The organism is Vibrio sp. MEBiC08052 (assembly GCF_001506075.1).
GTDB lineage: Bacteria > Pseudomonadota > Gammaproteobacteria > Enterobacterales > Vibrionaceae > Vibrio.
Genome location: NZ_KQ947475.1, coordinates 1,169,402 through 1,284,744 on the forward strand (window position 1 = coordinate 1,169,402; position 115,343 = coordinate 1,284,744).

Below are 115,343 nucleotides of genomic sequence, written 5' to 3' on the forward strand. Positions count from 1 at the left end.
TCGTCAGGGCGATAAAGATATTCTGCGTTTGTGAGATGGTGGTAATGGTATGTTCGGTATGATTGTCTATTTGTGAGATTAAAACATTCAGTTGCACGATGAAAGATTCGACCGCCTGCAATTTTTCATCTTTATCCTCAGAGGTAAGTAGCGTGGGCTTGATGTTTGAATACCAGAGCTGAAGAATTTCTAAATAGGGCGTTTCGAACTTTTCATGTTGGATAAAGCGCTGAAAAGACGTGGCTTCTAACATATGTTCAAGGACAGCAATATCCGGGGCAATCGATTGTTGCCCATTGCTCAAGGCGAGTAACCGGTAGCTTTGCATCCGTATCGCACCGACCTGATTAATCATATGTGCGTTGCCCTGAATGCTTTCACTAGTACTGGCGCTGATAAGCATGCCGGTAATCGAGAGTGATGCAAGGCAAAGTATGATAATGCTGATCTTTTTGACAAAAGAAAACTGACGCCAGAACATAAGGGTTTTAATCGACATAGACACACGAATATTCATCAAGAGGAGTTGATAATTATATCATGCAAGACTCGGCCGATTCGGCAAAGATATCTGCGGATATCACATAAATCTTCATTGAGGCCGGTGTACGGTTTGTCAGTGGGGCGGCTGGCATACTCATCCAATGCATACAGGGGAGGGGAGACCCATCACTGGTTCGGTCGGAGTACTATTTATCCGGATTCTGTTTTCGTTGATGGCGGTTGGAGGCGTTAATTTGCGGCTTGTCGGGGCAAGTCTGTTTTTCATGATACAGATGCCGTATTGCCAGCATCGGATGATGAAGCAGCATCCGCGGGCCTGAATCGCGCATAATGACCCGGATTTGCGCTTTCGGCTCAGGTTTATAACAGTGAATCGGACATTGATTGCAGGCCGGTTTTTGTTGTCCGTACGGGCAACGATCCAGCTTTTGTTCTGCATACTGTAACAGCGTTGCACATGCCTCGCACAAAGGTGTGCCATGGTGATGTTTCGCACAGTATATTTTCATCATTGCACGGATGGTTTTGAATTCTGTGGCTAGTTTGCCATGCAAAATTGTACTGTCAGGCATATATTCATCGTCACGTGTTGAAAGCACCAGTATAACGACAGAGCGAGGGTTCGTCTGTAACGCATTTATATCGATGCCCGTTACTACTGCATTATAAATTACCGTAGATGGACTGGTGTATTTACAAGGTGAAGTGACGACATTGAAAGGGCTGATGGCAAAGGTCTGTCTGGCACGATTGGGTCATTGTTATCCATGCCATTCCTGAAAAACCACCGCTACTTTATCAGTAATGGTGGTTTTAAATTAAACATCAATGAGTTGTAAAATAATCAGTGGCAAAATAACCGTCACGATTGGATTTTATAAAGAATATAAAATCATTGGCTCATTCCATAATGAATTGGAAAGAGTGGGTTATTGGAATCATGTGGTTTGGCCGGATCTTGTGATAAGACCGCCTGCATTGTTCTCGGTAACTCGAATGGTATTTTAGCTGTGTATTCTTTATCAGATGTTAATCGTTGAAATAACACCTCATCACTGACACCAAAGTTGGCGATTAAGGCATCAGCATCGTCTAAGATATCGGTTAAAATCGCCGGGCGATCTAAGTAAATCGTAACAATCGTCGGGACGTGTTGTTTGGCTTTTTGAAGCGCGAGATAATCTTCATTATCAGGTTTGAAATTCAATGCACCTTCATGATGCTTTTTGCCGAAGTAATAATTCTGATGCGGTCTTTCGAACGGGGTTGAGGTTCTTAAAAGTGCAAGATCAGCATCTTGTAACTGCTCAACGACCTGAAAACCATACTTCTCTGCAACGTCTTTATGAATGCCATACAACCATATTTTGTTGCCAGTCTTGAGCGGTAGAACATGGTCGTTTTTTAATAAAACAAGAGATTTAAATTGAGCGGTATTCGCTAAAGTTGAAAACTGTTTGTTGCCAACGATTTCATCTGCTTTTTTCGCATCCACATATGGATTTTCAAACAAACCGACGTTGAACTTTTGATTCAAAATACGCAGCACTGAAGCATCCAGTCGTTTTTCCGATACCTTCTTATCTTTCACCACATTGACTAATATTGCCGAGTCAACGACACCACCGAATTGATCAATGCCCGCATCAATAGCTTTGGTAAACCGATCTTCAACGGAGAGATCTTCGACGCCCCAAGGCATCCCTCTCGGTAGGATTTTTTCTCCCGCTTTGAAACCGTTGATACAATCTTCTTTACAATCTCTGGTGATTAACCAATCGCTTAAGATCACGCCTTTAAACCCGTAAGTATCACGTAATAGATCTTGTAATAAAAAACGGTTATATCCTGCACCGACTTGTGGGATTTCTTTTCCATTGTGGGTGACCCCTTGTAGTATCGAATAGGTTGGCATCACCCCAGCCGGGTTTGCTTTAAATGCTTCGATAAAGGGGGCGATATGTGTATCTAACGACGTTGATTTAAAATCTGCGTATTTTCCGTAAGCGTTATGGCTATCCCAACCGTCTTTTGCTGCACCATAACCTACCCAATGCTTCACGATTGTCACCACACTATCTTTGTTGAGACCATGTGAGCCAGACTGCATACCGGTAATATAGCTGCGGGTCATTCTGCCAACGATATCCGGGTCTGCCCCAAACGTTCCGCTAATCCGAGGCCAACGTGGTTCACTCGCAATATCCGCTTGGGGAGATAAAGCTTCTGTAATCCCGACTGCCCGGTATTCTTGCCGGATAATATTGGCGTATTTTTCAGTCAGTGCCTCATCATTAATGGCTGCTATTCCCAGAGTTTCCGGCCATTTGCTGAATTTGCCGGAAGCAACGGACGCACCTTCTAAATATTGGAACGAATTTCTCGGATCTGAACTAATGGTAATCGGTATCCCTAAACGAGTCGTTTCAGCAATCCGTTGTAAACTATTGTTTTGTTCTGCCAGATGGCTGGGAACCTTACCTTGCAGTCTGGTGATAAAATGGGAAACATGATTATTTTTAATCAGCTTTGTCACTTTCTCTTGATCATAACTTGCACCTCGACCCAATACGCCTGAACTGGGCGCAGAACCATGCATCATTAATCCTGCTTTTTCTTCTAGCGTCATTAAAGACAGGAGGTTTTTAGATCTTTCTTCTGTGGGGAGCCGCCAGTCTTCGTATGGGTCGAGTTTGCCATTTTTATTTAAATCTTTAAAAATTTGGCCATCAATATTCAATATTTTGAGGTTATTGCTATCTAAATGAACATCCGTATTCGCGAAAGAAATGATGGGAAATATAAGGAGCGCCAAAGAGGATGTAAGTAGAAAATTATGCTTTATTATCGTCATAGGATATCTCTCAGAGTGGTTTCAATTTATTACTGAATTTAATAATAATATCAAATATTTCATAGAGGTAATTCATGTCTATTCTTAGAAATGTGAACAGTATTTACTGATGGTGAAAATTAAAAAAATCAATATACAGTAATTGATTTTTTTATATAACAATACCGGATTAGCCCTTTCTTCCGTATCGATCTCACCGTAAACCCTTAAGATGACCACCGATGGATTGAAATGATGTGACTCGACAGTTGTGATGGTCGCAGCTACAGCAGTGCAGATATGACTGGTATCGAAATCGAAGAGAGGAGTACGCTAAGTATCACAATGGCTGAAACTTCTTTCACATATATATCATACATATTGCTGATAATAATACATATTGAACCAATAGGAATGGCATTAATTAAAACCAAAGGGACAGAATATTCAGGTGTTAATGATGTTAGTTTTAAAGAAAAAAGTGTCACAATCGGTAAAGCGAAATTTTTTAAAATAACAAAGCTGATGATCTTACTATTGATTGTAAATTTAACCTGAGACAATATAACACCGGTTGATATAAGTGCTAACCCTGTTGTGCAACGACCAATTTGATCGAGAGAAAGCATGAATAATTCGGGTGGATGTATTTTTAATAGAATAAATATAACCGCTAATATTGGTGTTATGATAACAGGTTCCAATATTAAGCTTTTATAAGAAAAATGACCGCCTTTATGACGGGAGAAAATTGTAAAAATAAATGGGAGAACAATTAAATTTTGTGCAATGCCTGTTGCTGATATTGTCGTTATCGTTTTATCATTTAATATCGGTGTTAAAATAGGTAAGCCGTAGAACAAAACACCGGGTAGAGCGGTCAACATCGCAATCGTCGCAGATAGAATTTTATCTTTAAAGATAACCCAGCTAATTATATAACTGGATAAAAGTAAAAAAACGATGAGTAGAATAATATTCGTCGAATTAATGATTAAAGAGTGGAATTCATTGTTATCTATGAATAACATGCCATGAAATATAGAAGCCGGCAATGTGAGTTTTATGATGAGTTTGTTGATACTTGCATTGTTTTTTGAATCCAGTATATTGGTTTTATTTGCAATAAATCCAAACAAGACTGTAATAATTATTGATAAAGTAGACTCCATATTTTTCCTAAATCTTAGAGAGCAGCATAGAACGATTACTAATAATCTAATGTATATAAAGTCAGTGATCTTTAATGTACATGCCAGATTTTTTATTGAATGTACTAAAAACAATGAATTCAGTGGGGATTTAGATCTAGAGGATCCCCTCATAAAAACGCCAATACATCCCCATTTTTCCTGATCTCTCGAAGAAACAACGAAGCACCCCTGAGTAAATCCCGCTTTCTCAAGTGATATCGATGATGCCGAAGCACCTCACTGCCCAGCCGGATAGCTGAAAGAACATTTCGGGTTTGAACGGTATTCGCCTGAAAATGCCTATGCCAACCTTTCTCTTTTGCTACTAAACCTACCCACCAGAGCACAAGTTGGAGTACGAGTGCGATTAGCAACATAATATCGAACCGTTTCGGACACCGACTTCGACTCTGCCTTAGACCAAACCCATAAGCCGGACTTTTCAGATCTCGGAAGGTTTCTTCTATCTGCATCCGTTTACTGTATAACTTAACCATTTGAGCCGGGGTAAACCTTGAAGCGGGTAAATTTGTCGCTAATATCCAGCCCTCTTTTGCTGCCTGACTATAGAAGGCCGACCCCTGATGATTACTATTGGTTACTGTTGAACGCTGGTTTTTTCGTCCTTTTATCTTTGCACGATAAAGATAAATACCGCATGTAATGGGGTTAGAGGAAGTGAGGCGGCAAAGACCGAGATACCGACTTCGCGAAGTGGCTTTTTTCTGTAACGTACTGATTGGTTTCCAGTTATCGCGCTTTGTATCTGTATAGTGGATGACGCCCCTGACTCTTGAAAGCCAGAACCAACCTTGTTGCTCAACGGCTCTGAACCAAGGGTTTTTAAACCCAGCATCAGTGACTATCAGCGGAACACAGCCTTGTGGAAGGACAGAGGCCAGTTCTTTCAAAAATCTTTTATGAACCTTATCTGTATTGTGCTCTTCAAGAGTGAATGTTCGCTCATAAAGGGTGACAGAGCGGCCAGATAATGCGACAGAAGCTCGCAATACCATAAGGCGCTGAATTTCTCGGATATCCGCCCAGTCGACAAGAATTACGGGCATAGTAGAGTGACAAATCATAGAAGCCTGCCAGCGGTAGACGGCGGCTCGTTCGTAATGAAGGTGGTGATTTCCAAGCAACCTGTCGATGCGCTTGATATTGTGTTTGGTATGAGTCTTTCCTCCGATATGACGGCCAAGCTGGGTAAGAGTCAACGTTTTACTATTAAACAAAGCCTCGCTGGCAGTAATAAGTGTTTTGAGACGCTTAGCATGTAATTCAGGGCAATATTGGTGTAATGATTGATATATAATCTGAAATTCGCGCATCTTGTGCTCCGTGTTCTGTTTTGTTTTGGTCAATAAAATTAGATCACAAAACAAGGTGCGCGAATACCTTTAAGTGTCTGATGTGGATAGAAATTATGTGGGGATTCTTCAGGATTTAGATCGGGTGACATGGTTAAGATGGAGAAGGTTAGATGAAAAAGCATTTAACGACATTTGGTCTTTCTGAGAAAGTTAAGTTCGAGTATTGGCAAGATATCGTGAATGAGCATTTCGTTAAATTAACCTGCCGCATGGGGATGTCTCATACACTGATGGACTTCAATGCTGAACTCAATTGTAGCCGATTGAATTGTATTGACCTGTTAGAGGTCATTGCGTCGGGGCAATCTGTCACTCGTTCTCCCAAACGCTTTCATGAAGATGATTATTTATTACTGACATTACAACAAAAAGGTCATATGGAAATTACCCAAGATGGGCGACGCACGGTATTATCTCCTGGTGATATTGGTATATACGATAGCCGGAGACCATATTTTGTCAATCTGAAAGATGATTTTCATATGCGCACATTGAAGATACCTTTTGATGTCATTGATATAAAAAACTTTAAATCCAATCAGATTACAGCAAAAAAAATTGATAGCCATTGCGCAATTAATTTTATATTTAATAGTTTCTTATCGAGTTTGTTTACAATGACCTCTCCTCAAGATTATGTCGAAGAGAAGAAAATATATGACTGTTTTAATTTAAGTTTAAATGAGTTCTTATCGTATAACGCCAGTTCGGGTTCCGGGCGGTTTGTCGATGATAAAGAACTTAATCTACATAAGGTGAAAGATTATATAAACTCAAATCTGAGTCATTCATCACTTTCGATTGACAATATATGTAAAGCATTAAGTATATCCAGAAGTTCTCTGTATCGACTGTTTAAAGATGAATCACACAATATATCTGGCTATATTTGGACACAGCGTGTAAATAAATTAAAGTCTTTATTGGAAAGTCATGCTTATCGTGGGCAGGCAATTACAGAACTGTCATTTGGGGTCGGTTTCTCAAGTAGTTCACATGCGAGTGTGTTGTTTAAAGAACATTTTGGCATGACACCTTCTCAATATAGAACGACGGTCAATTCGAATTAACCATTCAGGTGTGTTCAGCACATTATTGATATTCAACTTATCCGATAGGTAACTTATTTGGTGCGGAGTGATTTATTTTGGTGCAGCACGAATATTCTATGAGTCCGTCTGGTACGAATAGGAATGCAATTGAAACACAGAATAAATTAAAAAAATGAATCCTTGATACGATAGCACTTGATTAAGTGATATAGATCGAGGGATATATGAATTATAAATTTACCGGGAAATTTAAAGTATGTGCAGTACAAGCTGCACCAGCATTTCTGAATATTGAACAAGGGATTGAAAAAGCCATTAATTTAATAAAAGAAGCTGCTGAAAATGGAGCACAATTAATTGCCTTTCCTGAAGTCTGGCTGCCGGGGTATCCGTGGTACATTTGGCTGGACTCACCTGCGGGTTGGTCTAAATATGTACAACCTTACTATGAAAATTCATTAAGTGTTGAGAGTGAGTTGTTTGACAGACTATGTCAGGCAGCGAAAACATATCAGATCCATTTAGTGATGGGATTTAGTGAGCGTGCCGCAGGAACTTTATATATCTCTCAAGCCTTTATCAATGATAATGGTCAGTTATTAGGTGTCCATCGAAAGCTCAAGCCAACGCATGTCGAACGAGCAGTCTACGGAGAAGGTGATGGCAGTATGGCAGTACGCTGAAAGTCTATCACACGGATTTGGGGAATTTAGGTGGCCTTTGTTGTGCTGAACATCTTCAACTTTTCAGCAAGTATGCGCTCTATGCTTGCCATGAACAAATTCATGTCGCGTCCTGGCCTAGTTTTTCTTTATACAAAGGGATTGCGATGCAATTGAGCGCTGAAGCGAACTGTGCTGCCACTCAGGTTTATGCTTTAGAAGGTCAGGCATTTGTGCTCTCGCCGTGTGCGATTGTAAGTCAAGAAATGTTCGATATGCTGTGTGACACTGAGCAGAAAAGAGCACTGTTAGATATCGGCGGGGGTTTTGCACAAATCTATGGGCCTGATGGTGCTGAGTTATGTGAATTTCTTGACGATAAAGCCGAAGGTCTCATTTATGCCGAGGTTGATTTAGCGAGTATCGGTGTGGCTAAAGCAGCCTATGATCCGGTCGGACATTATTCTCGTCCCGATATTTTTTCCTTACACATTAATAAGCAAGTCACTGAGCGGGTAAAAACGATCAACTCGGTCGTGACAACGCCAACTATCGAAGAAGATGAGTCGTATGTGGCTGAGTGAGAATCTCCAGCCGCGGTTGATTTCTGTTGTGGCAATCATCTATGGCTAAAGTGGATATCCCCGTCATTCAGTGAATAACGGGGATATCCAGTGAAATTTCAAGCTTAAACATGCCATTCAAGAATTTAAGACTTGAGTCCTGCGGCAGTCATTAACAGGCGAAAACCCATCGATACGACCCCTAAAGCCACAACACTCAGTGCCCAGATGCCAATCATCCAAGCCCATTGTTCAATGCCGCGTTTTATCTTCATTGTCAGCTCCTCAACTTGAGATTAGTGGTAGGCTTCACCTTCTTTGACTTTGCCGGTGAAGACATAGTAGCTCCAGCATGTGTAAGCGAGAATCACCGGCAGAATCAGTGCTGCACCGTACAACATGAAGCTCTGGCTGCTTGCCGGGGCTGCGGCTTCCCAGATGGAAATATTCGGTGGAATGATATTCGGCCAGATACTGATACCAAGCCCGGCAAAGCCAAGAATGATGATGATAAGCGCCATCACAAACGGACTACGTTCTTTATGCTTTTTAACGGAGTCGGCCATTTTTAAACAGACCAGAGCGGTGATTACCGGAATCGGCAGTAAGTAGAACAAGTTCGGTGTTGAGAACCAGCGTGTCGCAATCGCCGGAAACTCAAGTGGTGTCCATAAACTAACAATCACCAACGCCACGACCACTGCAAGCAGCGCTTTGTTGGTGAAAGCGAACATTGACTGTTGTAACTCACCTTCGGTTTTCATAATTAACCATGTACTGCCGAGCAGGGCGTAGGTTGCGACCAGTGCAAAGCCGCAGAAAATCGGGAATGGTGTCATCCAGTCCAGTTGTCCGCCGGCGAAAACGCGATTTTCGACATCAAATCCCTGAATCACCGCCCCGACCACGATCCCTTGGAAGAAGGTCGTAGCGGTTGAGCCGACCATAAATGAACGATCCCAAAATTGCAGATGGTTTTCCACCGCTTTAAACCGAAACTCAAATGCGACACCGCGGAAAATCAAAGCAATTAGCATCAGTGTTAATGGAATAGTTAACGCTTCAATAATCACCGAGTATGCGAGCGGAAATGCACCGAACAGTGCGGCGCCACCGAGTACAATCCAAGTTTCATTGCCGTCCCAGACCGGGGCGACTGAATTGACCATCACGTCTTTGTGTTGTTCATTTTTGACAAACGGCATCAGGATGCCGATTCCGAGGTCAAAGCCATCCATCACAATGTACATCAGGGTGGCAAACACGATGATCGCGAACCAAATCACAGAGAGATCAAAATGCATATTTTTTACCTTAATTGCTTAATTTGTGAGGCTATATACGACCAGAAATTGTGTTGATTTCATGATGCTCGTGGTCTTGTGTATCCGGGCCTTGTTTGATTTGGTGAACCATATAGTAGTAACCAAAACCAAATACTGCGCCATACACCACGAAGAAACAGAGCAGGCTGATGCTCATCTGTAAATCGCCATGCGCAGACACCGCATCCCGCGTTCTCTGAAGTCCGTAGACCACCCACGGCTGACGGCCGACTTCGGTGGTAAACCATCCTGCCAGTATCGCGATGAGTCCTGTCGGCCCCATGAGGATCGAAAACCTGAGAAACCAAGGTGTGGTATACAGTGTCTTTTTGTGGCGTAACCACAAGCTGTAAAAGCCTTGTAAAATCATCAGGATGCCGAGCGCGACCATGATTCTGAATGACCAGAATACGACCAGTGAATTGGGGCGTTCATCTTTGGGAAAGTCTTTCAGGGCCGGAATCGGCTCCGTCAGGCTGTGACGTAAAATTAAACTGCCTAACACCGGGATTTCCAGCGCATAATCGGTTCGCTCTTGTTCCATATTGGGCATCCCAAAGAGGATCAGTGGGGTTGGCTCTCCGCTGGCGTTAGACCAGTGGCCTTCAATCGCTGCGATTTTAGCCGGTTGATGTTCTAAGGTATTTAAACCGTGAACATCACCGATCAGTGCTTGAATGGGGGCAACGATAACCAGCATTCCCAGTGACATTGAAAACATCTTTTTCACCGCAGAGCTCGATTGGCCTTTCAGGAGATGCCACGCAGCAGAAGCACCGACGAATAAAGCGGTACTTAAAAATGCGGCCACGCCCATATGGGCTAACCGGTAGGGGAATGACGGGTTGAATATCACGGCAAACCAGTCAACAGGCACAGCCCGGCCATCGATGATTTCATGGCCTTGTGGCGTTTGCATCCAGCTATTTGATGCCAGAATCCAAAAGGTTGAAATAATCGTGCCGAGGGCAACCATCGAGGTTGCAAAAAAGTGTAGTTTGTCACCCACACGGTTCCAGCCGAACAGCATCACACCGAGAAAGCCGGCTTCAAGAAAGAATGCGGTCAGCACTTCATAGGTGAGCAGCGGGCCGGTAATACTGCCGGCAAAATCCGAAAAACCACTCCAGTTGGTGCCGAACTGGTAAGCCATCACCAAACCAGACACAACGCCCATACCAAAGTTGACAGCGAAGATTTTAGACCAGTAGTGATAAAGGGTTTTGTAATCCGGATTGCGGGTTTTGAGCCATAAACCCTCAAGCACAGCGAGGTAAGTTGCTAAGCCGATGGTAATGGCGGGAAATATGATGTGGAAGGAAACAGTAAAAGCAAACTGTATCCTTGCCAGCATAAATGCATCGAGACCAAACATAGATTTCCTTTGAGCTGAATATTATTTTTCTTTGCTATGTTAATCGTTGCTTGGGCCAGAATGTAGATACAGAAAAATACATAAAACTATAACAGTTTTTTATTTTAATTGTTATGATTGGTGGCGATGGTTTACAGTGGAGGTTGGGTTTTTGGCAAAGTATCAGGAGTTAGTCGATCAACTCAAACGGCAGATTCAGTCCGGTATCTGGAATCCGGGTGACAAACTGCCCTCATTACGAAAGCAGTCTGAACACACGGGTATCAGCTTAATGACAGTGCTTCATGCCTATCAGTTACTGGAATCTCAAGGATGGGTTGTGTCGCAAGCGCGATCAGGATATCGGGTTGCGCCCAGAGTCAAAACCAAGCATGTTCAGCCCCCTCAAGTCGCGGTCTCTTCAATAGAAAATGTCGATATCAATGAGTTTATCTTTGAAGTGCTCCAGGCCAGCAAAAATCCACAATTAATCAATTTCGGGTTTGCCTATCCCAGCCCTGATTTATATCCCCATTATCATGTGACACGTGCATTTTCGAGTGCGGCACGCAATATGCCAATCTCCAATACATTCAATAACCTTCCTCCCGGCAATGAACAACTCAGACAGTTGATTGCGAAACGTTATGCTGCGCGGGGGATTGAAATCTCACCGGATGAAATTGTCATCACTGCCGGTGCATTAGAAGCACTCAATTTGAGTTTGCAGGCATGTGCATCTGCAGGCGATTGGATCGTCGTCGAGTCACCGACATTTTATGGCGCACTCCAGTCATTGCAGCGTTTGGGGTTAAAAGCGCTTTCCATCAGAACCGATCCCGTGACCGGCATTGACATTGATTCATTGGAGAGAGCGTTGCAAACCCATCCGGTGAAAGCGTGTTGGTTGATGTCCAATCATCAGAATCCGCTCGGGTTTACATTAACCGATGAAAAGAAAAAGCGGATTGTTGATATTTTGAATCGCTATAACGTTGCTTTGATTGAAGATGATGTATACAGCGAGCTTTACGAAGGCAGTGAACCGATTACCTCGATGAAGATGTATGACCACACTGGAAACACCATGTTATGTTCATCATTCTCGAAGTCTTTAATCGCGGGGCTACGTATCGGTTGGGTCGTGGCGGGCAAAAGAGCACTTGATATTCAGAAGTTGCAATTAATGAGTACCTTTGCCACCAGTGCTCCGATTCAAATGACATTGGTGCATTATTTAACCAGCCGCAATTACGAATTACATCTCAAACAGCTACGCAAAAGGCTCGCAGAGCGGAAGAAGAAAATCACAGAACGATTGAGAGCACTGCTGCCCGATGAGGTCAATATCATCAGTCAGAAAGGGGGATATTTCGTCTGGCTCGAACTGCCCGAACATCTAGATGCAACCTACATATACGATGAGGTATTAAAAGAAAATGTCAGTATTGCACCGGGGAAAATGTTTAGCCTGAACGATCAATATAATCACTGCATCCGGCTCAATGCATCTTTTGAGCTCGATCACCATCGCATGAGAGCGCTGGATATTCTGGCGAGCAGTATTGTTACGCAAATCAACGGCTGCGCTCAAACTAAATAAACCGTAATTATCTATTGAGGACCAATATGACTAAACACATTGTTTCAGCACTGCAAATGGGCTCTAAAGAATCGGGGAAGAAAGAGACATTGCAGTCAATCCTATCTTATGAAAATGAAATCATTGCATCGAAAACCGAGCTTGTCGTGATGCCGGAAGCTTTGTTGGGCGGATACCCGAAAGGGGAAACGTTCGGGACATATCTGGGGTATCGCCTTGATGACGGCCGTGAAACTTATGCCCGTTATTACGACAATGCGATTACGGTGCCGGGAGCAGAAACCGATGAATTGGTCGCCCTCTCGCAAAGAACACAAGCGGCTATTGTGGTTGGGGTGATCGAGCGTGACGGGTCAACACTGTACTGCACTTCTCTGTACATTACGCCCCAACAAGGGCTGGCAGCAAAACACCGCAAATTGATGCCGACCGGCACAGAACGCCTCATCTGGGGGCAGGGGGATGGCTCGACGTTAGCGACCGCCAATATCGGCTTTGCTCAGATTGGCGGGGCAATATGTTGGGAAAACCATATGCCGTTACTGCGGATGGCCATGTACGATCAGGGGATTGATATCTGGTGTGCCCCAACGGTTGATGAGCGTGAAATTTGGCAATGCAGTATGCGCCATATCGCCCATGAAGGTCGTTGTTTTGTCATCAGTGCCGTGCAGGTTCAAGGTTCTCCCGAACAGACGGGGCGTACCGTAGCCGGTTGGGATGCCAGTCGCCCATTGATCAAAGGGGGCAGCCTGATTGTTGATCCGCTGGGCAATATTTTGGCCGGTCCGATGTATGAGCAGGAAGGGTTACTGACGGCAGAGATCGATATGGCTCAAATAGCGAAGTCTCGCTATGACTTTGATGTGGTCGGACATTATGCACGCCCGGATGTGTTCTCCTTACAAGTCGATGTAAGTGAGAAGAAAAGCGTCACTATCAAATCGGTTTAAATCTCTTATCTCTGCGATCATTTCTCGTACTCAGGCACTGAAGTGTGCCTGCTTTTTCCCATCGATAAATATTGTCAATGCTGTGCTCAGTTGGATGACCGTTGGCACGGAGAATCGGCATTGATTCGCGTCAAGGTCGCTATCATTTTTGAGCGGAATTTTTTGAAGTACGGGGAAAATCGGTGCGAAATGCACACTTAATTATTTCATATTTCATTTTGTAATAAAAATAGACCCTGTTATGCATTTTAAACGGTAGTCTGTGTATATGCCTGTCTCACCGCGATAGTGATAATTTCTAGTCAATGGGACCGACCTGAAAGTCCACACATTAAAATAAAGAAGTGATGGAGTTACTATGAGCAAAGAGAAACTCTCAGATAACGAACGTTTGAAGAGTCAAAGCAATCATCTGCGTGGCACGATATCAGAGGATCTTGCCAATCCGATAACCGGTGGTTTTGAAGGCGACAACTTTCAACTGATTCGTTTTCATGGCATGTATCAGCAAGATGATCGAGACATTCGAGCACAAAGACAAAAACAGAAACTGGAACCTTTGCATACGGTGATGCTCCGTGTCCGCCTGCCCGGCGGTATTATCACACCGAAACAGTGGCTGGGCATTGATGAGTTTGCCAGTTTGCATACCGAGTATGGCTCGATTCGAGTCACGAACCGCCAAGCGGTGCAACTGCATGGGGTGTTGAAACATAATATTAAACCGGTCCATAAACTGTTGAATACCCTTGGGTTAGATTCTCGTGCCACGGCAGGAGACGTGAACCGTAATGTCCTTTGTACCTCTAACCCGGTCGAAAGTGCCTTGCATCAGCAGGCTTATGATTGGGCGAAAAAAATCTCAGAGCATCTGCTACCGAAAACCAATGCGTATGCCGAAGTTTGGTTGGATGGTGAAAAAGTCGCAATTAAAGAAGAGCAAGAAACCATTCTCGGTGGTAGTTACTTACCCCGTAAATTCAAGACTGCGGTTGTCATTCCGCCGCAAAATGATGTCGATGTTCATGCCAACGATCTGAGTTTTGTGGCAATCGGCGACAACGGAAAACTGATCGGTTTTAATGTGCTGGTCGGTGGCGGACTGGCGATGACACAGGGTGATGTGTCCACCTATCCACGCAAAGCCAGTGAGTTCGGTTTTATTGCACTTGATGAGACGTTGGCCGTTGCCGAAGCAGTTGTTTCAACACAAAGGGATTGGGGCAACCGTTCCAACCGGAAAAATGCGAAGACCAAATATACGCTGGATCGTATTGGGGTGGATGTCTTTAAGCAAGAAGTGGAAAAACGGGCGAATGTGACCTTTGCGGATATCAAACCTTATGAGTTTACCGCCCGCGGTGACCGTATCGGTTGGGTCGAAGGTGTCGATGGCGATCATCACCTGACGCTGTTTATTCCAAGCGGACGTTTCATTGATACCGAAGATAAACCGCTCAAATCAGGCATGGCTGAAATTGCCAAAGTACATCAAGGCGATTTCAGGCTCTCTCCGAACCAAAATGTCATTGTGGCCGGTGTACCGCAAGACAAAGTCGCAATGATCGATAAAATTGCCCGTGAGTATGGTTTGATTGATCAGTCTGTGACCGAGCAGCGGAAAGCATCAATGGCTTGTGTGTCGTTTCCGACGTGTCCCCTTGCGATGGCCGAAGCGGAGCGGGTATTACCCGATATCTCTGCATCCATCGACAATATTATGCTGAAACATGGTTTAGCGGATCGCGCCTTCGTGTTTCGGATTACCGGCTGCCCGAATGGATGTGGTCGTGCCATGCTGGCCGAAGTGGGGCTAGTCGGCCGGGCTGTCGGCCGATACGATTTCTATATTGGCGGTAACGTTGAAGGCACCAGAATTCCTCGTCTCCACCAAGTCAACCAGCCTATTGAAGAGATACTGACCATGCTGGATCAATATGTTGCCCGTTGGGCAACGGAAGGGGAACCCGATGAGGCATTTGGTGATTTTGTGATCAGAATCGGCCTGGTCAAACCCGTCCTGAATTCGACCATTGATTTCCATCTTGTTGAGTAAACAGGATTGGCGATGATGAAAGCAGAACTATCTCAATGTGTTGCTTTTTTTCAGCTCGATGAGCCACCGGCTTCGGTGGCTCATTCGCTTCAGCCTTATAGTTGCAATTTAATAGCAAGACTCAAGCTCGATCATGAGTCGATTTGGCTTGTTGATTTAAATCGTGAGACCGTATCATTTGAGCAATTACAGAGAGTCTCTTGTATTGTGTTTGCCGGGTTGTGGCCTATCAGGCCGCGCCAAATCGAGCGGCATGCGATTCGGTGTCTAGTCTCACATATTCTCCATCTCGGCATCCCTGTGCTCTTCATCGGCAGCACGGAACGTTTTCTTTTTGAAGCACTCGGTTATGAGTCTTTTATGCCAACGTCGCGGTTTGGTTTGAATATGGTTCAGCCAAGTAATATGTCAGACCGGCTGACAACGAGTCATGATTTATCTTGGGGGTGGGTGGTCAATGATATGGTTGCGACGGATTTTACTGCGGATACGGTTGTTCTCGAACGTGACCTTAACGGTATGCCGATGCTGATTTGTCACGCAGAACATATTTATTCCAGTTCTGCTGCTTTGGGGGTGACATGGCATGAGATGGCGAGTTGGCTGTACGCTTATCCCGAGCATTTGCAAGGCAATGAAGCGATTATCGAGCATCACTGGAGTGACGATGAGGGGCTCACCTTCATTCAGCAATTTATTCAGCGTTGGTATCAGGTGAGTGATAATGCATGTGTTCACTAACTGGGTATACATGTTCCCGGGTATCAATGTCCTGGGTATCATGTGGTGCTACGGTTCAACGGTTTCAAAGCTGATCCGTTTAAACCTGATCTGTTTATGATGAGCGGTTCAAGGTGAACCGTGCAATGGAAAGCAGCCATAAAAAGCCGGATCCTGTGACAGGATCCGGCGATTTGGTTTATCTGACTGACCGACACTTGTCGGGGTCAGAGAGTGGATTGCTGATTTACTCTGCCGGTGGGCCTGCTGGCTGATCAACCGGTGGATAAGCATTTTCTAACAGGTGTTGGAACCCTGCTGAATACCAACGACCAGCGTGTGGCGCATTATCCATCGCACCTGTAGGCAATGGTGCAGAAGTACTCATTTTGTCTGGGTCACACATTGGATCGTACTGCTTCGCTGGGTCATCCGGATCAGGCTGATAGTCTGGTTCAGAGACACCATCTGATTCACCCGGTGGTTTCACCCACACGAAAGCATCCACGCCGGCATAAGGGTCAGCCCATGGTTTGTAGCCGATACCACTGGGTTGGTTACACCAGTTACCGCGGTGATGGCGACGGTCGATCCGGGATTCATCCACATAGGTATTTTTATCGGATGAATAACTGACATGTGTCGGCCGGTCAGGACCGCCCCAGCCATTTCGTCCGGTATCAATCAACATCCCGATAGTGGTTGGTGCACCTTTCGCAATCATCCGTTTGCGGAATTCAATCGCATAGTCTTTCTCATCAAAGTTCGGGTTCCATTCATAGAAATCCGCACTCCGAATCGGACCACCTCCGACATTTTTGGTTGGATCAGGGAGATAAGTTTCAACCAGCGGACTGTAGTTCGCGGTGTTGGTGACGAAACCGGCAACACTGCCCCAGCCTGCATCTGTACCTTTGATCACGTCAGAAATCATGGTGATTGCCGGACCAAAGTTACTATCCCAGCCTAACCAACCAGAGTGCGCCGCATCAATGTACGAATAGACGTTCTTAATCGGTGAGAACTTGTTGAGTGCGTAGGTGATCCCTTCACGGTAACCGCCTTCACCAGCTGCTTCTCGACATTTTGGTATATCGATATTGGTGACGAGGTTTGGTAAAGAGTCAAGTTCGATGATCGCCGCAATCCGGATATTTTTATATTTCGGATCGGCAAAGATTTCTGCAATTGGGTCGATAAATTCATTTTTATAGCGAACCATGTCGCCTTTAGAAATGAGCAATTCACCATTGGAGGCCACGGCCTTACAGTCACGGTTTGGTAAGTCATAGACTACAACCGTAAACAGATTCGCACCTTGTTTGAGTGCTTCATCTAAGTGAGCACGCAGTCCCATTCTACTGTCTGTTCCTGCAATCGCACCGATTCGGTCGAGCCATACCCCGGTGTTCTGGTTAGACACAGCGCTACCGCCCGGTTCTGCCGCTGCTAAAGCAGACCACTCTGGGTTGACATACCAAGTTACATCACGGAATGGGTTGTCCACTCGTTCTGTGGTCGGTGGGACATCATCATCGGTGACATTGACCGTTTTGATGATTTTGCTGGTATCCATGCCATCGCTGACAATTAATGAGACGGTATATTTACCGGGATCCGCATAAGTGTGTGACGTTGTGACACCTGAACCTGTTGCACCATCACCGAAGTCCCAGATATAGGTAAGGACATCATTATCTGCGTCGGTTGAAGCAGACGCATCAAAGTTGACCAATAACGGGGCTTGTCCGGATGCCGGTGTCACAGTCATGGCCGCCACGGGTGGTGTATTGCCAGATTCGGTTGTGACATTGATCACCACGTTGGCAGTATCGACGCCTGTGCCATCACTAACGGTCAGTTTGGCAGTGTACTCGCCGGGTTCGGTATAGGTATGCAGCACATCTTTGCCCGTACCGGTTTCTCCATCACCGAAATCCCAGATGTAGGTTAATGCATCGCCGTCTGCATCGGTTGAACCACCGGCACTAAAGCTGACTTCGAGCGGTGCAATGCCAGAAACCGGTGTTGCATCGGCAACAGCGTCAGGTAAATGATTCGGTGGCGGGGTGTCTCCACCACCACTACAGGTTGAACCCATTAATTCGACATGCGCAGCACTGGTGCTATTGCGGGTTCCCATAAAGTTAACCGCTAAGCTTTGGCCTTTTTTAATGGTTCCGTTCCACTCGGTGTTCACAATGTAATAGGGGTTATCCCCTGAAAGTGCACCACTCCAAGATTGCGTGACAGCCACGCCAGCCGGATATTTCATCCCAATCTGCCAGCCATTGATATCTGCATTCTCGTCATTAGTGATGGTCACAACGCCTTGAAATCCACCATCCCATTCATTGGTTAATGAATATGAACAGGATGCAGCTTGTGCGCCGACTGACGACAAGGCCGCACCCAGTGCCAAAACCAGCGGTAACAACCGGAGTTGTTTCTGCCTTTTTCTCATTTCTAGCCTCCTACGGTTAGTTTTATGCATATTTTCTCAATCTTCCTGATTAAGATTTTCTTTTTATACTACTGATTAAAATATTATTTACGCGAATGGTTTATCAATAAACATTCATACTATTTGGGTCTAGATGGCTCTTATGTTAGCGTCAAGAAATTGAGATGAAATAATATAAATAATTCTATTTATTGTGAGGAGTTCCACGAAATAAAGGGCGGTGAATAAGTAAATAATCAATTTTTATTTTATGTGTTAAATGAAATTAAAACAAAATTTCACTAATTAATTTGTAATTTAAGTGTTTGATTTTATTGTTTTTGTTTTTTGTTATTCTCATTATGTTTTTTCGTTTTTTTATTTAAATTATTGTATTTTAATATGATATTAATATTTAATTTTATAAGGTGTAAATATTATAATATGACGTACTATATATTGATGTTTTCTTTAGTTTTCAGGCTGAGTTAGGAGTGTATTTTGAAAGAGTGTTACAAATATTTGGAATGCTTATCACTGATTATTTTAAATTTTATAAGCTTCCATTGTGCCATTTTTAAATAAAAACGAGTGAATGGGAGATTATTTTTATGCAATATGGTGAATATACAGTGTGAGTCAATTCATTGCATCATTCAGGGGGGACAGCCGCCAAAGATGTTTGTGTTTGGTCTCGATATGAATGAGGCGCAACGATTTTCTCTGGGTTGGGGTAGCGTTTCATATTACACTGCTCCTCTTCGAAACACGACCAGCAATCAAAGGCCTGCCCAGATGAAAAAAGTTCTGTTACTTGTTGACGTACAAAACGTGTATTACACCACCCGACAAGCCTATCAACGTCACCTGAATTACAACAAATTATGGGCCAAAACGACTGAGAACCGGGAAGTTGTAAAGGCAATTGCCTATGCGATTGACCGGGGGGATCCGAAGCAACAGGAATTTCAGAATATCCTGAGAGCGATCGGTTTCGAGGTCAAACTGAAACCCTTTATTCAACGAGCAGATGGTTCAGCAAAAGGGGACTGGGATGTCGGGATTACCATTGATGCAATGGAGTATGCAGCAGATGTCGATACTGTTGTGCTGGTTTCCGGAGATGGTGATTTTGATGTGTTGGTGAAAAAACTATCTGCTGATAAAGGTAAATGGGTTGAAGTGTATGGTGTGCCTGAACTGACCTCGGTTACTTTGATGCAGGCAGCCAGCCAATATATTCCGATTGACGCTGAGCTGTTGATGGCATAAGACTCCGCGGACGCAGATAGCCGCGGAGTGCAATGAATTGTGATTTGCGCAGCGGCGTTTAATTTAAATAAGCTTTTAGCCCGTCGGCCAGACGGTTGACGGCTTCGGTCAGTTCTTCCGGACTGGCATTGGTAAAATTCAGTCGTAATGCCGCAGGCGACGGGGCAGCATCGGGATAAAAGACCGGGCTCGGTACGACCGCCACACCTTTATCCAACATCGTTTTTGCCAGCGCAAATGTGTCGCAATCCGGCAGAGAAAGCCAGATGAACATTCCACCGTTAATTGGTTTGATATGACAACCTTGAGGCAGTTGTTGACTCAGGGCGGTATACAGACAGTCATAACGGGACTGATATAAACGACGGATGCGCTGGATATGCTGCTCAAAATCGGGGTGTTGCAATAGCCCGAGCAGCAGCGCTTGCATTGGGACACTGGAGTGCAGATCCGCACCCTGTTTGACTTTGATTAATGGCTCCAGATCACTGCGCTTCCCTGTGACCACACCGATTCTTAGCCCCGGAGAGGCAATTTTAGAAAATGAACGTAAGACAATCGCATGGTTCGGACAAAAATCAGAAACCAGTGGCAGCGCTTCACCGCTGAAGCGTAGCTCGCGATAGGGCGCATCTTCAATCAAAACCACATTGTATTGGCAACAGAGTGTTGCGACTTGCTGGCGAACCGACAGGCTCCAGCACACCCCGGTCGGGTTGTGAAAATCAGGCACCGCATAGAAGGCTTTCGGTTGCTGTTGCTGAAAGCACTGTTCGAGCAACGCGATATCCGGGCCATCTTCCGTTTGAGGCACGGTAACAATATTGGCCTGAACCAGATTAAAAACCTGCATGGCACCCAGATAACTGGGGGCTTCCATCGCAATGGTATCTTGCGGATTAAAGTAAGCTCTGGCGATAAGATCTAACCCTTGCTGTGAGCCGGTACAGATCATGGCCGTGTGCGTGTCAGGTAACTGATACAGCTCGTGCAGATAGTTGATAAGGGGTTGATAACCGGCGGTTGCACCGTATTGAAAGATCTCCGGCATGTGTGCCAGTTTTTCCAGTGTTGGTTGCATCAGCGCAATCGGGAATGTTTGTTCGTCCGGCAGGCCTCCGGCCAGTGAAATTACATTTTTATCGGTGGCGGCACTAAGGATCTCTCGGATATAAGATGAACGGGTTTGTTGTAATGAGTGCGCAATTTCCATGTCTGTTCCTGTTTGCTGTTTTATTGTTCGGACTGTTTTCTATGGAGCACAGCCTCTAGAGGAGAGATAGTACAGGGGATTGCTTAAATACGAATGTCCATTTATGCTGAACAATATGTCCATTTATGCGATTTATCGGTTATGAGCCGCCATCATATTTCCCGAATCAATGATGTTCTCTTTTATATTCATAAAGATATCAGTAAAGAGTTGTCAGCCAAGGCGTTAGCCGATGTGGCGGCTTATTCCGAGCAGCATTTTCATCGAGTGTTTAAACAGACGGTCGGTGAGTCGATTCATCAGTATATCCGGCGCACACGGATGGAGTATGCGGCCAATCAGCTGATGTTTGATCCAACATCTTCGGTGTCGGAGATCGCCAGTAACTGTGGTTTCAGTTCCGCGTCTTCATTCAGCCGGGCTTTTAAAGCAACATTCCAGATGTATCCCGGTCAGTGGCGGCAGCATGATATGGGGACTGCTGAAAAACCTTATCTCAAAGATCCGGAAATCGCAGCCGGCTATCAGCGTGTAGCAAGTCGGGTATTACAGCCAACCAAAATTTTAGACGTCCCGGATCGCATGGCGGCTTACGTGCGACATACGGGGTACAACCGCTCCATTCGCCATGCTTGGTTGGTTTTGAAAGCGTGGGCGGAGAGTGAAGGGCGTGATGACACGACTCAGTTTGGCTTGCACCATTCGAACCCCGCCTGGGTCGCGTTGGACAAATGTCGCTACGTGGCCTGCCTTGAAATCGACCGGCCGTTGCCGTTTCGGGGGATCGTGAATCAGATGGTGATCCCCGGCGGCTTACATGCCGTGTTTCATTTACAAGGGATATATGGTGAGTTGCTGCCGTATATCAGCCAGATTATGGAGCAGTGGCTACCGACGTCTGGGTTTAAGTTACGCTCGACACCGGCTTATGTTCACTATCATCAAAATCACTTTCTCCATCCTGATGAACAGTTTGAGTTAGATTTTTATTTGCCGGTGAAATTCTTTTAAGGCAACAGCCTAACTATTTTCCATAAGTGATTCTCGTGGCATTCATAATAAACTCATGGCATTTTAATAATGCGTTGTGCTATTACGGTCATATAGGAGAGAGGGGCAGTGAATAAAATTAATATTCGTGAAAAATTCGGACAGTTCTCCGAAGTATGGACACCAAAAATTATCGCTGAATCCAACGGTCAGCTGGTAAAAATCGCCAAAGGGAATGGTGAGCTGGTATGGCATGCACATGAGCATGAAGATGAACTGTTTATTGTGTTTCAAGGCCAGCTGACTTTACAACTGAGGGATAAAAATATTGTGCTCAATCCCGGTGAGATGTATATCGTCCCCAAAGGTGTCGAGCACTGCCCGAAAGCAGAGCCAGATACACATTTTATGATGGTTGAGCCGGCATCGACGGCTCATACCGGAGAGATCCAAAGTGAAGTTACCGTCTCTTCAGAGCAGCAAGAGTGGATTTAGCGGCACAATAGGTTGGCTTCGTATGTATTCGTTTAATCGTTCGAGTCATCATAACGTTTAGGGTGTAATCTTTCCCGGACATGCGCTATTGAAGCCCAGCATACTGGGCTTGGCACTCTAACTATATCAAGTCATTGATTGGAAGCTATATCGGTGCAGTGATCTATATTTAGGAACAGCTATTTCAGCATGGATATTAAATACATATAACACCTATCTAACAGTATTTTGCCATATAATATGCTTCGATTGTTCTGTATAAATATCCAATATATTTCACGATAATTATCAGATACTTCTATATTGAGTAGAAAGATAATATATGGTATTCGGTGAATCTATCGTGTATAGTCCATATTAGTACAAACTTGAGTGCATATGAGGGTGTTTTGGCGGATAACATTTCATATATAATCGATTCAAACAGTTCGGTAATGTCTAATCAAAAACGGAAGTCATCACAAAGGCTTATGGATAACAACTTAATTATAGACTTTCCTGATGATAAAAAGTTTTTGATAGATAGTTGCAGGACATGTCTAGTCGATATATTAGAGAAGCTAGACTTAAAACATAAGGCGATTTTATTATTCGATGAGAGCGGAATTTTATTAGATGTCTTGGGATCTGCATCAGTATCGCAATGGTTTTTTAAAAAAGGGTATATTATCGGTGAATGTCCAAAAGTAGACCTTTCGCTTATAGGTAAAGGTCATTTAAGTGGTACTAGCATCGCATTTTCAGAGTATAAAAAATATACTGTTGATTTTTGGACTGTCATTAGTGGAAATTTAATAGTAAAAGAAAAATGTATTGGTGAAATACAGATTTTTATTGATATAGATGATGATGGTAATCATTGTTATTTGGTTATGGAGCTTGTAGTTAAGTACTTATCCTCCGTACTTGAAAAAGAAATGTATGGTAATTCAAAAATTGATAAGATTCTCTTCTTTGGGTATTTTTCACTCAATAGTAAATATAAAATCACTCCAAAAGAAGTAGAAGTTCTCTATAATATATATCTAGGATACAGTATATCTGAACTTCCACAAAAACTTGGTGTATCGATAAATACAGTTAAAACACATATAAAAAACATCTATGCTAAATTTGATGTTTCGAATATGACAGAATGTTTGAATAAAGTTAATATTGTATTGGATAGTATTAATAAATAGTTTATTTGATTTGAACTAGTCGTTCATTGTCTATACGGTCTTTATAATAATAGCTGTTCCCATTCCGCCACCAACACAGAGTGAAGCTATACCATATCTATTTGATCGCTTATGCATTTCATAAATTAAACTCACAAGGATCCGGTTGCCCGATGCTCCCAGAGGATGACCTAATGCAATGGCTCCTCCATTCACATTTGATTTGTCGAGAATGGCTTGAGGATCAATTTTATGAATTTTTGAAAGCTGTTTGATAACGCCTAATGCTTGTGCTGCAAACGCCTCATTCAGTTCAAAAAGATCGATATCTTCAATTGTTAATTGGGCTTTCTCTAACGCTTTTGTTACTGCACCAACAGGCCCTAAGCCCATGATTTTAGGGTTGACCCCATCTTGAGCATAACCGACAATTTCAGCTATTGGTATTAGCTGGTAATCTTTTACGGCTTGCTCAGATGCAAGTACTATAGCGCTAGCACCATCGTTAATGCCCGATGCATTACCAGCAGTGACAGTCCCTTCTTTATCAAAGGCGGGGCGAAGTTCTGCGAGAATTTCAGTCGTAATGTTTGGTTTGGGGTACTCATCAGTGTCAAATAGTACGGTGTTTCGGCGAACTTTGACTTTGATCGGAACAATTTCATCTCTGAATTTCCCAGCTTCAATTGCTGCCACTGCTTTGTTTTGGCTAGTAGTAGCAAATTCATCTTGCTCTTGTCGGGTAATACCAAGTTCTTTTGCAATATTTTCAGCAGTGATACCCATATGGTATTGATTGAATGCATCAGTCAAACCATCACTAACCATTAAGTCGGTCAGTTGAGTATTTCCCATTTTATGACCATCGCGAATACTGCCTGAGATCGCATAAGGGATGGCTGACATAACTTCTACACCTCCTGCGATTACGACATTTGCATCACCAGCACGGATGTGTGAGATCCCATCCATCACAGTTTTCATACCACTACCACAGACCATATTGAGTGTATATGCGGGGACAAATGATGGAATGCCTGCGTAGATCGATGCTTGACGGCCAACATTCATGCCTTGACCAGCGCCAACGACGTTACCAATGATGACCTCATCTACTTTATCTGTCGCAACACCTGATGCCTCAAGTGCTGCTTTCACTGCAATAGCACCTAATTCACCTACCGATGTACTTTTTAACATTCCCCCAAAAGAACCTAGAGGAGTTCGCTTTGCAGCTACAATAAATACTTTTCTCATCCCAATGCCCTCTAGTGCATGTATAAACCACCGTTGACAGAGAGAGTCTCTCCAGTAATGTATGTGCCCGCGTCACTGATTAAATATGCGACAGCACCAGCAATATCTTTAGGTGTCGCGAGACGTCTCATAGGAATCTCTGTTTTTATAGATTCCAGTAAATCTTCTCGCATTTTGGCAACCATTGGTGTTGCTGTATAGCCAGGGGCGATAGCATTGACAGTCACACCATATTTAGCCCCCTCAAGGGCAAGTGCTTTAGTGAAACCAATCATCCCGGCTTTAGCCGCAGAGTAGTTAGTTTGACCGAACTGTCCTTTCAGACCATTTACTGATGATATGTTGATAATCTTACCATAGCCTTTATTTAACATAGCTGGGAATAAACATTGAGTAATATTAAAAACACTATTTAGATTGGTGTTAATTACATCATACCAATCTGGTTTTTCCATCTTTTTAAATAATTTATCTCTGGTTATGCCAGCACAGTTTATCAATACATCAATGTCACCATATGTATTCATTAGATTATTCAGAGTTTCCTTACACATCTCAAAATTAGAGACGTCCAAATTTAATAGTTTTATTTTTTCTAATGATAAGTCATTTTCAGAAGCCCATTGATGTATTTTTTCTTCGGACTCACCATAGTAAGTGCCAATAACATAATATTCTTTGGACAACAATTCTTTAACTATTGCTGAGCCAATACCACCAGTAGCTCCAGTGATTAAAGCTAGTTTAGACATATTTACCTCATATATAATTTTTTAAATTAGAAAAATGGGGAGTCAATAAACTCATCATTGACATCTGATTGCCGAGAGTTATTATCTACAGCAGACTCTACTTCAATTATTTTTATTGCACGTACTACACAGGAATTCACGCACGCTAGCCCAGATTTATTTGATATGCATAAGTCACATTTATTAGCAACAAATTCACTATCAGAATCAAAACGTTTCTTCCGCTTTATTAAATGTATACCATTGAAATTACATGAATCGACACATAAACCACATCCTGTACACTTATCACTATTTATTGTGACAAGGCCATCCACGATAGACATTGCATTATTAAGACACGTAGATAAACATTCAGGTTCTGTACAATGTTGACATACGGATGCTGATCGTTTTTCAGCTGTAAAGTTAAGGAATAGACGAGAGTTTAAATTTTGTTCAATAGAACCTATTTGATTTTTGTGTGACAATGCACAGGATACGATGCACATTTTACAGCCTATGCATTTGTTAAAATCTATTTCAACATATTTTCGTGATTCCACATCAAATACCACCTTTACCTAATTTAGCCCAATCAGAGATACGTGAGTTCATTTGTTTGTCCTCTATAAAAGGGGATGTATTGAAATCTTTACAACAAGGTAGCACTAATTCGAAATTATTTTTCTGGCACAATTGCATTTCAAATGATGAGGTCTGACATTCTAGCACATGGCCAAAGACACTCATGTCATCACTAATAAAATGAATATGGCATCCACCTGCACCACTGTTAAAACAATCTAAATATGAAGGAAGCCAAAAGCCCATTAGATACCCACTTATATTTGATAATATTTCATTTTCTGATTGATTGACAATCTCTGGTGTTATTTTTACATATGGTTTTTGGAATTTTGGGAAGTGCGATATTTTTACAAAATCAAATTCAGATTTTAATTTAAATAAATAGATATAATTTTTACTCTGAAAACTACACTCTATATATTCCCTTAAACCCTCTATATTCATACCGGAACAGCTGTATAAGGTTTTTTCATTAAAAAACTTAGATACAAATGAAATGGCTATTTTTTTACTTGAAATATTTTCTTTTGGTGAAATAATTTTCCCATTAAATAATACAATGTTTTCCTGCATTCCCGCTGTGGCACCAAATCCAAAATCACCTTGTTCTAATAGTTCACTTAACTTGTGATTTGAGTCCATTATGCAATTGCATAACGTCTGGCTTGTGTTTATTTGATAAAGTGTATCGTTATATGAAAATAATTCCATTTTTTATACCTAATTATTAATGAGTGATATCACATTATTGAGACGTTCGATAGGATTATTTATTGATATTTTTTCAAATTCATCATGTTCAGGTAAATAAATACGTAAACGATCTTTAATCGAAACTTCGACTGATGCATTTTCAATCTCACATGATAATACATGACCACCAATATTTAACGAATTACCTATAAAATGAAAATGAAATTCAGGTCCTGTGATCGGTGACATTAATTTGGGGTAGATAAAACCTATAAGTGATCCATCAATATTTTTATATTCACAAATATGTTTTCTAGTTACTAATTCTTCAATTTTTGGATATGGATGTTGGCTCTTTGGATATGACAAAAGCTTAATGCTAGCTAGCTTTGATGAAATTTTTATGGCAGCGAACAAATTTATATTTCCAAAGTGATATTTTATACATTCAACAAGTTCATTTAGACTCATTTTTTTGCTGAAATTAACTTTTTTAATATCACTAAACATAGTTAGACACATTTTAGGTGTTGATATTTCATTTTCTGAAACATCATATTTCTTTCTATTGAAGTTATAATCAGATACATAATACATATCATTGTATAGAGTTATTTCACCTTCTAGACCTTCAATTCCTCCAATCCCAAAATTGCCAAATTCATCGATTTTATTTAAGGTTGTAATGCCATTTAATAAACCTTCAAATGTAGCTCCAAACAAAGATATCTGGTATACTGTGTTATTCATGAACTCTATCTCTTTTTAATGTAAATTGTATAAACCACATTACTAATATACAAACTGTGATAAGCAGTATATAATTCATCGCTGTATTAAAAATTGACATACTATTACTGTGAGATGCATACCAAGAAATAATGGAAACGATTACGCCAGTGAATGTTCCAAATAATGAGCTTGCAGTCCCTGCTTTGGCTGGAAAAACTTTCATTGAATTCACTAAAGTATTCGGAACAATGAATCCTACACCAAGGAATATTATAAATATTAATGTAATTATTATATATATAATTACATTGTCGAGTAAATTTAATGATAACATCAATAATGATGAGGCAAGACAAATCAATAAACCAAAATGAAGATTGTTAACACTACCGTTTTTATTTACTGTTGATTTATTAAGAAGGGATCCTAAAAAATACCCAGCCCCTAATAATAAAGCTACATAACCATATTGAACTGTCGTTAAACCAAATTTACTTTGAAGTAGGAATGGGCCAATTACATTAAAATATACAATAGCGGCGTAGCCAATTCCTCCAATTAATGTATATCCCATAAATATTGGATTTAATATTACTCTGCTTATGCTCTTGATATTAAATGCTTGATTATATGGAATAATACTTTTGTTCGTTTCCTTAAAACTGGTCAAAGAAATGAGAGTTACGGTTAAACCATAGATAGTAAAAAATATGAAGTTGGATTTCCAGCCAAAGTATGTTGCTAGATATCCACCAATAATTGGGCCTAGGATAGGGCCTAGTGACCAGCTCAAACCGAAGTAGTTGGTATATTTATAGAGGTTTTTTCCATCAAAAACATCAACAATCATTGCTCTTGCAACAACAGCTAGACCAGCAACGCTAAGACCTTGCATTAATCTTAAAAACTGCAGTACATGAATTGAATAAGCAAATTCAAAGCAAGCAAAACTACTGAGAGTAAATATAATAGAACATGATCTTAAAACAATTTTTCTTCCTGATGCATCTGACACAATACCAAGTAAGAATTGTCCAATACCATAACCAAGCATATATAATGATATAGTTTGTTGTACCTGCCCACTTGTTGTGCTGAAATATTCAGTGATCGCAGGAAGAGAGGGCACATAGAGATCAACACCTAATCCCATAAGGAATGGTATGGAGAAGATCAAAAAAATTATTTTTAATTCAGATATTCTATACTTAATAAACATGGTTGTTGATCTCTTCTGATACTTTGTATCCTATATTTACTGCAGCTATTTTTTGCATTAAATTACGTGATTTTTTTCTAATCAAAAATTCTTCTATATTATCAAAATTTATTAACTTCAATAATATTGGAAGAATAAGGAAATTGATTGAACTTTCTATTTTCTCTTGATTTATATAGTCATCAATGCAAATGGCTCTTTGTTTTTTTCTCTTTAAGATATCATCTAGATCAAATTCTACTTCATTTTCCAATTTTGTATTTATAGTTGGTGATGTCAAATTATAATCATGGAAAAAACATATGCCATTTTCTTTTAAATAATGAATATTTCTAAATAGTTCAGTTTTTTCGAGGCCGATTAAAATATCTGAACTTCCATATTCGATCATAGGAGAGATGACTTTTTCTTCTTTATTTATTCTAATATGACTGGAAACACTACCCCCACGTTGTCCAAGGCCTATAATATTATTTATTTTAATATCAAAACCACTATTTATAGCTAGCTCACCAAAAATTTTAGTTAGTGATACTATACCCTGTCCACCGAGACCACATAATACTATATTAAATTGACTCACAGTTAATTGCTCCATTTTTACAGTTGTTCATACATAATTTACAACCAACGCATAAATTTTTATCGATGTTAATTTTTTGATTAAGGGTATCTCTAACAATCGCTGGGCAGCCTAGATTTAAACAAGTACCACAATTAACACATTGCATATTATCAATGTGTGATTGTTCTGTAATTTGAATCTTGTATTTTACCAAACAAGGTCTTTTGGCAATAATAATACTAATATTGTTATTGTTTATACAGGATAGTATGGTTGACTCCAGTGTTTTTAAGTCATAGGGATCTACTGTATGAACATCTTTAATATTATATGCTTCACAAATTTTAGAAATAGATAGCTCATTCTCACCAGATTTTTCATACCTTGAGCCCGGTGTATCTTGTCCTCCAGTCATCGCTATACAGCTATTGTCAACGATAATTACTGTAGAGTTTCCCTTATTGAATGACATGTTTAATAAGCCGTTATGGCCTGTGGCCCAGAATCCACCATCTCCAATCACTGAAACATATTTATTGTTGCCGTTTGCTAAATTGTATCCATGTGCAACAGAAATTGAAGCTCCCATATTTTTAGCATTGTTAAATGCGTTTATATGAGGCAGGATACCTAAGCCACCGCAGGTCACATCAGTCGTAGCTTTAATATTGTTTTTTTTCAAAACGTTATAAATGAATAAATGACTACAACCAGCACAATTCATCGGTAGGCGGAAGGGAACTTCTTCTAATGGTTTATTTTCTATCTTCAGGTTTAAAATATGCTCTTTGATTACTTCTGGTGTGTATACTGGTAAAAATTTAAATTTTTTCTTATCTATAGATATAATGCTTATACCTAATGCTTTAACTTTGTTCTCTAAATAATCATGGCCGTCTTCAATTAAATAAATATTATCTATCTGATTAGAAAAATTTTTCAATAAATCTTCAGGTAGTGGGTTTACCATTCTGAGATGTAATATTGATGATTCAGGGCATACTTCTTTAACATAGAGACTAGATGTTCCAGTGCAGATAAAACCTATTTTCTTAGATTTATAAATAATCTCGTTTATTTTTTCATTATTTGATATGTCGGACTTTAATTTGTTTAAATTATCTATATAGTCATTGTTAAATTGACGGACGATTTCTAGATTAGACCTTTTAAGACCTAACATAATGGTCGTTGAATATACACTGTATGCGCTAATATTATGTTTTATTCTTTTGGGTGCTTTGTAATTATGAATATCATCCAGAGTCACTTTTGATAATGTTTTACATGTAATTGTTGTTAACCTGACAATTACGGGGAGGCAATAAATCTCACTTATCGAAAATGCTAACTTTATTAATTCAAGTGCTTCTTGTGCATCACTTGGTTCTAAAACCGGGATGTTTGCACTATCACCATAATATCGACAGTCATTATAATCATCGGTGATTCTTCCTGTATCATCACCAACGACAATCACCAAACCACCATTGATTTGAGACTGTGCTGCTGACATAAGAGCATCATGTGCAACATTAAGACCTACTGTTTTCATAACGGACATACTTCGGTAGCCCGCGAATGAAGCACCAATTGCTACTTCCAGTGCAACTTTTTCATTAACTGACCATTCACAATCTACTTCTGTATATTTTTCAAAAAAATTGGATACAATCTCTGTACAAGGTGTTCCTGGATAGCCTGTTACTACTTTAACGCCACTCTCATACGCGCCTCTTGATATTGCATCATTACCACTGTATAGAATATTCATTATCTTTTCTCCAATATATTACTGTTGCTCCCCATGTAAACCCTAATCCTGCTCCAACAAGTAAAATTTTAGAGTCTTCTTTAATTTTTTTATTTTCTAAAGCTAGTTTTAGTGATAAAAATTGATCATTTTGTTGCATGTGGCCATAGTTATCTAGATAGATGCACTTTTCTTTATTTATTCCTATTAATTCCATTATCTTATTGTGTGCGGATTTTTTCATATGTAACATCGCTACATAGTCAATATCATCACTTTTTATTTTAGATTCTTTTATTGCATTATTTATAACGGTAATAAAATTAGTTAAAGAAACTTCATTTAATCTTTTCTTAAAGTATTCCACATCATCTACAACTAGTTCATAGGAACTGGTATGAGTTTGACTCTTTTTCGCATAGCATAAGCCAGCCAAGCTACAATCACTCATGAAGCTTGAACCTAAAATAGAGAAACAATTATTTGTATGCTTTTCTGTACAAGCTAATAGAACAGCAGCTCCACCAGTGCTTAGATTAATTAGAAACTGTGTATCTTGATTTTTAAAATTCAGATATTCACTATCCTTACATCCACTGACTAATAATATTTTCTTATACTTTCCTGCTTCTATAAGAGTTTTAGCAATTTCTATAGCAGAAATCATTGTGCTACACATTGAATTCATGTCAAATGCCCACGCATTGCAAGTGTTTAGTTTCTTCGCCACTGATAGTGCTGTTACATACATCATTTTTTCATTGTTGACACTACCAACCCAAATCAATGCATCAATTTCATTTGGCGGAGTTTTAGTCTTATTTAATAATGATTCTGCTGCTTTTACTCCTAAATCTTCAGAATTATCTATTATTGTGGAAGTGATTTTTGAGTTTATACCATATTTCTCTTTGATTATCTCTTCCGGAATTCCAGTGTTTTGGGATAGTTCTAGACAGCTGATGTTTGTATTTGGAATATACACATCAAAATCTATTATTTGACAGTTCATGTGAGTGCTATGACGAAATTAACAATGATATTATTATGTTGATTTTATTTTATTATTTCATCACCCGAATTATTATTTTTTTTCCAATATTTCACCCGTTTTTTTATATGGGTGAATATTCTAATAGTTATATTAATATTTTATAGGTTAGATATGTCACCATATCGTTGAATTTTTATAAAACTGTATCTTAAAATTTATTAAATAAACATATGCTTACGCTATTTTCTATTGATAAAATATCCTGTGCAGAGTTTTATACTGCAACATTGCTTATAAAGAGAAAATTGTATATGTTTATTTTTCTTCATACTTTTATTCTTATGGGTGAGAGATTTCACACTCTATTTTTCATTTCTGTTGAATGATGTTTATTTTTATAATACATCATAAGATACTATTTGCATATTTTATTGCCAGAACACATTGAAAAACATGCCGTGCTCGAAGGTCAAAGAATCATAGTCCATTCTCAGTTTCGGGGACACTTGCCCCTGTGTGCTAGCCCATCTTCAATAGAGCAAAGCCAACTTGATCAATGGGTTCAGGGTGAACAATCAGGGGAGAGTGCAGCTATTCCCTAACAGAAGAGTATAGCGCATTAGTAAGGCTCAAAGTCTCATCACGTTCAGTGAGAAATCATACAATAGCGTATAGGCCACAGGTAGCCGTAGCTACCTGTAAATAACATCATTCAGCCGCCATAACTGTCGGCGCTGCGGGTCTGAGATAGCTGCCGATGATAAAGGCGGCCAACCCGAGTGCCAGCGTTGGCACAATCGGATGAATCCCACCGAGATTAGGTTTGAATGCCACCAGCGAAATATAGCTGCCCAAACCAACCACCATGCTACTCAATGCACCAGTTGCCGAGGCTTTGGACCAGTATAATCCCAGCACCAGCGGCCAGAGGAAGACAGCCTGTAAACCACCTAAAGCCATCAGATTGAGCCAGATAATCATATCCGGCGGATGGGTCGCGGCCAAAAAGACCAGCAGGGCAAAAATACCGGTGACCCAGATCGAGAGACGGCTCAGCTTGCGTTCGCCCTGAGCCTCACTCAGCATCCGGGGATTGATGTAGTTGAGGTAGAGGTCTTTGAGCAGGGTCGCAGAAGCCTGAATCAGTTGTGAGTCGATGGTGGACATGATTGCCGCCATTGGGCCGGCGAGGAAAATACCCGCAACCATCGGAGGTAACACCGTCATCATCAGTGTCGGCATGATGAGATCCGGGCTGGCAACTTCCGGGATAATTCCCCGGCCAAGTGCACCGGCCAGATGCGTGCCGAACATCAGTAAAGCCATCATGATGGTACTGATGACAATTCCTTTATGTAATGAAGCACTGTCTTTATAGGACATACAGCGAACCGCTGCATGCGGCAGGCCGATCACTCCGAAACAGACTAATACCCAGAAACTCAGGATAAACGGCTGGCTGAGAAAATGATCCGGCCCGTATGGGGTGACTAACGCCGGATCGATCTGATGCAGCCGGGTCACCAGTTCACTGATACCGTGACCCGCATGGATGACGCCCCAAAGTAACACGAAGGTTCCGATCAGCATCATGATTCCCTGAACTGTATCGGTCAGGACCACCGCCCGAAAGCCACCGATCGTGGTATAGAGTCCGACCGTGCAGGCGAACAACAACAGCCCTTGATGATACGACAGCCCGGTGACGGTTTGCAGTAACCGTGCGCCCCCGACGAACTGCACCACCATGGTACCGAAGAAGGCGAGCAGCAGCGTCAGTGAAGCAATAATGACCACCGTGCGACTCTGAAAACGGGCAAATAAAATGTCATTGAGCGTCACCGCGTTATGGCGTCTGGCTTCCATGGCAAATTTTTTTCCCAGCACGCCTAAGGTCAGCCACGTCGCAGGCAATTGAATCATCGCCAGTAATACCCAGCCAAGTCCCATTTTATAGGCTGCACCCGGCCCGCCGATAAAACTGCTGGCACTGGCATAGGTTGCCGCCAGTGTCATCGCGAGGACAAACCCGCCAAGGCTACGACTGCCGATAAAATATTCGCTGAGAAATTGCCCCGGCCGATGATGGCGGCGGGTCAGTATAGCCAACGCAAAGACAGCGGCAAGATAGATCAGTAAAGGGATAATCAGTTGACTATTCATGATGATGATTCTGTTGTGAAATGTCGGGGGGCTGGGATGAATTCAGTGTGTGCCGTTGTGGTTCGTCACTGTCTTCTGCTGTGGATAGCGAGAAATTACGATACACATATTTCACCATCAGGCCGCACAGAAGTGTAAACAGTACCGGGCCGACGACACAAGAAAGCAAAAACCATAATGGCATTCCCCAATAAAGTTCAGGTAATGCCTGAGATTCAGGCGGTGGAGAAAAACCGTAAGCCGTGGCATACCACCAAATAAAATATCCCAGTGCCAGTGCAATTGCCCACAAGGCTTCCCGGTGTGCCTGACGATAAGGTTTGGTCTGTTGATTCATCGGATATGATTCTCCCTGTTCCTATCATCTAAAAAGACCATCATTTTTGAAATCATTCAGTTGAAGATGATTCCTGTCACTAAATTTGGTTGGCGATGATACCAGATTGCGTGCCATGAAGGTAAGTTGAGAATGCGCTTCATGACGGCGAATCCGGGCTCATCCTTGTTAGATACTCGTGATGAGTAGCGCTGAGAGGTGATTAAGCGATTTGTCAATAGCGTCCCTGGCAGATTGGTTGTTACATCAATATTATGAGTATCATTTCACGTAATTTATGATTGATTTTTGTGTTTGGCACGCCTTCTGACCATATTTTCTCTATGTTCAGGGGACAGTTTCCTGCTAAGCGCTCGGTTTCATTCTGATAATGAAGCATTGCTCAGACGTGTGTTCATATCCCCCTTCTTTGACATCCGGGTCCCTTGAATCAGGAGATGAATTTCATGGTGTTGACTCAATTATTTTGCAGCCGCATTTGGATGAGGCGATGTCGGCTGTCTGCCCTTGCTATGCTTTGCCCGCTGTCGGTGATTTTCTATGTCCCTTTTAGTCAAGCCGATGGGGTGGTACGTGGCGATACGAGCAACAAAAGGATTGCATTTAGCAATTCTTACGCGGGCAGTGATTTTCGCAAAGTGATGGTTCAAAACTGGAAAGATGTTGCCTCTCAGGCGCAACAAGATGAATTGATCAAAGATGCACCGGTGTTCAGTGCGAATAATTCCGTACCGGAGCAGGCTCAGCAAATCCAGAATATGATTATGGATGGCTATGATGCCATTGTCATTCTGGCCGCATCGGATACAGCACTGAGAGGCTTGGTTCATGATGCCTGTCAGGCCGGTGTTGTTGTCGTGGTTCTTGCCAGCAAAATACATGACCCTTGTGTTTACGAGGTGAACTACGATTGGGATGAAATGGGACGGGCAGAGATCGACTATGTTGCCAAACGCCTGCAAGGTAAAGGTAACTTGTTGGAAATTCGGGGCATTGCCGGTGATACAACCGATGAGAATATCAGTACCGGCATTCATAAAGCAGCGCAACAGTATCCGGCGCTGAAAATCGTGCATACCGTTTATGGTCAATGGACCAATTCAGTGGCGAAGAAAGAAGTAGCATTAGCCCTGCCTGCATTGCCGAAAATTGATGCAGTGGTGGATCAGGGCGGGGATGGGTACGGTGCGGCAATGGCTTTTCAGGAAGCAGGGAGGCCGTTGCCGATTATTGTGATGGGCAATCGGCAGAATGAGCTGGCATTCTGGAAGCAAAAGCGGGATGCACATGGTTATGAGACATTTTCTATTTCGGCGACCCCAAGTATTTCACAGGTCGGTTTTTGGGTGGCGCAGCAAATCCTGGCCGGAAAAGAAGTCCCGAAAATGGTACACGTTCCGTTAGTGACCATATACAGCGATGAGCTGGATACATGGCTTGAGAAAATGCCCGTCGGTGGTGCCGCAAATCCGTCATATTCTCAGCAAGATGTGGTGAACATGATTGATGCTGCCTTGCATCAGTAAGCGTGTGGATACGGTGTTATGCTGAAAATCAGGTCATTTGAGCACTGGTCGATTACCACCAAGATTACGGTATCAGTGGTCTTGTTGGTGTTACTGAACATGGGTGTTTCGATTGTGCACTTCTATAGTTTGACCCAGTTGAAGAAATCAGTGGAAATGATCGGCTACGGCTCAGCAGTAATGGTCTCCGTGAATGATGCAGCAGAGCGGATCGAAAATTTTATCTCTTCCCATCAACCCTCTCGTTTGAATGAAGTAAAAACAATTATAGAAGAAAATGTAGCGACGCTCGCTCATCTGGATTTGAGTGAATTGGAGAGCGTTCATGCGGAAGAGGTCTCCGCACTGAAAAGAAGAATGCGTTACTTCTCCAATACGGTCGATATCTTAGGATTGGCGACCGAAATGATGAATACCGAAACCACCAATATGACTCGTCAACAGACGCAGTTGCAAAACGTGGCAACAGCGATTGAAACGCATTTGACGCAACGACGGGAGCAGCTTGAGCAGCGGATGGATTTGCAGGATGCCGGAATGAACAAAGTGTATCAATCCCACCAGATTATCCAAAGTCTCCGTGCGGGAGTGCATAAAATGTCTACTGTGTTGCTACCGCATGTCGTCGGGGAAGTTGAGGACCCGCTGACGGAAATCAGACAGGCTCTGCAGGCGATGTTTCCGGTTGTGAATATGTTAAAAGAACTCAGTGATCAAGAGCAATGGCTGACCATTATCGAGCAACTGCAACAAGTGCTCATTGGTGCCCGACAAGATATTGATGCATTGAACGATATCAAATCAGAGCGCAGTGTGGTTTATACGCAACTGCTGGCGCATTTTAAAGCCATTGAGCGAATTCTTAATCAGTTTGAAAACCTCATTGCAACGCGTGAGGGCGCGTTAGGACAGACGATGGATTACCTGCGAACCGAGATCGGGTTATTGCAAAACTCAGTTAATATTTCCAGACGATTTGCTGAGCGAGTGGCCTATTTGGAAGCGAAGACATTGACTTTTCTGTTGCGTTCAACGGATAACGAGGCTGCACTTGTCCATGATACGTTGGATCAATTGAGTCATTACTCGCGTATTTTGCCCGCCGTGAGCACCTTGGCATTGTCACAGGACGCGACGGTGACCGTCAATTCGTTGATTGATGGCTACCGTGATGCTTTTATTCGCTTCAGGCAGGCAAGCTATGCACTGTCTCGGGTTCATCAAAAAGTTCGTGAAGAGGTTGAGCGAACATCATCACTCGTATCCCAGTTTGCCAAAGAACAACAAGTTGCCGCTGATAAACATAATGAATGGAGTGAGCTCTCCGGCATGATTGTCGGTGGTATTACTGCGTTGACGGCACTGTTTATTGCCTGGTCAACGTCTCGCTTGATCGCCAGACCGATTATCTCGCTGGCTGCGGTGATGCGTCGGTTAGCCGCCGGAGATCTGAACGTGAGTATTACCGGTGTCACGCGTCAGGATGAAGTCGGCAGTATGTCCCGTGCTGTGAAAATCTTTCAAGAAAATGCTATCAAGGTTCGGGCAATGGAAGCCGAGGCGGAAGCGGAACGACAACAGATTATGGCACAACTGGAGCAGCGTGTTGTTGAACGGACAGAAGACTTGCAGCACAAAACAGAACAATTGGAGGCGCAAGCTCGTGAACTCAATCGTGCTCGTATTCAGGCAGAGGCAGCCACACATGCTAAATCGGTTTTTCTGGCAAATATGAGCCATGAACTGAGAACGCCGTTAAATGCGATTCTCGGGTATGCGCAGTTGATACACCGGGCCCCTGAACTGAACGAACAGCAAAAAGATGGACTGAATACCATCATTCAGAGTGGCCACCATTTATTGACCCTGATTAATGACTTGTTGGATTTGTCGAAAATTGAAGCCGGACGAATGGATTTGGCACCTGAAGCGATTGATTTGACCCGGTGTTTCCAGAGTGTGCTTGAAATTATTCGCATTAAAGCGGCGCAGAAGAGTTTGGATCTCAAGCTTCAGCTCAAGCCTCAGATACTGCCTTGGGTTTTTGTCGATGAAAAGCGCCTGCGTCAGGTGTTGCTGAATTTGTTAGGCAATGCGGTGAAGTATACCGACACGGGCTATGTCTGCCTCAGCGTTGTTGCTGAATCGGCCGATACCGAGGATCCGGTGAGAGTCACGTTTTCGGTAGAAGATAGCGGTATCGGGATTGATCCTGAAATGCAGAATATTATTTTCCACCCCTTTGAGCGGGTCGGGAATAAAAAACGGCAGATTATCGGTACGGGGCTCGGCCTTGCGATTAGCCAGCAGCTCGTTAAACAGATGGGCGGTGGGATTCAGGTAACCAGTCAACCGGGCGTGGGAAGCCGGTTTTTCTTTACGCTGGATTTGCCGGTTGTGACGGAGAAGCGAGAGCGGGACTCTAGTCTCAGTCAGAAGAATATTATTGGCTATGAGGGGAGTCGCAAGCAGATTCTGATTGTCGATGATGTGCTGGAAAACCGTATGTTATTGGTTGATTTATTGGGTGGCATTGGCTTTGAAACCAGTGAAGCCGTTGATGGTCAGGATGGTGTTGAGCAGGCGTATGCGCAGCGACCGGATTTGATTTTGATGGATATTGTGATGCCGGTGACGGATGGACTGGAGGCGACACGGAATATTCGACAGATTCCGGAACTGGAGGATATTCCGATCCTGATTGTTTCTGCCAGCGCATCGCAAACCGAGCTGACACAAGGAGAAGAAGCCGGAGCTAGTGGTTTTGTGAGTAAACCGATTGATAGAAATCGCTTACTGATTCAGATCGGTGAACAGCTGAACCTGACGTGGATCGTCGATGAACAGACATCGAAATTGGATGCATCACCGATGATGTCCGATACTTCAGAATGGGTGACGCCACCGAGAGAGCAATTAGAGGAACTTCATCATTTGGCATTGCTCGGCAATATGCGTCATATCCGCAACTGGGCTGAGGGCTTAAAAGCAGAAGATTCCCGTTATAATGCTTTTGCCGCGCAATTGATTGATATGACGAAAGCGTTCCAATCCCGGGCGATATCCCAACTAGTCAATGAGTTATTAGAAAGGAAATCTGCCATATGAGTATTGTGGAGTATCCGACAGTGAAGCATCAGGAGCAAATTATCTTGATCATCGATGACACCCCCGCCAACTTGGGTGTATTAGTGGATGAACTCGATGGTCGGCACTTTCAGGTTTTGATCGCGGAAGACGGAGAAGAGGGGTTACTGCGGGCTGACTATGTGGTGCCGGATTTGATTTTACTGGATGTGATGATGCCGGGTATGAATGGTTTTGAAGTGTGTACCCACTTAAAGCAGAACGATAAAACTCGCCATATTCCGGTGATTTTCATGACGGCCTTGAATGATGTGACAGACAAAGTCACGGGATTTGAAGTGGGCGGTGTGGATTACATTACCAAGCCTTTTCAGATTGAAGAGGTCGTGTCCCGGATTAAGCTCCACTTGTCTTTGTGTGACATGCAGCAGCGGTTAACCGACAAAAATCGACAATTGGTTGAAGAAAGCCAAGTTCGTCAAAAAGCGCAAGTGGAACTGAATCAGATTTTACAAGAGCAGCAACGCTTACTGGAATACTCCGGGGTGGGGATTGCATTTTTGCAGCAGCGTCGGATTGTCAGATGCAATCAAAAACTGGCGACACTGTTCGGTCAGGAGATTGAGACTTTGAGTGAACTGCCGCTCGAATCGCTTTATTCGGCTGAGTATCATGATGATTACATTCATCAAGCCGCCCATCAGTCACTCGTTCAGCAAGGTGAGTATGTTTTGGATATTCGCTATCAGCGCAGCGACGGTCGATGTTTCTGGGGAGAGACGATTCTGACCGCGATTGATCGGGAAGATCTATCCAAGGGAGAAATTCTGGTCATTCATGATATTGATCAACGTAAACGAACAGAGGCACTGCGCATCGGACAAGGACAACTGTTTGAAATGATGGTCACCGGCTCGCCACTGGATGATATTCTCAATCGTTTAATTCAATTGATTGAAGCCCATCAGGTGAAGACGTTGGGCGCTATATTTTTGAAAAACAATGGTCGGTTAACGTTGCGCACAGCGCCAGAGCTACCGGATATGTTTGCCGCGCAGTATGAGACATTATTTCCCGAAGGCGAACTTGTGACTGAGTCATTGAGTCCGAATAGTGAATCAGTGATACGGGAACAAGCCGTCTGGTGCGAGAATCCGCTGGCACCGACATCCGGGTGGGAAGCCTACGGTTCGTTACTGAATCAGTTCGGGATTCATGCGTGTTATACCATACCGATGGTCACCTCACAGGGAGACATCTTAGGTACACTGACACTTTATTTTCTTGAAAAATATCAAATGAGTCAGGTAGATATGACGTTTGTCGATATGGCAACACGGATTGCGGGTATTGCCATTGAACGCCAGCATAACGAGGAGCGGATTCAATATCTGGCACATCACGATACATTAACGGCATTGCCGAATCGGACTTTATTGGATGACCGTTTAAATCAGGGGTTGTTATGGGCACAACGCTATGGCCGGAAGGTATCGGTTGTTCTGATTGATCTCGACCATTTCAAAATGATTAATGACAGTCTGGGTCACAGTTCCGGCGATTCGTTATTACAAATTATTGCGAAACGGATGGAAACCTGTATCAGGAAAACCGATACCCTGGCACGTTTGGGGGGCGATGAATTTGTCGTAATCCTGTATAACGCGAATCCGATTGAGATGATACTTAATCGAATCAAAGAAGCGATTGCCCAACCGATACAGATTGCCGATCACGAAATCAGAATGACCAGCAGTATTGGGTTTGCGAACTATCCTGATGATGGCCAGACCGCGGATGTCCTGCTAAGAAATGCTGATGTTGCCATGTACCATGCGAAAGAGTTGGGACGGAATAGTTTTCAGCATTATAGCCTTGATATGGGCAATGAGATTCAGGAACGGATGGTTTTGCAGGAGAACCTGCGTCATGCATTGGAGAATCAGGAATTCATCCTGCACTATCAGCCCCAGTATTGTTTTCATACGCAGCGCATTATTGGGGTTGAAGCACTATTGCGTTGGCAGCATCCTGAATTCGGTATGGTTCCTCCGGTGCGTTTTATCCAGTTGGCTGAAACGACAGGCCTGATTGTTCCGATCGGGGATTGGGTGTTGCAGACAGCGTGTAAACAGAATAAAGCGTGGCAGGATGCCGGCATTAAAGATCTCTGCGTGGCGGTGAATGTCTCTGCTCGCCAGTTTCATGAGAAAGACTTACCGGAACGCGTGGCTGCCGCTTTGGAAATGAGTGGATTAGAAGCCCGTTATCTGGAATTGGAAATTACGGAAAGTGTGGTGATGCAAGATCCGCAAGAAGCGGTTGAGATTATGCAAAAAATTAACCGCATGGGGGTTCAACTTTCGATTGACGATTTTGGTACCGGTTACTCAAGTCTCAGTGCGTTGAAACACTTTCCTGTCCACCGCCTGAAAATTGATCGCGCTTTTGTCACGGATCTGCCGGACAATCCTGAAGGGTGCAGCATTGCGCAAGCAGTAATTGCGTTAGGTCATAGCTTAGGGCTGAATGTGATCGCAGAAGGGGTTGAAGATGACCGGCAACTGGCTTTCTTGCATCAGCACCAATGTGATGAGATCCAAGGGTATTACCTTTGTCGTCCTGAGCCGGTTGATCGCTGCGAAGCCTTTTTGCGGTCACGTCCTTGCCCACTGAATTTGTTGGGTTGATAAATGAAACTGTGGGCGGAACAAGCAAATTGACGTTGGGCATGGCTATATTCTGTCACCCTTGAGTTTGGCAGGGCATTATTTTACCCATCATTTCAATTCAAGAATAAATGAGATGGCTCACTGTATTTTTATGTTTATCGTTACGCGATCAAATTTTTGAATGCTTTTGCTTTATTTTTGTTACATTTTCTGGAAACTTATCAATCTTTTTCTATGATTTTGTTAAGTAATTGTATGAGGCCTACCCAAGCAGTCTCGAGGTACTGGGTTCAGAATGCCTTCAGACAGCTTTCTGAGTCGTATCGTACAGTCACTTGGGGAAATCAATATAACAATAGAGTATTACCCCTTGAGAGTTTTTTATGAATTATAACAATATAAAGAAATTGAGTCAGTTGAGTGCTCAACAATGGAATCTTATTCTGTTTATTCTGCAACTGCCTTTCTTGGCCTATTTTATTTCACAGCAACTTTGGTGGTGGACAGGGGGGCAAATCCTGTTCAGTACGGTGGTGTTTTTGACGTTACAGTCATTTCATCGTTTACTCGTGGTAACCCAAAGTGTTGCGATTGAGTTGTCTGAAGGTGACTTGCGGGCCAGAATCAAGACTGAACGTGAAGGTGCTCATCCGCTTTATCGTTCTTTTAATCGAATCGGTGAAGATGTTTCAAGAACGGTTGGGGCATTAGGGGCGACATCAGCGGCATTGCTCAATGTTGCTGAATCGGTAAAAAAAGATTCGGAAGTGTCTAAAACCGGTGCTTTACGGCAAAGAAATGATGTCGAACAGGCGGTAGAAATCGTCGGACATCTGGTTGAGACGACTCGGCAAGTTGCTCACTTTACCGAAATTTCATCCGGCTATGCCAATGAAGCAAAAACACAGGCTGATGAAGGTTGCAACGGGATGGCGCAGCTAGAACATGCGTTACATACGGCCAGCGAGCAGATTGAAACATCGCATCAGCACATCACGGCGCTGGAAGGGGAGAGTGTCAGTATTGGTCAGGTGATCGGTACGATTAGTGATATCGCGGAGCAGACCAATTTGCTGGCATTGAATGCCGCGATAGAAGCTGCCCGGGCCGGAGAGCAAGGACGGGGATTTGCCGTTGTTGCCGATGAAGTCCGGACACTTGCGACACGAACGCAAACGGCAACTAATGATATTCATATGCGGATCGAGGCGCTGCGCTTGAGTATTAACACTGTGGTCGAAGCGATGCAGAGAAACAGTGAATGTATGCATGAATCCATGGGGATTGTCGAACAGACCAGTCAATCTTTCACGCAGTTGTTAGATAAGATCGCAGAAATTAAAGGGCAAAGTAGTCAAATTACGAGTTCTCTGGATGAGCAGGTCAATGCAACGGTTGATTTGGAACACTGTTTGTCGGAAATCTCTGTCGTGGCAAAAGAGAATGTCAGGGCGACGCAAGAAACATTGATGGCGAGTGTCACAGTGCAAAATATATCCGGTGAAATTAACTCACTCTTGCACCGTTTCGCGATTGATCGTCGCCAACTGGAAGCTGAAGATAAGCAAAGAAATAAGTTAATTGAGTGGGGACCATCGCTTGATTTGAATATTAAGGAAATAAATCGGCAGCATCAGACTTTAGTCCACCTGATTAATGAGCTGAACCATTTATTGAATAACGGCTATGGACTGGCATCGATTAAACGGGTTGTACAAGGTTTGATTGATTATACGGCGAACCACTTTCAGTATGAGGAAACGCTATTCGCGCAGTTCAGCTATGTGAATGAGCATGAACACGTCGGGGCTCACCATCGATTAGTCGAGCAGGTACTTGATTTCCAGAAACGGGTCGAAAATGGGGAAAACATTGGCAAGGAGCTGATGTCATTCCTTCAAGATTGGCTTACGCTACATATTCAGAAAGAAGATAAACAGTACGTTGAGTGTTTTCGTGAGCATGGCGTGAACTGAAGACATGGCATGAACTGAAGATGAAGGGGTTCCGCCCGGAATCCCTGACAAATGACAGGTGTGATAAAAAATATCCCTTCAGAGACGGATCATCTGAAGGGATGGGAAAAAAATGGAAGAAGTTGAAGCTGAACAGACTATCTATTTTTAATCAAACTATTGCTAACAGGATACTGCCAACAGTTGCCGCTGCGGAAAGATATTGCCCCGCAGAGTATGAGCCGTCTTCTTCCTCTTCTAATTTTTTAGGATGTTCCATTCCCAGAGCACCATAAGTAAATGATTCGACTTTATCACCAACACTTTTATCTTCACTAACTTTGTTTTCTTTGTCGATTTCTTTCAGTGCGGCAAGCAAAGCTTTCCCTTCGTCAGATAAGATGACTTTGTTCTGCTCAACTTTTGTGAATTCATTAGTTTTATTTGGCGCACTCTGAGCCGCCGGTGCAATCTGTTTTGCTTTAACCGACTGAGGTGAATACAAAGTTGTAGATCCTGTTGCTTTTACTGGGTCCATAACATTCTCCTGCCCATCTCCTTTTATGTTAACGGAGGTTGAAGGAAAAACTTGAGTCATTTTTTCTCAAAATCTTCCTGCAAATAAGACAGCAAAAAATATGCCCGAATTGATGTGGTATTTATATTTTTCGATAAACCCGCAGTGTGAAGTCCGCTTCGCAGTGAAATGTTTCTTGCTGTTGTAATGTTGTTTTGACAGCTTCACTGGCGCGCCAGGCAAAAGGGGTCATTTGGAGTAAATTCAATGCGTCTGTTCCACTCATCTGCATCGGATAATGTAACTGCTCTTCATGAACCGGGGTAAATCCTTCAATTGATTCAGCCTGTGGATCATGCAAACGAACATCCTGATAAATCAGTGCTTTTAACTGATATAGATGACGGGCTGCCGGTGTCACGGTCACCACGATACCATCGGCTTTCAGGCAACGTTGGAGCTCTTCTGATTTACAGGGTGCGTAGATACGCAAGATAGCATCGATACTTTGTGCGGCAAAAGGTAGCCGGTGACTTGATGCAATACAAAACTGGCAATTGGGGTATCGTTTGGCAGCATAGCGAATCGCAGGTTTGGAGACATCCAGACCATAGACCTCCAAATCGGGAATGTCGGTGTGCAGGGTTTTGGCAACATGCGTGGTGTAATACCCTTCGCCACAGCCGATGTCCAACAGCAAAGCAGCAGGTTGTGAAATAAATTGTGCGCAGAGCTGAGCCGCTTTATCACGCATGGCAATATAGTAACCCTGTTCCAGAAAATGACGTCTGGCTTGCATCATCGCTTTGTTATCACCGGGATCTTTGGAACGTTTATGCTGGACGGGCATCAGATTGACATACCCTTCTTTGGCAATATCAAACTGATGGCGATTGATACAACGGAATGTACCGGATTCTTGCTGAAGCGGGGCGTCACACAATGGACATTGATAAGACATAATCAGCCTTGTATTTCGTATCGATTGGAGGCGGGCAGTGTATCGGGTTCCACCGCAAATAAAAAGCGCTTGTCAGGCTTATCGCCATGCAAGAGACAAGCGCTAACGATAGACCGGTTAATCTGCTGCTGAGAGTTTCGTTTTCAATTGATACTGTTCACCCGGTTGTAAAGTAATCCCGGCAGAAATACAGGGAGCGTGAACGGTGGATTCAATACACAGCATGGTTTGATAGCCTTCGTCGGTCATATCTGCCATTGACTGGGCTCCTTGTGACCAAGGATTCCATAAGACAGCTGAATTATGGCCCTTGTTTTCAACGACAATTGTCCGTTTTAGCACCGGATCATGCAGGTGAATCTGTGGCGCTGGCTTGGTGTAAACGCGGTCAATGGTATCAGTCAGTTGTAACTCATCATCGCCCTGACACATCATATTATTTTGCAGGCTATCAATATATTCGTTGCCCATGCCAGTTGTTGTGGTTTGCCGGATATCACCGACATGCAAATAGGTATGGAGTGCCCCGGAGAAGTGCCACGGTCTTGCGTCTTCGTTGGTTATCTCCAGCGTGACTTCAAGCGTGTCGCTAATGGCAACGTGCAGCAGTAAGCTGAATTGATAGGGCCAGATTGCCAGTGTTTCAGGATTGTCCGTCAGACCGAGTGTCACCACTACACCCGCTTCACTTTCCCGGTGTTCAACCAGTGCCCATTGTTGGGTGCGGGCAAAACCGTGAGACGGTGAACCAATCCGGGCAAACCAAGGCCAGCAAACGGGGATACCACCACGTAGAGGGGTTGCGCCATCAAATTTGGCAGCGTCACTCATCCAGATTAAATCTGCTTTGTCGCTTGGCTGAAAGGAAATTACATGTCCACCGTATAAAGAAATGCCGGCGGTTGCCTTATCGTGTATGACACGCACTATTTTCGTGTTCTCTCGCTCTACGATTGAGACACAGTCAGAAAGATTGGTCAGGGTGGGGAAAGCATGTAAATCCATTTTTTTCATCCTCGCATTTTGGTGTCATCCGGAGATTGGGTTCAACAAGTGATCGGTCTGAAAATATAAAAGGCGGCTGAAAGCCGCCTTTTGAACAAGTTCAGATTGAATCCGGATTACTTAATTACTTAGAGATATGAGCAATCAGATCAAGAACTTTGTTTGAGTAACCGATTTCGTTATCGTACCAAGATACAACTTTTACGAATTTGTCAGTTAGTGCAATACCGGCTTTCGCATCGAATACTGAAGTGCAAGTTTCACCGATGAAGTCTTGAGATACGACTGCATCTTCAGTGTAACCAAGTACGCCTTTCAGTTCGCCTTCAGACGCTTCTTTCATTGCTTTACAGATATCTTCGTAAGAAGCACCGTTCACAAGGTTGACAGTCAGGTCAACTACAGAAACGTTTGCTGTTGGTACACGGAAAGCCATACCAGTCAGTTTGCCGTTCACTTCAGGAAGTACAACGCCTACTGCTTTTGCAGCACCGGTTGATGATGGGATGATGTTCTGAGAAGCACCACGACCACCGCGCCAGTCTTTTGCAGAAGGACCGTCAACAGTTTTCTGAGTTGCAGTCGTTGCGTGAACTGTGGTCATCAGACCAGATTCGATACCAAATTTGTCGTTCAGCACTTTAGCGATAGGTGCCAGACAGTTTGTTGTACAAGAAGCGTTAGAAACGATGTCTTGACCTGCGTAAGTGTCGAAGTTGACACCATTAACGAACATTGGCGTAGCGTCTTTAGAAGGACCAGTCAAAACAACTTTTTTAGCCCCGGCAGTGATGTGCTTACGCGCAGTTTCGTCAGTCAGGAAGATACCGGTTGCTTCAGCAACAACGTCAACACCGATTGCATCCCATTTTAGATCTTCTGGGTTGCGCTCTGCTGTGACACGTACAGTCTTACCGTTAACGATCAGGTTACCGCCTTCAACTTCTACAGTTCCGTTGAAACGACCATGAGTTGAATCGTATTTTAACATGTATGCCATGTAATCTACGTCGATCAGATCGTTAATACCAACAACTTCGATGTCGTTACGCTCTTGTGCTGCACGGAAAACAAAACGGCCGATACGGCCAAAACCGTTAATACCTACTTTGATAGTCATTGTAGTTGCTCCACAACTTAATTTCTTGATGAAAGATACTGGTAGTAAAATTACAGAAACCGACTCATCTCTGCAACCAATAATCCTACTTTAGTTGTTTAAAATCAAAAAAGTGAACCTTTCTTTCTATTGGTTACATTTATTCTACAATCTAGTCTCTGCCAATCACCAGTTGGTCTAGAATACCGAAGCATCCATGGTATTCTAAAAAATCTCAACGAATGATGTTAAGGTGTTGAAGTATGTGCTACAACACCGCGGATGTGCAAGTTTTTCATGAAAAAAACATGATAAAACCGAGCACGTGAAAGTAAAGTTCCAAGTATGAGTTGTGAGGATATGAAACAGGTTAAAAAATCAGAATCTCAGTGGCGTCAATCGCTTACCGATGAGCAATTTCGCGTTTGTCGCCAGCAAGGCACCGAGATACCATTTTCAGGGACGCTACTGCATAATAAAGAGACGGGCATCTATACATGCACTTGTTGTCAGGCGCCGTTGTTTTCTTCAGCGAGTAAGTATGATTCTGGATGTGGCTGGCCAAGTTTTGATGCACCGGTTAGTGCCGATGCAATTCGATATTTACAGGATGATAGTCATGGGATGAGCCGGATTGAAATCCGCTGCGCTGCTTGTGATAGTCATCTCGGGCATGTATTTGCTGATGGTCCGCAAACGACCGGTGAACGTTATTGTGTCAATTCGGTGTCGTTAATTTTCAACAAAAATGATCAAGAGTGAGTGTTTTTTCATCACTCTTGTATGATTTGTACAGAATGGTTATTTTTTGAACTCAGGTATCATAGATGGATGATATTCTTGATTTTCTACAGCATCAATAATCATATCAGCGATATCATCTAACATGCTGAATTTTTCATCACTGAAACCGTACATTAGCTGGATATTTTGGGTTGATGCGATAGGTACACCAAAATGTTTGCCGACCATCGCCCAAATATAAGACGCTTCTTGATGACGAAGCAGTTGGTTCAAACTGGCTAATGATTCTAGGATACTGGTATTTAATGACTCCGGATCAGAAAGTTCCAGTGCATGATTGAGTAGTTTGATGGTTTTTTCTCTGTCTCTGTCGATGTAGAATGTCGCCAGTGCATATTGAAGGGCCGCTGTTTCCATTTCTGGTTTGCCTTCCAGCTGTAAAAACTGCCGACGGGCTTGTGTGTCACCCGTTTGACTCCATAAAAAATAGAGTGAAGAGGGGGTGTTAAATTGCATGAGCTCTTTTTCCAGGCGTTCCATATTTTTTCCGGAATTAAGCAATGCATTGAAGCGTCTTTTCTTGAGATCGGCTTGATCAATCGGTTGAATCTGAGCGGCAACTTCCAGACATTTTTTATATTGCTGAGTGAGTTGATACTCAGTAATTTTATTGATATCAGTCGGGTCTTTGTAGACTTCGAGACGATGCCAGATAAGATTGGTTCTGGCGACACGGCATTGCCCGTCATTAATGTTCAATTCTTCACAACGGAGCTCGGGGTGATCCAGACAGAGTCTGTCTGTGTTTCTGGTATTCTCAAAACAACCGTTCAACAGGAGAACAGCGATAGCTAGACTAGTATACTTCATTGGTTGTTGCATATAACGATAGCCTGTGATCATATACAATTATTTATACGACATATCTTGACGTTAGCGGTTGAAACTTCATTATGTTGAATTGTTCGTACAACTAACCATCCGGGATATGCAATGGATACTCAACAACTCATTGATGCGATTACACCTGAGGCTTACCAGCGTTTACTCTATGCTGTTGAAACGGGTAAGTGGCCTGAAGGTACGATACTTTCGGCACAACAGCGAGATTCATGTATTCAAGCTGTGATGTTGTACCAATCTAAGCATAATGCACAGCCGGAACATATGACAGTTGCCGCAGGCGGAGAAATTTGTTTCAAATCGAAATCTGAGTTAAAAAAACAGTTTCAAACGGGACAGGTAGAAGAAGATATTTTGCGGGTCAACCCCAATCAATTTGAGTGATTATTGATGTACTCATTGAAGTCGCACTCCCAGTATTGGCCGGGAGTGCATAATGATTGTCGTCGTGGATACTTTTTGCAGTGATATTGAAATATGCGTTTACCTAAAAAACATTGGCAATGCCAAACAGTGCTGTTTTACAGGCTCATTTCTCCCCGTAGGACTTTTTGCATCTCTAATTTGACGGTTTCGTAGTCAAGCCCTTTACTCAAAAGATAATGCAGTTTGGCCAGTGCCGCTTCCGGCGTCATATCGAACCCGCTGATGACCCCGGCTTCCGCCAGTGCGCTTCCGGTCGCATAACCACCCATATTGACCTTCCCGGCAAGGCACTGGGTCAGGTTGACCACAATTACTCCACGTTCTGAGGCGGCTTTGAGCTGAGCGAGCAACTCAGGATTTTGCGGCGCATTACCGACGCCAAAGGTCAGCAGAATCATGGCATTGACGGGTTGAAGCAATGTATTGCGGATCACCTCATGGGAGATGCCCGGATACATGGTAATCACCCCGATGGGTTGTGGGGTGATATCACTGACCTGAAAGGGGCCATCTGGCTGCTTGCCGACGGTCACATGGCTACTCACCGAGATATTGATGCCGGCTTCCAGTAGTGGCGGCAGGTTGGGTGACGTAAACGCATTAAAGCCGTCTGCATGGGATTTGGTGCTGCGGTTTCCTCTCATCAGTTGATTGTTGAAAAACAGCGTGACTTCATTGATGGGATAGTTTGCAGCAATGTGCAGCGCGTTGAGCAAGTTGGCTTGCCCATCGGAACGCAGTTCGGCCAATGGAATCTGTGAGCCAGTCACAATGACCGGTTTTCCCAGATTTTCTAGCATGAATGACAGCGCTGAAGCGGTATAAGCCATCGTATCCGTGCCATGCAGAATGACGAAGCCGTCATATTGTTTGTAGTTGTTGCGGATATCATCAGCGATGAGTTGCCAGTCTTCAGGCGTCATATCTGATGAATCGATCAGCGGATCGTATTCGTGGATGGTGTATTCAGGCATTTCCGGACGATGAAACTCGGGCATACTTGCGAGTTGCTTTTCCATAAAACCAGCCACCGGAACATAACCGTGTGATGATTTTTGCATACCGATCGTGCCGCCCGTATAGGCAATGTAGATATGTTTTCTTGCCATGACTGAAATTACTCTTCTATCAAGTTCAGGGAGTGCGATTATAGCGGAATCATGCGTAATAAAAAGGGCGACAGTGTCGCCCTTGATCATGATTAATGTTTATTCGACCTCACAATTGAGACAAAATGCATACTGTCCTTTAGGGTCGTTCAACTGGTTGAGTAGCGTTGCGTCACTGAGGATTTTCTGGGTTGTTGAACGCAAACTCTCGGGGAGGAGCGTTGTCACATCCAGCCCCAGCGATACCCTGGCTTCCGAGAAGAGTCCAATCAGTAATTTTTGTATGGTTGAAATCGGTTCTTCCAGCCAGTTGAGTTGATAGTCATCCACTTTGGCAAGTTGGGCAGCCAGATCAACGGCATCATCAAAATCACCCATTTTATCGACTAGACCGAACTTGAGCGCATCCTGACCCGTCCATACATGTCCCTGTGCTACCTGATCAACGTCTTGCAGAGACAAGTTGCGATGTTCTGCGACCAACGAAATAAAGCGCTGGTATCCATGTTCTATCGTTAACTGCAAGGCTTGTTTGGTACCGTCAGACAGCCCGGTAGTAATACCTTGGCCGGAAAATGGGGTTGTCCCCACACCGTCGGTGGATACACCGATACGATCCAGACTGTGTTCAAAGGTGGTCAGCACACTGAATATGCCGATCGAACCGGTGAGTGTCGTGGGTTGGGCAACAATTTGGTCTGCACTGGTTGACAGCCAGTATCCCCCTGAAGCAGCAAGGCTGGACATCGAGACAACAACCGGTTTGCCCGAGGCTTTCAACGCATCAATTTCGCTGCGGATGACCTCAGACGCTGAGGCACTGCCTCCCGGGCTGTCAACCCGTAACACAACCGCTTTAATATGTGGATCATTGCGTGCTTCTCTCAGCAACACACTCATATTCTCTGAGCCAATCGCTTCACCACGAGGTTGATTGCCATCCATGATTGTTCCTGAAGCGACAATTACAGCGATTTCGTTTTGCGATGTCAGGCTTGGTTTCAAGTGTGAGTCGAGTGAGTTGAGGTAGTCGTAGTAACCAATCGAACGATAACCATCTTGGCCATCGCTGCCAAATGTCTCGGTCAATTCCGCACGCATTTGTGGACGGGATGCCAGTTCATCAACCAGCCCGAGATCGAGTGACAATTTGGCGATATCGCCGTGGACGCGTTTCAGTTGCGTCAGAAAATCATCCATCGATAAGCGTAACTTTTCCGGCGGAATGTTTCTGTTGGCTGCAACGTCGGTCAGGTAGGCATCCCAAAGCTGTTGTAGCCAGCGCTTGTTCGATGCTTTTGCTGCGTCCGACATATCATCGCGCATAAACGGTTCAACCGCAGACTTGTAAGTGCCGACGCGGAAGATATGGGTCGTGACATCGAGCTTGTCGAGCAGGGTTTTGTAATATAAACCGTAGGCACTGTAGCCTTTGAGTATCACCAGGCCGTCGGGAGACATTAGAATTTTGTCAGCGTAACTGGCCAGATAATACTGGCTTTGTGTGTACAGGTTACCGACTGCAAACACCGGCTTGCCACTGGTTTTAAACTCATTAATTGCTTTTGCGATATAACGTAACTTAGTCAGGTTGGTTTCAGACATCTCTCCGAGTGAGAGCACCAGCCCCGAAATCTGTTCATCATCCTTTGCATGGCGAATGGTATCGACGATATCAAACAGAATATTTTCTTTCGGCAGTGAGTCACCGAGTAGTGAACTGGCAATGGAATCAACCGATTGAACATAAGTGGCTTGTTCACGGATGGGGCCGGATAAGTTCAGCACCAGCGCAGAGGGCTGATGAATCTGAATGTTTGTATCCTCTTGTGTGGATTGAGTATACAGGATGTAAATGATGACAAGAGTGAACAGAAACAACAAGTTCGTAACGAGATGGCGGAACAGGGTGATCGTTTTCCAGATAAACCGAAAGATCATACCGATGGCTTTTAGTATTGTTTTCATAATCGCTTTAACATCGTGGCTGATTAGGCACCATGGTCGATAAAACCGATGGTACACGGTGTATGGTGATATGATCCTACGTGATAACCCAGAGAGGAACAACTATTCCGTTATGAGGCTGGTTGGATTGCCGTGTCAGAAGAGTCAATACGATTTATTGGGCGGGGTTTAAGGGGGAATTCAGATGGGACATTCTGCCATCGAATCATCCCCAACAGACGAAAGTCCATTGGGGGCATGATTGACTCTGCGTCTATAGAATGACGGTTTTATTGCCGTAGACAAACACCTTGTCATTCAACACATTTGCCAACGCTTTGCTTAAGACATTCTTTTCGACATCACGTCCTGCTTGCGCCATATCCTGAGCACTGAATGTGTGATCAACAGGGATGACATCTTGTTTGATGATGGGTCCTTCATCAAGATCATCGGTGACGAAGTGGGCGGTCGCACCAATGATTTTGACGCCCCGTTCATACGCTTGCTGATAAGGCTTGGCACCGATAAATGCCGGCAGGAAACTGTGGTGGATGTTGAGAATACGGTGATGGTATTTTTCAACAAAGGTGGGGGTCAGAACACGCATATATTTTGCCAGCACAATATAATCCGGCTGATACTGATCGATCACTTCAAGCATTTTCTGTTCGTGTTCCTGACGATTGAGACCATCATGAGAAACACAGTGATAAGGGATATCAAACCGTTCAGTCAGCGTTTGTAACTTATCGTAATTGCCGATGACTGCTGCAATGTCTACGTCCAGACTGCCGTCGTAGCTTTTGATCAGGATATCGCCCAGACAGTGAGCCTCTTTGGTCACCAAAATCACGATTTTCTTGCGTGAAGAACCGATCAATTTATATTTGGCACCTTCGGGGAGCGCCTGATCTAAATCAGCGTTCAGGGTTGTGTCGTTAAAATAGCCTTCCAGCTCGGTACGCATAAAAAAATGGCCGCTGGTATTATCGACATATTCATTGTTGTGAATGATATTGAGCTGATGCTTGTAACAAATATTGGTAATTTTAGCGATCAGACCCGGTTTATCCGTGCAATGTGTGAGGAGCGTTTTCTTTTCCATCAATGATGACTTCCGATGATTTTTTTTGAATTAAAAACTATTTCAGAGTACCCAAAACGGTGATGAGTTCCACAATACTGCGGCTATAATTAATCTATTCTCAATAGAGTTTCAACCCAATAACAAAAGTAATTTCCCTCGGCTTATCTAGTTGGTCTTTATTTCGGGCAACCGTTGTGTATCACATTTTTCATCAAGGTGGTGGTTATGGATAAGGAATTGCTGGCTCGTAAATTATATGTTGAGCGTGTCCACGAGTTAATGGGAACTCATGAAATCGATGAGATCGTCTTGAATGCGATGTGGGAAAGCAAAGCCTCTCCTGCTGATGCTGCCAGAGTGATGCTGGAGCAGCAGACTAATGTACTGGAAGCCGCTTCTTGGTTACAGCGGTATCTGAACCGTAAGTAAGTCATTGCTGACTGTGCGGCGTGAATCGCAAGAGGAGAAAGGTTCGCGCTGCTTCATCAAACCTGACATAATCCGCACATTATATTTTTAAATCCTCTATGCGATGATCGAACAGACTTTTTCAGCTCACGGTGCTTTGGGGAAAGCCATCCCCGGATTTCAGCCGCGTCAGGCTCAGCTCGATATGGCCAGAGCGGTTGAATCCGCTATCCATAATCAGTCACAGCTGGTGGTTGAAGCAGGAACGGGGACCGGAAAAACCTTTGCCTATTTAGTCCCGGCGCTGATGAGCGGCAAAAAAGTGGTCATCAGCACGGGCTCGAAGAACCTGCAAGAGCAGTTATTTCATCGTGATTTACCGTTGATTGTCAAAGCTATCGAATTTTTCGGCCAGATTGCCTTACTCAAAGGGCGCGCGAATTATTTATGTCTGGAACGCCTGAATCGCCAGATGGTTGAGAGTCACGGTAATGAAACGGATTCCCAGCATTTTGCCCAGCTGTTTCAGATCCGGCGCTGGGCATCGGAGACCAAAACCGGTGACCTCGGCGAGTGTGAAACGTTACCGGAAGATAGCCTGATCATTCCGACCATTACTTCGACCAATGATAATTGTCTGGGCAAAGACTGCCCGGATTTTCAGGATTGTTTTGTCTCGAAAGCACGTCGAAAAGCAATGGATGCGGATATTGTGGTGGTCAATCATCATCTGTTTCTGGCTGATCTCGCGATTAAAGAGACAGGCTTTGGCGAGCTCATTCCCGAAGCCGAAGTCTTTATTTTTGATGAAGCCCATCAGCTACCGGATATCGCGAGTCAGTATTTCGGACAGTCGCTGACCAGCCGCCAGATTCAGGAACTGGCGAAAGATATTGAGATCGGCTATCGCACCGAAGCGAAAGATATGCGTCAGTTGCAAAAAATCAGTGATAAGCTGGTTCAAACCGCGATGGATGTCAGAATCGCACTGGGTGAGCCCGGTTATCGGGGCAACTGGCGCGAAGCTCTCCGCCAGCCCCAAATGGGTCAGGCGATTGAACGTTTGACGGACAGCCTTGAGTTTGCATTAGAGGTCCTGAAACTCGTGTTAGGACGCAGCCAGTTACTGGATACGGCGTTTGAACGGACCAGTACCATTCATGCGCGTCTGAAACGAGTCTGTGATGTCTCGATTACCGGCTATTCCTACTGGTTTGATACCACCCCTCGCCACTTCGGACTGCATATTACGCCGCTTTCTGTCGCAGATAAATTTCAGGAACAGATCAAGCTCAAGCCGGGTACGTGGATTTTCACCTCGGCAACATTGGCGGTCAATCATGATTTTAGCCATTTCAGTCATCGTCTGGGGCTGATTCCCGAACAACAGTTTTCCCTGCCGAGTCCGTTTGATTATCAAAAGCAGGCGCGGCTGTGTGTCCCGCGTTATCTGCCTGAACCCAATTCACCGGGGCTGGCCGACAAATTAGTCGCTATGCTGACGCCTGTTATCGAGCAGAATCAGGGGCGCTGTTTTTTCCTGTGTACCTCACACCAGATGATGCGCGATTTAGGCGAACGATTCCGTCAATCTCTGGCATTGCCGGTACTATTACAGGGGGAAACCAGTAAGCAGAAAACCCTCTCTGAGTTTATGTCACTCGGCAATGCTTTGCTGGTTGCAACCGGTGCTTTCTGGGAGGGGATTGATGTTAGAGGCGATGCCCTGAGCTGTGTTATTATTGACAAATTACCGTTCACCGCACCGGATGACCCATTACTGAAAGCCAGAATTGAGGACTGTCGTCTGCAAGGCGGAGAACCATTTCAACAGGTGCAACTTCCGGAAGCGGTGATTACCCTAAAGCAAGGGGTTGGCCGCCTGATTCGTGATACAAGCGATAAAGGGGCGCTGATCATTTGCGACAACCGATTGGTGACCCGGGATTATGGCGGCGTGTTTCTTGCAAGTTTACCCCCGATCCCGCGCACCCGTGATTTAGAACAGATACAAGCATTTCTCCGTGATATATCGGAGCCGTCGCACTCGGAAAGTGATGAAGTGAGTACAGAGAGTTAAATGAGTCCAAAAATTCTTGCAATTGATACATCAACAGAAAACTGTTCTGTTGCATTGATGATCGACCACCAATGCTTTGTCCGGCGTGACATTGCCCCGCGGGATCATGCGAAAAAGATTCTGCCGATGGTCGATGAAGTGTTACACGAAGCGAACATTCAACTGGCCGATTTAGATGCGCTGGCATTTGGTCGTGGTCCCGGCAGTTTTACCGGTGTCCGCATTTGTATCGGGATTGCTCAAGGATTGGCGTTTGGCGCCGGATTGCCGACGGTCCCTGTTTCGACGCTGGAAGCGATGGCGCAAGGGAGTTACCGCTTATACGGTGCCAATCGTGTGGCAACCGCCATTGATGCGCGGATGAGTGAGGTATACTGGAGCCGCTTTACCCGTCAGGATAATGGCGCTTGGCAGATCGTCGATGCGGAGTGTGTGATTCCGCCTCAGACATTGGCACAACAGCTTGAGCCGGACTCGAATGCATGGCGCTGTGCCGGAACGGGGTGGGCGGCTTATCGTGATGAACTGGCCCAATTACCGCTGTTGGCGGAACCGGGTGAGGTGCTTTATCCCGATGCCGAAGATATTGTGTTTTTAGCTAAGATTGCGTTTGAGAACGGAACAACGGTTCCGGCAGAAGAGGCCAGCCCGATTTACTTACGTGATCAGGTGGCCTGGAAGAAAATACCGGGCCGTGAATAACCGCATCTTGCGCGCCAGATCAGTAAGCATCAGCAAGCGGGCGGTGATGCGTCACCACCGATACACGAAGACAGGTGAGGAACATTATGGTTTCGATTCAGGGATTACCACCTTCGCGGATACCGGGAACCGGGAAATCATCGAAGGCAGCGAAAGCAAAACGGCAGGGTGATGCTTCAAGTGCTGCTTCCGGCACCTATGAACCGACTCCTGTTGCCAATGCTGTCACTCATTCGATGCGTTCGATGAAAGAGACCGAGCGTTTTCAGGAAAATCTGCAATATGACTTACCGGAGGGGCAGGCCCGTAAAGCGCTGGAAGCGTATTTCGGTGTTATGACTCAAGCCCGGCGGGAGGAACTTGCTCAGATGCTCGGGGTCGATATTTATATTTAAGATGAGGGAAAACTAATGGTTCGCTATCATTTCAATCGTCGTATTGGCAAAGGCATGGCGATAGCCTTCGTTTGTCTGGTGCTGAGTGCCTGTGTGTCACTGCCGGATGAGTTGTCTGTACCTGACGGTGCAGCGGTGATTCAGGATTATCAAACTTTTTCCGCACTGAAGGGGACTCAGGCACCTTATGTACGGCTGGGTGGGGTGATTGCTGAGATTAAGAACCTGCCGAACCAAACTCGTCTGGAAATGGTCAATTTGCCCATTGATGCCAGTGGTAAACCTGATATCCGAGAAGAACCACACGGGCGGTTTATTGTGTATGTGAACCGCTTCCTTGATCCGGTGACTTATGCAAAAGGCCGATTACTGACAGTGCTCGGTAGCGCCATTGCACCGGAAAAGAGTCAGGTCGGAGAATACCGTGCTGAGTTTCCGGCCTTGTCAGCATCGGCTTATCATTTATGGCGGGTGACGGAGCGTGTTGTCATTCATGAACCGGGCTCATTTTTACGTGATTGTGATCACTGGCGTTGTCGGGAGAGTTTCGGCTCGCAAACCGGTAAGGTGATACCTGAGGTCAAATAATTTTCTATGCTCGTGCAACACACTTATTCTATTGCTGAGCGGAACATTGCGGTGATTGAAACTCGCAATCATCACACCGCAACATGTTCCGTCGTTTTCCTGCATGGCTGGCTGGATAATGCCGCCAGCTTTATGTCCGTGATGGATGTCGCCGCGCATCAGATCGCACCCTGGATTCATTTATGCGCGATTGATTTACCGGGACATGGCCTGTCAAGCCATAAGTCTGCCGACAACTTTTATACATTTCATGACTATATCGATGACGTTCATCAATTTTTAGTGACATTGCCAGCGAAAAAGAAGATTTTAGTCGGTCATTCGCTTGGTGGATTGATTGCAAGTTGCTATAGTGCCGCCTTTCCTGAATATGTCGATGGACTGTTTTTGATTGAGAGTCTCGGACCTTTGACCGAATCAGCAGAACATAGTGTCCAACGGTTACGCGATGGGGTGAATAGTCGTACCCGCATTCGACGTAAATCGCGCAGCAAAGGTTATGACCATTATGATGCAGCCCTCAAAGTTCGGGCGGCACATTCGGTACTGCCGGAAGCGCTCATTGAGCCGATTGTGGCGCGAGGTATTGAATTGCGAGACGGGCAGTGGATGTGGCGGGCCGATCCGAAATTGTCCGCTCAGTCGTTATATCGAATGTCTGAGGCTCATGCTGACGCCGTGCTGGCTGCGATTCAATCTCCCTTTCACGTCGTTTTAGGGGACCAAGGTTACCCATCTTTAAAGTCATATTCCCGGACTTTGCTACCAGAGCAAATTGAGATTCAGCACGTGAAGGGAGGCCATCATTGCCACCTAGAGCATCCTGAACGCGTCGGTCAATTGATATCACAATTTGTAATGAAAATTGATGAAACACCATTTTCTTAAATTAGAGTCTATACTTTAGAAACTTTGGCAAATTAACAAATCATTAACATATATAATAAGGCAGGGCACTGACCTGCCAGCACGAGGAGTATCTCTGTGGAGCATCCATGGCTTGCACGTTACCCAAATGATGTGCCTGAAACGATTAATCCAGATGTCTATTCATCTCTGGTTGAAATGTTTGAACAGTCGATCACGAAATACGCTGATCAGCCTGCTTTTGTCAATATGGGAACGGTGATGACCTTCCGCAAGCTGGAAGAGCGCAGTCGCGCTTTTGCCGCTTATTTACAAAACGAGCTGCAACTCAAAAAAGGTGATCGCGTTGCTCTGATGATGCCGAATTTGCTGCAATATCCGGTGGCGTTGTTTGGTGTGTTACGGGCCGGTTTGGTTGCCGTCAATGTCAATCCGCTGTACACACCCCGAGAGCTGGAACACCAGCTTAATGATGCGGGCGTCACCACGATTGTTATCGTCTCGAATTTTGCCGGAACCTTGCAGAAAATTGTGCAACGGACATCGGTGAAACATGTCATTCTGACCAGTCTGGGGCAGATGTTGACACGCCCGAAAGGGACTGTAGTGGATTTTGTCGTTAAATATGTCAAAAAGTTGGTACCGCATTACCATCTACCCGATGCAGTTTCGATGCGAACTGCATTGAAACGTGGTCGCCATTTACAGTACGTCAAGCCGACTATCGAAGGCGATGATACCGCATTTTTACAGTATACCGGTGGCACGACGGGGATTGCCAAAGGTGCGATCCTCTCTCACCGCAACATGGTTGCCAATGTTTTACAGGCGAAAGCGGCTTACGGGCCGGTTTTGACCGAAGGGAGAGAGTTGGTAGTCACCGCTTTGCCTTTGTATCATGTGTTTGCGTTGAGTGTGAACTGTTTGCTCTTCATTGAAATGGGTGGGCAAAACTTGCTGATCACCAATCCGAGGGATATCCCGGGATTCGTGAAAGAGTTACAACGCTATCCTGTCACGGCAATTACGGGGGTGAATACGCTGTTTAATGCTTTGGTTCACAATGAATCGTTTCGCAACATGGATTTCTCACAGCTGCACTTGTCTGTCGGCGGTGGGACTGCGGTCCAGCGAGCGGTTGCCAATGAATGGAAAAAAGTGACCGGACTCCATTTGCTTGAAGGCTATGGTTTAACCGAATGCTCTCCTTTGGTGGCCGGTAATCCCTATGATTTGAGTGATTACAGTGGTGCGATTGGTTTGCCGGTACCATCGACGGAAGTTCGGATTGTTGATGAACATGGTCAAGTCGTTGGGTTTGATCAGACCGGTGAATTACAGGTTCGCGGACCGCAAGTCATGACAGGATACTGGCAGCGTGAAGATGCAACCAAAGAAGTCTTAACTGACGATGGTTGGTTATCTACCGGTGATATTGTTCGGATGGATGAGCAAGGTATGTTATATATCGTGGATCGGAAAAAAGATATGATTCTGGTCTCCGGTTTTAACGTCTATCCGAATGAAATTGAAGATGTCGTCTCTATGCACGATAAGGTGTTGGAAGCCGCAGCGGTCGGGCAACCACACGATGTGAGTGGCGAAGTGGTGAAATTGTTTGTCGTCAAGAAAGATACGTCGCTGACAAAAGAAGAGGTCATTGCTCACTGTCGCCAATATCTGACCGGATATAAAATCCCAAAACTGATAGAATTCCGGGAAGATCTGCCGAAAACCAATGTCGGTAAAATATTGCGCCGTGCATTGAAAGATGAAAATCAGGCGATGTTGAGTATGGAACAAGCCTAGTCGTCTATGATTGAGATGTCCTGAGAAATGCCGACATGATGTCGGCATTTTTCTTGTGTACAGACAACCTTGTTTACATACGACCTTGTCTAAATACGATCTTATTTGAATACAATCTTGTTTGAATACAATGGCCAGCGATATGATGGTCGGTTGCCTGACAATGAATGATAAAAGTGAGTAATTTTGAACTATCAAATGATTACCAGCTCAGATGAGCTTGAAGCGGTCTGCCGCAAAGCATTGCAGTGTCCGGTTGTGATGTTGGATACGGAATTTGTCCGCACCCGGACATTTCATGCCCAACTGGGGTTAATTCAGCTTTATGACGGAGAGTCCGTTGCGTTGATTGACCCGACAACCATTGAAGATATGACATCATTCGTCAATCTGTTAAAAGCACCGCAGGTGCTCAAAGTGCTTCACGCTGCCGGCGAAGATTTAGAAGTGTTCTACCATCAATTTGAGTGCGCACCGGCACCGTTTGTCGATACACAGATTCTGGCGGCATTTATCGGGTATGGCCTGTCTACGGGATTTGCCGCGCTGGTGGCGGATTTCACAACGGTTGAGCTTGATAAAAGTGAATCCCGGACCGACTGGATGGCAAGGCCGTTGAGTCTCAAACAGCTCGATTATGCTGCCGCTGATGTGTTTTATCTGATGCCGGTTTATCAGCAATTGTGTGAAAAAGTTCAACAGCAAGGCTGGTGGGATGCTGCATTGGAAGAATCCCGGCTACAGGTTGAAAAGCGGACCCGAAGCTATCAGCCGACAGACGCTTATCTCGATATCAAAGGCGCATGGCAACTGGTACCCAAACAATTAGCAATCTTAAAACGTCTTGCGACCTGGCGCTATGAAGAGGCCTTAAAGCGTAATCTGGCTCTGAATTTTGTCATCAAAGAACAAGACCTATTGACCATTGCCCGGCTGGAATTAGTCAACTTCAAGCGGATGGAAGCAGAAGGTATTGATCCTCGCTCGGTGAAACGCCACGGTGCAAAAATCAGCCAACTGGTCAAAGAAGGGCAGGCGGTCAGCGAAGCTGATTATCCGGCACGTATTATTCCTGTTTCAGATTACCCCGGATATAAACAGCTGTTTAAACGGCTCAAAGATCAAGTCAACGTGCAGTCTGAAAAACTGGGTTTATCTCCTGAGTTTCTTGCTTCGCGCAAGCAGTTGAATCAATTACTGAGTTGGGTATGGAAGATGCAGACCGATCCGCAATATTTACCGGATCTGATGCAGGGATGGCGTAAAGAAGCGTTGGGCGATACCTTATACGAGATGGTGTCAGTCATTTAATGGTGTGCGATGAAGGTGAGTTGTCGCACATCAGCGGAAGATCATCATATAACCGGTGCTGATACCGGTTATATGATGGCGAGCGGCCGTCGTGCTCGAGTGAGTTACTTCTCTTCTTCCGGCAATTTGACATTCAGTTCCAGTACGGACAGATCATCGCCTTTGTGTTCGAAAGTCAGTTCAACCATATCAGGGTCAATGGCAACATACTTGGCGATTACTTTCAGAATATCCTCTTTCAACTGCGGCAGATAGTTCGGCGCCGGATCGTTCTGACTACGGCGTTCGGCAACGATAATCTGCAAACGTTCTTTCGCAAGACTCGCGGAGGTTTGCTTCTTCGGACGGAAAAACTCCAGTAATGACATACGTTCTTAACCTCCAAATAATCGTTGAAAAATGCCTTTTTTCTGCTCAGACAGAAAACGAAACGCCAGATCGTTGCCTGTCAGGCGCTCTACCGCATCATGATAAGCCTGACCGGCATCCGACTGATCATCAAAAATCACCGGCACCCCTTTATTTGATGCGTTGAGCACTGCCTGACTTTCGGGAATCACACCCAGTAATTTAATATGTAGAATCTCTTCGACATCTTCCACACTCAGCATTTCTCCCTGACTGACGCGAGTGGGGTTATAGCGGGTCAGTAACAGATGTTGTTTGATCGGTTCAAGACCTTGTTCGGCACGACGTGATTTCGAATCGAGAATACCAAGAATGCGGTCGGAGTCGCGCACGGAAGAGACTTCGGGGTTGGTGGTGATAATGGCTTCATCTGCGAAGTAAAGAGCCATGAGCGCGCCTTGTTCAATCCCTGCCGGAGAGTCACAGATAATAAAATCAAAGCCCATGCTGTCTAATTCATCCAGCACACGTTTGACACCATCATGCGTCAGAGCTTCTTTATCCCGGGTTTGAGATGCAGGCAAAATAAAGAGATTTTCGGAGCGTTTATCTTTGATCAGCGCCTGATTGAGCGTTGCTTCGCCCTGAATGACATTCACGAAGTCATACACCACCCGACGCTCGCACCCCATAATGAGGTCTAGGTTACGTAAGCCGATGTCGAAATCGATGACTGCGGTTTTCATGCCTTTGATTGCCAAACCGGAGGCAATTGCTGCACTCGATGTCGTTTTCCCAACACCGCCTTTACCTGATGTAACAACAATAATGCGTGCCATTTGTTTCCCTTAAATTTACTTAAGTTTCCTTTGAGTAGGATTTAAATAGTGATTGGTTCAATGTGGAGCGTGCCGTCATGATAACTGAGCATCGCTTTTGTCTGCCAGTGTTCACTCGAAATTTGATCACTGAGCCAATAATTACCTGCGATAGAAATTAATTCAGCCTGTAAATCGTGACAGAATATTTTCGCCTGCTGTTGTCCGCTGGCGCCGGCAATGGCTCTGCCGCGTAAGCTACCGTAAATATGAATTGAACCATCGGCAATCACTTCAGCACCGGCACTAACGTGATTGAGAATGACTAAGTCAGAATTTTTCGCGTAGACCTGTTGACCGGAACGGATCGGGGTAGTGATGGTCTTAGTCGGCGTAATTGCTGCGGGTGCCTGACTTGGTGACTTGCTGGCAGTGAGAACGGCAAAGCCGGCTTCAGATGCGAGATTTTGCGTGCGCTTATCCCGGACACCCGTGATGCCGACAGGCACCATGCCCGTCTCATGAATCCCATGTTTTAACTGGTGAAAATCAAGTTCACCGTCAACTTGGGCAATGTTGAGCACAATGGGCGCAGCGGTGAAAAACGCCGGTGCCTGAGTCACTTTTTCTTTCAAGAACTCGACGGACTTTGAAATTTCACTGTCTGCAAGATGTAACACGGAGAGTGTAAAACTACTACCTTTAAGATCAGGTGTGATTGACATAGGTAATTTGGGCCTCAACTCATAAAACACTTTAGAAAGGGCATTGCCTGAAAGTAGGGCTGTCATGTTATAGTCACAGCTCAAACTCAGCAAGATATCTTACTTTTAATTGACGCTTTTAACCTCAAAACTAGGTTAACTTTATGTGTTGAGATCGTAAGTCTTGACATTCTGGTCGGGAAATATACAAAAGGCTCAGTAATGCTTTGTTCTATATATAAAAGTCCTAAAAAAGAAGGCACCTATTTATACATTGAGAAAAAAGACGATTTCTCGAAAGTTCCGGAAGCACTGCTACAGATGTTCGGACGGCCGGTTTTAGTGATGACGATGAGTCTGGCAGGGAAGACCCTCGCAAACGTTGATATTGAAAAAGTGAAAGCATCACTCATCGATGATGGGTTTTTCTTACAACTACCGCCGCCACCGGAAAATTTATTAGAAAGCTATAAAGCAAGGAAAGCCGCTCAACACGAACAGTAGTAGCGAAGACTTATCAGGATGAGAGGAGAGAAAATGAAAAAATTATGGTCAGTTGGATTGGGATTGATTCTGAGTTGTCCCCTCTATGCCAATACAGAGAGCTTCGAACAGTATGTCGATGGCCTCAAACAACAAGCGAAGCAGGAAGGGATTAGCCAAGCAACGATCAATGCAGCTTTTGAGAAGGTCACCTACCGTCCCAGAGCGATTGTTGCCGATAAGAATCAACCGGAGAAAAAGCTCACTCTGGACGAGTATATTCCTCGTGCCGTGCCGGACTGGAAAGTCGTTAAAGCGAAAAAACTCTATCAGGAACACTATGATGAGCTGGTGAGAATCGGGAAACAATATGGTGTGCAACCTCGTTATATCGTCGCCCTGTGGGGGGTAGAGAGTAACTTTGGCTCGCTCACCGGCGGATACAACGTTGTCGATGCGTTGGCGACATTGGCTTATGACGGGCGTCGTGAACGATTCTTTCGCAGCGAAATGATGGCAGCGCTGAAAATCCTTGAACAACGACATATCACACCGCAGGCAATGAAAGGCTCATGGGCCGGTGCGATGGGGCAGTGTCAGTTCATGCCGAGCTCTTTTCTGGCCTTCGCAGCCGATGGTGACGGCGACGGGAAAAAAGATATCTGGGGCACGAGAGCCGATGTATTCGCGTCAACGGCGAATTACCTGAGTCAGTCCGGCTGGAATGAACACATGATTTGGGGACGTCAGGTGCATTTACCGCGTGGATTCGATATGGGCTTGAGTGGACGGGGTAAAGATCAGGGTAAAATGCTTCACCAGTGGAGTGAGCTGGGCGTGACACGTTATGACGGTAGCCCGCTGCCGAAACTGAAGCAGGATATTGAGGCTTGGCTCATCGCTCCCGATGATGAGCAGGGGCGCGTCTATTTGGTATATAACAACTATAACGTGCTGATGAAGTGGAACCGTTCTTATTATTTTGCGCTTGCGGTCAGCCACCTTGCGGATCGAATCATTATGAATTAGCCGGACGAGAATCGGTATGCAAAAGGCTCCTTACCGGAGCCTTTTTTACATCTGTGTTATGAACCCTCATCAATGATATGAGGTGTTGTTCATCTCAATAAACATCTCACTACACATCAGTGTGGAACTGTTCACAAGCGAGCATGGTATTTTCAATCAGAGTAGCGACGGTCATCGGCCCGACACCGCCGGGAACCGGGGTGATATAGCTGGCTTTATTTTTGGCAACGTCATACTCGATATCACCCACCAGTTTGCCATCATCCATGCGGTTAATACCGACATCAATCACAACAGCGCCTTCTTTAATCCACTCACCCGGAATAAAATGTGGCTTGCCGACTGCGACAACCAAAATCTCTGCCTGACGGATAAATTGTTCTAAGTCCTTGGTAAAGCGGTGGCACGTCGTGGTAGTACATCCAGCCAATAGTAATTCGAGTGTCATCGGGCGACCGACAATATTGGATGCTCCGACGACAACCGCATGTTTGCCGCGTGGGTCAATGTTGTACCGTTCAAGCAGTGTCATGATCCCTTTTGGCGTGCAGGAACGGAGGGTCGGAATCCGTTGTGCAAGGCGTCCGACATTATAAGGGTGGAAACCATCGACATCTTTGTGCGGCAAAATTCTTTCCAGAACCTGAGTTGCATCCAGACCCGCAGGCAAGGGCAACTGAACTAAAATACCATCAATACTGGCATCTGCATTCAATTCATCAATCAGTTCAAGTAATGCATGTTGTGTGGTATTGGCGGGTAAATCGAATGACTTGGAAATAAAGCCGACTTCTTCACAAGCCCGACGTTTACTCCCGACATAAACATGGGAAGCCGGATCTTCCCCGACAAGAACCACGGCAAGTCCCGGAGCCCGAAGCCCAGCATCGATTCTTGCTTTCACCCGTGCAGAGACTTCGGCACGAACGGTTTTGGAAATTAGGGTTCCATCAATATTTTGAGCAGTCATGGCTTACCTTCATGAGTCGCGAAACAAAAGAATAGCAAAATTTTTGCGCGCATTGTCGCAGATATTTTGCAGAACATCTATAAGCAAACGTTTGCTTCTGGTATGTTTTCTGAGCTTTTTCCCAAGCTGGTAATTTTTTAGGCATTTAAAACATTCAATTAGAGAAACTCATTGATTTACTCAGGTGAATTCGTATAATCCCACCCCGTAACGCGCCCTTAGCTCAGTTGGATAGAGCACGTGCCTTCTAAGCATGTGGTCACAGGTTCGAATCCTGTAGGGCGCGCCACTTATTTCGATAAAGCCCCGATGATACTTGTATCGTCGGGGCTTTTTCTTTGTCTGAATAGTTGAAAAGAAGTCTGTACACAGGGTAATGTAGTTCGAAGTGAGTCAAGTGTTCAACCAGTGATACTGATGCTGTTGGATAGTATTTGCAGAACACGCTGAGATCAAAGGACATGATGAAAATTCGAAACGCGGAAATAGCAGATTTAGACGCGGTGTTGGTTTTAAGTGAGCAAATCGGAATGCTACACTTTGAGAATGCACCGCTGGCATTTAAAAAGCCTTCAGCCGCTGATAAACCATTCTGGCTGAATGTGTTGAATGACGAATCAACGCTTTTTTTGCTGGCGGAGACAGAGCGTCAGGTTGTTGGCTTTCTAACCGCAACAATCACCAAAAATGAAACGATTCCATTTATCGTCAGCTGTCCGATATGCTGTATCAGAACGATCGTCGTTGATGAGAAACATCGTGCTTCCGGTATCGGTACAAAACTGATGTCCGCCTGTGAACGGTGGGCAAAATCACAAGGTGCCGAGCAAATCAGGCTTGAAGTAATGGCTTTTAATCAATCCGCGCAACAGTTTTATCAGCAACTCGGCTTTCAAGACCAATCGCACATCATGTGTCGGCATCTCAACTCAACTGACCTAACGCGATAAGTACCTCGGCTGCCGAATGTTACTCTCTTAAACAGGGTGTTCGTCGAACACAAGGAAGACAGGAGATACATTTTGATTAGTCATATTGATCACATCGTTTTAACGGTTTCGGATATTGAGCGCTCAGTCGCCTTCTATAAACGGGTACTACACATGGAAGATGTCTCGTTTGGCAATGGCCGCAAGGCGGTGAAATTTGGCTGCCAAAAGATCAACTTTCAAATCTTAGGTCAGGAAACCAGAAACGCAGCACAGGTTGGTTCGGGAGATTTGTGTTTAATCACTGACTGGCCTTTAGGAGATGTCGTCAACCACTTAGCCAATGAAGGGGTCGAAATTGTAGAAGGGCCGGTAGAGAAATCAGGTGCAAGCGGTCCGATTCAATCGGTTTATTTCTTGGATCCGGATTCAAATTTGATTGAGGTAAGTGTTTATGGGTAAAGCGTGAGCCGCAGTCTGCGGTATAACGGTTTCCACTTTCCGGCTTCGAAATATGACGCACAATTGCGTTCCTCGATTTCAGAGGTATTGGCGTCCTATGCGCCAGTAACGCTTGCCAAGATGCAAGACTCACCAGAAATCTTTTTTGTTTGGCTGGAGTGCTCGTTGTCCGGAACCGACTTTTACGGCCGTCCCGCACGGAAAACCGAATCATTCTTCCGTGAATGATATTCTTTCCAACATTTGTACGCTCCTGTCGTGATCTTTATTCAGAGATTGGATTTTACCTATAAAAGCATGAAACCAGATGCTTTTGCATAGCAATTGATAAACATTGGCCGCTCTTATACTATCGCAACTTAACCTGCGTAAAAGGAATACTTACCGTGTTGTCTTTTTTATCAAGATTTCATTTCATCTGGATGAGTTTATTGCTGCTTTCCAGTACTCTTCAAGCCGCTGATTTTTATGTCTCTGATATCAGTGAAACCACTCAAGATGACGCACCGGCTTTAGTGATTCGTTTTACCAGTCCGGTTAATACTGAAACTGACCTTCGCCAATTTGTGGTTGTGACGCCCAGTCCTACGACAGGCAATATATGGATCCCGCAAAATAATGGCCGCCAATGGGTGCTTCCCTTTGTTGAGCCGAGCACCGAGTACACCATCAACGTCGATAAAAGGCTTCAATCGGTTGGTGGGATAACCATCTCTGAGAAAGATAGTGAAGGTAACGTTCATCAATTTGAACGCACAGTCAAAACTCGTGAAATCGTCCCCGGTGCAAATTTTGCCGACAAAGGGACCTTTTTGGTCGGCAATATTCAAAATGGTATCCCTGTTACCGTGATTAATCAGAAATCGGTGGACTTAGATGTATTTCGTGTCCGGGATGATGCTTTAGACCGCTTTACTGACGAAACGTCCTTTCAGGGCATGAATAATTACTACAGGCTTCAGAACTTAAAAGAGTACGCCGAGTTAGTCCACACTGCACGCTACGAAAATGATGCAAAAACCAATCAGCGGAAGACCTACAATTTCAATTTAGACCCTGTCTTAGAAAAGAACGCTCCGGGCATTTATGTCGCGGTCATACGCAAAGTAGGAGACTATGACTATGCCTATGACACAGCAGTTTTTACCATCACTGACATTGGTCTACATGTCAGAAAGTACAAAGATTCTTTGATTGTTTACAGTCATTCCATTGCCACCGCCAAGCCAATGGCCAATGTCAATTTGCGTTTTTTGTGGCCCAAGACCAATAAACAAGCTGCACACGAACAAACCGGTAAAACCGCTCTTGACGGCAGCTATCAGTTGGCGACCAACGATCTACCCAAAGTGGTTGTTGCTCGTCAGGGCGACAGTATTTCCTTTCTCAAATTGGATGAAGGTGAGTTGGATCTGTCTGCTTATCCGAATGTGCCAAGTCTGCATCGCCATTATCAGATGTTTATGTACGGGCCTCGTGACCTGTATCGTCCCGGTGAAGCTGTCTCGATTAATTTACTACTACGCGACTTTGACGGTCAAAAAGTCGCTGGTTTACCACTCACCGCCAAGCTTTATGATGCCCGTGGTGAACGTAAGAAGCAGTTCACTTGGCAACCGGAAAGCACCAATCTATATCAAACTGGTTTTCAGTTAGACGACAATGCCTCCACAGGAAAGTGGCGTCTTGAAGTCAGCATGAATGATGACTATGTGAATACTTACTGGTTTCAGGTTGAAGACTTTTTGCCGGAAACACTGACCCTGTCATTTTACGATGGGGTGCCGAACCAAACTCGCTATGCGCCGACTGGCGGCGAGTTTGATGTGCCGATACAAGCGGATTATCTCTATGGCGCACCTGCGGCAGGTAATCATGCTGATGCGGTGATTACGGTATCGCCTTCAACTTCACCATTTCCATCTCTCAAGAATTATTACTTCGGTAATGCCAAAGAAAAAATCAACGGTCGAACAGTGAAAACTGCGGCAATCAAGTTGAATCAAGAGGGCAAGGGAGAGATCGCGGTGCCTGCAAATTGGTCCCGGATTTCCGTACCATTACAATACATTGTCAGTGCCAGTGTTTATGAAAGTGGTGGCCGTCCGGTAACCCGCAATCAGCAGGTCATACAATTGCCGGGCTACGACAAACTGGTTGGGATTCAACCGCAGTTTCAAGGCCGGCCTGCATCCGATGACACTGTGCAATTTAAGCTATTGAGCGTTAACCAACAAGGAAAGTCCGTTACTGACCAACTCAGTGTACGCATGTCCCGTAAGTATCGAGAGTATTTCTGGGAGTATAACGAATCCCGTGGCTGGTACTGGAATTATAAAAGCCACATCTATACTGTTGGCAGTGAAAAGGTTGACGTCAAGGGTGATCCCATCACGGTCGATTTCCCGGTGCAATGGGGGACTTATATTTTAGAAGTCACCTCTACAACGGGGGCTAAGACCACCTTTGAGTTCGAGACAGAGTGGAGTTGGGGTAACCAAAACAGCAGCAATTTAAAACCTGATATGCTGCAAATGGCATTAGATAAAGATCGTTATGAACCCGGTGAGATAGCTAAATTGCGTTTGACCAGCCCTATCGCAGGTGATGGGATTATCAACGTTGAATCGACCAATGGGGTGCAATACAGCCTGCATCAACATATCCAGAAAGGCGAAAACGAAGTCAGTATTGATATTCAAAAATCTTGGAACCGACACGATTTGTATGTCACGGCAATGGTATTAACCCCGGCCGACCAAGTCACGGAAGTTGCGCCCAAACGTGCATTGGGAATCACTCATTTAGCGATTATACGCCCGGATGCCATTGCGAACGTTGAACTGACTACAAAGGATAAAACGCAGCCCGACAAAGTGGTCAATGCCCATATCAAAGTGACTAATTTAGCGAAATTGGGTGAGCAAAAACTGTATGCCACAGTCGCGCTGGTGGATCAAGGGGTGTTGAATATTACGCGTTATCAACCGCCTCGACCGGAGCTGTACTTCTATGCACCGCGTCGGTTCGAATCTGCGTACTACGATATCTATGGCAAGATCATCAATAATTTAGGCTATGACATGATCCGCCAGAAGTTCGGTGGTGATGGGTTTGATGAATCGGATGAAGCACTCAGCCGGGGCGGTAAAAAGCCTAAGTCGGATGTACAAATTGTATCGTTCTTCAGTGAACCGGTTGCCCTGACGAACGGTGAAGCCGATGTGAGTTTTGAATTGCCAAGTTTCAATGGCAAATTGGAATGGATGGTCGTGGTCTATGGCGACCACAGTTACGGGAGCGCAGATAAAGAGATGATCGTCGCTGACAAGGTGGTCTCACAAATCGCCATGCCGCGCTTCCTTGCCATGGGGGATAAAAGCCAAGTGAGTCTTGATCTGCATAACCTCTCCGATACCGATCAAACACTGCAGGTCAATGTGGCAGTTTCAGGGGCGCTCACAAGCGAAGGTTTACAGCAGACGCTGGCACTTGCCGATAAAGAAAAGACCGTCCTCACGATACCTATCACCGGTGCGGACATTGAAGGCCAAGGCGTCATCAAACTCAATGCCAGCAATGGGGATGACATCAATATCACACGGACATGGCGACTGGGTGTCCGCAGCCCTTATCCTTGGGTGACCAATCAATCACGCGCAACACTGAAGCCCGGTGAGCAATGGCAACCTGATTTTGACCTCAGTGAGTTGCGAGACAGCAGTGTTCAAGCCATGCTGACGATTTCTAATCGCCCGGCGATCAATTTCAGAAGTCAGTTCGAAAACTTATTGCAGTACCCTTACGGTTGTTTAGAACAAACCACCAGCTCGACCTATCCTTGGCTATTACTCAATGAAGATATGGTCACAAAGCTTGGCTTAAAGGAGAGTATTGAACAACAGTTTCAGCAGCCATTTAGTGAGGCATTTCGTCTGGAACAGATCCGGAAAGGGATTGAGAAACTGAAGGCGAAACAGCTCAGTCATGGTGGCTTCGGCTATTGGGATTCCAGTAGTTGGGAGTCGCGGTGGGGAACGGTTTATGCCACGGAGTTTTTAATCGATGCCCGTAAACAAGGCCTTGTCATCGATGACGATATGTTAAAGCGTGCGATCCAACGCCTGACCTTCTTTGTCAACAATGCCCCTCAAAGCGAGATGTGGAGCGAAAGCCCGGATTATTATCAGTTCTCTTATCGCGCTTACGCGGCCTTTGTCTTAGCCAAAGCCAATGCGATTAGCTTAGGCTTCGTGCGCCGACTCTATCATCAGGCAATGACAAATAACGACGGTGGAGATCTTTCCAAACCCATTAAGCTCAATCAATCGGGGCTTGCCTGGATGCACTTAGCGGGAGCATTACATCAATTAAATGACACAAGCAGAGCCCAAAAATCCCTTGAACTGGCGCTCAAGATTGACCGCAAACGGGATGCGTATTACCGGGATTATGGTTCTGTTGTGCGCGATCAGGCATTAAGTCTTGCTGTCGCTTTAGAGCTCGGGCTGGATGACGGTACGCTGGCAGATAAAATGGTCGATAGTATGCAAGACAAGCGTTGGTTCAGTACGCAAGAGCGGATTGCGCTATTAAAAGTCGCCTACCAATATGCTCAAAAAGAGAGTCAGTGGCATGCCACCATCCAGTCATCATCGAACGAACAGTCCGTTGTTAGAAAGCAGGCATTCAATTCGGTGTTTGATGCCGACCGTTTGCGCCAGCTCAAAGGGATTACCGCACACGACCAAAAGTTGTATGTCAGCCTGCAATATCAAGGGGCTCCGAAAGGTTTACCGCAACCATCCAGCGACGGTCTCCGCATTAACCGGCAGTATTACGACCTTAAAGGTCAACCCACCACACCCGCGACACTCACCAGCGGCGATCTGGTCATTGTCGAATTAAGTGTGATGACGACTGATAAAGATATCCGGATCCCGGATGCTTTAGTGGTTGACCTTTTGCCAGCCGGTTTGGCGCTGGAAAACCAAAACCTGAGCAATGCCAGTGTCGATCTTGATAGCATTATGATTGATGAGCAACCGCTCGGGCGCTACTTCCGTGAGAATCAAGTGCAGTATCAAGAGTATCGCGATGATCGTTTTGTGGCGGCTGTCAGTCTGAACAATCACGCAGTGAAGAAGCTCTACTATCTGGCGCGCGCGGTCACACCGGGGATTTATCAAGTTGCACCGCCATTTGCAGAAGACATGTATCGTCCGAATTACCGTGCTGTCGGCACCTCAATCGGGACGATGGAGATACAGCCTCGTTAATGACTATCTTGAGTAAATATTGCCGGTTATGGGTTTATTTGCCCATCGCCGGCATACTGCTGTTTTTGGCTTTCTTATGTTACGACCGGATCGTGCCGGTCGATTTAGAATCCCGCTCTCTTAGCCAGACCGTTCTCGCTGAGGATGGTTCTATTTTACGTCACTTTGCTGATGAAAACGGTGTCTGGCGATTTCCTGTGACCTTAGACGATGTTTCTCCGAACTACCTTACCGCGCTGATCACCTACGAAGATCAATATTTTTACGACCATCCGGGTGTGAATGTTATTGCGCTCATCCGGGCTGCTTGGCAATGGGGCAGCACCGGGCAAATCGTATCCGGTGGCTCAACCTTAACTATGCAAGTGGCTCGTATCCGTTACCCTGAGCCCAGAACGGTGTGGGGGAAGTTCAAAGAAATCATTCGGGCGCTGCAATTAGAGTGGCATTTCAGTAAAAGGGACATCCTCACTTATTATCTCAACCATGCGCCTTTTGGCGGCACTTATGAAGGCGTGCAGGCGGCTTCTTTAGGCTATTTTGGTCATTCGGTGAAGCAGTTGACGGACGCTCAAGCCGCGTTATTGGCGATTTTGCCACAAGCCCCCAGTTACTACCGCCCGGATCGGCATCCGGTTCGTGCCCGCCAAGCACGGGACAAATTGATGCGTCGTTTGGTCACCCAACACGCATGGTCATCAGAACGGTTGAACGATGCGTTTATCGAAGACATTACTATCGTGCCGAAAGAGAACTACCAATCTGCGCCCTTACTTGCGCGTAGATTAGTCACCGACAGCCAAGCCCCTCAGATTCACACGTTTATTCATCCCCAATGGCAGAGTCAGACCAGCGAGCTGCTCAGAAATTATGTCCATGGGATCGGACAGAACGTTTCCGCCGCGGCTTTGGTGGTCGAAAATAAGACCGGCAAGGTCAAAGTCTACGCCGGATCCGCTGACTTTAACGACAACAGCCGCTTTGCTTATGTGGATATGGTATCAGCCATTCGTTCACCGGGCTCAACCCTTAAACCATTTATCTACGGCATGGCCTTAGATGAAGGGATGATACACAGTGAAAGTTTATTAATGGATGTGCCCCTTAAGTTTGGTGACTACCAGCCCGACAATTTCAACAGCGGATTCAGTGGCCCGGTGTCGGTCGCTCATGCCTTGCAGAAAAGCCTGAATATTCCGGCGGTTCAAGTGTTGGAGCGGCTCAAGCCAGTTTATTTTTTCTTAAAGATGAAAAAAGCAGGCATCGAATTAAAACTACCGACCGGGGCAAAACCGAATTTAGCCATTGCGCTCGGTGGGGTCGGCTCTGATTTAGAAGATTTAGTCTATGCGTACACCAGCCTGGGCAATCAAGGACAAGCGCAGCACCTTCGCTTTAGTCCGGCAGACCCACAGATACAACAACCGCTTTTAAGTGCAGGCGCAGCGTGGGTGATCCGAAAAATCTTGTTGGAGAATCCCAACTCAGTGGTCGGTTTAGCGGTGAAAACTGGCACCAGCTATGGGTTTCGCGATGCCTGGGCCATTGGTGTCAGTCAGCATTACACCATCGGCGTCTGGGTTGGCAGACCGGACGGCGTGCCCATGCCCGGCCATTATGGGCAAGTGACTGCGGTGCCGTTAATCAACAATATTTATCAGCGCCTTAATGACCAGCGCCCCGATCCGGCGGCTCCCGACAGTGTTTCTCAAGTCGATATATGCTGGCCACAGGGTGACCGTGTGAAGACAGACTGTGAGGCGCACCATCGTGCTTATATCATCGATGGTACCATTCCGAAGACTTGGTACAACATTGCTGAGCAGCAACAACTGTTTAATCAGTCTGAATTTCATTTTTGGCAAGCCAATGACTCCAAGTTACGCGTTAATATCAGCTGTCAAATCAAGGCACAACGGCACAAGGTCACGGTCTGGCCCGCACCGCTGGATGCGTGGCTGAAACCTGAACAACGCCGGGCAGCTCGCATCCCAAACTGGGATCCGCGATGCAAAACGACAGGCAATATTATTCGTCAGTCTGCCGTGCATATCCATGGGCTTGCCAATCAGGATGCATTTCAGTTTCCGCAACAACAGATTCAAGATATCACCGTTTCTGCTGAGGGCGGAGAAGCGCCTTTTTACTGGCTGTTAAACGGGGTGTTATTGTCGAGTCAGCACAGAAAGATCACCTTAGATGATTTAAAAACAGGTCATTATCAACTCACGTTAATCGACCAAGCGGGCTCAAGAGATCAAGTGTCGTTTTCGGTGCGGCGCTATGAGTAAGTTTTTCCAGCCACCGGCATCGTTGGGGCTTTAATTTATGGCGAACCGATCGAGTATGCTCTGTTTGTCGGGGGCCTCATCATGCTACTCGGTCATCTATTGGTCGTGATGAATTTAAAACAAGCCATCGCGCCCCGAACCCAGATAAAGCCCGGGCATTGAAATTTAAGTCTTTGCCCCAATATGATTAGGCATGAAAACGAGCCTACTCTCTCTGTTCCGCAAGCTGACGATACTGTTATTTGTTGGCTTGTTAGTCTCTGTCTATTCTGGCGTTGTAGAAAATACAACCTGGAAGGCTTTTGCTCAGACAAATATTGAGAGTGACTCGCACCCCCAGACATTTGCCCATCTCAAAATTCAAGCTGCTGTTCAAGCCACGCCTACCAATCAGGTTCAGCACGATAGATTACTGGATGATGGTTTATGGTATGCACCGGCGACCAACCAGCGCAGCATCAGCAGGTCGGGATTTTCTGCCGAAAATGATCATCCCGAATACTTGCTTGCGAGCGAAATCCAACTGCCAAAAATTCCTGAACTCTGTCATGGGTTTGCCATTGCCTTACCTCGCCATCCATGGACCTTATTCAATCGTGGTCGGGGTCGCCTCAACGGCTGGAAAGAATCAAATTTACAATACCGGTTTATCCATCACATCTGATGTTTTTGTCTCAACACCGTTAAGTACACAACGAACAACCGGGTATGACCCGTTGCACCTTGTCGGTGTGACAGGGCTGCCTATCGTGCGGCTATGCCGTCAGCTCAACGAGACAAAGAGCAAATATGTTAATCAATTCTATTTTTAAGACGTCCGCTAAGCGACGTCCGTCAGCATTGCGCAATCGCAATGCTGTATGGAAATACTTAGTTTTAATCACCACCCTTATCATCATGGGCCTGAGCGCGATTCCGACCTGGTATGGTGAAGATGCGGCCATTCAAATACCAACATCTGCGACGTTAGCGCTTGACCCTCAAGGGATTCATCGTGTGTTGCTGCAACATGATGTATCGGTCAAAAAAATCAATTCGAATCCGCAATTTACCCAAGTGGTTTTAGCTGAGCCGACGATGCAGGCAAAGGCCAAAGAGATACTCGCCGGATACGCTGCCCATCCTGAAAAACTGACACTGGCTTTGAGTCCGTCCGCACCGGATTGGCTGCTCAAACTTGGATTTTCACCCATCAAGCTCGGATTGGATTTACGGGGCGGGGTTCAATTCTTATTAGATGTTGATACAACGCCGGTGTACCGCCTTCAGGCAGAAGCGCTTACGAACGCGGTCCGAGATTTTGCCCAGACGCAAGGAATTCGAGGGTTACACCTGAGGAACACCAACGACGGACAGCTACAACTCATTTTACCGCACGAAGCGAGAGCGGCAGTGAGCAATTATCTCGCCAGCCATTTTCCTCAATGGCAAGTCATGCGTGACGGGAAAATGTTAAAGCTTCAGCTCGACCCCAAGGAGAAAACCGATCTGCGAGTGAGGACGGTGCAGCAAAATTTACAAATCATGCGGACTCGTATTGAAGCGTTAGGCGTGACCGAAGCCTTGGTTCAGCGCGAGGGGGAACATCGCATTCGGATTGAACTGCCGGGGGTGCAGGATCCGGCCGTTGCCAAAGATGTGATTGGCTCAACGGCAACGTTGGCGTTTTATGAAGCGTTGCCGATGGCTGATGGCAAGACGCAGTTCATCAAGAACGCTCAAGGTGAGACCGTGATTGTTGGCAAAAAACCAGTGTTGACCGGGACACATATTCTCGATGCGAGAGCAAGTGCCGGAGAATTGGGACAAGCCGAAGTGAATATCACCTTAGATAGTGAAGGTGGGAAACAGATGATGACGTTTTCCGGCACACATATCGGGAAGCCGATGGCAACGGTATTTAGTGAATATAGCCGCCAACCTGACGGGACGTTGACTCAGAAAAACAAAGTTATCAGCGTCGCAACTATTCAGTCTGCACTGTCGGAGCGATTCAGGATCACCGGGGTCGGGACGCACCAACAAGCGCAGCAGTTGGCGTTACTGCTCCGTGCCGGTTCAATGACGGCACCCGTCACTATTGTGGCAGAGCGGACCATCGGGCCAAGCTTAGGCGCCGAAAATATTGAAAATGGCTTTGCAGCACTGGGATTAGGATTGGCGAGTACCTTGCTGTTTATGGCGCTGTGGTATCGCCGTTTAGGCTGGATAGCCAATATTGCATTGCTCGCTAATATGGTGTTGTTATTCGGGTTGATTGCATTGATACCGGGCGCGGTTTTAACCCTGCCGGGGATTGCCGGATTAGTGCTGACGGTCGGGATGGCCGTGGATACCAATGTGCTGATTTTTGAGCGTATCCGCGACAAACTCAAAGAAGGGCGAAGTTTCGCGAATGCGATTGATTGCGGCTTTAATAGCGCAGTTTCCACCATCTTTGATGCCAACATCACCACGATGATTACCGCTGTGGTGCTTTATGCCATCGGCAATGGTCCGATTAAAGGGTTCGCATTGACGTTGGGGCTGGGTCTGCTAACCAGCATGTTTACCGGCATTTTTGCCTCTCGCGTCCTGATTAATCTGGTTTATGGACGTAATCTATCTCATGATGTGAGGGTTTAATATGACATTCAAATTCACACGTCACTGGCGTTATATCTTCAGTGCGATTTCTGTTTTGCTGATGGTGTTATCCATTGGTGTCATTGCCTTCAAAGGGTTGAACTGGGGACAAGATTTCACCGGTGGTGTCGTCAGTGAAATACGGCTGGATAAGCAAATTGACGAGTCGGCTCTGCGCAATACGCTCACACAAAATTATGGGCGTGATGTGTCGCTGATTGCGACAGGCGAGCTGAATCGCTGGATTTTACGTTATCCTGTCACAGAACAACTCCATATCGCCGCGCTCTCCGCCCAACTCGGTACGCCGATAGAGACATTGAATACCAGCATTGTCGGGCCACAGGTCGGCCAAGAATTAGCAGAACAAGGTGGTCTTGCAGTGCTCATCGCGGTGCTGTGTATTCTGGGATATTTGTCATTTCGCTTTGAATGGCGCTTAGCCAGTGGTGCCTTGTTTGCTTTGGTTCACGATGTCGTTTTTGTGATTGCTTTTTTTGCTCTGACTCAAATGGAGTTCAATCTGACGGTGCTTGCCGCAGTGCTGGCAATACTCGGCTACTCATTGAACGATTCAATTATTATTGCAGACCGGATCCGTGAGTTGTTAATCAGAAAGCCTGATGTGCCATTGCCAGAGATTAACAATATGGCGGTCATGGCGACATTTTCCCGGACCATGGTGACGTCTGGCACAACGTTGATGACGGTGGCCGCGCTCTGGATCATGGGGGGAGAACCCCTACAAGGATTCTCAATCGCGATGTTTATTGGCATCCTGACAGGCACGTTCTCCTCGATTGCCGTGGGGACATCATTGCCCGAATGGTTGGGGCTCACCAGTCAGCATTATCGGCCGCAGCCAGTTGTGTCGGATAATAAAACGGAACTGCCATACTAGAGATGCGCAGCAGGGCAGCAATTGACGGCTGCCCTAAACCGACTGTTCAGCGAACCGGTTTGATCGGCATTGTGTGGATATACTCGATATTTTTTCACTGCAAATGAGAAAAAACATACAATTGGAATGAAAAACAGTAAATTAACAGCAGATCAATCAACTCGGTGCTTCAATCAATGCACCTCAGGAACCATTCAACATGAGCCAAGAACAACCCAAGAACCCGCTGCACGGTTTGACTTTAGAAAAAATTCTGGTGCGTTTACAAGAACATTATGGCTGGGAAGGGTTAGATGCAGCCATTCAAATCAACTGTTTCTACAACAACCCATCCATTAAGTCGTCATTGAAGTTTCTGCGCAGAACGCCATGGGCAAGAGAGAAGGTCGAAGCTCTGTATATTGAAACTTTCTGCAAATAAGTAAATATCTGATAAGGAGTATTCAATTCATGGAATTTCACACGATTTTACTGTTCGCAATCGCATGTTTATCAATCAATTTAATTCCGGGACCAGACGTGATTTATATCGTGTCTAACACGATGAAAAGCAAAATGGTCGGGGGTGTGAAAGCTGCGCTAGGGTTAGGTGTCGGTTATTTCGTTCACACCTTGGCTGCGGTACTCGGTTTATCTGCCATTATCATGAGTTCTGCGTTGGCCTTCAGCATCGTTAAATGGCTGGGGGCAATCTATCTGCTGTATTTGGGATTCAGTTCTCTCAAGTCGATGTGGCAGGGCGGTTCAAAGTTAACTACAGCAGCGCATGCTCAGTCACAAGGGAGTGTCTTTCAACAAGGGATCATTGTCAGTGTCCTGAATCCGAAAGTGGCGCTGTTCTTCCTGTCTTTTCTGCCGCAGTTTATTGATACCTCAGCAAGCTCAGTCAATATGCAATTATTTATCTTGGGATTGTGTTTTAGCGGATTGGCGACCCTGTGTAATATGATTTATGCGTTTGTCGGAAGTTGGTTATTAAAAAGTGCCAAAGCCAATCGTTATTCACGAATTATCGAAGGTTTCTCCGGGATTTTGTTGATCGGCTTGGCCGGAAAAATCGTTTTCAGTAAACAGTAGGGTGCTTATCATACAGAGCAGACATTCAGTCTTAAGTCACTGTATCAGGGAAAAATAATGAGCATTAAGATTAGACAAGCAATGATGAGCGATGCCAAGGCCATCAGTGAGTTGATCGTCCCTTTGACCAGAAAGTATGTTTGCCCCACTTTCGAGGTCTCGACTCATGAGTTCTTGCTGGGGTCTATGGCGCAGGAAAAGATTGAAACTTATTTATCGGCCAATTATTTCTATGTGGTTGCCGTTAACTGCAATGACGACGTGGTTGGTGTTGCCGGTATCCGGGATTATTCACATCTCTATCACCTCTTTGTCGATGATAATTATCAAGGTCAGGGGCTTTCACGTCAGCTATGGGACGTGGTGAAGCAAGCATCTCTCAACCACGGTAATCACGGTTATTTTACGGTGAACTCTGCGGTGAACGCAGAACATGTCTATTTGCGTTTTGGTTTCAAGCGTATCGATGGGGTCAGAAACAGGAATGGGATGGTCGATATCCCGATGGCACTAGAACTGGTTGATGAACCCGTATAGAGTGATATACCGGAACAGTATTCAGTCACAACCTTTCTTTATGGCGAGAGTGGCGAGTATCAGACTTAACATCATGCATTGACGCATAAAACAAGTCAGTGGTTCCCTCGGAGCCACAGTTGTGAACGTTATTTTATTTGGAGTGGGGAATTGAGTGTCATGAAAATCGGCATTGTCGGTACAGGAAATATGGGAAAGGTTATCGGTCTAACGCTTGCACGACAAGGGCATTCGGTATTTTTTGGTGCGAGAGATCTTCGCAAAGTCGCTGGATTTGCTGCGGATTATGGGGTGAATGTTCAATGCGGCTCGAACCAAGCAGCGGCAGATTATGGTGACGTGATTTATTACAATCCGAGAGATGTTGCGCCAAATGAAGTGTTAACCGACATCAATGCACTTTCAGGAAAACCCGTGATCTGTTCACACAATGGTACCGTTCCGCAAGACTTTCAATTTGACGCGATTACTTGTTCAAAGGCTGAAATTTTACAGCGTCAGATTCCATCTGCACATGTTGTGACTGCGTTCAATACGATTACTCAAGAAACATTTGAACTTGCGGAGCAGGGACTGGATGCGCTGAATGTCTGCTGTTTTGTGGCATCGGATACGCCTGAAGCAAAAAACAGGGTGTCACAGTTAATCGGGCAGATAGGATTTACCCCGGTAGATTGTGGTGATTTAAGGCAGTCACGCTTAATAGAAAGTGCTGCAGATTTGATTCGAATGCTGATGTATAAAGCACAAACACCGTGGAAGGCATTTTCATTGATTGATCTCCCGGAAGTACAACAAGTATTCAGTGGCCGGATTCAGTCGGCTTTACATGACCATAAACTGGATCATCAGTCGTAATCAATATAAGAGAATCACGTGATAAAATTTGCCGTATTATCTGATATTCATAGCAATGTCTTTGCCCTTGATGCCGTGGTCAATCATGCCAAATCGCAAGGGGCGACCCGGTTTATCAATCTTGGAGATATCTTGTATGGACCGATTGCACCGAGAGAAACTTATGAATATTTGTCAGTGCTGGATGCTGTAACAATCTCGGGTAATCAGGATCGACAGATCTATCAAGCCACCCCGGAAGAAATCGAATCGAATCCCACTATGGCGTTCATCCTCGATGAGTTGGGACAAGGCCCGTTAGACTGGATGAAGCAGTTACCGTTTGATTTACAGATCACTGATGATATCTATGCGTGTCACGGGACGCCAACCAACGATCTGGTGTATTTATTAGAAAATGTTGAGTCAGGGAAACCCGAGGTGCGGGCGGATCAGGAAATTATAGAATTACTGGCGGGTATTTCCTCGCCAATCATTCTCTGTGGCCACACTCATATCCCAAGATGTGTTGAACTATCGACCGGTCAAATCGTCATTAATCCCGGCAGCGTCGGATTGCAAGCGTATCGTGACGAAGAACCGATGATTCATACCATGCAAAACTATTCGTCTCATGCATCGTATGTCACGTTGTCCCAACATGTTGGCGGTGAATGGAATATTGCGTTTCATCGGGTCGGTTACGATGTATTGCCAGCCATTGATGCGGCTCACAAGCAGGGTCGCACCGATTGGGTCAAATTTTTACGCACCGGACGATGCTGATGACCAAAAGAGGCAATTGAGCTCATATTGTGATGATCTCTCGGGTACCATAGTATCGTATTCATCATTGGAATCGGTTCTGCTGTAAAGGAAATATGGGGTAAGCAAAATGAATGGAAGTGTAAAGATTATTCAGCGGATACTGTTCAATCGGGATGCGGTTTTATCAATGATCGTACCGGCATTGATTTATGGTCTGACTTATCGATATTTTGGATTGATTGATGCGGTTCTCGTTTCTGGTTTCTATGCGATATTGGTGAGTTTCTGGCTGAAATCAACCAAATATATTGCATTTTTATTTGCGGTGTTCGGGCTGATTGAAATCGCGATTGTCTGGTTGATCCCCAGCCAATGGCTGTTGAATACGCTGTTTGTGAAGTCATTGGTGGGTGCGTTACAAACCGCGTTGATATTCCTCATCTTTGCGCTGATCAATAAACCGATTCCCAAGTTGTTTGCCGAGGTTGCATCTCCCAGCCTGAAACAGTGGGATTTTAGTCAAACCAAAGCCTATGCCAGTATTTGGCAGCGACTCTCTTATATATGGGTCATCGCATATCTTGCTAAAGCATTGTTGTTGTTCGCGTTATATCCGATGAATGCCGATAGTCTCGTCACATTTAATCTGGTGTCCGGCTGGCCGATGCAGATCGGTTTAATTGTGTTTTCTGTGCCTTATGTTCGCCGCCAATTCGGCAAGTATGCCCCTGCGTAACAGTTGGGCAGAGTCGAGGCACTATTTTCTGGTTGAATCGAGTCTTCAATGAAAAATTATTTTGAAAGTCCCTTTAAGGGCAAACCGCTCACAGAGCAGGTGACCAATCCCAATATCAAGGTGGGGCGTTATAGTTACTATTCAGGCTATTATCACGGGCATTCATTCGATGATTGTGCCCGTTATCTGTTGCCTGATCGCGATGATGTTGATCAGTTGATTATTGGCAGTTTTTGTTCTCATCCGATATTACAAATCTTTACCATCACTGGCAAAGTTCAAACCTCTAACCTACGGTTATTGTCGCGTCTTGATGTCTGAGCTTGTGGCGCGGTCTTTTGTCAATTGACAATATTTTTAATATAAAAAGAAGTCGTTATACAAGCTCGGTTGTGACTTCCTCGCGCATTGAGGGTTTACCATTCATCAACGGATACACTGATTTGTGTAAAAACACAGGAGAAATACAATGATTGTTGCGATTGTAAAAGCGAAGATAAAACCCGGTATGCATGAGAAATTGCGAGAAATCGCGAATATACTGCAGTATCAATATTCAGTAGATGAGTCGGGATGTGAGCAGTATGAGTCTTACATTGATGGCGACGTATTTTTAACCATTGAGCGTTGGACGGATCAATCTTACCTCAATAAACATCTTGAAACAGAACATGTGAAAACGTATGTGCCTCAGCTCAGAGAATGTGTTGAGGGTGGTGAATTTTCAGTTCAGTTCATTGAAACAAAAGAATTCAATATTGTGACGATTTAATGCCAATGAACTGAAAGGCAATCAAGGCCGAACCAAGCAAAAGCAGCGCTCACTGAAGCTTTGGCTGTTGTTGTCGGCTTTTTCAGGAGGGAATAAGAATATGGATGTTTTGCTGTATAGCGCGAAGGGCTCCAATAGCTCAGAAAGAGTACAGTGGGCGCTTAACTTTAAGCGTATCCCTTACCAAGTGATTGAGGTCAGCTCGCAAGAGTTGACCTCAACTTATCTTGCAATTAATCCGTTTGGCTATGTTCCGTCACTCGCGGTAGATGGTTTCGTGTTTTCTGAGTCAATGGCGATTGCAGAGTATCTCGAAGAACGATTTACTCACCTCCCTTTACTTGGTGAAAATCTTAATGAAAAGACCCATATCCGTCGTGTCTGTGAATATGTTAATGGCAGTATTCATTCACCGCAAAACAGAACAGTGCTTAAATTTTTGCGCCCGGAACTTGATGAGGCTTCGAAACGTCAACTTCGTGGCGAGTGGATTATGCATTGTCTCGCGAAGCTAAGTTCATCTATCTGTCACGAGTCTGGGTATGCAATTGGTCATGGATTTAGTCTTGCGGATATATTTGTTGCGTCAATATATAAAAAAGCGCTGCAACATGGTTGTCGTGGCAATGCATTCTACAATGAACATCTGATGTTTATTCGCAACAATGAAAAGGTTGCGGCTTCAGAACCACCGGCATACAAACCCAATTGACGGTCATCCTATTCGATGTCGCGTATTACTGACTTACGGTTGTGAAGTGATGATGCGTACAGTGATGGGGCCGTACGTTTGATATTAAAGAGGGGAGGCCATGGATGGCTTCCCCTCTTGCTGTTGAGATGTATCTGTTGAGGCGCGTTCGGGATTAAATTTTAAAGCGTGCAACTAAGTGATTCAATTGCTCTGCCAGTCGGGCGATTTCACCACTGGATTGGCGGGCTTCATTGGATGCAACGGCATTTTCCTCAGCGATTTGACGCACATTGACGATATTTTCGTTAATGCTTTCCGCTACGGTGCTTTGTTGCTCAGAAGCACTGGCAATTTGCATATTCATGTCATTGATGACACCGATGGCATGAATGATCGCTTGCAAAGTCTCATTGGTCTCATCGGCCTGTTCGACACATGCCGCTGCTTGTTTTTTCCCTTGATTCATCGCATCGACGGTACTTTGCGTGCCTTGTTGAAGTTGCTCAATGATATTCTGAATCTCTTGAGTGGAATCCTGTGTTCTGGATGCCAGTGAGCGAACTTCATCAGCCACAACGGCAAATCCGCGGCCTTGCTCTCCGGCCCGGGCAGCTTCGATTGCAGCGTTCAGGGCGAGCAGGTTGGTCTGTTCAGCAATTCCCCGAATCACATCCAGAATTGTACTGATGTTGTGAACTTCTTGTTCTACCTCGCTGAGTTTTTCCGAAGATTGTGTGACGCTGTCTGAGAGTGAATGGATGGCAGTGATGGTTCGTGCCACAACATTCGCTCCGGATTCAGCTTCCTGATTGGCTTTATCGGCCGCACCGGCTGCCTGAGATGCACTGTTCGCAACGTCATGAACGGTCACTGTCATCTCATTCATCGCGGTTGCAACCATTTCTGTTTCTGATTCTTGGCGGATAATACTTTGACTGCTTTGCTCGGTGACAGCTGCCAGTTCAGTGGAGGCTGATGCAAGCTCGGTACTGGCTCCGGAAATCGTGGTTATCATCTGTTTCAGATTCATCGCTGTGTTTTGCACTGCTGCAAGCAGCAACCCGGTTTCATCTTTACTGGTTTTTCCGACATCAACCGTTAGATCGCCTTCTGCCAGTCGATTGGCAGCACTGACGGCTTTATGAACCGGTTTGGTAATCGCAATAGTCAGCACATAGGAGGCAGCGATCCCCAATAAAATTGCCAGCACAGATAACAACATGGTGATTTCAATACTTCTGTTAGTACTGTCTTTTAACTGCGGTCCGAGTGTGTCCTGCTCTTGCATCACCAACTGTGTAACTTTCTCGACATCTGCAGCAATCTGAGGACCTAGTTTATCCAATGTCTCAATAATCGTATTGGCTTGTGAAATCTGGCTGTGGATGTCACGCATATCTCTGAGATAATCCTGATGTGCGTTCAGGAAAGTGGTTAACAGGTTTTGCTGCGGTGTTCCTTGTAGATCTTGCTTCAGCGCCTGTATTTCATCCTGTAGTTCTTGATCCATATTGGTAATCGCGGTGGTGAAATCTTCATCACGACTGCTCTGCAGATATTTAACCACGAACAGACGTCCGACAAGCATACCGCGCTGCGCCTGACCGGCATGGTAGGTGAGTTTTGTATTACCTTCTTGATAGGCTGAGTTGATAATTTGAGCAATAGCCTTGCGCATATCTTCGCCATAGATACCTAATTGTGTTTCAAGAGCATTGCGTTGTCTGACTACTTCAACAGCTTGCTTAAAGGCGTTATTGTAGGTGTCAATTGAACGACCCACTTGATCAATCAGGTCTTTCCTTTCCGGTGACTGAACAGATTGTTTCGCCTCATCTAAGAAATCCTGCATTTTGGCAAGATAGTTTTGATAGGTTGTGATGTCTTCAGTTTCTCTGGTGATCAGAAAATCTTTCACATTCATGCGAACCATCAGCATGTTCGTTTGTAATCGACTTGAAATATTTGTCTCTCGGGCCAAATCTCTATACTTGTCGATCCCGTCACTGACTGACTGTAATGCAAAGATGCTCGCCCCTAAAACAATCGATAATAAAATTAGTACGACAGCAAACCCCGCGCCAATTTTTAGACCAAGTCTTAAATCCCTAAACATATTTTCACCTATTCATCTGTTTTGATAATTCTTTTTGACGTTATTTTTGGCAATAAATACGTGCCAGAGAAGCGACAAAATACACAACACATGATATCAGACCAATATACAAATTATAGACTATTGATAACTCGTCAGAGTAGTTAAACGAACCGGATTGAAAATATCTGGGAGATAATGCCGATAGTTTGATTTAGCAACGGGTAAATTGGATGCCGCAATCCCAATATATGACATGGTCGTGTTGCTGCATCCAATTGATATTTATTTTTTCGGGGTATAAATGGGGCCGGGAAAGTGGGTCACTTTATCTGCCAAATCAACGATTTTGGCGGTACCTTGCCGGACAACCTGATCAATTCTTAAAACGCTATGCATGGGGAGGTAAGTTCGTTCTACGCCCACAAACTCATCTTTTAGTTTTTCATGACTCGGATCGACCACGATAGAGGTATGGGTATCCCAGACAAAATCACCAATTTCAATAAAACCAAATAGGTTACTGGTGATCAGCTCCCGGACAAAAATTTCGTACTGTTTTCCTGCTTGCAAAAATGTGACTTTAAATAATGGGTTGTGTTGATTCATATAAATTGAAATGAGTCGGCTAAATATGTTTGATTATACCGATTCTCAATTGAAGTTGACAATTCTGCCGATTGATTTGAAACGGGGAAATGACCCAAAGTAAACATTTATCTAAGTGAAAAATGCTATTTGAACCGATTCATATAATGTCATTGGGTATTTCTTCATAGATTGATACGGAGGGGCGATATTTGAGCATAAGATATAATGAGAATGGATTGAAATTGTGACGTTTTTCCCTGATGATGCTGTGCTCATCATATCCATGACCTGATTTCGGGAATGACCTGATGATATGATGTTGATCATTTACTTAAAAATAATATTACTTAAAGCACAACAAGTTACGGAATTATTCATCATGACAATTCATCTAGTGAAAAAAGGAATGCGTCGGTTGTTGACCGGTTTGGTCATCGGCACTGCTGCCTTCTCTGCGACGACATTTGCGACAGCATCCACCATTGAGGGCATTTTAAAGTCAGGTGAGCTTAAATTTTGTTTTGAAGCCGGATATGTGCCGTTTGAGATGACCAGTAAAGATGGTCGCTTCATTGGTTTTGATATCGATATTGCGAAACATATGGCGCATTCGATCGATGTGAAATTTGTGCCGGTCAATACAGCATGGGATGGTATTATTCCGGCATTACAGACCGGAAAGTGTGATTTCATCGGGGGAATGACGGTGACACCGAAACGCAATCTGAAGGTGTCGTTTGCCGATGCTTATATGCAGATTGGTCAGACGGTTTTACTGTCACCGAAACTGGCCGGAAAGATTCATAGTTATCGTGATTTGAATGATGCCAAGTATACGGTGACGACTCAAATGGGGACGACAGGTGCAGAAGCAGCGAAGAAATATCTGTCCAAAGCAAAAGTGGATCTCTACGATACTTCTGCTGATGCGGTGTTACAGGTTGCCAATGGCCGAGCCGATGCTTTTGTTTACGATTTGCCCTATAACGCGATGTACGCTGCGCAGCATTCACAGCAGGTGGTTCATCTTGATGAAGCATTCACTTTCGAACCTCTCGGCTGGGCTGTACGTCAGGGCGATGCGGAATTTGTCAACTTCCTGAATAATTATTTAAAACAGATTCGTGGTGATGGCACTTATGATCGGATTTACACCAAATGGTTTAAATCCGATAAATGGATAAAAAGCGTTCAGTAATCCGGAGCTGTCAACGGAGCCCTATCAAAAAAACACCGACTGCTTCGGTGTTTTTTTATGGGCGGATATTTTGAGACCGGCCCCAGTTGCAGGTGTAACCCTTCCTGTAACTGGGGTATATCCAATCAACAGTTAGATTTTTCATGTTCCAGTAGCCAGCGTTTACGTTCCAGCCCCCCGGCATAACCGACCAGCTTGCCATTTTTGCCGATGACGCGATGACACGGGATAATGATTGCGATGCGGTTATGGCCGTTGGCGGAAGCAACTGCCCGGACTGCGGTGGGGTTATTGATGGCTTCCGCTTGTTGCTGGTAAGATGCTGTCGAGCCATATTCGATTTGCTGTAAAGCTTGCCATACCTCTTTTTGGAAGGGGGTTCCCGGTGAGTGAATGCTCACGTCAAATTGCTTGCGTGTCCCTGCGAAATACTCGGCAATCTCTTGTTTGGCTTGGCGAATATGGTCATTTTCTCCATTGATAATGGTTGCTTTCAGCAAACGTTGTAAATCCCGGAATTCCGTTTCCAGCATACGTCGTTCGACAAACTCCAGCAAACAGATGCCTTCATCGGTTGCACAGACGAACATTGGTCCCAGTGGTGTGGTAAACCGATTGATTAGGATGACTTGACTATCGCTACTTTGGTTTGGTGATTTTCCCATAACTTTCTTAAACGTATATCCGAATCCACTCAGGGATTCATATCCCATGTCGTAGGCTGTGTCCATGAGTTTCTTTCCTTCTTTGAGTTCGACCAGCGCGTTGTTGATACGATACATCCGCTGGAAAGTATGAAAAGTGATGCCATAGTTTTTCTTAAACCAGCGGCGGACCATCTCCGGCTGTATCTGGTGCTGTCTCAACTGACTGTCCGATATTTTTTCTTTCGGGTGCTGACGGACCAGCTCGATAGCCAGTGCAACAGATGAGGGAGCTTCACTGGCATTTTCAGTCGGTTTACAAATCTTACAGGGGCGAAAGCCTGCATCAAGCGCTGCTTTGAATGTCGGATAAAAATCAACATTTTCTTTCTTCGGCTTGCGGGCCCGGCAGGTGGCGATACAGAAGATTGATGTCGTTTTGACCCCGGCATAGAAAGTCCCGACATAGCTGGGATCTTTATCTATCAGTGCCTGATAGTAACGGTTGATCTGCTGCGGGTTGGTAATTGGTTGTCTGTGTGTTTGCATCAGGCGCGATCTTCTGTGGTCTTTGATGAAGAAACCATACATGGAAAAAAAGTAGTGTGACAACCAATAAATGGACAACTATTTTTTCGTCCGGGCTCGGTCAGTGTCGGAACCGATTACTCTGATAAGATCTGACGAAATGTCAGACTGATCCGTTGCTCGGTGACCTTGTTACTTTTGTTGATGCCGTGTCGCCAGTAATGCTGAATCGGACCTTCCATAATCAGCAATGAACCATCTGTAGGAGTGATAGTGAAGCGGTCTACACCGTTACGGTGTCTGAACTGCAAGGGTCTGGCCGTACCGAAGGTAAGCATCGCGACGACCGGGTTTGAGCCTAATTCGGGTTCATTGTCGGCGTGCATCCCCATATTGTGTTGCCCGTGTTGATACCAGTTGCCCAATACCGAGTTAAACGGGCACCCTGACACGTCTTCGACAATTGTCTTGAGTTGTTTCAATAGCGGTGGCCATGGCGTGGGTTCCAGACGAACTTTTGAATAAGTGTATGCTTTGTCACCGTACCAACATTGTAGTCTGGGGGTGTGATAATGGCGCCCAAACAAGTAGACATCACCCTGATACCAGTTCAGTGAGTTTTGCAAGGTGTGTGTCAGTGCATTCGTCTCGCTGAGCAGCGGACTCACATAGCGTAATCTGCCATCCGACAGTTCGATGATTTCAGGATTCTGGTTGGAAACGATCATAGCGGATGAATCCATCGATTTGTGAGGCAAGTGTTTGTGCATACAGCATCGTGGTATGCGCATAGCGAATTTCAAGATGATCGGTCATCCCGGGGATTTTGGTCTCTTCAACGGTGACTGTGCCGTCCGATGCGGAGTCATTACCCAATAGCATCGGGCGAAGCCCAAAAGCAACGGTGCCGGCGATGCTGCCGAGTTTTTGGGGAAAGCGCCATTCATCTTCGTGCTGCTGTAATCCATAATTGGGTGAATTACCGAGGATCATGCCGAATCCCATTGCCTGAATTTTGCTAATAATCGACGCTCCCTGAAGTGGTGAACCAATCGTCACCACATGAGAAATTTGAGTCGTGGGCGGCTTGCGGGAGGCGAGATAGTTTTTGATCATCAGCCCACCGAGACTGTGACCGACCAGAATATTGGTGTGGGTTTGATCGAGTGCCGCATCAATTGCACTGAATAGTTTCTCATCATCGATGGCGACGGTATTGTAGCTGAGAACTTCCGTAGTATAACCGAGCTGGTTTAATCGCTGACGCAGTGGTTGTAGCGCGATGCCATGCATATACAAACCGTGGAGGAGAATGATTTTCATAGACTCTTTCATGTCAGATTTCCTAAAGACTGAACTGCATCGTATGGAGAAACTGGATCATGTGCAATATCGCTGATCATGATGTGATGAACAGATCCAGTGATTCTAAATTGGATCAGTTTTGTTACATTCAATCGTGAGTATAAGGTGTTACTCGTCTGTCATGATCTGTTGAAGCAGGTTACTTTCGTGCAGTGCCCGCTTAATTAATGCATACCCCCCGATGGTGTCCTGTTGTTGAAAACGGGCTTGTTCAAGGCGTAAATCTCCGGCAAAACTGGGGAGCGTTTGACGCTGAATTTGTTCCAGTAGCAAAGGAAACAAAACTGGGGCCGTCTGAATCATTTCTCCGGCAAACAGAATTTTTTCCGGATTGAATACATTGACCAACATCCCCAATACACGACCGAGATATTGGGCGGCCTGCTGGATGATATGCATTGCGACGGCATCTCGCTGAAGCGCGGCATGACAAAGCTGTTTTATGGTGAGATTGTCCGGAGATAGGCTGCTGGGGTGGCCTCTTTGCAAGAGAATCTCCGTTTGCTTCAGCAAGGCTTGGTTCGACACCACCGTCTCAAGACAACCAAAGCTACCGCAGTGGCAGCGTTGTCCGAATGGATCAATCTGAATATGTCCGATCTCGCCAATCGGACGGTGTTTACCCAAAAGCAACTGTCCATCCGTAATAATCCCGGCACCGACCCCGTGATGAATACTGATCAGGATGAAGTCATCACACTGTTTGGCTTCGCCCAGATAGTATTCAGAGAGTGCTCTGGCCCGAATGTCATTGCCGATATAGATAGGCAGTCCCAGCTCTTCAAGTGCTGAAGATAACTTGAGGCCGGCAATTTTATGATTGGGAGAGTAATGGATCATCCCTGAGGTTGGATCGACCAAACCAGCCATGGTAATCGCAATCGCAATCAATTTATGTGTCGCATACTGAGTGCGGATTTGACAGATTTCATCGCGGAGTGTGTCAACAATGCCTTGTGTATCGTGCGACTCAATCGGTGTTTGTTGGACATGATGGATCTGTCCGGATAAATCCATCAGGCTGGCTTGAATCATATCTCGCCCTAACCGACAGGAGACAAAGTAGAAATCCCGTTGGTTGGTGGTCAGCGAGATTGCCGGTCGTCCTCCGGTTGATGCTTGTTGCTCAACCTCGGTAATGAGGTTATGGGCCAGTAGCTGACGCGTAATATTGGTGACACTGGCAGGAGCCAGCGCACTCTGTTGAGCAATTCTGACGCGGGAAATCGGTCCTTTCTGGTCGATCAACTGATAGACCAGTGCCGCATTGACCTGTTTGAGTTGCTCATGATTTGTCACTTGTCTGCTACGTTTGACCATTTAATGCATGTCCTTTGTCCACTCGCCATTGACCAGCGTGTTAATCACCTGATAAGCCGGATCGAGAATGGTCAGATTGGCAATCATACCGGGACGGATCGCTCCGAGCAGGTGATCCATCTTGATGGCCCGGGCTGGGTAGAGTGTCGCCATCCGGAAGGCTTCTTCCTGTGAAATTTCAGCTTGCTCAACCAGCAGACGAATACCTTCATTCATGGTGAGTGCTGAGCCGCCCAGCGTACCATCCTGATCGACACACTTGCCGTCACGGATAAACACGGGGGTGCCACAGAAATCAAACTCAGTCATCCCTGCCGGAGGCGTCGCAGCTGCGGTTGCATCCGTCACCAGACAAAGCCGCTCACCCATGACTTTCTTCGCGGTCCGGACGTTCGCCCAATGGACATGATAACCATCAGCGATAATACCGGCATGAACATCATTGCGGTCAAATACCGCACCGACGACACCGGGAGAACGACCATTCTCCATCGAGGTCATTGCATTATACAGATGCGTTGCAAAGCTCGCGCCCTGTTCAAAGGCTTGGTTGGCTTGCTCATAGGTTGCTGCCGTATGACCGACGCTGACAATGATACCGGCTTTGTGCAGTTGTCTCAGATGCTCATTATGGTTCATCTCTGGTGCGAGTGTGACTTTTTTCAGCCACGATGCCTGTTCAGTCAACCAGTTGATCATGTCATTGTCTGGCTGGCGTAACTGCTCGAGCGGATGAATACCTTTGCGCACCGGATTGGTATAAGGGCCTTCAAGGTGCATCCCCAATACCTGATGTTGATGTTGGGTCATGTACAGGCGTGTTGTCTCTACCGCTTGTCGAATCACGTTGTCACTGTCACTGATCAATGTCGGCAGAAAGCTGGTTGTACCGGTTTGCAGGTTGGTGAGATGCATGTGTTCCAGCGTTGCCAAGGTCGGAGCGCTATTGAACATCACGCCACCGCAGCCGTTCAGCTGTAAGTCGATAAAGCCGGGAGACAAAATGTGGCCATGCAAATCGAACCGAGGGATATCTTCAGACAGTTCTGACATCGGGACTAAAGCGTGAATTTTTCCTTTGCTGATGACAACCGCAGTATCCAGTAATCTTTCATCGCCTGTCAGAATCTCACCGTGACATAGTGCGAACATTTACTCTGTTCCTCCAAATTTATCAATTTCAGTTGCTTCAAGTTGCTGAAAATAGCGTAATGTTTTGACTTTCAGTTCCATAGCTGCAGGTTCATCGCAGATCAAAATACTCCGGGGATGCATCTGCAAAGCAGAGATGGTCCACAAATGATTGACTGCGCCTTCAACACCAGCCTGTACTGCCAATGCTTTGTTCGGACCCGTGGCAAGAATTAAAACTTCTTTGGCATCCAGTAATGTGCCGACACCGACGGTGAGCGCCATTTTCGGCACCTGATTGACATCGTTGTCAAAGAAACGGGCGTTATCAATCATCGTTTCTTGGGTCAGAGTCTTGATACGGGTTCTCGATGCTAAAGACGAGGCTGGTTCATTAAAGGCGATATGGCCGTCACTGCCGACACCGCCAAAGAAGAGATGAATACCACCGAACTGCTTAATCGTTGCTTCGTAGGTCTGACATTCTGCCTCTAAATCAGGCGCCATGCCATTTAAAATGTGAATATTTTTCTTTTGGATATCAACATGGTTAAAAAAGTTTTCAAACATAAAGTGATGATAACTTTGAGGATGTTCCGGTGGAAGCCCGACATACTCGTCCATATTGAATGTGACCACATGTTCGAAACTGACTTCACCAGCCTGATAGAGCCGGATCAGTGCCTGATATGTCGTAAGTGGCGTACTGCCGGTGGGTAAGCCTAATACAAAAGGACGCTCGGTCGTTGGCTGAAAAGCTTTGATTTTTTCAACGATGTAGTGTGCGGTCCAGTTGCCGACTTGTTGCTTATTTTGTAAAGGTAATAAACGCATTTTCTCTCTCCATGCATCATACTGACACTCTGATTCGTCGTGGTGATTGCGTGTTCACAAGCTCATCACATCGGCCTTGATCATACACTGTCTCGGGAAATCACTACCGGAGGAGCTCAGAGTAAGGTGGACTTAATTTATATATTGAATAAACTTTCGGTTAAGTGCAAATAAAATGTCGTATTGCTTTACAAAATTATCATTTATGTGACATATATATTAGGTCTTAGTTTACTGGATGAATTAAGATATCTGTGTAATGTACGAATCATGTGATGGAGGATGCAATGAACGTACTGGGGTATTTACAAAAACTTGGCAAGGCAATTATGTTGCCGATTGCTATCTTACCGGTGGCCGCGATTTTATTAAGGCTCGGACAACCGGATATGTTGAATATTGCTTTTATGGCTCAGGCGGGGGGAGCAATTTTTGGTCAGTTGCCTTTGCTGTTTGCGATTGGTATTGCGGTTGGGTTGTCTCGCGGTGATGCAGGGGCTGCCGGTTTAGCGGGCGCTGTCGGATATTTGGTGCTGACGGAAGCGGCTAAAACCATCAATGCGGATATCAATATGTCATTCTTTGGCGGGATCGTGGCCGGGGTCGTTGCCGGTCATGTTTATAACCGCTTTCATCAAACCAGTTTACCGGCTTATCTTGCATTTTTCGGTGGAAAACGGTTAGTCCCGATTATGACCGGTCTGATAACGCTCATTTTGGCCGGTATCAGTGGTGTTGTCTGGCCTGTAATTCAACATGGTATCGACTCTTTTGGTCATACCGTCGCGCATTCCGGTGCATGGGGAGAATTTGTCTACGGAACGTTAAATCGTGCACTGATCCCAGTCGGGTTACATCATGTTTTAAACTCCATTTTCTGGTTCGGATTGGGTGAGTGTACCAAAGTCACTTACGAGTTAGCCGGTGGGTTGCATAACTTATGCCTTGCGCCTGAAGTGGCGAAAACATTAAGTGTTGGTGGTGCTATTTCAACCATTGACGGCAGTGTGATTCAGAGTATCGCGACCGAGACGACGCGTGGCGATCTCAACCGCTTCTTCGCGGGTGATCCATCGGCTGGGGTATTTATGGCCGGTTACTTCCCAATCATGATGTTTGGTTTGCCCGGTGCTGCGTTTGCCATGTATATGGCCGCACCGAAAAGTCGTCGTCCGCAAGTGGGTGGGATTTTGCTGTCTGTGGCGTTAACCGCATTTTTGACTGGTGTGACTGAGCCACTTGAGTTCCTGTTTATGTTCCTTGCACCGGTGTTATACATCATCCATGCGATACTGACCGGGATCTCGCTGGTTGTGACCAACTATCTGGGGATTCTCGATGGTTTTGGCTTCTCCGCAGGTCTGTTTGACTTTGTGATCAACTGGGGACTGGCAACTAAACCGGGGCTATTGCTGGTGGTGGGATTATGCTTCGGTGTGATCTACTTCTGTATCTTTTACTTTGCTATCCGTTGGTTTGATATCCCGACCCCGGGCAGAGAAAAAGATGAAGCGACAGTCCGTCCGTCCGCAGCCTCTGAAGATATTCAGACGCTGGCAAATGAATATATTCAAGCCTTGGGTGGCCGTGATAATCTGAAACAAATTGATGCATGTATTACACGCTTGCGCCTTTCTGTGAACAACATGGCTCAGATCGATGAAGTAAAAATCAAAGCATTGGGTGCCAGCGGGGTTGTGAAGCTGAATCGCACCGACTTGCAGGTTGTATTGGGTGCTAAGGCTGAATTGGTCGCGAATGCGATGAAAGGCGACGCTGAATATGACTAAGTGAAGATGAGGACTTCTGTGTGAATGCTCAGGAGCCGGGGATTCAACTGATAGCCATCATGAAGAAAGAGTGTGCGATTTCGCACGCTCTTTTTTTGCGCTGGGCAATGTGCTCCGAGCAATTGATGCTGATTGGGAGGCGGGGAATTGACGCAGTTTTTTCTTATCTGCCGGAGAGATGCTGACTTGCACGCTCTCGATGTATGAAATAACCTAGCAAACAAGTCAGGTAATTGGTAAGGTTGACAGAGATAGATTGAAACGGAAACACCTTATGTCTCTTTGGCAACACTTACCGATCAGCCACCGTTATGCTGAGCTGCCGCAAAGCTTTTACACCCGGGTCATGCCGACGCCAGTGGACAACCCTCGCTGGGTGACTTGGAATGTGCCTCTCGCTGCCAGTTTTGGTCTGGACGAGACGCCTGATGATCTCTGGCTACAGATCTTTTCCGATGGTGAAGTTCCGGATTATTTTCAACCGCTGGCAATGAAGTATGCCGGGCATCAGTTCGGGGTCTATAACCCGGCATTGGGGGATGGGAGAGGGTTATTATTCGGTGCGATTGCCGATCAGCAAGGGCGCTGGTTTGATGTGCATCTTAAAGGCGCCGGACTGACACCGTATTCCAGAATGGGGGATGGTCGGGCGGTGTTACGTTCCACCATCCGAGAATATCTGTGCAGTGAAGCAATGGCAGCGCTGGGGAATCAAACCACCCGGGCGTTGGGGATGATGGTCAGTGATACCCCCGTGTATCGTGAACGCGTTGAGCAGGGCGCTTTACTGATTCGTCTGGCAGAAACGCACATCCGTTTTGGCCATTTTGAACACTTTTTCTATACCGGGCAGCATGATGACTTACGTTTGCTGGCCGATAAAGTCATCGCCTGGCATTTCCCGGAACTTGAACCCTCATCAGAATCACCGCGAGAGCCGGTATATCTGGTGATGTTCCGCGAAGTTGTCAAACGAACCGCTGAAATGATCGCTTTTTGGCAAGCGTACGGCTTTGCCCATGGCGTGATGAATACTGACAATATGTCGATCCTCGGGCAAACCTTCGATTATGGCCCATTTGCGTTTCTGGATGATTATGATCCCCATTTTATCTGTAACCATTCCGATTATCAGGGGCGTTATGCATTTGATATGCAACCGGGGATCGGTCTGTGGAACTTGACTGCATTGGCGCAGGCACTGACACCGCTGGTTGATAAAGCTGAACTGGAAGTGGTGTTGCAAACTTATAGCGTACAGCTCAATCAGGAATACAGTCGTTTGATCCGTAGTAAACTCGGATTACAACAGCGCCGTGACGGGGATAGTCAACTGTGTGATGAGATGCTCAAACTGATGGCGGACAACCGGGTTGACTACACGCTGTTTTTCCGGCGACTTTCATCGCTGGATCACCAACCGCCTGAAACGGTCACGACATTATTTGAGAACCAAGATGCCGCGAAGCAGTGGTTACAACAGTATCTTGATCGTTGTGAGCAGGAGTCGGATACGGTAGAACAGCGCTGCCAGTCGATGCGTCAGGTCAACCCGAAATATATCCTCCGTAACTATCTTGCCCAACAAGTGATAGATGCTGCTGAACAGGGTGACTTTCAGCCGTTAGAGCAATTGCTTACGGTTTTAAGCGCTCCCTATGATGAGCAGCCGATGTATGAATCCTATGCTGAGCAGCCACCGGCATGGGGAAAATGTCTCGAAATCAGCTGTTCGTCATAAGCTAACGTCTATCCTCAACTGACGTTCAGTTTTTATCACCATTCTTTCCTGACCGAGACCATCCCTGAGTGAACGTATGATTGTTCAGGGATGTGTCATTTTTGACCCATTGGCCGGGAGGGGATGGAGGGGTTTTCACCCATTCTTACCTGATGTGTTCCTGACGGATTGATCGGTTTTACAGCAATGTTGCCCTTAAGTTGCTGTTGTTGCTAATTTGTTTTATTTGTTGATGGGTGTTGGCTCGTTATTTGCCTTGTTGTCAATAACGTGAATACCAAGCAGGTATTCGGTTTCTATAACAAGGAGAAAAAGATGTTCAAGCCTTTCAAATTACTGACTGTATCCATACTTGCTGCGACCGGTTTTAATGCCGCTGCTTCCGAAGGCTGTGACCCGGGTGAAACCGTGATTAAATTCAGCCATGTCACCAATACGGATAAACATCCGAAAGGGATTGCCGCATCATTGCTTGCCAAGCGAGTCAACAAAGAGATGGACGGAAAAGTTTGTATGGAAGTTTTTCCGAACTCAACCCTGTATGATGATGACAAAGTCTTGGAAGCCCTTTTAAACGGCGATGTTCAACTCGCAGCCCCTTCTCTTTCCAAGTTTGAAAAATTCACCAAAAAATATCGTATTTTCGATTTGCCATTTTTGTTTGACGATGTTGCAGCGGTTGACCGTTTCCAGAACTCGGCTGCCGGCGATAAGCTGAAAAATGCCATGAAACGCCGCGGATTGCAGGGGCTGGCATTCTGGCACAACGGGATGAAACAGTTGTCTGCCAACAAACCGCTGATTGATCCAAAAGATGCCAAAGGATTGAAATTCCGCGTTCAGGCGTCTGATGTTTTGGTCGCTCAATTCGAGCAGTTGGGGGCTAACCCACAAAAGATGTCGTTTAAAGAAGTGTACGGCGGTTTACAGACCGGCGTCATTGATGGTCAGGAGAATACTTGGTCAAACATTTACGGTAAGAAATTCTTCGAAGTGCAAGATGGCATTACCGAAACCAACCACGGCATCCTTGATTACCTTGTAGTGACTTCCGCCAAATTCTGGGACGGCCTGCCTGATGATGTGCGCAGTCAGTTTGCACAGATTCTCAAGGAAGTCACGGCGACCCGTAATGCTGAATCAACCAAAGTCAACCTAGCCAACCGTCAGAACATTATCGATGCCGGCGGTGTGGTGCGAACCCTGACACCTGCTCAGCGTCAAAAATGGGTTGAAGCGCTGAAGCCTGTCTGGAAGAAATTCGAGAAAAATATCGGTCATGATCTGATCAATGACGCCCTTTCAGCAAACAAGAAGTAACTGTCGTAGTCACGCTATAAACATGTGCCCCACACCACCGGAGTGGGGCACCTAGATGATAACAATGAGAGCGAAGATAGTTATGGACAATTCTTTCTTTTCTAAAGTCGGTCGTTTTACAGATTCGGTTGAAGAATTTCTGATCGCATTCTTTTTAGGCACGATGACCTTACTGACGTTTATCAATGTCATCTGTCGCTATGTATTTAATGACAACATATTGTGGGCCCTTGAACTGACAGTCTTTATGTTTGCCTGGATGGTACTGGTCGGTGCGTCTTACGGGGTAAAGAAGCACTTTCACATTGGTGTTGATGTGATCATCAACATTGCACCACCGGGGTTAAAGAAAACCTTCGCGGTGCTATCAGCATTCGCTTGTTTGAGTTTTGCCGTGCTGCTGTTGATTGGCTCGTGGAACTATTGGCATCCGTTTATTACCGAACGGGCTTGGTATGAAACCGATGATATTCCAATGCCGGGGTTTCTCCAGTTTTTAGCCGACTGGCTCAATGAAGGCGAGGCTTACGAGAAATTGCCACGATTTATTCCGTATATGGCGCTGCCTATCGGGATGGGGCTCCTGACATTGCGTTTTACGCAAGCCGCGTACCAGATTTTGACTGGCAAGATGGATCGTCTGATTGCCTCGCATGAAGGAGAAGACGAGTTAGAAACACTGAAGTCAGAATTGCAGCAAGACACAGGTGCGGATTCTGAAAAATCAATGCCGTCATCGGATCGCAAGGAGTAGTCATCATGGCTGTTTTATTTCTCTTTTTAATGGTGATTGCCCTGATGCTTATCGGTGTGCCGATCGCTGTCTCACTGGGTTTATCAAGTATTGTATTTCTGATGTTGCATTCGGATGCATCGTTGGCTTCGGTCGCTCAGACATTATTCAATGCTTTTGCGGGTCACTACACACTGTTGGCGATTCCGTTCTTTATTCTCGCATCTAGCTTTATGTCCACCGGTGGGGTTGCCAAACGAATCATCCGCTTTGCAATTGCACTGGTCGGCTGGTTCCGCGGTGGCCTTGCCATTGCGTCGGTCATGGCTTGTATGATGTTTGCTGCACTGTCGGGCTCTTCTCCTGCAACGGTTGTTGCTATCGGGAGTATCGTGATTGCCGGGATGGTCAAAAACGGCTACTCCAAAGGATTTGCCGCCGGGGTGATTTGTAATGCCGGAACGCTGGGGATTTTAATTCCGCCATCAATTGTTATGGTGGTCTACGCTGCGGCAACGGATGTTTCTGTCGGCCGGATGTTCCTTGGCGGGGTGATTCCCGGTTTACTCGCCGGTGCGATGCTGATGGTCGCTATTTATATTGCAGCCCGGGTCAAGAACCTCCCGAAACAACCCTTTGTCGGGTGGGGGGAACTGATGGCCGCCGGACGTGAGGCTATCTGGGGGTTGTTTTTAATCGTCATTATTCTGGGCGGTATTTATGGGGGGATTTTCACCCCGACTGAAGCGGCTGCAGTGGCTGCGGTTTATGCCTTCCTGATTGCCAACTTTGTCTATAAAGACATGGGGCCATTTGCTGACCGGGAAAATAAGTTGCCGGGTGTGGTGAAAGTGTTGCAGACATTTGTCCATCCGGATACTAAGAAAACCTTGTGTGAAGCGGGTCGGCTGACGATCATGTTACTGTTTATCATTGCCAATGCTTTGATTCTCAAACATGTGCTTACTGAAGAGCAAGTGCCGCAGATGATTGCCAATTCCATGCTTTCTGCCGGTTTAGGGCCAATCACGTTCCTGATTGTGGTCAACCTGTTACTGTTGATTGGCGGACAATTTATGGAACCATCGGGTCTGTTGATTATCGTTGCACCATTAGTCTTTCCGATTGCGATTCAACTCGGGATTGATCCGATTCATCTTGGGATCATTATGGTAGTGAATATGGAAATCGGGATGATTACTCCGCCAGTCGGTCTGAACTTGTTTGTGACGGCCGGGGTGGCGCGGATGTCGATGCTCAACGTGGTCAAAGCCGCGTTGCCGTGGGTGGCGGTCATGTTCTTGTTCTTATTGATTGTCACCTACGTGCCGTGGGTTTCAACTTGGCTGCCGACGACGCTGATGGGGCCGGAGATTATCACTAAATAACCCGTCCGATGATGTTGAATGCATCCAGTGATGCTTTGTCTGTCAATCCCCCACAGTCGATGAAAAGACGGTGGGGGATTTTTACGTATATAAGTGCTGTGGTAAGGTGATCGCTCAGATTTATGACGATGGTGGTTTATGAGATTTGTTTCTTAAAAGGCGGGAGATATGCCTTGCTAGTTAATTGTAATTCGTTACAATGAATCTCATGGTTAATTAAAGAAGAATGTCTATGAATTTCGTATTAAAAAATGATGAAAATGATAAGGCCAATGATGAACGGAACTCTGGTTCAATGGTAGAGGAAAAACTCATAGCGTCTCGTTCTATTTTCATTTCTGGTGAGATTGACCAGAAGCTGGCCCAAAAAGTTTCAACTCAGCTACTCGTATTGCAGGAAATCAGCGATGAGCCGATTTATCTGTATATCAATAGCCAAGGTGGACATGTAGAAGCCGGTGATACTATCCATGACATGATTAAATTTATCAAACCGGAAGTTATCGTGATTGGAACCGGATGGGTTGCCAGTGCTGGTGTGACTATCTACATTGCCGCGAAAAAAGAAAACCGTGTCTGTTTACCGAATACTCGTTTTATGATCCACCAACCATTGGGTCAGGTGCGTGGTAAAGTCTCAGATATTAAAATTGAAGCGGATGAGATCTTACGCACGCGCAGCCGAGTGAATAAGCTGATCAGTGAAGCCACCGGGCAGCCTTATGAACAGGTCGAGAAAGATACAGATTACAACTTCTGGATGAGTCCGGAAGAAGCCATTAAGTATGGTTTGGTCAGCCGGGTCGTGAGTAATATCAGAGAACTGCAAGACTAATCGAATCGGAACGTTTTTTCAGTTAACTGATAACGTTTTGTAAGCCAGTTAAAATATGGAATGAAAGGTAACTTTCATTCCATATTTTTTATGGATAACGCAATCTTCCGTCATGAAACGATAGGGTTGATTGAAGCGTGCTCTGAGTTACATTTAGTTTTTATAGTTTTCTTTATCCAGCTGATATTTTTGCATTTTATCGTAAAGTGTTTTCCGTGGCAGATTCAGACTTTCCATGGTGTCTTTAATACTTCCTCCGCATTCGATCAATGCCTGTTCGATAACTGACTTCTCAAACTCGGCAACTTGATCGGCCAAACTGAGTACCGGCCCGTTTATCAAATGTGTTTCCTGACCCAGTTGAATCAGTTTACCGAGCAGAACATAGCGTTCTGCAGCATTTCTCAATTCGCGGACATTGCCCGGCCAGTTATGACTTATTAATGATTGCATGTCCTGCTTTGAGATCGAATTGGCAGCTTTTCCATAGCGGGCAGCGGCAACCAGTAAAAAATGATGAAACAGTGCGGGAATATCTTCTTTACGTTCTCGCAGCGGGGGGATATCCAAGGTCACAATATTCAGTCGGTAATAGAGATCTTCCCTGAACGTTCCTTGTTGAGCTGCCTGTTTCAGATCGACCTTGGTGGCAGCAATGACCCGAATGTCCAGCGGAATTAATTCATTGGATCCGACCCGTTCAATCAATCGCTCTTGTAACACCCGCAGGAGCCGAATTTGTGCTGACATCGGCATCGATTCGATTTCATCGAGAAACAGTGTGCCGCCCTGTGCATGTTCTAATTTACCGATACGTTGACTTTCAGCTCCGGTAAATGCGCCTTTCTCATGCCCGTATAATTCACTTTCGATCAAGTTTTCCGGAACTGCCCCGCAATTGACGGCAACGAAATTCCGTTCTCTCCGGGAACTCAATTCATGCAGAGAACGAGCAATCAGCTCCTTGCCGGTGCCGGTCTCTCCAAAGAGTAAAATGTCAGCGTTGGTATCCGCAATCTGACTAATCGTTTCTTTCAGTGACTGAATACTGGCGGTTTCACCAATAATCCGTGGGCCGAGGGTTTGGCTGGCCTTCAGACTTCGCTTCAACTTTTGGTTTTCCAGGGTCAGTCGGCGTTTATCAATGGCTCGGTGTACTGTCTCCATCAGTCGTTCAGGCGCGAATGGTTTCTCGATAAAATCGTAGGCACCATCATGCATCGCCTGAACGGCCATAGAAATATCACCGTGTCCTGTAATCAGAATGACCGGTAAGTCCGGGTCTTGATGATGAACCGAATGCAGTAAGCTTTGCCCGCTGAGTCCGGGTAATTGAATATCTGTGACAATAACCAGCGGTAGCCCGTCTTGCTTGATAGCCAGCAACGCTTCTTCGGCACTGTCAAAAAATCTGGCTTGAATGTCTGCCAGTTCAAAACTCTGTTCGATTGCAATACGAATGTCCGCTTCATCATCGATAAAAAATACATCGCACATAACATGTCCTTATGAGGCAGTTTCAGGGGAGGGAGGCGAGGTCGCCGGTAACTGAATACTAAATCGCGCACCGCCAAGCGGTGATGATGAGGCATTCAGTTGTCCCCCCATACTCTGAATAATTTGCTGAGAGATCGACAAACCCAGCCCAAGCCCGTTTTTTTTGGTGGTATAAAAAGGGTCAAACAACTGAGATAGCGTTTTATCACCTAATCCTTCACCGTTATCGTCAATATGAATCGTGAGCTGAAGGTTGTCTTCAGTAAAGCTGAGGATGATCTGTTTATCCGCACGATCATCAAGTGCCTGAATCGCATTGGTCAAAAGATTAATCAGTACTTGTTCCAAATGGATCGGATTAATATTCAACCAAATTGGTTGTTCCGGTGTCTGGATTTCGAAATGGATTAGGTTTGATTTTATTTGGGACTGGATTAACTCTTTGGTAGACAAGATGATGGGATAAAGCTGGACGACAGCGCGTTCATCATGATCTGATTTGCGGGCAAAAGAACGTAACTGAGTACTGATTTTTGCCATTCTTTCAGTCAGTCCCGAGATGCGAGTCAGGTTTTCGTCTGCTCGGTCAATTTTACCGCTGGCAATAAAACGTCGGCCATTATCAGCGAAGCTGCGGATTGCCGCGAGCGGGTTATTCAGTTCATGGCTGATACTGGCAGACATCTGTCCAAGTACCGCGAGTTTTGCGGCTTGAATCAACTCATCTTGTGTTTGCCGTAGTCGTTGTTCCGTTTTACTCCGTTCTTCGATCTCAAGATGGAGTTTCGCGGTTCTTTCCATCACCAAAAACTCAAGTTTTTGCTTTGCTTCAGACTGAAGTTGTTCGATCTGACGCTGTTTATTTTTACGATGATGAACGAGCTGCATAATGAGATAAATAATGGCAAATACCATGCACGAAATGACGACAAAACCGAAGCTACTCCAAAAGACCTGAATCTTCGGTGACAGAACGCGAATATTCAGTGGGATGTTCTTCAACGGTCGGCTGCTGACAATGAAGTCTCCTTTGATCCATCCTTGCTTCGGATTAATCCATTCGGTAGTCGTTTGATCCATTTTCCCGAGTAACCCCAGTGATTGTATCGTTTGATCGAGATACTGACGGGAATGAAAGATTTTTGCGCGGATCTCAGGGTCAATAAAGGTGACACTTTTGAACAACCAGTTCGGCTGACTTGACATAAAAATGATGTTGTACGGATCGGTGGCGACAAAGTAGCTGTTTTGGCTTTTCCAATTCTCTTCAATCGACGAGAGATCCATTTTAACCACCACGACACCGAGAATTGTCGCAGCATAAGTCACCGGATATGCATAGTAGTATCCGCGTTCTCCGGAAGTTGAGCCTAGCGCGTAGTATTGACTCTCGTTACCTTGAACGGCGACTTGAAAGTACGGACGCCAATTGAAATTTCTACCAATAAATGAACGGGTCAGATTCCAGTTACTCGCAGCAATGGTATTGCCGTGAATATCCAGAAGATAGGTATCAGAGGCTTTAATGGCATCATTGACCTGCTCAAGGTAGTGATTGGTGATATCGATTTGAGCGGAGTTGTCGGCTATGGTGAGTGCATCCACCAGTTTTTTGTCTTTGGCGAGTAACCGAGGAATATGCGCGAACTTATCTAGTTTGGTGACCACATGACTGGCAAAACGTTCTAGCTGTGCCTGATGTTCGCTGAGCAAGCTCTGATAGCTATACTGCCATACAAGATGTGCGCCGTATGCTGTCGTCACTATAAAAATGACAACAAAAATAAGATTGAAACGGAACTTAGATAACATCGTTGTACTTATCGGTAAGAAGAGCCTGTGCTTTATTTTACGGGTTTGTTATCAGAACGGTGATAAACGGTTTCGGGGAGAGCGAAAAAGTAAGATCAGGATCTCTTTTTCAATATTTCACTGAAAAAAAGCAGCTTTTGCCTTGAAAAGCATAATTTTACCCCCATCCTGTCAATCTACGGAGCAATACCGATGAATTTTTTGTCAGGCAGGAGAATAAATTCTGAGCATCAGGTGTTCGTCTGCTGAGATAGACTCGACAGGTGTAGCTCTGGTCGTTAGAATGTCGCGTCTGAAAAGTATGTCCTGAGTCTGATAGGAGCATATCTGGAGTATCTCCTGTTGTGGAGTGATGATTACTCCACATCACTGCTCACTATTTTATTTCGTTATAGATGTACTCTGAAAGAGTACGGAACATGGATGCAGCCGAGATCAGCGAATGCGATCTAGGCTCATGATGCTCAGAAGAACTGAGCCAGTTTTGAGGTTTATATAGAATGCAAGTTACTGTTGAAACGCTAGAAGGCCTACAACGCCGTCTGAATATTACTGTTCCTGCTGCTAACATCGAAGATGCTGTTACAGCAGAACTGCGCAACATCGCAAAAAACCGTCGTTTCGATGGTTTCCGTAAAGGCAAAGTGCCGATGAAAATGGTTGCTAAGATGTATGGCAAAGCAGTACGTCAGGATATCCTTGGTGAAGTGATGCAGCGTCACTTTATCGAAGCGATTATCCAAGAAAAAGTGAACCCTGCTGGCGCGCCGACATTTACTCCTGTTGAAAATGAAGAGAATCAAGATTTAGTTTTTAACGCGACGTTTGAAGTTTATCCTGAAGTTGAGTTGAAAGGCTTGGAAAATATCGAAGTCGAGAAGCCAAACGTTGCGGTAAAAGATGAAGATGTAGCTGAGATGCTTGAAACACTGCGTAAGCAGCAAGCAACGTGGAAAGAAGTTGATGCGGCTGCTGAAGATGGTAAGCGTGTAACACTTGATTTTGTTGGCACGATTGATGGTGAAGCTTTTGAAGGTGGAAAAGCGGAAGACTTCGCTCTGGAAATGGGTGCTGGCCGCATGATTCCTGGGTTTGAAGATGGCATCGTTGGCAAAACTGCCGGTATGGAGTTTGAAATCGACGTCACTTTCCCTGAAGACTACCATGCTGAAAACCTGAAAGGTAAAGCAGCGAAATTTGCAATTAAGATCAGCAAAGTTGAAGAGCGTGAATTACCAGAATTGAATGATGAATTCGTGGCTAAATTCGGTGTGAACGAAGGTGGTGTTGAAGCGCTTCAGGCTGAAGTTCGTAAGAATATGGAACGCGAGCTCAAGCAAGCAGTGAAACAGCGTATCAAGCAACAAGCGATTGATGGTCTGGTCAAAGAAAATAATATTGACGTGCCGTCTGCATTGATCGACCAAGAAATCGAAGTGCTTCGTCAGCAAGCTGCACAACGCTTCGGCGGCAATCCTGAAGCTGCGGCACAACTGCCTCGTGAATTGTTTGAAGAACAAGCAAGACGTCGCGTTGTGGTTGGTTTGCTTTTGGGTGAAGTCATCAAAGCAGATGAACTGGAAGCTGATGACGAAAAAGTGAAAGCGCTGATCGAAGACATGGCAACTGCTTATGAAGATCCGCAAGAAGTTGTAACATATTATGAGCAAAACAAAGAGCTCATGAACAACATGCGTAACGTTGCACTTGAAGAGCAAGCTATTGATGCGATCCTTGCTAAAGCAAAAGTTTCTGAGAAAGATGTAAGCTTCAACGAGCTGATGAATTCTCAGAACGCTGCTTAATTAGGCAATATGTATCATAGAAGGTTGACTAAAGGTTAACTATTCTGATAACAATGGTCCGCATGATATCCGTCATTCGGACCATTTATTTTAGGGATATAAGAATATGAGCTACCAAGAAAAAAATGAAATGTCGTCAATCCTGAACGCCTTAGTACCAATGGTGGTAGAGCAAACCTCCCGAGGAGAGCGCTCTTACGATATTTATTCCCGTCTGCTGAAAGAGCGTATTATCTTTTTGACCGGTCAGGTTGAAGATCAGATGGCAAATCTTATCGTGGCTCAGCTCCTGTTCCTGGAATCAGAAAACCCGGATAAAGACATCTTCTTGTATATCAACTCCCCGGGAGGAAGTGTTGATGCCGGATTGTCGATTTATGATACCATGGAGTTTATCAAACCCGATGTGAGTACAGTATGTATGGGTCAGGCATGTTCTATGGGCGCGTTTCTATTAGCAGGCGGAACCGACGGAAAACGTTTCATGCTGCCGAATGCACGTGCGATGATCCATCAGCCGTTGGGTGGTTTCGGTGGTCAGGCATCTGATATTCAGATTCATACGCAGGAAATTTTGAAGATTAAACAAAAGTTGAATGATCTTCTTGCCAAGCATACAGGGCAGCCACTGGATGTGATTGAACGTGATACAGATCGGGATAATTTTATGTCTGCGCAGCAGGCTGTCGATTACGGTCTGGTGGATGCAGTATTGACGCATCGAGGCAAATAGGCTGATAGTGCTTTTCATTTGAATAGCGCAATTTGATACAAATTGATATAAACTCAGCATATGGATAAAGGCTAAGAGGTTAGCGAATGACAGATAAAAGCAAAGAGAGTAGTAAACTGTTGTACTGCTCTTTCTGTGGCAAAAGCCAACACGAAGTTCGCAAACTGATCGCAGGTCCTTCTGTTTACATTTGTGATGAATGTGTCGATCTATGTAACGACATTATACGAGAAGAAATTAAGGATGCACTTCCGAAGAAAGAGTCAACGGCATTACCGACGCCGCATGAGATTCGGAATCATCTTAATGACTATGTGATTGGTCAAGAGCACGCGAAGAAGGTGCTTGCGGTCGCTGTTTATAATCACTACAAGCGTCTGCGTAATGGTGATAAGACAAGTGAAGGTGTTGAACTAGGTAAGAGTAATATTCTGCTGATCGGGCCAACGGGTAGCGGTAAAACTTTATTGGCTGAAACACTGGCTCGCTTTTTGGATGTGCCATTTACAATGGCGGATGCGACAACACTGACTGAAGCAGGTTACGTCGGGGAAGATGTTGAAAACATTATCCAGAAGCTACTGCAAAAATGTGATTACGATGTAGCTAAGGCAGAGCGCGGGATTGTATACATCGATGAAATCGATAAGATCTCACGTAAATCCGAGAACCCATCGATCACACGGGATGTGTCCGGCGAAGGTGTGCAGCAAGCCCTGTTGAAACTCATTGAAGGGACGGTTGCTTCTGTTCCACCTCAGGGAGGCAGAAAACACCCGCAACAAGAATTCTTGCAAGTTGATACGTCGAAAATCTTGTTTATCTGTGGTGGTGCGTTTGCCGGGCTGGATAAAGTCATTGAGCAGCGTGTTGCGACAGGTACTGGCATCGGTTTTGGTGCTGAAGTTCGTTCCAAAGATGAAATCAAGACGGTCGGCGAATTGTTTACGCAGGTCGAGCCGGAAGACTTGGTGAAATACGGATTAATCCCTGAATTTATTGGTCGTCTCCCCGTGACCGCAACACTGACGGAGCTGGATGAAGCCGCATTGATACAGATTCTTTGTGAACCGAAGAATGCGTTGACCAAGCAGTACGGTGCACTTTTCGAACTTGAAGATGTTGATTTAGAGTTCAGAGAAGATGCATTACGTGCCATTGCTAAAAAAGCCATGACTCGTAAAACAGGTGCTCGCGGATTGCGTTCGATTCTTGAAAGTGTGCTGTTAGAAACGATGTATGAGTTACCATCGGTCAATGATGTCAGTAAAGTTGTCATTGATGAATCAGTAATTAATGGCGAATCTGCGCCATTACTGATCTATTCTAACAATGAAAATCAGGCCGCCGGTGCCGAATAATTCAGCAAAGTCTCACGAAGGAGGTATGATTACCTCCTTTTTTTTATTCTACGATTGAATCCCATTGTTTAGACCCCATATACTGCCATATAGACAGAAGCGGAAGAGAGAAGAATATGAACTTGGAACGTTCCGAGCGTATAGAGATCCCCGTATTGCCACTGCGAGACGTTGTGGTTTATCCACATATGGTTATTCCTTTATTTGTTGGTCGTGAAAAATCAATCCAATGTCTTGAAGCTGCAATGGACAATGACAAGCAGGTTCTTTTAGTCGCTCAAAAGAAAGCAGAAACAGATGAGCCTACCATTGATGACTTGTTTGATGTCGGCACGGTTGCGACGATTTTACAACTCCTGAAGTTGCCAGATGGTACGGTTAAAGTGCTTGTGGAAGGTCAACAGCGCGCACAGGTTGAATCTTTTGTTGAAGGTGATTTTTTCTCTGCGCAAGCTCGCTACTTAATCACCCCCGAACTGGATGAAAAAGAGCAAGAAGTGATTGTTCGCAGCGCGATTAATCAGTTTGAAGGGTTTATTAAGCTCAATAAAAAAATTCCACCAGAAGTTTTAACCGCTTTAAATGGTATCGATGAAGCTGCCCGTCTGGCTGATACCATTGCTGCCCATATGCCTTTGAAGCTAGTGGATAAACAGCAAGTTCTTGAAATTATTGATGTGGTTGAACGTCTGGAATTTTTGATGGGCCAGATGGAATCTGAAATTGACCTGCTACAGGTTGAGAAGCGTATTCGCAACCGGGTGAAGAAACAGATGGAGAAATCCCAGCGTGAGTATTATCTGAATGAGCAGATGAAAGCTATTCAGAAAGAGCTGGGTGAAATGGATGATGCACCTGATGAATTTGAGACATTGAAGAAAAAAATTGAAGATTCGAAGATGCCTCAAGAAGCGCGTGAAAAGACCGAACAGGAGCTCCAGAAACTGAAGATGATGTCTCCGATGTCTGCTGAAGCAACAGTGGTTCGGAGCTATATCGATTGGATGGTCAATGTTCCTTGGTCGAAGCGTTCGAAAGTGAAAAAAGATCTGGCGAAAGCTGAAGTGATTTTAAATGAAGATCACTATGGGCTGGAGCGAGTAAAAGAGCGTATTTTAGAGTATCTTGCGGTTCAAAATCGCATTCAGAAACTGAAAGGTCCGATTCTTTGTTTAGTTGGTCCTCCGGGTGTTGGTAAGACATCTCTGGGGCGTTCTATTGCAGCTGCAACTGGACGAAAATATACCCGTATGGCATTGGGTGGGGTTCGCGATGAAGCTGAAATTCGTGGTCATCGACGTACCTATATCGGTTCGATGCCCGGTAAGCTGATACAAAAAATGTCTAAAGTTGGTGTGAAAAACCCACTGTTCCTCTTGGATGAGATTGATAAAATGTCATCGGATATGAGAGGGGACCCGTCATCAGCATTGCTTGAGGTGCTTGATCCTGAGCAAAATAACGCATTTAACGATCACTATCTGGAAGTCGATTATGATCTATCTGACGTGATGTTCGTGGCAACCTCAAATTCAATGAATATTCCCGGACCACTTCTCGACCGAATGGAAGTGATTCGTCTCTCGGGGTATACCGAAGATGAAAAATTGAATATTGCCAAACGTCATCTGGTTTCTAAACAGGTTGAACGAAATGGTCTGAAACCGTCAGAAATTGAGATTGATGATTCTGCGATCACTGGCATTATTCGGTACTACACCAGAGAAGCTGGTGTCCGTAATTTAGAACGGGAAATCTCAAAAATTTGCCGTAAAGCTGTGAAGAAAATTTTGCTGAATAAAGATATCAAGCTTGTGACTGTCGCACAGGACAACTTGAAAGAATTCTTAGGCGTGCAGCGTTTTGATTTTGGTAAAGCTGAAGAAAATAACCGCATTGGTCAGGTGACTGGTCTTGCCTGGACGGAAGTCGGTGGTGATCTGTTGACGATTGAAGCACAGTCTATGGTCGGTAAAGGGAAACTAACTCAAACCGGTTCGTTGGGCGATGTGATGCAGGAGTCGATTCAAGCCGCTATGACTGTGGTGCGATCACGTGCAGAAAAATTGGGCATCAATAGCGATTTCCACGAAAAACGCGATATCCATGTGCACGTTCCTGAAGGTGCAACACCAAAAGATGGCCCAAGTGCCGGTACAGCAATGTGTACGGCTCTTGTGTCTTGTCTCACCGGTAACCCAGTGAAAGCCGATGTCGCGATGACTGGTGAAATTACATTACGCGGTGAAGTCTTACCGATTGGTGGTCTGAAAGAAAAATTACTTGCCGCACACCGAGGTGGGATAAAAACCGTCTTGATCCCGAAAGATAATGAGCGCGATCTGGAAGAAATCCCAGAAAATGTGATTGCTGATCTGAAAGTCATCCCTGTGCAATGGATTGATGAGGTTCTGACTGTGGCGCTGGAACGTGCTCCATTAGGGGTTGAGTTTGAGTCCCAAAAATAGTGATATACAGCAAAAATAACTAAAAGTTTACGCTGATTCGCATAAAAAGGCTTGTCAGCGTTTTTTTTGGAGGCCATAGTTACTGACTATGGCTTAAGCCCTGATACAACAAGGCTTTAAGCCATTTTTCGGACTTAATGGAACAAAAAATCACCTTTAAATATAACGACAGGTGAAGAAAGGGGAATCACAGTGAATAAAACACAATTAATAGATAAAATTGCGTCAGATGCTGAAATCTCTAAAGCGTCTGCGGGCCGTGCTCTTGATGCATTTATTGATGCAGTGAGCGGTACACTCGAGTCTGGTGAACAAGTTGCTCTGGTTGGGTTTGGAACATTCAGTGTTCGTACTCGTGCAGCCCGTACTGGCCGTAATCCGAAAACAGGGGATGAAATCCAAATCCCTGAAGCGAAAGTACCTGCTTTCAAAGCCGGTAAAGCACTGAAAGACGCGTGTAACTAATTTGGTCGCACAGAATTTTGCTAATTGAGGCAAAACTAAGTCAAACGTTTTGAAAATATGCGCATCATAGTGATGCGCATTTCTTTTTTCTGATATTATCGCGTCATTCGCTTTGAATATAGTTGTTCTGAAAACTATCAATTGTGAAAGCCTTTTGATGATGAAAATCATTGAATTCTGAAAAGATAGTTTTGAGAAGCAGAGTATTTTACTGAGTAAGTGGCCATTAAGCCGGAGAATGATTAAATTATGATGGATCGGTTGCGCGAGGGTGTGAATAGCATCGCGATTAAGATTATCCTTGGATTGATAATCTTGTCATTTGTATTTGCGGGAGTCAGTAGCTACCTTGTCGGTGGTAGCAATAATGCAGCAGCAAAGGTTGGAGGCACAAAGATAGGCCGGACAGAGTTCGAGCAAGCTTATCAAAATGAGCGGAACCGAATGCAATCACAATTAGGTGATTACTTCTCGAACCTGCTTGCTGATCCGAGTTATGTTGCATCTTTCCGTCGTTCTGTATTAGATAAAATGGTAAATGATGTTCTACTTGAACAACATGCCGAAGCGCTGGGCTTAAGAATTAGTGATGAACAGGTTCGTCAGGCGATTGTGGACATGCCGCAATTCCAGTCAGACGGCAAGTTTGATCAAGATATTTATCAAACAGCATTGCGTCGTGCTGGCTTTTCTCCTGATTCTTTTGCAACATTCCTAAGAAGTGATTTATTACGCAATCAACTTCTGACAGCGGTTCAATCGAGCGACTTTACTTTGGATAGTGAAGTTGACGCTCAGGCTGCATTATTTGCTCAGAAGCGAGAAATCAGAACGATTACACTCGCAACGGACGACTATGTGAAGAAGATTCAGCTCAGTGATGATGATTTGAATGCCTATTACAAATCTCATGAAGACAATTTCATGCGTCCGGAGCAATTTAAAATATCCTATCTTGAGCTTTCAGCAGATAAATTGAAGTCGTCAATCAAAGTCACTGATGATGAGGCTGAAAAATATTATCAGGATCATGCAGACCAATATTCAATCAAAGCACAGCGTAAAGTCAGCCATATTCTGGTGAATGATGAGAAGCAGGCCGATGCTTTACTAAAACAACTGAAAGAAGGTGCTGATTTCTCAACACTGGCTAAAAAGGATTCTCAGGACCCGGGTAGTGCTAGCAAGGGAGGTGAGCTGGACTGGTTTGAAAAAGGTGTCATGGATCCTGCGTTTGAAGAGGCGGCATTTGCGCTGAAAAATGTAGGTGATCTCTCTGGTGTTGTGAAATCGAATTTTGGTTATCACATCATCAAGTTGGATGCGGTGAAACCAGCTCAAGTCAAACCTTTCTCAGAAGTTAAAAGTGATGTGATTGCTTCTATTCGCGATGAGCGGGCACTTGATCATTTTTATCAATTACAGAGCGATCTTGAAAAAGTTGCTTTTGAAAGCCCGGATTCCTTAGATGAAGCTGCCAAAGCCATACAAGAGAAGGTTCATACGACTGATTTTGTATCGTTGACTGATTTGCCAGAAATTCTGCGTGCTGCACCAGTTCAGAAAGCGTTAAATAACCCAGAAGTCAAAAACGAAGGTTTGAACTCTTCTGTAGTTGAAGTGGCGCCTGAAGATGTTGTAGTTGTTCGTATTGAAGAAAGTCGCCCAGAAACGCTATTGCCTTTCGAGGCCGTGAAAGTACAGGTTGTTGAGGCACTGTCTAAAGTGAAGGCTGAACAGCAAACAGAAGCGATTGCTGAGAAGGTACTGGCTGATTTAAAACAGAATGATATGGCAGCGCTTGAGAACAACCAACTCAAATTTGGTGAGTTAACGATGATTGATCGGAGTTCACCGCTGGCACGGTCCGTTTTTGCAATGCAAAAACCACAAGATGGTCAGCCTGTTTATGGACAGACGAAAGATCGTCAAGGAAACATTGTATTAGTCGAGTTAGCGAAGGTTGAATCGACACCGGATAAACAACTCACTCAGCAGTTGGCTGTTCAGATGCAGCGTCTGAATCGTCAGCAGGATCTCACTGGGCTTTTGAATATCCTCAGAGAGCAAACCGATATTGAATACTATCTTGCGACACAGTGATAAACAGGATGTAATTGATATGTTTGTTGAGGCGGGCTACTTTTGTAGCCCGTTTTAATTTGTATCAGTCAGTATCGTATTTTTAGCAGGCTTCGCTAGGATGAATCTGAATTTTTAATTTGGAGATAAATCTTATGTTTAAAATATTACTTCTTTCTGTACTTTCTGTTGTATGCCTGCCATTACCAACGGTTTATGCTGCAGACAAGCCCGTATCAGCCGCAGTGGAACAACCCGTCAATGTCGTCAATATCAACAGCGCAACCGCGGAAGAGGTTGCCGCAATACTTAGTGGGATTGGTTTAAAGAAAGCGCAAGCACTCGTTAATTATAGAGAAGAACATGGACCATTTACACAAATAGAGGACGTGACAGCAGTAAAGGGGATAGGTATGTCACTTATCGAGAAGAACCGTAGCCGGATAAGTTTATAGTGATTAACGTTCATTGTTCGGATAAACAGTTTTGTTATTGAAGACTGGCTCATATTTAAGGTGAGCAGATTATAAAGTGTCCATTGTATTGGTTTGGGGCTTTGGTGTATTGACATGGTTTATCGCTTGAAGATCATCCGCCTCCAACCATTTGAGTACGGTTTGTTGTAATAACTGTTTGGTGGTGGGTTTAATCAACCAACCATCCATCGTACTTTTTATCTGAGCAATTTCATCTTCACCCGATTCACCGGAAAGGGCAATAATTGGTAGTGTCGGGTGAGTTTCTTTAATGATTGTACATGCTTTCAAGCCATCCATGACTGGCATTTGAACGTCCATAAAAACAATATCAATAGTGTTATGATGAACCATATCAACAGCTTCCTTCCCGTTTTCAGCTTCATAAACGGTAAAATGAAGGGATTCTAAATAGAGTTTTGCGAGTGCTCGCTGTGTTGAATTATCATCAGTAACCAACGCGATTCTCTGTTTCTGACTCGCAGATACGGTATGAGCTGATTGCAAAAGTTCAGGTGTTGGTACTTTTGCCACATCAATTTTTGGTTGTGCAAGTTGCTCTTCTTGTTTGATATGAGGGAAGGTGAGGGTAAACCTTGTATATTCACCGTAAACTGATTGGCACTGAATATCACCACCGAAGAGCTTCATTGCTCTTTTGCAGTAGCTTAAGCCTAAGCCACTGCCACCTTTTTTCTGGTAGGTGAAGAATTCATCAAAGATTCTATGTACAATTTGTGGTTCAATACCCGGGCCGTAGTCGGTAAAAGTAAGTTTATTGTATTCATCGCCAGCCTCAAGAGATAGTTCAATTTTACTATCAGAATAACCATCAAAATAATAAATTGCATTCCTTAATAAATTAAAA

Annotated in this window: 99 protein-coding genes, 1 tRNA gene and 3 pseudogenes (2 of these 103 running past the window's edge); 58 read left to right on the top strand and 45 right to left on the bottom strand. The window is 45.0% G+C overall.

From position 1 onward, the window contains the following. The 5 genes from VRK_RS05200 to VRK_RS05220 all read right to left on the bottom strand — a co-directional run. Nucleotides 1-499, bottom strand: partial view of a histidine kinase gene (locus VRK_RS05200; RefSeq protein ID WP_059120395.1) — the 5' portion only. 1,280 nt of this gene lie to the left of the window's left edge; the window shows 499 of its 1,779 coding nt (coding positions 1-499); the start codon lies at nucleotides 497-499; the stop codon falls past the left edge of the window. Between the two features lie 190 nt (nucleotides 500-689). After that, nucleotides 690-1,076 carry a nitrous oxide-stimulated promoter family protein gene (locus VRK_RS05205; protein ID WP_059120396.1) on the bottom strand — a complete coding sequence of 129 codons (387 nt, stop codon included), beginning with the start codon at nucleotides 1,074-1,076 and terminating at the stop codon, nucleotides 690-692. Between the two features lie 320 nt (nucleotides 1,077-1,396). Next, on the bottom strand, nucleotides 1,397-3,358 hold the full coding sequence (locus VRK_RS05210; RefSeq protein WP_059120397.1) for a glycoside hydrolase family 3 protein: 1,962 nt from the start codon (nucleotides 3,356-3,358) through the stop codon (nucleotides 1,397-1,399). Between the two features lie 263 nt (nucleotides 3,359-3,621). After that, a complete protein-coding gene (locus tag VRK_RS05215) occupies nucleotides 3,622-4,509 on the bottom strand; it encodes an AEC family transporter (protein WP_059120398.1) in 888 nt (295 codons plus the stop codon). Nucleotides 4,510-4,658: 149 nt separating this feature from the next. Beyond that, a complete protein-coding gene (locus VRK_RS05220) occupies nucleotides 4,659-5,864 on the bottom strand; it encodes an IS4 family transposase (RefSeq protein ID WP_059120399.1) in 1,206 nt (401 codons plus the stop codon). A 152-nt stretch (nucleotides 5,865-6,016) separates the two neighbouring features. Between VRK_RS05220 and VRK_RS05225 the strand changes: the two genes are divergently transcribed. From VRK_RS05225 to VRK_RS21565, 3 genes are all read left to right on the top strand, one after another. Beyond that, the gene (locus VRK_RS05225; protein ID WP_059120400.1) at nucleotides 6,017-6,976 is read left to right on the top strand and encodes a helix-turn-helix domain-containing protein; all 960 of its coding nucleotides are present in this window, start codon (nucleotides 6,017-6,019) and stop codon (nucleotides 6,974-6,976) included. 206 nt (nucleotides 6,977-7,182) lie between these two features. Further along, a complete protein-coding gene (locus tag VRK_RS21560) occupies nucleotides 7,183-7,641 on the top strand; it encodes a nitrilase-related carbon-nitrogen hydrolase (protein ID WP_269431943.1) in 459 nt (152 codons plus the stop codon). Between the two features lie 17 nt (nucleotides 7,642-7,658). Further along, nucleotides 7,659-8,204: a nitrilase-related carbon-nitrogen hydrolase gene (locus VRK_RS21565; RefSeq protein WP_269431944.1), complete on the top strand. Its 546-nt coding sequence runs from the start codon at nucleotides 7,659-7,661 to the stop codon at nucleotides 8,202-8,204. Nucleotides 8,205-8,329: 125 nt separating this feature from the next. On the opposite strand, the gene VRK_RS20575 is transcribed toward VRK_RS21565, so the two are convergent. From VRK_RS20575 to VRK_RS05240, 3 genes are read right to left on the bottom strand one after another with little or no spacing between them, the layout of a single operon-like run. Then, nucleotides 8,330-8,458, bottom strand: a complete 129-nt coding sequence (locus VRK_RS20575; RefSeq protein ID WP_077337172.1) for a DUF2474 domain-containing protein — start codon at nucleotides 8,456-8,458, stop codon at nucleotides 8,330-8,332. 21 nt (nucleotides 8,459-8,479) lie between these two features. After that, the gene (gene cydB / locus VRK_RS05235; protein ID WP_059120401.1) at nucleotides 8,480-9,487 is read right to left on the bottom strand and encodes a cytochrome d ubiquinol oxidase subunit II; all 1,008 of its coding nucleotides are present in this window, start codon (nucleotides 9,485-9,487) and stop codon (nucleotides 8,480-8,482) included. A gap of 31 nt (nucleotides 9,488-9,518) precedes the next feature. Then, complete coding sequence (locus tag VRK_RS05240) at nucleotides 9,519-10,883, bottom strand: cytochrome ubiquinol oxidase subunit I (RefSeq protein WP_059120402.1); 1,365 nt, start codon at nucleotides 10,881-10,883, stop codon at nucleotides 9,519-9,521. Between the two features lie 151 nt (nucleotides 10,884-11,034). Here VRK_RS05240 and VRK_RS05245 point away from each other — a divergent pair, with 151 nt between their 5' ends. From VRK_RS05245 to VRK_RS05260, 4 genes are all read left to right on the top strand, one after another. Next, nucleotides 11,035-12,465 (top strand): aminotransferase-like domain-containing protein, encoded by a 1,431-nt coding sequence (locus tag VRK_RS05245; RefSeq protein ID WP_059122661.1) that lies wholly within the window; start codon nucleotides 11,035-11,037, stop codon nucleotides 12,463-12,465. Nucleotides 12,466-12,491: 26 nt separating this feature from the next. Next, nucleotides 12,492-13,418: a carbon-nitrogen hydrolase family protein gene (locus VRK_RS05250; protein WP_059120403.1), complete on the top strand. Its 927-nt coding sequence runs from the start codon at nucleotides 12,492-12,494 to the stop codon at nucleotides 13,416-13,418. Between the two features lie 358 nt (nucleotides 13,419-13,776). Then, complete coding sequence (cysI, locus tag VRK_RS05255) at nucleotides 13,777-15,474, top strand: assimilatory sulfite reductase (NADPH) hemoprotein subunit (RefSeq protein WP_059120404.1); 1,698 nt, start codon at nucleotides 13,777-13,779, stop codon at nucleotides 15,472-15,474. A 12-nt stretch (nucleotides 15,475-15,486) separates the two neighbouring features. Continuing rightward, nucleotides 15,487-16,215 carry a hypothetical protein gene (locus VRK_RS05260; protein ID WP_059120405.1) on the top strand — a complete coding sequence of 243 codons (729 nt, stop codon included), beginning with the start codon at nucleotides 15,487-15,489 and terminating at the stop codon, nucleotides 16,213-16,215. A gap of 226 nt (nucleotides 16,216-16,441) precedes the next feature. On the opposite strand, the gene VRK_RS20580 is transcribed toward VRK_RS05260, so the two are convergent. After that, nucleotides 16,442-18,658: a glycoside hydrolase family 6 protein gene (locus VRK_RS20580; RefSeq protein WP_197413059.1), complete on the bottom strand. Its 2,217-nt coding sequence runs from the start codon at nucleotides 18,656-18,658 to the stop codon at nucleotides 16,442-16,444. Between the two features lie 774 nt (nucleotides 18,659-19,432). Between VRK_RS20580 and VRK_RS05270 the strand changes: the two genes are divergently transcribed. Continuing rightward, a complete protein-coding gene (locus VRK_RS05270) occupies nucleotides 19,433-19,909 on the top strand; it encodes a LabA-like NYN domain-containing protein (RefSeq protein ID WP_059122663.1) in 477 nt (158 codons plus the stop codon). A gap of 58 nt (nucleotides 19,910-19,967) precedes the next feature. On the opposite strand, the gene VRK_RS05275 is transcribed toward VRK_RS05270, so the two are convergent. Then, nucleotides 19,968-21,122: an aminotransferase-like domain-containing protein gene (locus VRK_RS05275; protein WP_059120406.1), complete on the bottom strand. Its 1,155-nt coding sequence runs from the start codon at nucleotides 21,120-21,122 to the stop codon at nucleotides 19,968-19,970. 141 nt (nucleotides 21,123-21,263) lie between these two features. On the opposite strand from VRK_RS05275, the gene VRK_RS05280 reads away from it, so the two are divergent. The 3 genes from VRK_RS05280 (at nucleotide 21,264) to VRK_RS05290 (ending at nucleotide 23,788) form a co-directional block, all read left to right on the top strand. Then, nucleotides 21,264-22,133, top strand: coding sequence for an AraC family transcriptional regulator (locus VRK_RS05280; RefSeq protein ID WP_059122664.1), 870 nt, complete (start codon nucleotides 21,264-21,266; stop codon nucleotides 22,131-22,133). Between the two features lie 108 nt (nucleotides 22,134-22,241). Beyond that, a complete protein-coding gene (locus VRK_RS05285; RefSeq protein WP_059120407.1) occupies nucleotides 22,242-22,607 on the top strand; it encodes a cupin domain-containing protein in 366 nt (121 codons plus the stop codon). A 434-nt stretch (nucleotides 22,608-23,041) separates the two neighbouring features. Next, a complete protein-coding gene (locus tag VRK_RS05290; protein ID WP_157371855.1) occupies nucleotides 23,042-23,788 on the top strand; it encodes a response regulator transcription factor in 747 nt (248 codons plus the stop codon). 30 nt (nucleotides 23,789-23,818) lie between these two features. On the opposite strand, the gene VRK_RS05295 is transcribed toward VRK_RS05290, so the two are convergent. From VRK_RS05295 to VRK_RS05340, 11 genes and pseudogenes are all read right to left on the bottom strand, one after another. Then, nucleotides 23,819-25,024, bottom strand: a complete 1,206-nt coding sequence (locus VRK_RS05295; protein ID WP_059120409.1) for an acetyl-CoA C-acetyltransferase — start codon at nucleotides 25,022-25,024, stop codon at nucleotides 23,819-23,821. An 11-nt stretch (nucleotides 25,025-25,035) separates the two neighbouring features. Further along, a complete protein-coding gene (locus VRK_RS05300; protein WP_059120410.1) occupies nucleotides 25,036-25,776 on the bottom strand; it encodes an SDR family oxidoreductase in 741 nt (246 codons plus the stop codon). Nucleotides 25,777-25,802: 26 nt separating this feature from the next. Beyond that, the gene (locus VRK_RS21660; protein WP_443083412.1) at nucleotides 25,803-26,333 is read right to left on the bottom strand and encodes a 4Fe-4S dicluster domain-containing protein; all 531 of its coding nucleotides are present in this window, start codon (nucleotides 26,331-26,333) and stop codon (nucleotides 25,803-25,805) included. Beyond that, nucleotides 26,323-27,057 carry an acetolactate decarboxylase gene (locus tag VRK_RS05305; protein ID WP_059120411.1) on the bottom strand — a complete coding sequence of 245 codons (735 nt, stop codon included), beginning with the start codon at nucleotides 27,055-27,057 and terminating at the stop codon, nucleotides 26,323-26,325. Before VRK_RS05305 ends, VRK_RS21660 begins: the two co-directional genes overlap by 11 nt. Nucleotides 27,058-27,066: 9 nt before the next feature. After that, nucleotides 27,067-27,789 carry an acetolactate decarboxylase gene (locus tag VRK_RS05310; protein WP_059120412.1) on the bottom strand — a complete coding sequence of 241 codons (723 nt, stop codon included), beginning with the start codon at nucleotides 27,787-27,789 and terminating at the stop codon, nucleotides 27,067-27,069. Further along, nucleotides 27,782-28,990, bottom strand: coding sequence for a multidrug effflux MFS transporter (locus tag VRK_RS05315; RefSeq protein WP_059120413.1), 1,209 nt, complete (start codon nucleotides 28,988-28,990; stop codon nucleotides 27,782-27,784). Before VRK_RS05315 ends, VRK_RS05310 begins: the two co-directional genes overlap by 8 nt. After that, complete coding sequence (locus VRK_RS05320; protein ID WP_197413060.1) at nucleotides 28,980-29,573, bottom strand: 2-oxoacid:acceptor oxidoreductase family protein; 594 nt, start codon at nucleotides 29,571-29,573, stop codon at nucleotides 28,980-28,982. The genes VRK_RS05315 and VRK_RS05320 overlap by 11 nt, the downstream gene beginning before the upstream one ends. After that, nucleotides 29,560-31,329: an indolepyruvate ferredoxin oxidoreductase subunit alpha gene (locus VRK_RS05325; RefSeq protein ID WP_059120415.1), complete on the bottom strand. Its 1,770-nt coding sequence runs from the start codon at nucleotides 31,327-31,329 to the stop codon at nucleotides 29,560-29,562. Before VRK_RS05325 ends, VRK_RS05320 begins: the two co-directional genes overlap by 14 nt. Next, nucleotides 31,307-32,320, bottom strand: a complete 1,014-nt coding sequence (locus tag VRK_RS05330) for a 3-oxoacyl-ACP synthase (protein ID WP_059120416.1) — start codon at nucleotides 32,318-32,320, stop codon at nucleotides 31,307-31,309. Before VRK_RS05330 ends, VRK_RS05325 begins: the two co-directional genes overlap by 23 nt. Before the next feature lie 690 nt (nucleotides 32,321-33,010). Continuing rightward, the gene (panF, locus tag VRK_RS05335) at nucleotides 33,011-34,465 is read right to left on the bottom strand and encodes a sodium/pantothenate symporter (RefSeq protein WP_059120417.1); all 1,455 of its coding nucleotides are present in this window, start codon (nucleotides 34,463-34,465) and stop codon (nucleotides 33,011-33,013) included. A gap of 70 nt (nucleotides 34,466-34,535) precedes the next feature. Further along, nucleotides 34,536-34,802: pseudogene (locus tag VRK_RS05340) on the bottom strand (YhdT family protein); the annotation flags it as partial. 446 nt (nucleotides 34,803-35,248) lie between these two features. Here VRK_RS05340 and VRK_RS05345 point away from each other — a divergent pair. The 4 genes from VRK_RS05345 (at nucleotide 35,249) to VRK_RS05360 (ending at nucleotide 44,063) form a co-directional block, all read left to right on the top strand. Beyond that, nucleotides 35,249-36,328, top strand: a complete 1,080-nt coding sequence (locus tag VRK_RS05345; RefSeq protein ID WP_197413061.1) for an ABC transporter substrate-binding protein — start codon at nucleotides 35,249-35,251, stop codon at nucleotides 36,326-36,328. A gap of 18 nt (nucleotides 36,329-36,346) precedes the next feature. Beyond that, on the top strand, nucleotides 36,347-39,436 hold the full coding sequence (locus tag VRK_RS05350) for an ATP-binding protein (protein ID WP_059120418.1): 3,090 nt from the start codon (nucleotides 36,347-36,349) through the stop codon (nucleotides 39,434-39,436). Further along, nucleotides 39,433-42,105, top strand: coding sequence for an EAL domain-containing protein (locus tag VRK_RS05355; RefSeq protein ID WP_059120419.1), 2,673 nt, complete (start codon nucleotides 39,433-39,435; stop codon nucleotides 42,103-42,105). Before VRK_RS05350 ends, VRK_RS05355 begins: the two co-directional genes overlap by 4 nt. Nucleotides 42,106-42,470: 365 nt before the next feature. Then, nucleotides 42,471-44,063: a bacteriohemerythrin gene (locus tag VRK_RS05360; protein WP_059120420.1), complete on the top strand. Its 1,593-nt coding sequence runs from the start codon at nucleotides 42,471-42,473 to the stop codon at nucleotides 44,061-44,063. A gap of 151 nt (nucleotides 44,064-44,214) precedes the next feature. Here the strand turns inward: VRK_RS05360 and VRK_RS05365 are convergent, their stop codons facing one another. From VRK_RS05365 to gap, 4 genes are all read right to left on the bottom strand, one after another. After that, a complete protein-coding gene (locus VRK_RS05365) occupies nucleotides 44,215-44,580 on the bottom strand; it encodes a hypothetical protein (RefSeq protein ID WP_059120421.1) in 366 nt (121 codons plus the stop codon). A gap of 121 nt (nucleotides 44,581-44,701) precedes the next feature. Continuing rightward, on the bottom strand, nucleotides 44,702-45,520 hold the full coding sequence (gene rlmA / locus VRK_RS05370) for a 23S rRNA (guanine(745)-N(1))-methyltransferase (protein ID WP_059120422.1): 819 nt from the start codon (nucleotides 45,518-45,520) through the stop codon (nucleotides 44,702-44,704). Nucleotides 45,521-45,637: 117 nt separating this feature from the next. After that, nucleotides 45,638-46,525, bottom strand: coding sequence for a D-hexose-6-phosphate mutarotase (locus VRK_RS05375; protein ID WP_059120423.1), 888 nt, complete (start codon nucleotides 46,523-46,525; stop codon nucleotides 45,638-45,640). Nucleotides 46,526-46,649: 124 nt separating this feature from the next. Further along, nucleotides 46,650-47,645 carry a type I glyceraldehyde-3-phosphate dehydrogenase gene (gene gap / locus VRK_RS05380; protein WP_059120424.1) on the bottom strand — a complete coding sequence of 332 codons (996 nt, stop codon included), beginning with the start codon at nucleotides 47,643-47,645 and terminating at the stop codon, nucleotides 46,650-46,652. Between the two features lie 339 nt (nucleotides 47,646-47,984). Here gap and msrB point away from each other — a divergent pair, with 339 nt between their 5' ends. After that, nucleotides 47,985-48,386, top strand: coding sequence for a peptide-methionine (R)-S-oxide reductase MsrB (msrB, locus tag VRK_RS05385; RefSeq protein ID WP_231735742.1), 402 nt, complete (start codon nucleotides 47,985-47,987; stop codon nucleotides 48,384-48,386). 39 nt (nucleotides 48,387-48,425) lie between these two features. Here the strand turns inward: msrB and VRK_RS05390 are convergent, their stop codons facing one another. Then, complete coding sequence (locus tag VRK_RS05390; RefSeq protein WP_059122666.1) at nucleotides 48,426-49,238, bottom strand: DUF2989 domain-containing protein; 813 nt, start codon at nucleotides 49,236-49,238, stop codon at nucleotides 48,426-48,428. A gap of 123 nt (nucleotides 49,239-49,361) precedes the next feature. Here VRK_RS05390 and VRK_RS05395 point away from each other — a divergent pair, with 123 nt between their 5' ends. Next, complete coding sequence (locus VRK_RS05395) at nucleotides 49,362-49,655, top strand: YeaC family protein (protein ID WP_059120426.1); 294 nt, start codon at nucleotides 49,362-49,364, stop codon at nucleotides 49,653-49,655. A 137-nt stretch (nucleotides 49,656-49,792) separates the two neighbouring features. Here the strand turns inward: VRK_RS05395 and ansA are convergent, their stop codons facing one another. From ansA to purU, 3 genes are all read right to left on the bottom strand, one after another. Continuing rightward, a complete protein-coding gene (gene ansA / locus VRK_RS05400) occupies nucleotides 49,793-50,806 on the bottom strand; it encodes an asparaginase (protein ID WP_059120427.1) in 1,014 nt (337 codons plus the stop codon). A gap of 99 nt (nucleotides 50,807-50,905) precedes the next feature. After that, nucleotides 50,906-52,774: a signal peptide peptidase SppA gene (sppA, locus tag VRK_RS05405; protein WP_059120428.1), complete on the bottom strand. Its 1,869-nt coding sequence runs from the start codon at nucleotides 52,772-52,774 to the stop codon at nucleotides 50,906-50,908. Between the two features lie 253 nt (nucleotides 52,775-53,027). Beyond that, a complete protein-coding gene (gene purU / locus VRK_RS05410) occupies nucleotides 53,028-53,861 on the bottom strand; it encodes a formyltetrahydrofolate deformylase (protein WP_059120429.1) in 834 nt (277 codons plus the stop codon). 207 nt (nucleotides 53,862-54,068) lie between these two features. On the opposite strand from purU, the gene VRK_RS05415 reads away from it, so the two are divergent. From VRK_RS05415 to rnd, 8 genes are all read left to right on the top strand, one after another. Beyond that, the gene (locus VRK_RS05415; protein WP_059120430.1) at nucleotides 54,069-54,272 is read left to right on the top strand and encodes a hypothetical protein; all 204 of its coding nucleotides are present in this window, start codon (nucleotides 54,069-54,071) and stop codon (nucleotides 54,270-54,272) included. 103 nt (nucleotides 54,273-54,375) lie between these two features. Further along, on the top strand, nucleotides 54,376-56,331 hold the full coding sequence (locus tag VRK_RS05420; RefSeq protein WP_059120431.1) for an ATP-dependent DNA helicase: 1,956 nt from the start codon (nucleotides 54,376-54,378) through the stop codon (nucleotides 56,329-56,331). Then, a complete protein-coding gene (tsaB, locus tag VRK_RS05425) occupies nucleotides 56,332-57,033 on the top strand; it encodes a tRNA (adenosine(37)-N6)-threonylcarbamoyltransferase complex dimerization subunit type 1 TsaB (RefSeq protein WP_059120432.1) in 702 nt (233 codons plus the stop codon). A gap of 86 nt (nucleotides 57,034-57,119) precedes the next feature. Further along, entirely contained in the window at nucleotides 57,120-57,428 is a 309-nt protein-coding gene (locus tag VRK_RS05430; protein ID WP_059120433.1) for a hypothetical protein, read from the top strand. Nucleotides 57,429-57,443: 15 nt separating this feature from the next. Further along, on the top strand, nucleotides 57,444-58,016 hold the full coding sequence (locus tag VRK_RS05435) for a Slp family lipoprotein (protein ID WP_231735743.1): 573 nt from the start codon (nucleotides 57,444-57,446) through the stop codon (nucleotides 58,014-58,016). Between the two features lie 6 nt (nucleotides 58,017-58,022). Next, nucleotides 58,023-58,904, top strand: a complete 882-nt coding sequence (locus VRK_RS05440) for an alpha/beta fold hydrolase (RefSeq protein WP_059120434.1) — start codon at nucleotides 58,023-58,025, stop codon at nucleotides 58,902-58,904. Nucleotides 58,905-59,000: 96 nt separating this feature from the next. Continuing rightward, nucleotides 59,001-60,692, top strand: coding sequence for a long-chain-fatty-acid--CoA ligase FadD (gene fadD, locus VRK_RS05445; protein ID WP_059120435.1), 1,692 nt, complete (start codon nucleotides 59,001-59,003; stop codon nucleotides 60,690-60,692). 186 nt (nucleotides 60,693-60,878) lie between these two features. Continuing rightward, nucleotides 60,879-62,003 carry a ribonuclease D gene (gene rnd, locus VRK_RS05450; RefSeq protein WP_059120436.1) on the top strand — a complete coding sequence of 375 codons (1,125 nt, stop codon included), beginning with the start codon at nucleotides 60,879-60,881 and terminating at the stop codon, nucleotides 62,001-62,003. A gap of 104 nt (nucleotides 62,004-62,107) precedes the next feature. Here rnd and minE read toward each other — a convergent pair whose 3' ends face one another. The 3 genes from minE to minC are packed head-to-tail and all read right to left on the bottom strand — an operon-like array spanning nucleotide 62,108 to nucleotide 63,894. Then, nucleotides 62,108-62,371, bottom strand: a complete 264-nt coding sequence (minE, locus tag VRK_RS05455; protein WP_059120437.1) for a cell division topological specificity factor MinE — start codon at nucleotides 62,369-62,371, stop codon at nucleotides 62,108-62,110. Nucleotides 62,372-62,377: 6 nt separating this feature from the next. Then, nucleotides 62,378-63,190, bottom strand: coding sequence for a septum site-determining protein MinD (gene minD, locus VRK_RS05460; protein WP_059120438.1), 813 nt, complete (start codon nucleotides 63,188-63,190; stop codon nucleotides 62,378-62,380). Between the two features lie 41 nt (nucleotides 63,191-63,231). After that, nucleotides 63,232-63,894, bottom strand: a complete 663-nt coding sequence (gene minC / locus VRK_RS05465) for a septum site-determining protein MinC (protein WP_059120439.1) — start codon at nucleotides 63,892-63,894, stop codon at nucleotides 63,232-63,234. Nucleotides 63,895-64,095: 201 nt separating this feature from the next. Here minC and VRK_RS05470 point away from each other — a divergent pair, with 201 nt between their 5' ends. Both VRK_RS05470 and VRK_RS05475 read left to right on the top strand, forming a co-directional pair. Beyond that, complete coding sequence (locus VRK_RS05470) at nucleotides 64,096-64,377, top strand: YcgL domain-containing protein (protein WP_059120440.1); 282 nt, start codon at nucleotides 64,096-64,098, stop codon at nucleotides 64,375-64,377. A 33-nt stretch (nucleotides 64,378-64,410) separates the two neighbouring features. Continuing rightward, a complete protein-coding gene (locus tag VRK_RS05475) occupies nucleotides 64,411-65,385 on the top strand; it encodes a lytic murein transglycosylase (protein WP_059120441.1) in 975 nt (324 codons plus the stop codon). Nucleotides 65,386-65,494: 109 nt separating this feature from the next. On the opposite strand, the gene folD is transcribed toward VRK_RS05475, so the two are convergent. After that, nucleotides 65,495-66,355 carry a bifunctional methylenetetrahydrofolate dehydrogenase/methenyltetrahydrofolate cyclohydrolase FolD gene (gene folD / locus VRK_RS05480; RefSeq protein WP_059120442.1) on the bottom strand — a complete coding sequence of 287 codons (861 nt, stop codon included), beginning with the start codon at nucleotides 66,353-66,355 and terminating at the stop codon, nucleotides 65,495-65,497. Between the two features lie 212 nt (nucleotides 66,356-66,567). On the opposite strand from folD, the gene VRK_RS05485 reads away from it, so the two are divergent. The 17 genes and pseudogenes from VRK_RS05485 to VRK_RS05565 all read left to right on the top strand — a co-directional run bounded on the left by VRK_RS05485 (nucleotide 66,568) and on the right by VRK_RS05565 (nucleotide 84,281). Continuing rightward, a tRNA-Arg gene (locus VRK_RS05485) sits at nucleotides 66,568-66,644 on the top strand. A 175-nt stretch (nucleotides 66,645-66,819) separates the two neighbouring features. Then, complete coding sequence (locus VRK_RS05490; RefSeq protein ID WP_059122668.1) at nucleotides 66,820-67,305, top strand: GNAT family N-acetyltransferase; 486 nt, start codon at nucleotides 66,820-66,822, stop codon at nucleotides 67,303-67,305. A gap of 72 nt (nucleotides 67,306-67,377) precedes the next feature. Continuing rightward, entirely contained in the window at nucleotides 67,378-67,746 is a 369-nt protein-coding gene (locus tag VRK_RS05495) for a VOC family protein (RefSeq protein WP_059120443.1), read from the top strand. A gap of 386 nt (nucleotides 67,747-68,132) precedes the next feature. Continuing rightward, the gene (locus VRK_RS05500; protein WP_059120444.1) at nucleotides 68,133-73,025 is read left to right on the top strand and encodes an alpha-2-macroglobulin family protein; all 4,893 of its coding nucleotides are present in this window, start codon (nucleotides 68,133-68,135) and stop codon (nucleotides 73,023-73,025) included. After that, the gene (gene pbpC / locus VRK_RS05505) at nucleotides 73,025-75,316 is read left to right on the top strand and encodes a penicillin-binding protein 1C (protein WP_059120445.1); all 2,292 of its coding nucleotides are present in this window, start codon (nucleotides 73,025-73,027) and stop codon (nucleotides 75,314-75,316) included. Before VRK_RS05500 ends, pbpC begins: the two co-directional genes overlap by 1 nt. Nucleotides 75,317-75,509: 193 nt before the next feature. Beyond that, on the top strand, nucleotides 75,510-75,980 hold the full coding sequence (locus VRK_RS05510; protein ID WP_059120446.1) for a hypothetical protein: 471 nt from the start codon (nucleotides 75,510-75,512) through the stop codon (nucleotides 75,978-75,980). A 125-nt stretch (nucleotides 75,981-76,105) separates the two neighbouring features. After that, nucleotides 76,106-77,941, top strand: a complete 1,836-nt coding sequence (gene secD, locus VRK_RS05515; protein ID WP_059120447.1) for a protein translocase subunit SecD — start codon at nucleotides 76,106-76,108, stop codon at nucleotides 77,939-77,941. A 1-nt stretch (nucleotide 77,942) separates the two neighbouring features. Then, nucleotides 77,943-78,842 carry a protein translocase subunit SecF gene (gene secF, locus VRK_RS05520; protein ID WP_059120448.1) on the top strand — a complete coding sequence of 300 codons (900 nt, stop codon included), beginning with the start codon at nucleotides 77,943-77,945 and terminating at the stop codon, nucleotides 78,840-78,842. 199 nt (nucleotides 78,843-79,041) lie between these two features. After that, nucleotides 79,042-79,263 carry a VF530 family protein gene (locus VRK_RS05525; RefSeq protein ID WP_059120449.1) on the top strand — a complete coding sequence of 74 codons (222 nt, stop codon included), beginning with the start codon at nucleotides 79,042-79,044 and terminating at the stop codon, nucleotides 79,261-79,263. Nucleotides 79,264-79,292: 29 nt separating this feature from the next. After that, a complete protein-coding gene (locus tag VRK_RS05530; RefSeq protein WP_059120450.1) occupies nucleotides 79,293-79,919 on the top strand; it encodes a LysE family translocator in 627 nt (208 codons plus the stop codon). A 57-nt stretch (nucleotides 79,920-79,976) separates the two neighbouring features. Next, the gene (locus VRK_RS05535; protein ID WP_059120451.1) at nucleotides 79,977-80,456 is read left to right on the top strand and encodes a GNAT family N-acetyltransferase; all 480 of its coding nucleotides are present in this window, start codon (nucleotides 79,977-79,979) and stop codon (nucleotides 80,454-80,456) included. A 159-nt stretch (nucleotides 80,457-80,615) separates the two neighbouring features. Beyond that, entirely contained in the window at nucleotides 80,616-81,314 is a 699-nt protein-coding gene (locus tag VRK_RS05540) for an NADPH-dependent F420 reductase (RefSeq protein WP_059120452.1), read from the top strand. A gap of 18 nt (nucleotides 81,315-81,332) precedes the next feature. Further along, entirely contained in the window at nucleotides 81,333-82,079 is a 747-nt protein-coding gene (locus VRK_RS05545) for a metallophosphoesterase family protein (RefSeq protein ID WP_157371857.1), read from the top strand. 109 nt (nucleotides 82,080-82,188) lie between these two features. Then, complete coding sequence (locus VRK_RS05550) at nucleotides 82,189-82,797, top strand: hypothetical protein (protein WP_059120453.1); 609 nt, start codon at nucleotides 82,189-82,191, stop codon at nucleotides 82,795-82,797. A 48-nt stretch (nucleotides 82,798-82,845) separates the two neighbouring features. Next, a pseudogene (locus VRK_RS05555) lies at nucleotides 82,846-83,037 on the top strand (type B chloramphenicol O-acetyltransferase); the annotation flags it as partial. 229 nt (nucleotides 83,038-83,266) lie between these two features. After that, nucleotides 83,267-83,569: a putative quinol monooxygenase gene (locus tag VRK_RS05560; protein WP_059120454.1), complete on the top strand. Its 303-nt coding sequence runs from the start codon at nucleotides 83,267-83,269 to the stop codon at nucleotides 83,567-83,569. A gap of 100 nt (nucleotides 83,570-83,669) precedes the next feature. Continuing rightward, nucleotides 83,670-84,281, top strand: a complete 612-nt coding sequence (locus VRK_RS05565; protein WP_059120455.1) for a glutathione S-transferase family protein — start codon at nucleotides 83,670-83,672, stop codon at nucleotides 84,279-84,281. Between the two features lie 154 nt (nucleotides 84,282-84,435). On the opposite strand, the gene VRK_RS05570 is transcribed toward VRK_RS05565, so the two are convergent. Both VRK_RS05570 and VRK_RS05575 read right to left on the bottom strand, forming a co-directional pair. Continuing rightward, complete coding sequence (locus tag VRK_RS05570) at nucleotides 84,436-86,379, bottom strand: HAMP domain-containing methyl-accepting chemotaxis protein (protein ID WP_059120456.1); 1,944 nt, start codon at nucleotides 86,377-86,379, stop codon at nucleotides 84,436-84,438. A 264-nt stretch (nucleotides 86,380-86,643) separates the two neighbouring features. Then, a complete protein-coding gene (locus VRK_RS05575; protein WP_059120457.1) occupies nucleotides 86,644-86,967 on the bottom strand; it encodes a DUF1820 family protein in 324 nt (107 codons plus the stop codon). A gap of 388 nt (nucleotides 86,968-87,355) precedes the next feature. Here VRK_RS05575 and VRK_RS05580 point away from each other — a divergent pair, with 388 nt between their 5' ends. Then, nucleotides 87,356-88,147, top strand: coding sequence for a transporter substrate-binding domain-containing protein (locus VRK_RS05580; protein ID WP_059122670.1), 792 nt, complete (start codon nucleotides 87,356-87,358; stop codon nucleotides 88,145-88,147). A 125-nt stretch (nucleotides 88,148-88,272) separates the two neighbouring features. On the opposite strand, the gene VRK_RS21665 is transcribed toward VRK_RS05580, so the two are convergent. The 7 genes and pseudogenes from VRK_RS21665 to nagB all read right to left on the bottom strand — a co-directional run bounded on the left by VRK_RS21665 (nucleotide 88,273) and on the right by nagB (nucleotide 93,969). Beyond that, complete coding sequence (locus VRK_RS21665) at nucleotides 88,273-88,812, bottom strand: methylated-DNA--[protein]-cysteine S-methyltransferase (protein ID WP_443083470.1); 540 nt, start codon at nucleotides 88,810-88,812, stop codon at nucleotides 88,273-88,275. Then, a pseudogene (locus VRK_RS21670) lies at nucleotides 88,804-89,382 on the bottom strand (bifunctional transcriptional activator/DNA repair enzyme AdaA); the annotation flags it as partial. The gene VRK_RS21665 and the pseudogene VRK_RS21670, both read right to left, overlap by 9 nt. A gap of 74 nt (nucleotides 89,383-89,456) precedes the next feature. After that, complete coding sequence (locus tag VRK_RS05590) at nucleotides 89,457-90,047, bottom strand: alpha-ketoglutarate-dependent dioxygenase AlkB family protein (protein WP_059120459.1); 591 nt, start codon at nucleotides 90,045-90,047, stop codon at nucleotides 89,457-89,459. After that, nucleotides 90,022-90,642 carry a PGAP1-like alpha/beta domain-containing protein gene (locus VRK_RS05595; protein WP_059122671.1) on the bottom strand — a complete coding sequence of 207 codons (621 nt, stop codon included), beginning with the start codon at nucleotides 90,640-90,642 and terminating at the stop codon, nucleotides 90,022-90,024. The genes VRK_RS05590 and VRK_RS05595 overlap by 26 nt, the downstream gene beginning before the upstream one ends. 150 nt (nucleotides 90,643-90,792) lie before the next feature. Beyond that, nucleotides 90,793-92,004: an ROK family protein gene (locus tag VRK_RS05600; protein ID WP_059120460.1), complete on the bottom strand. Its 1,212-nt coding sequence runs from the start codon at nucleotides 92,002-92,004 to the stop codon at nucleotides 90,793-90,795. Continuing rightward, entirely contained in the window at nucleotides 92,005-93,156 is a 1,152-nt protein-coding gene (gene nagA / locus VRK_RS05605) for an N-acetylglucosamine-6-phosphate deacetylase (RefSeq protein WP_059120461.1), read from the bottom strand. Further along, entirely contained in the window at nucleotides 93,157-93,969 is an 813-nt protein-coding gene (gene nagB / locus VRK_RS05610) for a glucosamine-6-phosphate deaminase (protein WP_059120462.1), read from the bottom strand. A 287-nt stretch (nucleotides 93,970-94,256) separates the two neighbouring features. On the opposite strand from nagB, the gene nagE reads away from it, so the two are divergent. The 6 genes from nagE (at nucleotide 94,257) to VRK_RS05640 (ending at nucleotide 101,776) form a co-directional block, all read left to right on the top strand. After that, a complete protein-coding gene (nagE, locus tag VRK_RS05615) occupies nucleotides 94,257-95,759 on the top strand; it encodes an N-acetylglucosamine-specific PTS transporter subunit IIBC (protein WP_059120463.1) in 1,503 nt (500 codons plus the stop codon). Between the two features lie 274 nt (nucleotides 95,760-96,033). Next, nucleotides 96,034-97,500, top strand: a complete 1,467-nt coding sequence (locus tag VRK_RS05620) for a protein adenylyltransferase SelO (RefSeq protein WP_059120464.1) — start codon at nucleotides 96,034-96,036, stop codon at nucleotides 97,498-97,500. 315 nt (nucleotides 97,501-97,815) lie between these two features. Next, nucleotides 97,816-98,820: a TRAP transporter substrate-binding protein gene (locus VRK_RS05625; RefSeq protein WP_059120465.1), complete on the top strand. Its 1,005-nt coding sequence runs from the start codon at nucleotides 97,816-97,818 to the stop codon at nucleotides 98,818-98,820. 82 nt (nucleotides 98,821-98,902) lie between these two features. After that, the gene (locus tag VRK_RS05630; protein WP_059120466.1) at nucleotides 98,903-99,574 is read left to right on the top strand and encodes a TRAP transporter small permease; all 672 of its coding nucleotides are present in this window, start codon (nucleotides 98,903-98,905) and stop codon (nucleotides 99,572-99,574) included. A gap of 5 nt (nucleotides 99,575-99,579) precedes the next feature. Beyond that, the gene (locus VRK_RS05635) at nucleotides 99,580-100,941 is read left to right on the top strand and encodes a TRAP transporter large permease (RefSeq protein ID WP_059120467.1); all 1,362 of its coding nucleotides are present in this window, start codon (nucleotides 99,580-99,582) and stop codon (nucleotides 100,939-100,941) included. A 232-nt stretch (nucleotides 100,942-101,173) separates the two neighbouring features. After that, nucleotides 101,174-101,776, top strand: a complete 603-nt coding sequence (locus VRK_RS05640; protein WP_059120468.1) for an ATP-dependent Clp protease proteolytic subunit — start codon at nucleotides 101,174-101,176, stop codon at nucleotides 101,774-101,776. Between the two features lie 153 nt (nucleotides 101,777-101,929). Here the strand turns inward: VRK_RS05640 and VRK_RS05645 are convergent, their stop codons facing one another. Both VRK_RS05645 and VRK_RS05650 read right to left on the bottom strand, forming a co-directional pair. After that, on the bottom strand, nucleotides 101,930-103,273 hold the full coding sequence (locus VRK_RS05645; protein ID WP_059120469.1) for a sigma-54-dependent transcriptional regulator: 1,344 nt from the start codon (nucleotides 103,271-103,273) through the stop codon (nucleotides 101,930-101,932). A 9-nt stretch (nucleotides 103,274-103,282) separates the two neighbouring features. Further along, the gene (locus tag VRK_RS05650; RefSeq protein WP_059120470.1) at nucleotides 103,283-105,085 is read right to left on the bottom strand and encodes a sensor histidine kinase; all 1,803 of its coding nucleotides are present in this window, start codon (nucleotides 105,083-105,085) and stop codon (nucleotides 103,283-103,285) included. 500 nt (nucleotides 105,086-105,585) lie between these two features. Here VRK_RS05650 and tig point away from each other — a divergent pair, with 500 nt between their 5' ends. The 7 genes from tig to VRK_RS05685 all read left to right on the top strand — a co-directional run bounded on the left by tig (nucleotide 105,586) and on the right by VRK_RS05685 (nucleotide 114,454). Next, entirely contained in the window at nucleotides 105,586-106,890 is a 1,305-nt protein-coding gene (gene tig, locus VRK_RS05655) for a trigger factor (protein WP_059120471.1), read from the top strand. 106 nt (nucleotides 106,891-106,996) lie between these two features. Next, nucleotides 106,997-107,623 carry an ATP-dependent Clp endopeptidase proteolytic subunit ClpP gene (clpP, locus tag VRK_RS05660; RefSeq protein ID WP_059120472.1) on the top strand — a complete coding sequence of 209 codons (627 nt, stop codon included), beginning with the start codon at nucleotides 106,997-106,999 and terminating at the stop codon, nucleotides 107,621-107,623. A gap of 86 nt (nucleotides 107,624-107,709) precedes the next feature. Continuing rightward, nucleotides 107,710-108,984 (top strand): ATP-dependent protease ATP-binding subunit ClpX, encoded by a 1,275-nt coding sequence (clpX, locus tag VRK_RS05665; RefSeq protein ID WP_059120473.1) that lies wholly within the window; start codon nucleotides 107,710-107,712, stop codon nucleotides 108,982-108,984. Between the two features lie 116 nt (nucleotides 108,985-109,100). Then, nucleotides 109,101-111,452 (top strand): endopeptidase La, encoded by a 2,352-nt coding sequence (gene lon, locus VRK_RS05670; protein ID WP_059120474.1) that lies wholly within the window; start codon nucleotides 109,101-109,103, stop codon nucleotides 111,450-111,452. Nucleotides 111,453-111,644: 192 nt separating this feature from the next. Further along, entirely contained in the window at nucleotides 111,645-111,917 is a 273-nt protein-coding gene (locus tag VRK_RS05675) for an HU family DNA-binding protein (protein WP_038178520.1), read from the top strand. 249 nt (nucleotides 111,918-112,166) lie between these two features. Continuing rightward, complete coding sequence (ppiD, locus tag VRK_RS05680; protein WP_059120475.1) at nucleotides 112,167-114,020, top strand: peptidylprolyl isomerase; 1,854 nt, start codon at nucleotides 112,167-112,169, stop codon at nucleotides 114,018-114,020. Nucleotides 114,021-114,154: 134 nt separating this feature from the next. After that, on the top strand, nucleotides 114,155-114,454 hold the full coding sequence (locus VRK_RS05685) for a helix-hairpin-helix domain-containing protein (protein WP_059120476.1): 300 nt from the start codon (nucleotides 114,155-114,157) through the stop codon (nucleotides 114,452-114,454). A 69-nt stretch (nucleotides 114,455-114,523) separates the two neighbouring features. Here the strand turns inward: VRK_RS05685 and VRK_RS20590 are convergent, their stop codons facing one another. Then, nucleotides 114,524-115,343, bottom strand: the end of a protein-coding gene (locus tag VRK_RS20590; protein WP_082671325.1) for an ATP-binding response regulator. The gene runs 1,745 nt beyond the window's last position; 820 of the gene's 2,565 nt are visible here — the last part of the coding sequence; its start codon lies beyond the right edge, outside the window; its stop codon occupies nucleotides 114,524-114,526.

Bases quoted from the DNA above. Each gene is read 5' to 3' on its own strand.
- VRK_RS05205 (WP_059120396.1), bottom strand. From the start codon at position 1,076: ATGCCTGACAGTACAATTTTGCATGGCAAACTAGCCACAGAATTCAAA.
- VRK_RS05210 (WP_059120397.1), bottom strand. From the start codon at position 3,358: ATGACGATAATAAAGCATAATTTTCTACTTACATCCTCTTTGGCGCTC.
- VRK_RS05215 (WP_059120398.1), bottom strand. From the start codon at position 4,509: ATGGAGTCTACTTTATCAATAATTATTACAGTCTTGTTTGGATTTATT.
- VRK_RS05220 (WP_059120399.1), bottom strand. From the start codon at position 5,864: ATGCGCGAATTTCAGATTATATATCAATCATTACACCAATATTGCCCT.
- VRK_RS05225 (WP_059120400.1), top strand. From the start codon at position 6,017: ATGAAAAAGCATTTAACGACATTTGGTCTTTCTGAGAAAGTTAAGTTC.
- VRK_RS21560 (WP_269431943.1), top strand. From the start codon at position 7,183: ATGAATTATAAATTTACCGGGAAATTTAAAGTATGTGCAGTACAAGCT.
- VRK_RS20575 (WP_077337172.1), bottom strand. From the start codon at position 8,458: ATGAAGATAAAACGCGGCATTGAACAATGGGCTTGGATGATTGGCATC.
- cydB (WP_059120401.1), bottom strand. From the start codon at position 9,487: ATGCATTTTGATCTCTCTGTGATTTGGTTCGCGATCATCGTGTTTGCC.
- VRK_RS05240 (WP_059120402.1), bottom strand. From the start codon at position 10,883: ATGTTTGGTCTCGATGCATTTATGCTGGCAAGGATACAGTTTGCTTTT.
- VRK_RS05250 (WP_059120403.1), top strand. From the start codon at position 12,492: ATGACTAAACACATTGTTTCAGCACTGCAAATGGGCTCTAAAGAATCG.
- cysI (WP_059120404.1), top strand. From the start codon at position 13,777: ATGAGCAAAGAGAAACTCTCAGATAACGAACGTTTGAAGAGTCAAAGC.
- VRK_RS05260 (WP_059120405.1), top strand. From the start codon at position 15,487: ATGATGAAAGCAGAACTATCTCAATGTGTTGCTTTTTTTCAGCTCGAT.
- VRK_RS20580 (WP_197413059.1), bottom strand. From the start codon at position 18,658: ATGAGAAAAAGGCAGAAACAACTCCGGTTGTTACCGCTGGTTTTGGCA.
- VRK_RS05270 (WP_059122663.1), top strand. From the start codon at position 19,433: ATGAAAAAAGTTCTGTTACTTGTTGACGTACAAAACGTGTATTACACC.
- VRK_RS05275 (WP_059120406.1), bottom strand. From the start codon at position 21,122: ATGGAAATTGCGCACTCATTACAACAAACCCGTTCATCTTATATCCGA.
- VRK_RS05280 (WP_059122664.1), top strand. From the start codon at position 21,264: ATGAGCCGCCATCATATTTCCCGAATCAATGATGTTCTCTTTTATATT.
- VRK_RS05290 (WP_157371855.1), top strand. From the start codon at position 23,042: ATGTCTAATCAAAAACGGAAGTCATCACAAAGGCTTATGGATAACAAC.
- VRK_RS05295 (WP_059120409.1), bottom strand. From the start codon at position 25,024: ATGAGAAAAGTATTTATTGTAGCTGCAAAGCGAACTCCTCTAGGTTCT.
- VRK_RS05300 (WP_059120410.1), bottom strand. From the start codon at position 25,776: ATGTCTAAACTAGCTTTAATCACTGGAGCTACTGGTGGTATTGGCTCA.
- VRK_RS05305 (WP_059120411.1), bottom strand. From the start codon at position 27,057: ATGGAATTATTTTCATATAACGATACACTTTATCAAATAAACACAAGC.
- VRK_RS05310 (WP_059120412.1), bottom strand. From the start codon at position 27,789: ATGAATAACACAGTATACCAGATATCTTTGTTTGGAGCTACATTTGAA.
- VRK_RS05315 (WP_059120413.1), bottom strand. From the start codon at position 28,990: ATGTTTATTAAGTATAGAATATCTGAATTAAAAATAATTTTTTTGATC.
- VRK_RS05325 (WP_059120415.1), bottom strand. From the start codon at position 31,329: ATGAATATTCTATACAGTGGTAATGATGCAATATCAAGAGGCGCGTAT.
- VRK_RS05330 (WP_059120416.1), bottom strand. From the start codon at position 32,320: ATGAACTGTCAAATAATAGATTTTGATGTGTATATTCCAAATACAAAC.
- panF (WP_059120417.1), bottom strand. From the start codon at position 34,465: ATGAATAGTCAACTGATTATCCCTTTACTGATCTATCTTGCCGCTGTC.
- VRK_RS05345 (WP_197413061.1), top strand. From the start codon at position 35,249: ATGGTGTTGACTCAATTATTTTGCAGCCGCATTTGGATGAGGCGATGT.
- VRK_RS05350 (WP_059120418.1), top strand. From the start codon at position 36,347: ATGCTGAAAATCAGGTCATTTGAGCACTGGTCGATTACCACCAAGATT.
- VRK_RS05355 (WP_059120419.1), top strand. From the start codon at position 39,433: ATGAGTATTGTGGAGTATCCGACAGTGAAGCATCAGGAGCAAATTATC.
- VRK_RS05360 (WP_059120420.1), top strand. From the start codon at position 42,471: ATGAATTATAACAATATAAAGAAATTGAGTCAGTTGAGTGCTCAACAA.
- VRK_RS05365 (WP_059120421.1), bottom strand. From the start codon at position 44,580: ATGGACCCAGTAAAAGCAACAGGATCTACAACTTTGTATTCACCTCAG.
- rlmA (WP_059120422.1), bottom strand. From the start codon at position 45,520: ATGTCTTATCAATGTCCATTGTGTGACGCCCCGCTTCAGCAAGAATCC.
- VRK_RS05375 (WP_059120423.1), bottom strand. From the start codon at position 46,525: ATGGATTTACATGCTTTCCCCACCCTGACCAATCTTTCTGACTGTGTC.
- gap (WP_059120424.1), bottom strand. From the start codon at position 47,645: ATGACTATCAAAGTAGGTATTAACGGTTTTGGCCGTATCGGCCGTTTT.
- msrB (WP_231735742.1), top strand. From the start codon at position 47,985: ATGAAACAGGTTAAAAAATCAGAATCTCAGTGGCGTCAATCGCTTACC.
- VRK_RS05390 (WP_059122666.1), bottom strand. From the start codon at position 49,238: ATGAAGTATACTAGTCTAGCTATCGCTGTTCTCCTGTTGAACGGTTGT.
- VRK_RS05395 (WP_059120426.1), top strand. From the start codon at position 49,362: ATGGATACTCAACAACTCATTGATGCGATTACACCTGAGGCTTACCAG.
- ansA (WP_059120427.1), bottom strand. From the start codon at position 50,806: ATGGCAAGAAAACATATCTACATTGCCTATACGGGCGGCACGATCGGT.
- sppA (WP_059120428.1), bottom strand. From the start codon at position 52,774: ATGAAAACAATACTAAAAGCCATCGGTATGATCTTTCGGTTTATCTGG.
- purU (WP_059120429.1), bottom strand. From the start codon at position 53,861: ATGGAAAAGAAAACGCTCCTCACACATTGCACGGATAAACCGGGTCTG.
- VRK_RS05415 (WP_059120430.1), top strand. From the start codon at position 54,069: ATGGATAAGGAATTGCTGGCTCGTAAATTATATGTTGAGCGTGTCCAC.
- VRK_RS05420 (WP_059120431.1), top strand. From the start codon at position 54,376: ATGATCGAACAGACTTTTTCAGCTCACGGTGCTTTGGGGAAAGCCATC.
- tsaB (WP_059120432.1), top strand. From the start codon at position 56,332: ATGAGTCCAAAAATTCTTGCAATTGATACATCAACAGAAAACTGTTCT.
- VRK_RS05430 (WP_059120433.1), top strand. From the start codon at position 57,120: ATGGTTTCGATTCAGGGATTACCACCTTCGCGGATACCGGGAACCGGG.
- VRK_RS05435 (WP_231735743.1), top strand. From the start codon at position 57,444: ATGGTTCGCTATCATTTCAATCGTCGTATTGGCAAAGGCATGGCGATA.
- VRK_RS05440 (WP_059120434.1), top strand. From the start codon at position 58,023: ATGCTCGTGCAACACACTTATTCTATTGCTGAGCGGAACATTGCGGTG.
- minE (WP_059120437.1), bottom strand. From the start codon at position 62,371: ATGTCATTACTGGAGTTTTTCCGTCCGAAGAAGCAAACCTCCGCGAGT.
- minD (WP_059120438.1), bottom strand. From the start codon at position 63,190: ATGGCACGCATTATTGTTGTTACATCAGGTAAAGGCGGTGTTGGGAAA.
- minC (WP_059120439.1), bottom strand. From the start codon at position 63,894: ATGTCAATCACACCTGATCTTAAAGGTAGTAGTTTTACACTCTCCGTG.
- VRK_RS05470 (WP_059120440.1), top strand. From the start codon at position 64,096: ATGCTTTGTTCTATATATAAAAGTCCTAAAAAAGAAGGCACCTATTTA.
- VRK_RS05475 (WP_059120441.1), top strand. From the start codon at position 64,411: ATGAAAAAATTATGGTCAGTTGGATTGGGATTGATTCTGAGTTGTCCC.
- folD (WP_059120442.1), bottom strand. From the start codon at position 66,355: ATGACTGCTCAAAATATTGATGGAACCCTAATTTCCAAAACCGTTCGT.
- VRK_RS05490 (WP_059122668.1), top strand. From the start codon at position 66,820: ATGAAAATTCGAAACGCGGAAATAGCAGATTTAGACGCGGTGTTGGTT.
- pbpC (WP_059120445.1), top strand. From the start codon at position 73,025: ATGACTATCTTGAGTAAATATTGCCGGTTATGGGTTTATTTGCCCATC.
- VRK_RS05510 (WP_059120446.1), top strand. From the start codon at position 75,510: ATGAAAACGAGCCTACTCTCTCTGTTCCGCAAGCTGACGATACTGTTA.
- secD (WP_059120447.1), top strand. From the start codon at position 76,106: ATGTTAATCAATTCTATTTTTAAGACGTCCGCTAAGCGACGTCCGTCA.
- secF (WP_059120448.1), top strand. From the start codon at position 77,943: ATGACATTCAAATTCACACGTCACTGGCGTTATATCTTCAGTGCGATT.
- VRK_RS05525 (WP_059120449.1), top strand. From the start codon at position 79,042: ATGAGCCAAGAACAACCCAAGAACCCGCTGCACGGTTTGACTTTAGAA.
- VRK_RS05530 (WP_059120450.1), top strand. From the start codon at position 79,293: ATGGAATTTCACACGATTTTACTGTTCGCAATCGCATGTTTATCAATC.
- VRK_RS05535 (WP_059120451.1), top strand. From the start codon at position 79,977: ATGAGCATTAAGATTAGACAAGCAATGATGAGCGATGCCAAGGCCATC.
- VRK_RS05540 (WP_059120452.1), top strand. From the start codon at position 80,616: ATGAAAATCGGCATTGTCGGTACAGGAAATATGGGAAAGGTTATCGGT.
- VRK_RS05550 (WP_059120453.1), top strand. From the start codon at position 82,189: ATGAATGGAAGTGTAAAGATTATTCAGCGGATACTGTTCAATCGGGAT.
- VRK_RS05560 (WP_059120454.1), top strand. From the start codon at position 83,267: ATGATTGTTGCGATTGTAAAAGCGAAGATAAAACCCGGTATGCATGAG.
- VRK_RS05565 (WP_059120455.1), top strand. From the start codon at position 83,670: ATGGATGTTTTGCTGTATAGCGCGAAGGGCTCCAATAGCTCAGAAAGA.
- VRK_RS05570 (WP_059120456.1), bottom strand. From the start codon at position 86,379: ATGTTTAGGGATTTAAGACTTGGTCTAAAAATTGGCGCGGGGTTTGCT.
- VRK_RS05575 (WP_059120457.1), bottom strand. From the start codon at position 86,967: ATGAATCAACACAACCCATTATTTAAAGTCACATTTTTGCAAGCAGGA.
- VRK_RS05580 (WP_059122670.1), top strand. From the start codon at position 87,356: ATGCGTCGGTTGTTGACCGGTTTGGTCATCGGCACTGCTGCCTTCTCT.
- VRK_RS21665 (WP_443083470.1), bottom strand. From the start codon at position 88,812: ATGGGAAAATCACCAAACCAAAGTAGCGATAGTCAAGTCATCCTAATC.
- VRK_RS05590 (WP_059120459.1), bottom strand. From the start codon at position 90,047: ATGATCGTTTCCAACCAGAATCCTGAAATCATCGAACTGTCGGATGGC.
- VRK_RS05595 (WP_059122671.1), bottom strand. From the start codon at position 90,642: ATGAAAATCATTCTCCTCCACGGTTTGTATATGCATGGCATCGCGCTA.
- VRK_RS05600 (WP_059120460.1), bottom strand. From the start codon at position 92,004: ATGGTCAAACGTAGCAGACAAGTGACAAATCATGAGCAACTCAAACAG.
- nagA (WP_059120461.1), bottom strand. From the start codon at position 93,156: ATGTTCGCACTATGTCACGGTGAGATTCTGACAGGCGATGAAAGATTA.
- nagB (WP_059120462.1), bottom strand. From the start codon at position 93,969: ATGCGTTTATTACCTTTACAAAATAAGCAACAAGTCGGCAACTGGACC.
- nagE (WP_059120463.1), top strand. From the start codon at position 94,257: ATGAACGTACTGGGGTATTTACAAAAACTTGGCAAGGCAATTATGTTG.
- VRK_RS05620 (WP_059120464.1), top strand. From the start codon at position 96,034: ATGTCTCTTTGGCAACACTTACCGATCAGCCACCGTTATGCTGAGCTG.
- VRK_RS05625 (WP_059120465.1), top strand. From the start codon at position 97,816: ATGTTCAAGCCTTTCAAATTACTGACTGTATCCATACTTGCTGCGACC.
- VRK_RS05630 (WP_059120466.1), top strand. From the start codon at position 98,903: ATGGACAATTCTTTCTTTTCTAAAGTCGGTCGTTTTACAGATTCGGTT.
- VRK_RS05635 (WP_059120467.1), top strand. From the start codon at position 99,580: ATGGCTGTTTTATTTCTCTTTTTAATGGTGATTGCCCTGATGCTTATC.
- VRK_RS05640 (WP_059120468.1), top strand. From the start codon at position 101,174: ATGAATTTCGTATTAAAAAATGATGAAAATGATAAGGCCAATGATGAA.
- VRK_RS05645 (WP_059120469.1), bottom strand. From the start codon at position 103,273: ATGTGCGATGTATTTTTTATCGATGATGAAGCGGACATTCGTATTGCA.
- VRK_RS05650 (WP_059120470.1), bottom strand. From the start codon at position 105,085: ATGTTATCTAAGTTCCGTTTCAATCTTATTTTTGTTGTCATTTTTATA.
- tig (WP_059120471.1), top strand. From the start codon at position 105,586: ATGCAAGTTACTGTTGAAACGCTAGAAGGCCTACAACGCCGTCTGAAT.
- clpP (WP_059120472.1), top strand. From the start codon at position 106,997: ATGAGCTACCAAGAAAAAAATGAAATGTCGTCAATCCTGAACGCCTTA.
- clpX (WP_059120473.1), top strand. From the start codon at position 107,710: ATGACAGATAAAAGCAAAGAGAGTAGTAAACTGTTGTACTGCTCTTTC.
- lon (WP_059120474.1), top strand. From the start codon at position 109,101: ATGAACTTGGAACGTTCCGAGCGTATAGAGATCCCCGTATTGCCACTG.
- ppiD (WP_059120475.1), top strand. From the start codon at position 112,167: ATGATGGATCGGTTGCGCGAGGGTGTGAATAGCATCGCGATTAAGATT.
- VRK_RS05685 (WP_059120476.1), top strand. From the start codon at position 114,155: ATGTTTAAAATATTACTTCTTTCTGTACTTTCTGTTGTATGCCTGCCA.